Origin of the sequence: Vulcaniibacterium tengchongense, assembly GCF_003814555.1 — a bacterium.
GTDB classification, from domain to species: domain Bacteria; phylum Pseudomonadota; class Gammaproteobacteria; order Xanthomonadales; family Xanthomonadaceae; genus Vulcaniibacterium; species Vulcaniibacterium tengchongense.
On sequence record NZ_RKQN01000005.1, the window covers coordinates 1 to 110,306 of the forward strand.

At 73.8% G+C, this 110,306-nt stretch carries 101 protein-coding genes (1 of these 101 running past the window's edge); 54 read left to right on the top strand and 47 right to left on the bottom strand.

All coding sequences use genetic code 11. From position 1 onward, the window contains the following. Window positions 1-198: 198 nt before the first annotated feature. The 5 genes from EDC50_RS14420 to EDC50_RS14440 form a co-directional block, all read right to left on the bottom strand. Complete coding sequence (locus tag EDC50_RS14420; protein WP_123771200.1) at window positions 199-1,095, bottom strand: DUF4097 family beta strand repeat-containing protein; 897 nt, start codon at window positions 1,093-1,095, stop codon at window positions 199-201. A 13-nt stretch (window positions 1,096-1,108) separates the two neighbouring features. Beyond that, complete coding sequence (locus tag EDC50_RS14425; RefSeq protein WP_123771201.1) at window positions 1,109-1,630, bottom strand: hypothetical protein; 522 nt, start codon at window positions 1,628-1,630, stop codon at window positions 1,109-1,111. Next, window positions 1,627-2,202, bottom strand: coding sequence for an RNA polymerase sigma factor (locus EDC50_RS14430; protein ID WP_425477941.1), 576 nt, complete (start codon window positions 2,200-2,202; stop codon window positions 1,627-1,629). Before EDC50_RS14430 ends, EDC50_RS14425 begins: the two co-directional genes overlap by 4 nt. A gap of 141 nt (window positions 2,203-2,343) precedes the next feature. Then, window positions 2,344-4,173: a DNA helicase RecQ gene (gene recQ / locus EDC50_RS14435; protein ID WP_123771203.1), complete on the bottom strand. Its 1,830-nt coding sequence runs from the start codon at window positions 4,171-4,173 to the stop codon at window positions 2,344-2,346. A gap of 296 nt (window positions 4,174-4,469) precedes the next feature. After that, window positions 4,470-5,003: a Dps family protein gene (locus EDC50_RS14440; RefSeq protein WP_123771204.1), complete on the bottom strand. Its 534-nt coding sequence runs from the start codon at window positions 5,001-5,003 to the stop codon at window positions 4,470-4,472. An 87-nt stretch (window positions 5,004-5,090) separates the two neighbouring features. Between EDC50_RS14440 and hrpA the strand changes: the two genes are divergently transcribed. After that, on the top strand, window positions 5,091-9,230 hold the full coding sequence (gene hrpA / locus EDC50_RS14445; protein ID WP_123771205.1) for an ATP-dependent RNA helicase HrpA: 4,140 nt from the start codon (window positions 5,091-5,093) through the stop codon (window positions 9,228-9,230). Between the two features lie 164 nt (window positions 9,231-9,394). Here the strand turns inward: hrpA and EDC50_RS14450 are convergent, their stop codons facing one another. Together EDC50_RS14450 and EDC50_RS14455 are read right to left on the bottom strand one after the other, a co-directional pair. Then, complete coding sequence (locus EDC50_RS14450) at window positions 9,395-9,889, bottom strand: hypothetical protein (protein WP_123771206.1); 495 nt, start codon at window positions 9,887-9,889, stop codon at window positions 9,395-9,397. Next, window positions 9,886-10,374, bottom strand: a complete 489-nt coding sequence (locus tag EDC50_RS14455) for a hypothetical protein (RefSeq protein WP_123771207.1) — start codon at window positions 10,372-10,374, stop codon at window positions 9,886-9,888. The genes EDC50_RS14450 and EDC50_RS14455 overlap by 4 nt, the downstream gene beginning before the upstream one ends. 72 nt (window positions 10,375-10,446) lie before the next feature. Between EDC50_RS14455 and EDC50_RS14460 the strand changes: the two genes are divergently transcribed. Together EDC50_RS14460 and EDC50_RS14465 are read left to right on the top strand one after the other, a co-directional pair. After that, entirely contained in the window at window positions 10,447-12,609 is a 2,163-nt protein-coding gene (locus tag EDC50_RS14460; RefSeq protein WP_123771208.1) for a RelA/SpoT family protein, read from the top strand. Between the two features lie 416 nt (window positions 12,610-13,025). After that, window positions 13,026-14,432, top strand: a complete 1,407-nt coding sequence (locus EDC50_RS14465; protein WP_244922531.1) for a hypothetical protein — start codon at window positions 13,026-13,028, stop codon at window positions 14,430-14,432. 205 nt (window positions 14,433-14,637) lie between these two features. On the opposite strand, the gene EDC50_RS14470 is transcribed toward EDC50_RS14465, so the two are convergent. Further along, entirely contained in the window at window positions 14,638-16,737 is a 2,100-nt protein-coding gene (locus EDC50_RS14470; protein ID WP_123771306.1) for a glycosyltransferase, read from the bottom strand. A gap of 128 nt (window positions 16,738-16,865) precedes the next feature. On the opposite strand from EDC50_RS14470, the gene mrcB reads away from it, so the two are divergent. The 5 genes from mrcB (at window position 16,866) to lepB (ending at window position 23,431) form a co-directional block, all read left to right on the top strand. After that, entirely contained in the window at window positions 16,866-19,250 is a 2,385-nt protein-coding gene (gene mrcB, locus EDC50_RS14475) for a penicillin-binding protein 1B (RefSeq protein ID WP_123771209.1), read from the top strand. Then, window positions 19,247-19,762: a hypothetical protein gene (locus tag EDC50_RS14480; RefSeq protein ID WP_123771210.1), complete on the top strand. Its 516-nt coding sequence runs from the start codon at window positions 19,247-19,249 to the stop codon at window positions 19,760-19,762. Before mrcB ends, EDC50_RS14480 begins: the two co-directional genes overlap by 4 nt. 1 nt (window position 19,763) lies before the next feature. Continuing rightward, the gene (gene yoaA / locus EDC50_RS14485; RefSeq protein WP_123771211.1) at window positions 19,764-21,863 is read left to right on the top strand and encodes a DNA repair helicase YoaA; all 2,100 of its coding nucleotides are present in this window, start codon (window positions 19,764-19,766) and stop codon (window positions 21,861-21,863) included. 55 nt (window positions 21,864-21,918) lie between these two features. Further along, window positions 21,919-22,626, top strand: coding sequence for a tRNA (adenosine(37)-N6)-threonylcarbamoyltransferase complex dimerization subunit type 1 TsaB (gene tsaB, locus EDC50_RS14490; protein WP_123771212.1), 708 nt, complete (start codon window positions 21,919-21,921; stop codon window positions 22,624-22,626). Window positions 22,627-22,792: 166 nt separating this feature from the next. Continuing rightward, window positions 22,793-23,431, top strand: a complete 639-nt coding sequence (gene lepB / locus EDC50_RS14495; RefSeq protein WP_123771213.1) for a signal peptidase I — start codon at window positions 22,793-22,795, stop codon at window positions 23,429-23,431. Between the two features lie 55 nt (window positions 23,432-23,486). Here the strand turns inward: lepB and EDC50_RS14500 are convergent, their stop codons facing one another. Beyond that, window positions 23,487-24,356 (bottom strand): energy transducer TonB, encoded by an 870-nt coding sequence (locus tag EDC50_RS14500; RefSeq protein WP_123771214.1) that lies wholly within the window; start codon window positions 24,354-24,356, stop codon window positions 23,487-23,489. Continuing rightward, window positions 24,353-25,354, bottom strand: coding sequence for a glutathione synthase (gshB, locus tag EDC50_RS14505; RefSeq protein ID WP_123771215.1), 1,002 nt, complete (start codon window positions 25,352-25,354; stop codon window positions 24,353-24,355). Before gshB ends, EDC50_RS14500 begins: the two co-directional genes overlap by 4 nt. A 319-nt stretch (window positions 25,355-25,673) precedes the next feature. Between gshB and pilG the strand changes: the two genes are divergently transcribed. The 10 genes from pilG (at window position 25,674) to EDC50_RS14555 (ending at window position 41,847) form a co-directional block, all read left to right on the top strand. Beyond that, window positions 25,674-26,072 (top strand): twitching motility response regulator PilG, encoded by a 399-nt coding sequence (gene pilG, locus EDC50_RS14510; RefSeq protein WP_123771216.1) that lies wholly within the window; start codon window positions 25,674-25,676, stop codon window positions 26,070-26,072. A gap of 17 nt (window positions 26,073-26,089) precedes the next feature. Further along, window positions 26,090-26,455, top strand: a complete 366-nt coding sequence (locus EDC50_RS14515) for a response regulator (protein WP_123771217.1) — start codon at window positions 26,090-26,092, stop codon at window positions 26,453-26,455. Window positions 26,456-26,459: 4 nt separating this feature from the next. Then, complete coding sequence (locus tag EDC50_RS14520; RefSeq protein WP_123771218.1) at window positions 26,460-27,062, top strand: chemotaxis protein CheW; 603 nt, start codon at window positions 26,460-26,462, stop codon at window positions 27,060-27,062. Next, window positions 27,059-29,080, top strand: coding sequence for a methyl-accepting chemotaxis protein (locus EDC50_RS14525; RefSeq protein WP_123771219.1), 2,022 nt, complete (start codon window positions 27,059-27,061; stop codon window positions 29,078-29,080). The genes EDC50_RS14520 and EDC50_RS14525 overlap by 4 nt, the downstream gene beginning before the upstream one ends. A 96-nt stretch (window positions 29,081-29,176) precedes the next feature. Then, window positions 29,177-35,356, top strand: coding sequence for an Hpt domain-containing protein (locus tag EDC50_RS14530; protein ID WP_123771220.1), 6,180 nt, complete (start codon window positions 29,177-29,179; stop codon window positions 35,354-35,356). Continuing rightward, window positions 35,349-36,803, top strand: coding sequence for a chemotaxis protein CheB (locus EDC50_RS14535; protein WP_123771221.1), 1,455 nt, complete (start codon window positions 35,349-35,351; stop codon window positions 36,801-36,803). Before EDC50_RS14530 ends, EDC50_RS14535 begins: the two co-directional genes overlap by 8 nt. A 68-nt stretch (window positions 36,804-36,871) precedes the next feature. After that, complete coding sequence (locus EDC50_RS14540; RefSeq protein ID WP_123771222.1) at window positions 36,872-37,354, top strand: chemotaxis protein CheW; 483 nt, start codon at window positions 36,872-36,874, stop codon at window positions 37,352-37,354. 223 nt (window positions 37,355-37,577) lie between these two features. Beyond that, entirely contained in the window at window positions 37,578-38,678 is a 1,101-nt protein-coding gene (locus EDC50_RS14545; RefSeq protein ID WP_123771223.1) for an acyltransferase family protein, read from the top strand. A gap of 1,041 nt (window positions 38,679-39,719) precedes the next feature. Further along, complete coding sequence (locus tag EDC50_RS14550) at window positions 39,720-40,589, top strand: hypothetical protein (protein WP_123771224.1); 870 nt, start codon at window positions 39,720-39,722, stop codon at window positions 40,587-40,589. A 340-nt stretch (window positions 40,590-40,929) separates the two neighbouring features. Continuing rightward, entirely contained in the window at window positions 40,930-41,847 is a 918-nt protein-coding gene (locus EDC50_RS14555; protein WP_123771225.1) for an alpha/beta fold hydrolase, read from the top strand. Between the two features lie 384 nt (window positions 41,848-42,231). On the opposite strand, the gene EDC50_RS14560 is transcribed toward EDC50_RS14555, so the two are convergent. Further along, window positions 42,232-42,969 carry a 16S rRNA (uracil(1498)-N(3))-methyltransferase gene (locus EDC50_RS14560; RefSeq protein WP_123771226.1) on the bottom strand — a complete coding sequence of 246 codons (738 nt, stop codon included), beginning with the start codon at window positions 42,967-42,969 and terminating at the stop codon, window positions 42,232-42,234. Then, entirely contained in the window at window positions 42,960-44,363 is a 1,404-nt protein-coding gene (gene bioA, locus EDC50_RS14565; RefSeq protein WP_425477942.1) for an adenosylmethionine--8-amino-7-oxononanoate transaminase, read from the bottom strand. Before bioA ends, EDC50_RS14560 begins: the two co-directional genes overlap by 10 nt. A 160-nt stretch (window positions 44,364-44,523) precedes the next feature. Between bioA and nudE the strand changes: the two genes are divergently transcribed. The 4 genes from nudE to EDC50_RS14585 all read left to right on the top strand — a co-directional run bounded on the left by nudE (window position 44,524) and on the right by EDC50_RS14585 (window position 47,219). Further along, entirely contained in the window at window positions 44,524-45,075 is a 552-nt protein-coding gene (gene nudE / locus EDC50_RS14570; protein ID WP_123771228.1) for an ADP compounds hydrolase NudE, read from the top strand. After that, a complete protein-coding gene (gene cysQ / locus EDC50_RS14575) occupies window positions 45,072-45,869 on the top strand; it encodes a 3'(2'),5'-bisphosphate nucleotidase CysQ (RefSeq protein ID WP_123771229.1) in 798 nt (265 codons plus the stop codon). Before nudE ends, cysQ begins: the two co-directional genes overlap by 4 nt. Before the next feature lie 124 nt (window positions 45,870-45,993). Next, the gene (mazG, locus tag EDC50_RS14580; protein WP_123771230.1) at window positions 45,994-46,917 is read left to right on the top strand and encodes a nucleoside triphosphate pyrophosphohydrolase; all 924 of its coding nucleotides are present in this window, start codon (window positions 45,994-45,996) and stop codon (window positions 46,915-46,917) included. Next, window positions 46,914-47,219 (top strand): Mpo1-like protein, encoded by a 306-nt coding sequence (locus EDC50_RS14585; protein ID WP_123771231.1) that lies wholly within the window; start codon window positions 46,914-46,916, stop codon window positions 47,217-47,219. The genes mazG and EDC50_RS14585 overlap by 4 nt, the downstream gene beginning before the upstream one ends. 58 nt (window positions 47,220-47,277) lie before the next feature. Here EDC50_RS14585 and EDC50_RS14590 read toward each other — a convergent pair whose 3' ends face one another. Next, window positions 47,278-47,619: a DMT family protein gene (locus tag EDC50_RS14590; RefSeq protein ID WP_123771232.1), complete on the bottom strand. Its 342-nt coding sequence runs from the start codon at window positions 47,617-47,619 to the stop codon at window positions 47,278-47,280. Window positions 47,620-47,731: 112 nt separating this feature from the next. On the opposite strand from EDC50_RS14590, the gene EDC50_RS14595 reads away from it, so the two are divergent. From EDC50_RS14595 to EDC50_RS14660, 14 genes are all read left to right on the top strand, one after another. Next, entirely contained in the window at window positions 47,732-48,442 is a 711-nt protein-coding gene (locus tag EDC50_RS14595) for a response regulator transcription factor (RefSeq protein ID WP_123771233.1), read from the top strand. A gap of 9 nt (window positions 48,443-48,451) precedes the next feature. Then, window positions 48,452-49,738, top strand: a complete 1,287-nt coding sequence (locus tag EDC50_RS14600) for a sensor histidine kinase (protein WP_123771234.1) — start codon at window positions 48,452-48,454, stop codon at window positions 49,736-49,738. 114 nt (window positions 49,739-49,852) lie between these two features. Next, window positions 49,853-51,412 carry an efflux RND transporter periplasmic adaptor subunit gene (locus EDC50_RS14605; RefSeq protein WP_123771235.1) on the top strand — a complete coding sequence of 520 codons (1,560 nt, stop codon included), beginning with the start codon at window positions 49,853-49,855 and terminating at the stop codon, window positions 51,410-51,412. Then, window positions 51,409-52,110, top strand: coding sequence for an ABC transporter ATP-binding protein (locus tag EDC50_RS14610; protein WP_123771236.1), 702 nt, complete (start codon window positions 51,409-51,411; stop codon window positions 52,108-52,110). Before EDC50_RS14605 ends, EDC50_RS14610 begins: the two co-directional genes overlap by 4 nt. Next, window positions 52,107-53,342 carry an ABC transporter permease gene (locus EDC50_RS14615; protein ID WP_123771237.1) on the top strand — a complete coding sequence of 412 codons (1,236 nt, stop codon included), beginning with the start codon at window positions 52,107-52,109 and terminating at the stop codon, window positions 53,340-53,342. Before EDC50_RS14610 ends, EDC50_RS14615 begins: the two co-directional genes overlap by 4 nt. Window positions 53,343-53,422: 80 nt before the next feature. Then, on the top strand, window positions 53,423-54,466 hold the full coding sequence (locus EDC50_RS14620; protein ID WP_242003032.1) for an isoaspartyl peptidase/L-asparaginase family protein: 1,044 nt from the start codon (window positions 53,423-53,425) through the stop codon (window positions 54,464-54,466). A 224-nt stretch (window positions 54,467-54,690) separates the two neighbouring features. Further along, the gene (locus EDC50_RS14625) at window positions 54,691-55,071 is read left to right on the top strand and encodes a diacylglycerol kinase (protein WP_123771238.1); all 381 of its coding nucleotides are present in this window, start codon (window positions 54,691-54,693) and stop codon (window positions 55,069-55,071) included. A 42-nt stretch (window positions 55,072-55,113) separates the two neighbouring features. Next, the gene (locus EDC50_RS14630) at window positions 55,114-55,851 is read left to right on the top strand and encodes a TerC family protein (protein WP_123771239.1); all 738 of its coding nucleotides are present in this window, start codon (window positions 55,114-55,116) and stop codon (window positions 55,849-55,851) included. Between the two features lie 90 nt (window positions 55,852-55,941). Beyond that, window positions 55,942-56,592 carry a LemA family protein gene (locus EDC50_RS14635; RefSeq protein ID WP_123771240.1) on the top strand — a complete coding sequence of 217 codons (651 nt, stop codon included), beginning with the start codon at window positions 55,942-55,944 and terminating at the stop codon, window positions 56,590-56,592. Between the two features lie 18 nt (window positions 56,593-56,610). Next, window positions 56,611-57,534, top strand: coding sequence for a TPM domain-containing protein (locus tag EDC50_RS14640; protein ID WP_123771241.1), 924 nt, complete (start codon window positions 56,611-56,613; stop codon window positions 57,532-57,534). 7 nt (window positions 57,535-57,541) lie between these two features. After that, the gene (locus EDC50_RS14645; RefSeq protein ID WP_123771242.1) at window positions 57,542-58,036 is read left to right on the top strand and encodes a TPM domain-containing protein; all 495 of its coding nucleotides are present in this window, start codon (window positions 57,542-57,544) and stop codon (window positions 58,034-58,036) included. Between the two features lie 202 nt (window positions 58,037-58,238). Beyond that, window positions 58,239-59,117 (top strand): prolipoprotein diacylglyceryl transferase, encoded by an 879-nt coding sequence (gene lgt / locus EDC50_RS14650; RefSeq protein ID WP_123771243.1) that lies wholly within the window; start codon window positions 58,239-58,241, stop codon window positions 59,115-59,117. A 3-nt stretch (window positions 59,118-59,120) separates the two neighbouring features. Then, window positions 59,121-59,915, top strand: a complete 795-nt coding sequence (locus tag EDC50_RS14655) for a thymidylate synthase (RefSeq protein WP_123771244.1) — start codon at window positions 59,121-59,123, stop codon at window positions 59,913-59,915. 7 nt (window positions 59,916-59,922) lie between these two features. Further along, complete coding sequence (locus tag EDC50_RS14660; protein WP_123771245.1) at window positions 59,923-60,438, top strand: dihydrofolate reductase; 516 nt, start codon at window positions 59,923-59,925, stop codon at window positions 60,436-60,438. Window positions 60,439-60,548: 110 nt separating this feature from the next. On the opposite strand, the gene EDC50_RS14665 is transcribed toward EDC50_RS14660, so the two are convergent. From EDC50_RS14665 to lptD, 6 genes are all read right to left on the bottom strand, one after another. Further along, window positions 60,549-61,532 carry a symmetrical bis(5'-nucleosyl)-tetraphosphatase gene (locus tag EDC50_RS14665; protein WP_123771246.1) on the bottom strand — a complete coding sequence of 328 codons (984 nt, stop codon included), beginning with the start codon at window positions 61,530-61,532 and terminating at the stop codon, window positions 60,549-60,551. 8 nt (window positions 61,533-61,540) lie between these two features. Beyond that, the gene (gene apaG / locus EDC50_RS14670) at window positions 61,541-61,924 is read right to left on the bottom strand and encodes a Co2+/Mg2+ efflux protein ApaG (RefSeq protein WP_123771247.1); all 384 of its coding nucleotides are present in this window, start codon (window positions 61,922-61,924) and stop codon (window positions 61,541-61,543) included. Between the two features lie 34 nt (window positions 61,925-61,958). Beyond that, window positions 61,959-62,771 (bottom strand): 16S rRNA (adenine(1518)-N(6)/adenine(1519)-N(6))-dimethyltransferase RsmA, encoded by an 813-nt coding sequence (rsmA, locus tag EDC50_RS14675; RefSeq protein WP_123771248.1) that lies wholly within the window; start codon window positions 62,769-62,771, stop codon window positions 61,959-61,961. A gap of 302 nt (window positions 62,772-63,073) precedes the next feature. Beyond that, the gene (gene pdxA / locus EDC50_RS14680) at window positions 63,074-64,048 is read right to left on the bottom strand and encodes a 4-hydroxythreonine-4-phosphate dehydrogenase PdxA (RefSeq protein ID WP_123771249.1); all 975 of its coding nucleotides are present in this window, start codon (window positions 64,046-64,048) and stop codon (window positions 63,074-63,076) included. A 1-nt stretch (window position 64,049) separates the two neighbouring features. Then, window positions 64,050-65,420 carry a peptidylprolyl isomerase gene (locus EDC50_RS14685; RefSeq protein WP_123771250.1) on the bottom strand — a complete coding sequence of 457 codons (1,371 nt, stop codon included), beginning with the start codon at window positions 65,418-65,420 and terminating at the stop codon, window positions 64,050-64,052. Next, a complete protein-coding gene (gene lptD, locus EDC50_RS14690) occupies window positions 65,417-67,891 on the bottom strand; it encodes an LPS assembly protein LptD (protein ID WP_123771251.1) in 2,475 nt (824 codons plus the stop codon). The genes EDC50_RS14685 and lptD overlap by 4 nt, the downstream gene beginning before the upstream one ends. A 124-nt stretch (window positions 67,892-68,015) precedes the next feature. On the opposite strand from lptD, the gene msrB reads away from it, so the two are divergent. Beyond that, window positions 68,016-68,432, top strand: a complete 417-nt coding sequence (gene msrB, locus EDC50_RS14695) for a peptide-methionine (R)-S-oxide reductase MsrB (RefSeq protein ID WP_123771252.1) — start codon at window positions 68,016-68,018, stop codon at window positions 68,430-68,432. 103 nt (window positions 68,433-68,535) lie between these two features. Here the strand turns inward: msrB and EDC50_RS14700 are convergent, their stop codons facing one another. The 3 genes from EDC50_RS14700 to EDC50_RS14710 all read right to left on the bottom strand — a co-directional run bounded on the left by EDC50_RS14700 (window position 68,536) and on the right by EDC50_RS14710 (window position 70,933). Continuing rightward, the gene (locus tag EDC50_RS14700) at window positions 68,536-69,459 is read right to left on the bottom strand and encodes a histone deacetylase family protein (protein WP_123771253.1); all 924 of its coding nucleotides are present in this window, start codon (window positions 69,457-69,459) and stop codon (window positions 68,536-68,538) included. 259 nt (window positions 69,460-69,718) lie between these two features. Further along, window positions 69,719-70,273 (bottom strand): cob(I)yrinic acid a,c-diamide adenosyltransferase, encoded by a 555-nt coding sequence (locus EDC50_RS14705; protein ID WP_123771254.1) that lies wholly within the window; start codon window positions 70,271-70,273, stop codon window positions 69,719-69,721. A 78-nt stretch (window positions 70,274-70,351) separates the two neighbouring features. Beyond that, window positions 70,352-70,933 carry a DUF6580 family putative transport protein gene (locus tag EDC50_RS14710; RefSeq protein ID WP_123771255.1) on the bottom strand — a complete coding sequence of 194 codons (582 nt, stop codon included), beginning with the start codon at window positions 70,931-70,933 and terminating at the stop codon, window positions 70,352-70,354. Between the two features lie 48 nt (window positions 70,934-70,981). On the opposite strand from EDC50_RS14710, the gene ubiH reads away from it, so the two are divergent. Continuing rightward, window positions 70,982-72,244 carry a 2-octaprenyl-6-methoxyphenyl hydroxylase gene (gene ubiH, locus EDC50_RS14715; protein WP_123771256.1) on the top strand — a complete coding sequence of 421 codons (1,263 nt, stop codon included), beginning with the start codon at window positions 70,982-70,984 and terminating at the stop codon, window positions 72,242-72,244. Beyond that, entirely contained in the window at window positions 72,241-73,434 is a 1,194-nt protein-coding gene (locus tag EDC50_RS14720) for an FAD-dependent oxidoreductase (protein ID WP_123771257.1), read from the top strand. Before ubiH ends, EDC50_RS14720 begins: the two co-directional genes overlap by 4 nt. 26 nt (window positions 73,435-73,460) lie before the next feature. Here the strand turns inward: EDC50_RS14720 and EDC50_RS14725 are convergent, their stop codons facing one another. The 6 genes from EDC50_RS14725 to EDC50_RS14750 all read right to left on the bottom strand — a co-directional run bounded on the left by EDC50_RS14725 (window position 73,461) and on the right by EDC50_RS14750 (window position 78,850). After that, window positions 73,461-73,955: an EF-hand domain-containing protein gene (locus EDC50_RS14725; RefSeq protein ID WP_123771308.1), complete on the bottom strand. Its 495-nt coding sequence runs from the start codon at window positions 73,953-73,955 to the stop codon at window positions 73,461-73,463. Between the two features lie 143 nt (window positions 73,956-74,098). Continuing rightward, a complete protein-coding gene (locus EDC50_RS14730) occupies window positions 74,099-74,398 on the bottom strand; it encodes a hypothetical protein (RefSeq protein ID WP_123771258.1) in 300 nt (99 codons plus the stop codon). Between the two features lie 376 nt (window positions 74,399-74,774). Continuing rightward, window positions 74,775-75,845, bottom strand: a complete 1,071-nt coding sequence (rlmM, locus tag EDC50_RS14735) for a 23S rRNA (cytidine(2498)-2'-O)-methyltransferase RlmM (protein ID WP_123771259.1) — start codon at window positions 75,843-75,845, stop codon at window positions 74,775-74,777. A gap of 104 nt (window positions 75,846-75,949) precedes the next feature. Next, window positions 75,950-76,525, bottom strand: a complete 576-nt coding sequence (locus EDC50_RS14740) for a nucleoside deaminase (RefSeq protein ID WP_123771260.1) — start codon at window positions 76,523-76,525, stop codon at window positions 75,950-75,952. Next, complete coding sequence (locus EDC50_RS14745) at window positions 76,525-76,944, bottom strand: hypothetical protein (RefSeq protein ID WP_123771261.1); 420 nt, start codon at window positions 76,942-76,944, stop codon at window positions 76,525-76,527. Before EDC50_RS14745 ends, EDC50_RS14740 begins: the two co-directional genes overlap by 1 nt. A 145-nt stretch (window positions 76,945-77,089) precedes the next feature. Next, a complete protein-coding gene (locus tag EDC50_RS14750) occupies window positions 77,090-78,850 on the bottom strand; it encodes a glutamine--tRNA ligase/YqeY domain fusion protein (RefSeq protein WP_123771262.1) in 1,761 nt (586 codons plus the stop codon). 110 nt (window positions 78,851-78,960) lie between these two features. Here EDC50_RS14750 and EDC50_RS14755 point away from each other — a divergent pair, with 110 nt between their 5' ends. From EDC50_RS14755 to msrA, 3 genes are all read left to right on the top strand, one after another. After that, the gene (locus EDC50_RS14755; protein ID WP_123771263.1) at window positions 78,961-79,227 is read left to right on the top strand and encodes a putative signal transducing protein; all 267 of its coding nucleotides are present in this window, start codon (window positions 78,961-78,963) and stop codon (window positions 79,225-79,227) included. Window positions 79,228-79,415: 188 nt separating this feature from the next. After that, entirely contained in the window at window positions 79,416-79,934 is a 519-nt protein-coding gene (locus EDC50_RS14760) for an adenine phosphoribosyltransferase (protein WP_123771264.1), read from the top strand. A gap of 114 nt (window positions 79,935-80,048) precedes the next feature. Next, window positions 80,049-80,705 (top strand): peptide-methionine (S)-S-oxide reductase MsrA, encoded by a 657-nt coding sequence (gene msrA, locus EDC50_RS14765; RefSeq protein ID WP_123771265.1) that lies wholly within the window; start codon window positions 80,049-80,051, stop codon window positions 80,703-80,705. 364 nt (window positions 80,706-81,069) lie between these two features. Here the strand turns inward: msrA and EDC50_RS14770 are convergent, their stop codons facing one another. The 3 genes from EDC50_RS14770 to ahpC form a co-directional block, all read right to left on the bottom strand. Next, on the bottom strand, window positions 81,070-82,020 hold the full coding sequence (locus EDC50_RS14770) for a LysR substrate-binding domain-containing protein (RefSeq protein ID WP_123771266.1): 951 nt from the start codon (window positions 82,018-82,020) through the stop codon (window positions 81,070-81,072). A gap of 356 nt (window positions 82,021-82,376) precedes the next feature. Beyond that, window positions 82,377-83,963 (bottom strand): alkyl hydroperoxide reductase subunit F, encoded by a 1,587-nt coding sequence (gene ahpF, locus EDC50_RS14775; RefSeq protein ID WP_123771267.1) that lies wholly within the window; start codon window positions 83,961-83,963, stop codon window positions 82,377-82,379. Between the two features lie 173 nt (window positions 83,964-84,136). Then, window positions 84,137-84,700 carry an alkyl hydroperoxide reductase subunit C gene (gene ahpC, locus EDC50_RS14780; protein ID WP_123771268.1) on the bottom strand — a complete coding sequence of 188 codons (564 nt, stop codon included), beginning with the start codon at window positions 84,698-84,700 and terminating at the stop codon, window positions 84,137-84,139. A gap of 198 nt (window positions 84,701-84,898) precedes the next feature. On the opposite strand from ahpC, the gene prmC reads away from it, so the two are divergent. After that, a complete protein-coding gene (prmC, locus tag EDC50_RS14785) occupies window positions 84,899-85,783 on the top strand; it encodes a peptide chain release factor N(5)-glutamine methyltransferase (RefSeq protein ID WP_123771269.1) in 885 nt (294 codons plus the stop codon). Window positions 85,784-86,047: 264 nt separating this feature from the next. Further along, a complete protein-coding gene (pip, locus tag EDC50_RS14790; protein WP_123771270.1) occupies window positions 86,048-86,989 on the top strand; it encodes a prolyl aminopeptidase in 942 nt (313 codons plus the stop codon). Window positions 86,990-87,038: 49 nt separating this feature from the next. Here the strand turns inward: pip and EDC50_RS14795 are convergent, their stop codons facing one another. From EDC50_RS14795 to EDC50_RS14805, 3 genes are all read right to left on the bottom strand, one after another. Next, window positions 87,039-87,599 carry an NUDIX hydrolase gene (locus EDC50_RS14795; RefSeq protein WP_123771271.1) on the bottom strand — a complete coding sequence of 187 codons (561 nt, stop codon included), beginning with the start codon at window positions 87,597-87,599 and terminating at the stop codon, window positions 87,039-87,041. Window positions 87,600-87,630: 31 nt separating this feature from the next. Further along, window positions 87,631-88,554 (bottom strand): 5'-3' exonuclease, encoded by a 924-nt coding sequence (locus tag EDC50_RS14800; RefSeq protein ID WP_123771272.1) that lies wholly within the window; start codon window positions 88,552-88,554, stop codon window positions 87,631-87,633. Between the two features lie 65 nt (window positions 88,555-88,619). After that, window positions 88,620-89,243 carry a nitroreductase family protein gene (locus EDC50_RS14805; RefSeq protein WP_123771273.1) on the bottom strand — a complete coding sequence of 208 codons (624 nt, stop codon included), beginning with the start codon at window positions 89,241-89,243 and terminating at the stop codon, window positions 88,620-88,622. 113 nt (window positions 89,244-89,356) lie between these two features. On the opposite strand from EDC50_RS14805, the gene EDC50_RS14810 reads away from it, so the two are divergent. Beyond that, a complete protein-coding gene (locus tag EDC50_RS14810) occupies window positions 89,357-91,618 on the top strand; it encodes a DUF1631 family protein (protein WP_158635723.1) in 2,262 nt (753 codons plus the stop codon). Between the two features lie 238 nt (window positions 91,619-91,856). Next, window positions 91,857-92,981, top strand: coding sequence for an NAD(P) transhydrogenase subunit alpha (locus EDC50_RS14815; RefSeq protein ID WP_123771275.1), 1,125 nt, complete (start codon window positions 91,857-91,859; stop codon window positions 92,979-92,981). Between the two features lie 538 nt (window positions 92,982-93,519). On the opposite strand, the gene EDC50_RS14820 is transcribed toward EDC50_RS14815, so the two are convergent. Genes EDC50_RS14820 through EDC50_RS14830 form a run of 3 tightly spaced genes read right to left on the bottom strand, consistent with a single transcriptional unit; the run spans window position 93,520 to window position 94,954 of the window. Then, complete coding sequence (locus EDC50_RS14820) at window positions 93,520-93,981, bottom strand: DUF3106 domain-containing protein (protein WP_123771276.1); 462 nt, start codon at window positions 93,979-93,981, stop codon at window positions 93,520-93,522. A 5-nt stretch (window positions 93,982-93,986) separates the two neighbouring features. After that, window positions 93,987-94,367 (bottom strand): hypothetical protein, encoded by a 381-nt coding sequence (locus EDC50_RS14825; protein ID WP_123771277.1) that lies wholly within the window; start codon window positions 94,365-94,367, stop codon window positions 93,987-93,989. Further along, complete coding sequence (locus tag EDC50_RS14830) at window positions 94,364-94,954, bottom strand: RNA polymerase sigma factor (RefSeq protein ID WP_123771278.1); 591 nt, start codon at window positions 94,952-94,954, stop codon at window positions 94,364-94,366. Before EDC50_RS14830 ends, EDC50_RS14825 begins: the two co-directional genes overlap by 4 nt. A 249-nt stretch (window positions 94,955-95,203) precedes the next feature. Here EDC50_RS14830 and EDC50_RS14835 point away from each other — a divergent pair, with 249 nt between their 5' ends. Next, a complete protein-coding gene (locus tag EDC50_RS14835; RefSeq protein ID WP_123771279.1) occupies window positions 95,204-95,515 on the top strand; it encodes an NAD(P) transhydrogenase subunit alpha part 2 in 312 nt (103 codons plus the stop codon). Beyond that, window positions 95,512-96,918, top strand: coding sequence for an NAD(P)(+) transhydrogenase (Re/Si-specific) subunit beta (locus EDC50_RS14840; protein WP_123771280.1), 1,407 nt, complete (start codon window positions 95,512-95,514; stop codon window positions 96,916-96,918). The genes EDC50_RS14835 and EDC50_RS14840 overlap by 4 nt, the downstream gene beginning before the upstream one ends. Before the next feature lie 649 nt (window positions 96,919-97,567). Here EDC50_RS14840 and EDC50_RS14845 read toward each other — a convergent pair. From EDC50_RS14845 to EDC50_RS14860, 4 genes are all read right to left on the bottom strand, one after another. Further along, window positions 97,568-98,029, bottom strand: coding sequence for a hypothetical protein (locus tag EDC50_RS14845; RefSeq protein ID WP_123771281.1), 462 nt, complete (start codon window positions 98,027-98,029; stop codon window positions 97,568-97,570). Window positions 98,030-98,118: 89 nt separating this feature from the next. Continuing rightward, a complete protein-coding gene (locus EDC50_RS14850) occupies window positions 98,119-98,619 on the bottom strand; it encodes a hypothetical protein (protein WP_123771282.1) in 501 nt (166 codons plus the stop codon). Beyond that, entirely contained in the window at window positions 98,616-99,470 is an 855-nt protein-coding gene (locus tag EDC50_RS14855) for a helix-turn-helix domain-containing protein (RefSeq protein ID WP_123771283.1), read from the bottom strand. Before EDC50_RS14855 ends, EDC50_RS14850 begins: the two co-directional genes overlap by 4 nt. A gap of 133 nt (window positions 99,471-99,603) precedes the next feature. Then, complete coding sequence (locus tag EDC50_RS14860; RefSeq protein ID WP_123771284.1) at window positions 99,604-100,113, bottom strand: hypothetical protein; 510 nt, start codon at window positions 100,111-100,113, stop codon at window positions 99,604-99,606. A 109-nt stretch (window positions 100,114-100,222) separates the two neighbouring features. Between EDC50_RS14860 and pdxR the strand changes: the two genes are divergently transcribed. Continuing rightward, the gene (gene pdxR, locus EDC50_RS14865; protein ID WP_123771285.1) at window positions 100,223-101,659 is read left to right on the top strand and encodes a MocR-like pyridoxine biosynthesis transcription factor PdxR; all 1,437 of its coding nucleotides are present in this window, start codon (window positions 100,223-100,225) and stop codon (window positions 101,657-101,659) included. On the opposite strand, the gene EDC50_RS14870 is transcribed toward pdxR, so the two are convergent. Then, the gene (locus tag EDC50_RS14870; RefSeq protein WP_123771286.1) at window positions 101,656-102,075 is read right to left on the bottom strand and encodes a hypothetical protein; all 420 of its coding nucleotides are present in this window, start codon (window positions 102,073-102,075) and stop codon (window positions 101,656-101,658) included. The genes pdxR and EDC50_RS14870 overlap by 4 nt on opposite strands. 137 nt (window positions 102,076-102,212) lie before the next feature. On the opposite strand from EDC50_RS14870, the gene sufT reads away from it, so the two are divergent. Continuing rightward, complete coding sequence (sufT, locus tag EDC50_RS14875; protein ID WP_123771287.1) at window positions 102,213-102,770, top strand: putative Fe-S cluster assembly protein SufT; 558 nt, start codon at window positions 102,213-102,215, stop codon at window positions 102,768-102,770. A 577-nt stretch (window positions 102,771-103,347) separates the two neighbouring features. Continuing rightward, window positions 103,348-105,105: a S8 family peptidase gene (locus tag EDC50_RS14880; RefSeq protein WP_123771288.1), complete on the top strand. Its 1,758-nt coding sequence runs from the start codon at window positions 103,348-103,350 to the stop codon at window positions 105,103-105,105. Here EDC50_RS14880 and EDC50_RS14885 read toward each other — a convergent pair. The 4 genes from EDC50_RS14885 to wrbA all read right to left on the bottom strand — a co-directional run bounded on the left by EDC50_RS14885 (window position 105,095) and on the right by wrbA (window position 107,185). Further along, the gene (locus EDC50_RS14885; protein ID WP_123771289.1) at window positions 105,095-105,499 is read right to left on the bottom strand and encodes a DUF488 domain-containing protein; all 405 of its coding nucleotides are present in this window, start codon (window positions 105,497-105,499) and stop codon (window positions 105,095-105,097) included. The two genes, EDC50_RS14880 and EDC50_RS14885, sit on opposite strands and share 11 nt — an antisense overlap. Before the next feature lie 4 nt (window positions 105,500-105,503). Beyond that, window positions 105,504-105,992: an asparaginase domain-containing protein gene (locus EDC50_RS14890; protein ID WP_123771290.1), complete on the bottom strand. Its 489-nt coding sequence runs from the start codon at window positions 105,990-105,992 to the stop codon at window positions 105,504-105,506. Window positions 105,993-106,259: 267 nt separating this feature from the next. Continuing rightward, window positions 106,260-106,595: a DUF2069 domain-containing protein gene (locus EDC50_RS14895; RefSeq protein WP_242003054.1), complete on the bottom strand. Its 336-nt coding sequence runs from the start codon at window positions 106,593-106,595 to the stop codon at window positions 106,260-106,262. Continuing rightward, the gene (gene wrbA, locus EDC50_RS14900; protein ID WP_123771291.1) at window positions 106,592-107,185 is read right to left on the bottom strand and encodes an NAD(P)H:quinone oxidoreductase; all 594 of its coding nucleotides are present in this window, start codon (window positions 107,183-107,185) and stop codon (window positions 106,592-106,594) included. The genes EDC50_RS14895 and wrbA overlap by 4 nt, the downstream gene beginning before the upstream one ends. A 261-nt stretch (window positions 107,186-107,446) precedes the next feature. On the opposite strand from wrbA, the gene EDC50_RS14905 reads away from it, so the two are divergent. Genes EDC50_RS14905 through EDC50_RS14915 form a run of 3 tightly spaced genes read left to right on the top strand, consistent with a single transcriptional unit; the run spans window position 107,447 to window position 109,587 of the window. Next, entirely contained in the window at window positions 107,447-108,709 is a 1,263-nt protein-coding gene (locus EDC50_RS14905; RefSeq protein WP_123771292.1) for a YihY family inner membrane protein, read from the top strand. Window positions 108,710-108,712: 3 nt separating this feature from the next. Continuing rightward, entirely contained in the window at window positions 108,713-109,321 is a 609-nt protein-coding gene (locus EDC50_RS14910) for a TlpA family protein disulfide reductase (RefSeq protein WP_123771293.1), read from the top strand. Next, a complete protein-coding gene (locus tag EDC50_RS14915; protein ID WP_123771294.1) occupies window positions 109,318-109,587 on the top strand; it encodes an acylphosphatase in 270 nt (89 codons plus the stop codon). Before EDC50_RS14910 ends, EDC50_RS14915 begins: the two co-directional genes overlap by 4 nt. A gap of 16 nt (window positions 109,588-109,603) precedes the next feature. Here the strand turns inward: EDC50_RS14915 and ppk2 are convergent, their stop codons facing one another. Further along, a protein-coding gene (ppk2, locus tag EDC50_RS14920; RefSeq protein ID WP_123771295.1) for a polyphosphate kinase 2 crosses the window boundary here: on the bottom strand, window positions 109,604-110,306 show its 3' portion. Its footprint extends 83 nt past the window's final position; 703 of the gene's 786 nt are visible here — the last part of the coding sequence; the start codon falls outside the window, past its right edge; it ends in the stop codon at window positions 109,604-109,606.

Genomic DNA, 110,306 nt, shown 5'->3' on the forward strand with positions numbered 1-110,306 from the left:
GGAAAATGAACAACGCTAAGGCGTTGAATTCAGTGCTTCGGTGAGAGGACTTTTAATCCGCTGGTCGTTGGTTCGATTCCAACACGGCCCACCATTCCGCCGCGCCGCGATCGGTTTCTCGATCGCGGCACCCGCCGCGGGAGTCCGCGGCGTTCGGCGTCGGCGCAGCGGCCGCGCATCCGCGCGGCCGCGTCGCGCTCACTCGACGACGATGCGGGCGTCGCCGGAGAAGGTTTCCACGGTGACGCTGCCGCCGCCGGCGCCGTAGCGGTGGCTGAAGCTGGCGCCGGGGCCGTGTTCGGGGCGCTGGATCGTCGCGCCGGTGGCGCTGATGTCGCCGCTGAAGGTCTCGCCGTGCACGGTCGCGGACAGGTCGCGCGGCAGGTTGAGGACGATGCCGCCGCTGACGGTTTCCAGCGCGACCTTGCCGTCGGCCGCGAGCGCGGTGGCCGCGCGCATGTCGCCGGACACGGTCGAGCCGGTGAGCTTGCGCAGGCGGCTCTCGCGGTTGGCGAAGTCGACGTCGCCGGAGACGGCGGTCAGGCTCACCTCCCCGGCCATGCGGCCGCGCAGGCGGATGTTGCCGCTGACGCTCTCGCTGCGGATGTCGTCGCTGTTGAGGGTCAGGGTCTGGTCGCCGCTGACGCTGTCGATCTCGGCCTTGCGCGGCGCGCCGACCGCGACCACGTCGCCGCTGACGCTGTCGATCGACAGCTCGCCGCCGCCGATGCCCTGCACGTCGACGTCGGCCGCGACCGAGCTGATGTCCAGGCTGGCGAGCAGCGGCACCATCAGGCGCAACTCGGAGGGTTCGCTGGCGTCGCCGCCGACCAGGCCGAAGCGCCTGGGGTAGCGCACGCGCACCTCCAGGCGCTGGCGGTCGCCTTCGATCTCGAGCTTCTCCACGCCGGCGCCGAGGCTGCCGGTGATCTTCACTTCGGGGCGGTCCCAGGCGCGGACTTCGATCCGGCCCTTGACGTTCTCGATCTCGACCTCGCCGCGCGGGTCGAGCGGGCGGGTTTCGTCGATCGGCGTGGCCGCCGGGGCGGACAGCGGCGCCAACAGGCAGGCGGCGAGGAGCAGGGAACGCGGCATGGTCGTCTCCGGATCAGATGTAGGCGCGGCGCATCAGTTCGATGCGGCGGTCGTAGGTGCGGCGCAGTTGTTCGAGCAGGCGCGGCGAGCCGGTCTGGCGCAGTGCGTCGCGGATCAGCGCGGCGTTGCGGTCCAGGTCCTCCAGCACCGGCGTCAGCGCCGGCGGGACCGGCCGGGTGCCGAGTTCGCGCAGGGCGGCGTCGTACTCGCGGGCCATGTATTCGGCCTCGGCCTGGACCAGCCCGCCGTGGCGGGCGGCCAGGGCGGGGCGATCGGCTTCGGCCAGCGGCGCCGGCGCCTCGGAGCGGGACCCCGGCTGCAGCCACAGCACGGCCCCGAGCGCCAGCGCCAGGGCCGCGGCGAGCGCGGCGCCGCCGCTCCAGGCGACGCGGCGCGGCGCCGGCGCGGCCGCGGCGCGCGGCTGCAGGCGCGCGGCGATGCCGGGCCAGAGGTCGGCCGGCGGCTCTTCGTCCCGGCGCAGCGCGCGCAGGCGGAAGCGCAGGGATTCGGGCAGGGTGTCGCGATCGTGGTTCATGCGGACGTCTCCAATCGCGCGCGCAGCAGGTGGCGCGCGCGATGCAGCTGGGCCTTGGAACTGCCGACCGCCATGCCCAGCTCGGTGGCGATCTCGTCGTGGGTCCAGCCTTCGATGTCGTACAGCACCAGCACCGCGCGGGCGCGCGGCGGCAGGCTGGCGACGGCGCGGCCGAGATCGAGGTTCAGCGCGGTGGCGTGGCCGGCCGAATCCTCCTGGCCGAGGTATTCCAGCGCCGCATCGTCGTCCTCCTGCGGCCGGCTGCGGCGGCTGCGCAGCTCCATCAACGCGGTGTTCACCGCCAGCCGGTGCAGCCAGGTGGCGAACGCCGCCTCGTGGCGGAACTCCGGCAGCGCCTGCCAGGCGCGCACGAAGGCTTCCTGGGTCAGGTCCTCGGCGCGGTTGCCGTGGTGGCCGACCAGGCGCGCGATGACCCCGTACACCCGGCCGACGTGGCGCCGGTACAGGGCCTCGAACGCCGCCAGGTCGCCGGCCGCCGCGGCCCGGGCGAGGGCGCGGTCGCCGCTCTCGCCGGCCTCGGGTTCGGGGCTCTGGGTCATCGCGATCAGCATGACAGGATGGATGCCCAGGGACGAGCGGGCGTTTAAACAGGCGCCGGGCATCGCCCGCCGGACGGCCGCCCTGGGCCAGCCGATCGCCGCAGGATCCGCCGCCCTGCCCGGCGGCGGCGACGCCGCTCCGGGCGGCGCGCGTCAGGCGGCGTCGAACAGCCGCTGCAGCACCGCCTCGCCGTAGCGGTCGAGCTTGCCCGCGCCGATCCCGGGGATGCGGGCCAGCTCGTCGAGGTCGTCCGGGGCGTGCTCGGCGATCGCGCGCAGGGTGCTGTCGTGGAAGATCACGTAGGCTGGCACGTTCTGCTCGCGCGCGGTCGCGGCGCGCCATTCGCGCAGCGCGTCGAAGCGGATCCGCGCCTCCGGCGACAGCTCGAACGCGCCCGCCGCGGCGCCGGCCCCGGTGCGGCCCTTGCGCCCGCGCGGCGGCGGCGCCGGCTCGCTGCGGAAGCGCAGGGTCCGTTCGCCGCGCAGCACCGGCCCGCTCGACGCGGTCAGGCGCAGCGCGCCGTGGTGCTCGACGTCGGCCTCGAGCAGCCCGGCGGCGACCAGCTGCCGGAACACGCTGCGCCACTGCCGCTCGTCCAGGTCGCGACCGATGCCCCAGGTGCTCAGGCGCTCGTGGCCCCATTGCCGGACCTTGTCGCTGTCCACGCCGCGCAGCACGTCGATCACGTGGCCGGCGCCGAAGCGCTGGCCGGTGCGGTACACGCAGGACAGGGCCTTGCGCGCGGCCTCGGTGCCGTCCCAGCTGCGCGGCGGGTCCAGGCAGTTGTCGCAGTTGCCGCAGGCGCCCGGGTGGGTTTCGCCGAACCAGCCCAGCAGCGCCTGGCGCCGGCACTGCGTGGTCTCGCAATAGCCGAGCAGGGCGTCGAGCTTGCGCAGCTCCAGGCGCTTGCGCTCCTCGCCGGCCTCGCCCTGCTGGATCAGCTGGCGCAGGTTGACCACGTCGCCGAGGCCGTAGCTGAGCCAGGCCTCGGCCGGTTCGCCGTCGCGGCCGGCGCGCCCGGTCTCCTGGTAGTAGCCCTCGATCGACTTGGGCAGGTCGACGTGGGCGACGAAGCGCACGTCCGGCTTGTCGATGCCCATGCCGAAGGCGATGGTCGCGACCATCACCACGCCGTCCTCCTGCAGGAAGCGGCGCTGGTTGCCGGCGCGCGCGGCCGCGTCCATGCCGGCGTGGTAGGGCAGGGCGCGCACGCCGGCGGCCTGCAGCTGTTCGGCGACCGCCTCCACGCGCTTGCGCGAGAACGCGTACACGATGCCGCTCTCGCCGCGGTGCCCGGCGAGGAAGTCGAGCAGCTGGCGCAGCCCGCCGCCGTCCTTGTGCATGATGCGGTAACGCAGGTTCGGCCGGTCGAAGGAGCTGACGAACTGGCGCGCGTCCTCCAGCGCCAGGCGCTCGACGATCTCACGCCGGGTCGGCGCGTCGGCGGTGGCGGTGAGGGCGATGCGCGGCACGTCCGGCCAGCGTTCGTGCAGCACGGTGAGTTGGCGGTACTCGGGGCGGAAGTCGTGGCCCCACTGCGAGACGCAGTGCGCCTCGTCGATCGCGAACAGGGCGATGCCGGCGCCGGCATGGGCGCGCTCGAGCAGCGAGAGGAAGCGCCCGGTCAACAGCCGTTCCGGCGCCACGTAGAGCAGGTCGAGCTCGCCGGCGAGCAGCTGCCGCTCGACCTCGGCCGCGTCCGCGGCGTCGAGCGTGGAGTTCAGGAACGCGGCGCGCACGCCGAGCTGGCGCAGGCCCTCGACCTGGTCCTGCATCAGCGCGATCAGCGGCGACACCACGATGCCGCAGCCGGCGCGCAGCAGCGCCGGCAACTGGTAGCACAGCGACTTGCCGCCGCCGGTGGGCATCAGCACCAGCGCGTCGCCGCCGGCGCGCACGTGCTCGACGATCTGCGCCTGTTCGCCGCGGAAGCCGGTGTGGCCGAAGATGCGGCGGAGCAGGTCGAGCGCGGAATCGGACATGCGCCTAGTTTAGCCGGCGCGCGCCGCGCACACGCCGGAAATCACCGCACCGCGGCGTCGGCGTGCCGGCACCCGGAGCGAAGGGCGGTGCGTGGCGCCGACCGGAGGGCGCAATGCGCGCCGCGGCATGCGCGCCGTTCCGGCGGACGGCGGGGCGGGGCGAGCGCGGGCGAGCGCGGCGGTGCGCGCGGCCGCCGCGGTTCCTGCTCCCGCTGCAGTCGCGGGCGGGAGCGGGTTGGAGGCCGCTTCGGGGCGATGTCGCGGCGGGCGCCGCGCCCGAGCGGAGGATCGCGCGCCTATTGCAGCAGCGAGCGCAGCATCCAGGCGTACTTCTCGTGGGTCTGCAGGCGCTGGGTCATCAGGTCCACGGTCGGGTCGTCGCCGGCGTCGTCGGCGGTCTTGAGCACCTTGCGCGCGGTGCGCGCCACCGCCTCGTTGCCGGCGACCAGCTGGCGCACCATCTCGCGCCAGTCCGGGGTCTCGGTGAGGCCCGGCTCCTCGGCGATCGAGGTCAGGCGGATGAACTCGGCGTAGGAGCCCGGCGCGTTGAAGCCCAGCGCGCGGATGCGCTCGGCCACGTCGTCCAGCGCGTTCCACTGCTCGGTGTACTGCTCCTCGAACATCGTGTGCAGGCTGTTGAACATCGGCCCGGTGATGTTCCAGTGGAAGTTGTGGGTCTTCAGGTACAGGGTGAAGGCGTCGGAGAGGAAGCGCGACAGTCCCTCGGTGATCTTCTTGCGGTCGCCCGAGGCGATGCCGATGTCGATGCCGGGCGCCTCGCCGGCCGCGGCGGGCTTGGCGGTCTTCTTGGTCGCTTTGTCTTTCGCCATGGTGTCGTCTCCTTTGGCTGGACTTTACTGGGACAATAGGCCGCCCCGGCCCAGAAGTGAAATAGCCCGCGGCTGGCGCAACGATCGATGAAGTCAATGAAACCGGCGCAGTCTAACCATCCCGATGCTAGCGAGGCGTTACGCCAGGCGCGCCGCGCCATCGACGGCGCGCTCAGCCGCGATCGCGGCCGCCTGCACGGGCTGTGGTCGCGCTGGAGCGGCAGGCCCGGCGACGCCGGTGCGCGCGAGGCCTTCGCGCAGGCGCTGGCGGCATCGGTCGCGCGCCGGGAGGCGCGCGCGTCGGCGCTGCCCCAGGCGCCGGTGGACCCGGCGCTGCCGATCGCCGGCGAGGCCGGGCGCATCGTCGAACTGATCCGCGCCCATCCGGTGGTGGTGGTCGCCGGCGAGACCGGCTCGGGCAAGACCACGCAGCTGCCGAAGCTGTGCCTGGCCGCGGGGCGCGGCGCGGCCGGGATGATCGGCTGCACCCAGCCGCGCCGGATCGCCGCGCGCACGGTCGCGCGGCGCGTGGCCGAGGAACTGGACGTGCCGCTCGGCGGCGCGGTCGGCTACCAGGTGCGCTTCACCGAGCACGTCGGCGAGCAGACCGCGGTCAAGTTCATGACCGACGGCATCCTGCTGGCCGAGATCCAGTCCGACCGCTGGCTGTCGGCCTACGACACCCTCGTCATCGACGAGGCGCACGAGCGCAGCCTCAACATCGATTTCCTGCTCGGCTATCTCAAGCAGTTGCTCTCCAGGCGGCGCGACCTCAAGGTGATCGTCACTTCGGCGACCATCGACACCGAGCGCTTCGCCGCGCACTTCGGCGGCGCGCCGGTGGTGCAGGTCGAGGGCCGCAGCTATCCGGTCGAGCTGCGCTACCGGCCGCTGGAAGGCGAGGGCGAGGACGACGGCGAGCGCACGGTCAACGAGGGCATCGTCGCCGCCTGCGACGAGATCACCCGCGAGGACCCGCGCGGCGACGTGCTGGTGTTCCTGCCCGGCGAGCGCGAGATCCGCGACGCGCACCTGGCGCTGGAACGGCGCAAGTACCGCGAGACCGAAGTGCTGCCGCTGTACGCGCGGCTGTCGGCGCGCGACCAGGACCGGGTGTTCAATCCCGGGCCGAAGCGGCGCATCGTGCTGGCGACCAACGTCGCCGAGACCTCGCTGACGGTGCCGCGGATCCGCTACGTGGTCGATCCCGGCCTGGCCCGGGTCAAGCGCTACAGCCCGCGCGGCAAGCTCGACCGCCTGCACATCGAGCCGGTCAGCCAGGCCAGCGCCGACCAGCGCAAGGGCCGCTGCGGCCGCGTCAGCGCGGGCGTCTGTTACCGGCTGTATTCCGAGGCCGACTTCGAGGCGCGGCCGCGCTACACCGACCCGGAGATCCGCCGCGCCGCGCTGGCCGGCGTGATCCTGCGCATGCTCTCGCTCGGCCTGGGCAAGATCGAGGAATTCCCTTTTCTCGAACCGCCCGATCCGCGCGCGGTCGCCGACGGCTGGCAGCAGCTGGCCGAACTCGGCGCGATCGACGAGCAGCGCCGCCTGACCGAGGTCGGCCAGCGCATGGCGCGGTTGCCGGTGGACGCGAAGCTGGCGCGCATGCTGGTCGCCGCGCAGCACAACGGCTGCCTGCGCGAGATGCTGGCGATCGCCGCGTTCCTCGGCATCCAGGACCCGCGCGAGCGGCCGGCCGACCAGCGCGCCGCCGCCGACGCCGCGCACGCCGAGTTCGCCGATCCCAAGTCCGAGTTCGTCGGCATCCTCAAGCTGTGGGACGCCTACCAGGCCGCGCACGAGGAATTGACCCAGTCGCAGCTGCGCAAGTGGTGCGAGAAGCGCTTCCTCGGGTTCCTGCGCATGCGCGAATGGCGCGAGCTGCACCGGCAGCTGAAGCTGCTGTGCGAGGAGCTGGGCTGGCAGGCCGGCGAGCGCGCGGCCGATTCCGGTTCGCCGCGCCCGGACTCGCCGCGGCAGGGGCCGTCGTCGTCGCGAGGGCCGTCGCGGCGCGCCGAAAGGAGCGCCGGGAGGAGCGTCGCGGCCGCGCAGGGGAAGCGCGCCGATGCCGCGGCGCGCGACGTTGCCGCGAACGCCGCGCGCGACGCGGCCCGCTCGGCGGAGCCCGCCGCGCCGCCGGGCGGCGTTCCGGCAGGGCGGGACGCCGCCTACACCACGCTGCACCGGGCGTTGCTCGCCGGCCTGCCGACCCAGATCGGCCAGCGCGGCGACCGCGGGATGTACGACGGCCCGCGCGGGCGCAAGTTCCAGCTTTTCCCGGGCTCGCCGCTGGCGTCGAAGCCGCCGCCGTGGGTGCTCGCGGCGACCCTGCTCGACACCGAACGGGTGTGGGCGCTGACCTGCGCCGCGATCGAGCCGGACTGGGCGATCGCGGAGCTGCCGCATCTGCTGGCGCGGCGCTACCACGATCCGCGCTGGTCGCGCTCGCAGGGGCGCGTGGTCGGCAGCGAGCAGGTCTCGCTGTTCGGCCTGGTGCTGGCGCCGAAGCGGCCGGTGCACTACGGCGCGCTCTACCCCGAGGAGGCGCGCGCGATCTTCGCCCGCGACGCGCTGGTCGCCGGCGAGATCAACACCCGCAGCGCGTTCCTGCCGCGCAACCTCGCCACCCTGGCCAAGGCGCGGGAAGAGGAAGCCAAGCAGCGCCGCGCCGGCCTGGTGGTGGACGAGGAGTGGATGGCGCAGTGGTACCTCGACCGGCTGCCGCCGCACGTGCACAACGCGCAGGCGCTGGACGCCTGGTACGCCAGGCTGCCGGCGGAGCAGAAGGCGGCGCTGGAATGGTCGCTGGCCGAGCTGATGATCGGCGACGAGAGCGACGCCGCGCGCTTCCCGCCGTACCTGAAGCTCGGCGACGCGCGCCTGGCGGTGCGTTACCGCTTCGAGCCCGGCGCGCCGGACGACGGCATGACCCTGGCGGTGCCGCTGCACCTGCTCAATGCGCTCGATCCGGCGCGGCTGTCCTGGCTCGCCCCGGGCTTCGTGCAGGACAAGGCCGCGGCGCTGATCAAGACGCTGCCCAAGGCCCTGCGCCGCAACTTCGTGCCGGCGCCGGACTTCGCCCGCGCCTTCCACGAGGCGCATCCGCAGCCGGGCGCCGACAGCCTCGCCGGCGAGCTGGCGCGTTTCCTGCGCAGGCTGGGCGGCGTCGAGGTGGCGGCGACCGACTTCGACGAAGCGGCGCTGGAGCCGCACCTGCGCATGAACCTGCGCCTGCTCGAGGACGGCCGCGTGCTGGCCGAATCGCGCGACCTCGACGAGCTGCGCGCGCGTTTCGGCGCGCGCGCGGCCGAGGCGTTCGCGGCGCGCGCCGCCGAAGGCCTGGCGCGGCAGGCGCTGACCGCGTTCCCGGATGCGCCGATCCCGCCCATGGTGCGCGGCGCCGGCGGCGTGCCGGCCTACCCGGCCTTGCACGACGACGGCGATGCGGTCTCGCTGCGGGTCCATGCGCAGCGCGAGGAGGCCGCGCGCGAACATCCGCGCGGCGTGCGCCGGCTGCTCGCGCTGGCGCTGGCGGACAGGCTCAAGCAGGCGCGCAAGCAGCTGCCGGTCTCGCCCAAGACCGGGCTGCTGTACGCGGCGATCGAATCGGCCGGGCCCCGCGCCGATGGACTGAAGGACGGCGACCGCCTGCGCGCCGATCTGGTCGACGGCGCGTTCGACGCGCTGGCCGCGGAAGGGTTGGACGGGATCCGCGATGCGGAGGCTTTCGCCGCGCGCCGCGATGCCGTTGCCAAGGCGCTGTTCCCGGAAGCGATGGAGCGGCTGCGCCAGGCCGAGGCGATCCTGGCCGCGGTCGCCGAGGTGCGCGCCAGGCTGGAATCGCCGTTGATCGGCTGGGCCAGCGGCAATCTCGACGACATGCGCGCGCACCTGGCCGCGCTGGCGCCGCCGGGCTTCCTGCGCACGACGCCGGCGGCGGCGCTGCGCGAGTACCCGCGCTATCTCAAGGCGCTGGCGCTGCGCGGCGAGCGTGCGCTGCGCGACCCCGGCAAGGACCAGGCGCGGATGCTGGAACTCAAGCCGTTCGTCGATGCGCTCGAACAGGCCGCGGCCGACGGGCGGGGCGAGGCGCCCGAGTGGCAGGCGCTGCGCTGGGATCTCGAGGAACTGCGCGTGTCGCTGTTCGCGCAGGAGCTGGGCGTGCGCGGCGGCGTGTCGGCGAAGAAGCTGGCGCAGCGGCTGGCGCAACTGCGCGGCGCATAGCGGTTGTTCCGGTCGCGAAGCGCCCCCGGCCGCGGCCCCGCGCGGGCGGCGCGAGCCCGGCCTGCGTGCCGCGGCGGCGCCTCGCGCCGCGCCGGTCCGTCTTGCTGGCGTTCGTCCGCGTCCTTCGCGGTCGCGGCTTTCGCCCTTTCGCCGGGCGCCGCGATCTACTCGATGCGCTGCACCTTGGCCTTCGGCGTCTCGCCGTCGATCTGCAGATACCAGGCGCCGAACGCGCCCGGCTGCACGCTGACCTTGGCGCCGGTCAGCGGCCTGCGCAGGTGCAGCGAGCCTTCGACCACGCGCCAGCGCTGCCCGTTGTCGAGGGCCAGCACCTGGCCCGGCGCCCAGCCGCGGGTTTCGCCCACCAATGCGGCGCGCACCGGCTGCGCCGGCGGCGCGCGCCGCGGCCGCAGGCCCGCCTCGCTCGCGGCCTCGCGCGACCGCTCCTCGCGCAACAGGCGGTTGAGCAGCGCCAGCTGCTCGGCACTGAGGCCGTCGAGGCCTGTGGCCTGCAGCTGTTCGGCGCTGAGCCGCTTCTCCAGCGGCACGTAGCCGTCGTCCTGGGCGAGGGCGAGCGGCGCGAAGGCCAGCAGCAGGGCCGCGCGGCAGGCCGCGCCGGCCAGGCGCGCACGAAGCGGCGGGCCGGCGCGCCCGTTCATTTCACCCGCTCCACCTTGGCGCGGGTGTTGTAGCCCTCGACCGACATGTACCAGGCGCCGCCGATCAGGCTCGGCGCGATCCGCACCGCCGGCGCGTCCAGGCGCACGCCGGCGAGCGAGGCGTCGTCGGTCTGCTTCCACACCTGGCCGTTGTCGAGCGCATAGCTGCGGCCCTTGCCGAAGCCGCGGAACTCGCCGCTCAGCCGGCCGACGATCGGCTCGCGCGACGCGGGGGCGGCGAGCAGCCCGCGGTTCTCGTCCGCGGCCTGCCGCTTCGCGCTCTCGGCGGCCTTCGCGGTCTCGGCCTCGAGCTTGCCGTCCAGCCACGCGTTGAGGTTGGCCAGTTCCTCCGGCGTCAGTTTCCCCAGGCCGGTGGCCTCGAGCTGCTCGGGCGTCATCTGCTGTTCGATGCGCTGTTGCGCGAACGCGGCCGGCACCGCCAACGCGAGCGACGCGGCCAGGACGAGCGGGCGGGTGAAGAGCATGCGCTGTTCCTCGGGACGGATGGCGGCTAGTGTAGACCGTCCCCCGCCGTTCCGAATCGCGTCCGCCGCACCATGGCCCCTGCGTCCCCCGAGCTGAGCGCCGCTCTCGCGCACCCGGCCGCGGCGGCGGTCGCGCCCGCGCTGCGGCAGGCGCTGGCGCAGGCGGCGCAGCAGCCGGCCGCCGCGGCGCAGGCGCGCGACCCGGCCGAGGTCGTCGCCGCGACGCTGGATGCGCTGGCCCTGCTCGGCGCCGACGGCGACGCGGTCGCGGCGGCGATCCTGCATGCCTACCCGGGCTGGCAGGCGCAGCTCGCCGCGGAGCTGGAGAAGCGCCATCCGGCGCTGGTCGCGCTGCTGGAGGGCCAGCGCGCCGCCGCGCAGGTCTGGACCCTGCATGCCGAGCGCCGCGGCCAGTCCGGCAACGAGGGGCTGCGCCGGTTGCTGCTGGCGATCGTGCGCGATCTGCGGGTGGTGCCGATCCTGCTGGCGCGGCAGTTGGCGCGCATGCGCCATGCCGAGCGCCTGCCCGAAGCCGAACGGCGGGCGCTGGCGCAGCTCACCCGCGACATCCACGCGCCGCTGGCCAACCGCCTCGGCATCTGGCAGCTGAAGTGGGAGCTGGAGGACCTCGCGTTCCGCTACCTGGAGCCGCAGATCTACCGGCAGATCGCGCGCCTGCTCGACGAGAAGCGCAGCGACCGCGAGCGCTACATCGAGCAGGTCAAGCGCACCCTCGGCGAAGCGATGGCGGCGCAGGGCATCCGCGCCGAAGTCGCCGGCCGGCCCAAGCACATCTACAGCATCTGGAAGAAGATGCAGCGCAAGGGCGTGCCGATCGGCGAACTGTACGACCTGCGCGCGGTGCGGGTGATGGTCGACGGCGTCGCCGACTGCTACGCCGCGCTGGGCGTGGTGCACGCGACCTGGGCGCCGATCCCGAGCGAGTTCGACGACTACATCGCCCGGCCCAAGCGCAACGACTACCGCTCGCTGCACACCGCGGTGGTGGGGCCGGAAGGCAAGACCCTGGAGGTGCAGATCCGCACCCACGAGATGCACCGCCAGGCCGAGCTCGGCGTGGCCGCGCACTGGAAGTACAAGGAGTCGGGCAGCCAGAGCGCCGACGCGGCGTTCGACCGCAAGATCGCCTGGATGCGGCGGTTGCTGGAAGCCGCCGGCGAGGGCCGCGAGGACGCCACCCTGGCCGGCGAGCTCGACACCGAGCTGGTCGAGGACCGCATCTACGTGCTGACCCCGAAGGGCGAGGTGGTCGACTTGCCGGCCGGGGCGACGCCGCTGGACTTCGCCTATCACGTGCACACCGAGGTCGGCCATCGCTGCCGCGGCGCCAAGGTCGACGGCCGCATCGTCCCGCTCGACCACAAGCTGCGCAGCGGCGACCGCGTCGAGATCCTCACCGGCAAGACGGCCGAGCCGCGCCGCGACTGGCTGGTCGCGACCAACGGCTTCCTCGCCAGCGGCCGCGCCCGCGACAAGGTCCGGGCCTGGTTCCACAAGCTCGACCGCGCGCGCAACGAGGCCGCCGGCAAGGAGCTGCTGGACAAGGAGCTGCGCCGGCTCGGCCTGCTCGGTGCCGAGCTCGGCCCGGCGCGCGAGAAGTTCAACCTGGCCAGCGACGGCGAGCTGTACGTGCAGGTGGCGCTGGGCGACATCGGCCCGCACCAGGTCGGCCGCGCGCTGCTCGAGCACGAGCGCGCCGCCGCCACGCCGGCGATCGCGGCGCCCGCGGCCGAGCTCGCGCCGGCGGCGCCGCGCAAGCTGCCGCGCAAGAGCGCCGACTTCACTGTCGAGGGCGTCGGCAACCTGCTGGTGCAGCTGGCGCGCTGCTGCCAGCCGTTGCCGGGCGAGCCGATCGTCGGCTATCTCACCCGCGGCCGCGGCGTCAGCGTGCACCGGCCCGGCTGCGCCGCGTTCGAGCGCCTGGCGGCGGCGCAGCCGCAGCGGGTGCTGCCGGTGGAGTGGGGCCGCGCCGGCGGCGGCTACGAGGTCGACGTCGAGCTGGTCGCGCTGGACCGCAAGTGGCTGCTCAAGGAGGTGAGCAACACCATCGCCCAGGCCAATGCGCACGTCGCCAGCATCCGCAGCGAGGCGCTGCGCGGCGGTGCGCGGATGCGCCTGCGGTTGCGCCTGCGCGTGGCCGACTACGGCCAGCTCGCGACGCTGCTCGGCAAGCTGGCCGCGCTGCCCGGGGTCGAGGAAGCGCGCCGTCGCTGAAGCCCTCGGCGCCGCCATCCGGCCGTTGGCGCGGCATGCGACGGCGACGCTGCGCCGTGCGCGCCGCCGCCGCGCCGGCGCGGGAGCGGCCGGTGCGATGCCGCTGCCGCAACGATGCCGGCGATGTCCCCACCCGGCATCGTCTGCCGCGCGGCGCGGGCTCGCCGTCCTTGCGCACCGCCGCGCATGCGCATCGATCGGGCGCGGCCGGTACGGCGGACGAGCCTGTGCGGCCCATCGCGGGCGACGCGGCGAGGCCCCGCTATGCTTGCGCGGTGACGTCGACGCCACCCTCTTCCGATCGCGCCGCCCGACCGCCCGCGGAGCGGATCGAACCGCGGCTCGGCGCACCGCTGCCGCCGCGCGCGCCGCGGTCGCCACCGCCGGCGCCGCGCGCGCGCGCAGGTCGGAGGGCGGTGCTCGCCGGGCTCGCTTTGCTGCTGATCCTGGTGCTCGCGCGCCAGCCCCTGTCCGACTGGCTGTGGCCGGAGACCCGGCTGCAGCAGCTGCGCGAGGCGGCCGAGCAGGCCTTGCGCGAAGGCCGGTTGAGCGCGCCGGACGGCCGCGGCGCGCGCGAGCTGTTCGAGGCGGCGCTGGCGCTGGACCCGGACCGCGGCGAAGCGCGCGTCGGCCTGACCCGGGTCGGTCGCGCCGCGCTGGCGCAGGCCGAGCACGCGCTCGCCGCGCGCCGCTATCCGGAGGCGCACCGCATGCTGCAGCTGGCGCGGGAGCTGGCGTTGCCGCGCGCCGAAACGGAGGCGTTCGCGCAGCGCCTGCGCGCGCGCGAAGCGGCCGAGGCCGGCATCGACCGGCTGTTGGCGCGGGCCGCGGCGGCGCGCCGGGCCGGCCGCCTCGACGGGACGGCCGATGCCGCGCTGCCGCTGTACCAGCGCGTGCTCGAACTGCGCCCGGACCAGGTCCAGGCGCTGGAAGGGCGCGAGGACACCCTGGCCGACCTGCTGCAGCAGGCGCAGGCGCGGCTCGACCGCGGCGACCTGGACGTGGCGGCGGCGCAGATCCGCCGCGCGCAGGCGGCCGACCCGGCGCACATCGGCCTGCCGGACGCGCTGGCCGCGCTGGCGCAGGCCGTCGAACGCGCCCGCCGCCGCGCCGATGCCGATCTGCGGCGCGGCCGCCTCGCCGCGGCCGCCGGCGGCTACCGCGCGGTACTGGCCGCGGCCGCCGACGATCCCGCCGCGCAGCGCGGCCTGCAGCGGGTGGCCCAGGCCTATGCCGAGCGCAGCCGGCGGGCGGCCGCCGATTTCCGCTTCGACGAAGCCGAGGCCGCGCTGCGCGAAGCGCGGGCGGTGGCCGTCGAGGCGCCGGGCATCGCCGAGGCCGAGCAGCGCCTGCGCCGCGCCCGCGCCGCCGCGCACCGGTTGGACCCGCGGCTGCCGCCGGCCGAGGCGGATGCGGCCGCGGCACGCGGCGACCTGCTCTCGCCGCCGGGCGACAGCGCCTTCGACAAGCTGCGCGCGGCGCAGGCGCTGGCGCCGAACGATGCGCGCGTGGCCGCGGCGCGCGCGCGGCTGCGCCCCGCCGCGCGCGCGTGCTTCGAGCGCGAACTGCGCGGCAACCGGCTCGCCCGCGCCGGCGCCTGCCTGGACGCGTGGTCCGCCTTGGAAGGCGACGCGGCGCTGCTGCGCGCGGCGCGCCAGCGCCTGGCGCAGCGCTGGGTCGCGGTCGGCGACGAGCGCCTCGGTGCCGGCGAGATCGAGGCAGCGCAGGCGGCGCTGCGCGCGGCGCGGGCGCTGTACCCGGACGAGCCGGGACTGCCGGGCCTGGCCGCGCGCCTGCGCGCTGCGGGCGCGCCGGAACGCTGAGGTCGCGTCCATCGTTTGCTTCGCGTCGATTTCGCCGACGCCGAGGCGTTCCGCTGCTCACCCTTGCAGCGTGTGCGGACAACACGGCGGGCGACGGTCACGGACGCCATGCGCCACGAGCGGCGCCCGCGGCGGCGTGCCCGGATTCCCCGACCCGCCGTGCTGGCCACCGCGACGATCCACGGCGCGCATGCACCCAGCTGGGCTATTGCGCGTCGCCCAGCAGCACCCGGCGCACCGTCGACCGCGCGGCGTCCAGCGAGAAATGGCGTTCCACGTTCGCCAGGCCGTTCGCCGCCAGGCGCTGCCACAGCGCCGGGTCGCGGTACAGCCGCAGCACCGCCGCGGCGAAGTCGGCCGCGTCGTCGGCGAGCAGCACGTCCTCGCCGTCGCGCAGGTGCATGCCCTCGACCGCGCAGGCGGTGGCCACCACCGGCTGGCCGTGCGCCATGCTCAGGTTCACCTTGCCCTTGACCCCGGCGCCGAAGCGCAGCGGCGCGAGCGCGACCCGCGCGCCTTCCATGTACGGGGTCAGGTCCGGCACGTGGCCGTGGACGCGCACGCCCGGCTGCGCCGCCAGCGCGGCGACTTCGGCCGGCACGTCGCCGCCGATGCAGTGGAAGACCAGTTCCGGCGCCTCGGCGCGGATGCGCGGCCATATTTCGGCGACGAACCAGCGCACCGCATCGACGTTCGGCGGATGGCGGAAGCCGCCGACGAACACCAGGTCGCGGCGTTGCTCGTACGGCAGGCCCGGGCCGTGCACCCGATGCAGGTTGGACAGGATCTCGACCCGGGCCCGCGGCGCGTCGCGCGCCAGCAGTTCGCGTTCGACCTCGCTGACCACCAGGGTCGCGTCGGCCGCGCCGATCATCTCCAGTTCGAGGCGGCGGGTGCGCTCGGCCGCGCGCAGCAGCGCAGGATCCCCTGCGAGCTCGGCGCCGCGGCGTTCGCGCAGGTAGTGCAGGTCGACCGTATCGAACACGATCCGCGCCTGCGGCGCGTAGCGGCGCAGCAGCGGCAGCCACTCGCGCAGCACGTAATGGCGGCACACGACCGCGGCATCGAAGCGGCGGCCGTGTTCGCGCAGCCAGGCCGAGACCGAGGTGATGTAGGGCGCGTGCCAGCATTCCACGCCGAGCTGTTGCAGCGCCTCGGTGTAACGGCCCGCGTGGTTGAAATCGGCTGGAAGGAACGTCACCCGCGCGCCCTCCTGACCGAGCAGTTGCATCAGATTGACCAGGCGCAACGAGGCCGAATCGCGGTCGGCGCGCGGCGTGGCACTATCGACGATCAGCAACCGCGCTCGGCGGTCCGCGGCGGCCTCGGGGTCGGCGCGCGGCGACGGCTGGGCCGCCAAGGCTTCGCGCCACTTCTCGGCGAAGATCGCGCGGTTGCGTACCTGATACGCCTTGACGCCGCTGCCCAGGTCGGTGCCCGCGGTCACGCCTTCCAGATGCACCACGCGCGCCGCGGGTTGGCAGAGCACCTGGCGCCCGGCCGCGCGTACCGCGAAGGCGAGGTCGGTGTCTTCGTAGTAGGCAGGCGCGTAGCGCGTATCGAAGCCGCCTGCCTGCATGAACAATGCACGCGGCACGGTGATCGCCGCGCCCGAGCAATAATCGGCTTCGCGCAGGCAGGCGTAGCGCGGATCGTCCGGGTCGCCGAACCGGCCGTAGTTGTGCGCGCTGCCGTCGGAGAACACGATGCCCCCCGCCTCCTGCAGCCGCCCGTCCGGATAGATCAGCTGCGCCCCGACCAGGCCGGCGCCCGGGCGCGCCGCGAAGGTGTCGAGCAACCGGTCCAGCCAGCCCGGTTGCGGCACGGTGTCGTTGTTGAGGAACACCAGGTATTCGCCACGGGCGAGCGCGGCGCCGTCGTTGCAGGCGGCGATGAAGCCGCCGTTCTCGCGCCGGCGGTGGTAGCGCAGCCCTTCGACCTGCAGGAGCGTGGATTCGGTCTCATCGCAGGAGCCGTCGTCGACGACGATGATCTCCATGGCCGCCTGCGGCGGATGCGCGGCCAAGGCGCGCAGGCAGGTCACCGTGTGCGCGCACTGGTTGTAGACGGGGATCACGACGCTTGCGCGCGGCGCGGCGCTGTGCGGCACCGCAAAGGGTGCGAACGGCACCGGTTCGGGCAGGTACAGCGCGGCGCGGCGCTCGGCCGGCACCCGCCGGAACTGCTGGCGCACGCGGCTCCAGGTGGGCCCGAGCCCGCGCGTGCGCAGGCTGGCCAGGCCGCGCCAGAACAGGCCGGTGACGCGCCGATACAGGAACCGCAGATCGGTCCGGTTCAACGCCATGGTGTCGTGGTCATGCAACGGAACTCCTTAACGCAAGCGGCACGCGCCGCGGGCCCGCGCGCGGCGGCGGCGGGCGGCTGCGCTAGACTCGCCGGCACGAGGGCGCAGCCCCGCCATTGTCCCACGCCGTGGCCCGAATCGATTACGACGAAGACGAATCCATCGACGACAGCGAACGTCCGCAGTGGCGCCGGCGCCTGGTCACCTGGGCGCTGGCGGCGATCGGCCTGGGCCTGGGCTTCCTGATCCCGTACACGCTGTACCTGAACCACGAGGTCGGCCAGCGCTTCGGCCAGCTGCGCTGGCAGATCCCGACCCGGGTCTATGCGCGCCCGCTGGAACTGGCGCCGGGGCTGACGCTGGACGCGGCCACGCTCAAGACCGAGCTCGACGCCGCCGCGTACCGCGAGGGCGACGGCGTCCGCGCCGGTACCTACGCCCGCGAGGGCGGGCGCTGGCGCATCTCCAGCCGCGGCTTCGCCGACGTCGACGGGCCGGTGCCGGCACGCCGGATCGAGCTGGTGCTGTCCGGCGGCGAGGTCGCCTCGCTGCGCGAGGCCGGGAGCAAGCGCGCGCTGAAATCGGCGCGGCTGGACCCGGCGCGGATCGCCACGCTGTACGGGCAGAAGCAGGAGGAGCGCCGCCTGGTCCGGGTGGACGAGGTGCCGGAGCTGCTGGTCACCGGCCTGCAGGCGGTCGAGGACCGCGACTTCGCCCACCACATCGGCATCGACCCGGCCGGGATGCTGCGCGCGGCGTTCAAGACCGCCACCGGCCGCAAGCAGGGCGGCAGCACCCTGACCCAGCAGCTGGCGCGCAGCGGCCTGCTCGGCATCGGCCGCGAGCAGACCCTGACCCGCAAGTTCAAGGAGATCCTGTACGCGCTGCTGATCGAGGCGCGCTACGACAAGCGCACCATCCTCGAGGCCTACCTCAACCAGGTCTACCTCGGCCAGCGCGGCGCGCAGGCGATCCACGGCGTCGCCGCCGGCGCCGAGTTCTGGTTCGGCCGCGACCTGCGCGACCTGACCACCGAGCAGATCGCGCTGCTGATCGGCATCGTCCGCGGCCCCTCGTACTACGACGCGCGGCGCAACCCGGAGCGCGCGCGGGAGCGGCGCAACTTCGTCCTCGGCGAGATGCGGGAGACGAACCTGATCGACGAGGCCGAGTACCGGCGCGCGCTGAAGGCCCCGCTCGGCGTCACCGACGCCCCCGGCAGCCTGGCGCCGAACCGCTTCCCCGCGTACGTCGACCTGGTGCGCCGCCAGCTCGCCCGCGACTATCCGGCCGACGCGCTGGCCGGCGCCGGCCTGAGCGTGATGAGCGGCATGTCGCCGTCGGCGCAGGCGCTGGCCGAGGCCGCGGTGACCCGCACCCTGAAGAGCCTGGACGGCAGGCGCCGCCCGCCGCTGCAGGCCGGCGTGGTGGTCACCGACGTGCACAACGGCGAGGTGGTCGCGGTGGTCGGCAGCCGCAGCGTCGGCGAGCACGGCTTCAACCGCGCGGTCGAGGCGCAGCGGCCGGTGGGTTCGCTGCTGAAGCCGTTCGTGTACCTGCTGGCGCTGGCGCAGCCGGGCAAGTACTCGCTGGCCAGCTGGGTCGACGATTCGCCGGTGACGGTATCGCTCGGCCGCAACAAGACCTGGAGCCCCGGCAATTCCGACGGCCGCAGCCACGGCACGGTGCGCCTGATCGACGCGCTGGCGATGTCGTACAACCAGGCCACGGTGCGGATCGGCATGCAGGTCGATCCGCAGCGCATCGCCGGGCTGATCCGCACCCTCGCCGGCATCGAGGCGCAGCCGCATCCGGCGCTGATCCTCGGCGCGGTCGACCAGAGCCCGTACGCGATGGCGCAGCTGTACCAGTTCCTCGCTTCCGGCGGCGAGATCCAGCCGCTGCACGCGGTGCGCGGCGTGCTCGACGACAAGGGCCGCGCGCTCAAGCGCTACGACACCGAGCCGGCGCCGGCGCAGGAAGGCGACGCGATCGCCGCGCGCCTGATCACCATCGCGTTGCAGCATGCGGTGTCGGGCGGCACCGGCACCCAGCTGATCCGCGACGGCCTCGGCCGCCTGTCGCCGGCCGGCAAGACCGGCACCAGCAACGACGGGCGCGACAGCTGGTTCGCCGGCTGGACCGGCGACCACCTCGCCGTGGTCTGGGTCGGCAACGACCAGAACAAGGAAACCGGCCTTTACGGCGCCACCGGCGCGATGCGGGTATGGTCGTCGCTGTTCGCGCGCCTGCCGAGCGCGCCGCTGCGCGTCGGCAGCCAGGGACTGGACTGGCAATGGGTGGTCGGCGCCAGCAGCACCGACCCCGGCTGTCCCGGCGCGCGCCGCTTCGCCTTCGTCGCCGGCTTCGCGCCGCCCTACGCGCCTTGCCCGGCGCCGGAGCCGGTCGAGGAGGCGCAGGGCGGCTGGCGCGAATGGTTCGGCTTCGGCCGCGACGAACAGCAGGAACCGGCGCAGGACGAGACCGCGCCGGCGCAGGAGGAACAGCGGTGATTCGCAAAGCAATCCGGAGCCGCGGCCCGGCCGCGGCGCTGCTGCTGGCGCTGGCGGCCTGCCGCACGCCGGCGCCCGACGTGGCCGTGCCGACGTTCGATGCCGAGGCCGCGGTGGCGGCAATCCGCGGCATCGGCGGCGCCGACGACGCCGAGCTGGACGTGCGGCCGCTGCGCGATGCCCAGGTCGAGGACCTGCGCGAGCAGGCCGCGCAGCTCGAGCGCGAGCGCAAGTACGCCGAGGCGGCGCAGGCGCTGGACCAGGCGCTGCAGGTCGTCGCCGACGATCCCGCCGTGCTGCAGGAGCGCGCCGAGGCGGCGCTGCTGCAGCACCGCTACGCCGACGCCGAGCGCTACGCGCGGCAGGCGCTGGCGCTGGGCTCCAGGCTCGGCCCGCTGTGCCGGCGCCACTGGGAAACCGTGGCCCAGGCGCGCCTGGCGCAGGGCGGCGACGTCGAGGGCGCGCGGCGCGAGCGCGACGCCTGCACCGTCGCCGCGCCGCCGCGCTACTGAGATGCCCGGCAGCCGGCTCGGCGAGGCCAGTCGCACCGCGCTGGCCGATGGCGGCGCGTTCGCGCGCGAGCTGCCGGGCTTCGTCGTGCGGCCGATGCAGCAGGACCTGGCCGAGGCGATCGGCGAGGCGATCGAGACCCGCGGCACGCTGCTCGCCGAGGCCGGCACCGGCACCGGCAAGACCTTCGCCTACCTGGTGCCGGCGTTGCTGTCGGGCAGCAAGACCATCGTCTCCACCGGCACCCGCGCGCTGCAGGACCAGCTCTACCATCGCGACCTGCCGCGCGTGCGCGACGCCCTCGGCGTAGGGCTCAAGACCGCGCTGCTCAAGGGCCGCGCGAACTATCTGTGCCATTACCGCATGCGCCAGGCGCAGGGCGAGCCGCGCTTCGCCAGCCGCGAGATGGCCGCGCAGTTCCAGCGCATCGTCGCCTGGTCCGGGCGCACGCGCATGGGCGACCTGGCCGAACTCGACGCCTTGCCCGAGGACTCGCCGCTGCTGCCGATGGTCACCAGCACCGCCGAGAACTGCCTCGGCGGCGAGTGCCCGTTCTTCGCCGACTGCTTCGTGGTGCAGGCCCGGCAACGGGCGCAGGCCGCGGACATCGTCGTGGTCAACCACCATCTGCTGCTGGCCGATCTCGCGCTGAAGCAGGAGGGCTTCGGCGAGATCCTGCCCGGCGCGCAGACCTTCGTCGTCGACGAGGCGCACCAGCTGCCGGAACTGGCCGCGCAGTTCTTCGGCGAGACCCTGAGCGCGCGGCCGCTGGTCGAACTGGCGCGCGACGCCCTGGCCGAGTGCAGGCAGGTGCCGTCGGCGCTGGCGGCGGTGCAGGCGCCGGCGCGCGCGCTGGAGCAGGCGGTGCGCGCGCTGCGCGCGGCGATGGACGAGTTGCCGGTGCGCGGCACCCGCCGGCGCGCGGCCGAGCTGGCGGCGGCCGAGGACGCGTTCGACGCGCTCGCGCAGGCGCTGCACGACTTGCACGCCGCGCTGCAGCCGCTGGCCGCGGCCTCGCCCGGGTTCGATGGCTGCGCGGCGCGCGCGCTGGAGTTCGAAGGCCGGCTGCAGCGCTGGCGCGACGACGGCGCGGCGGCCGGGGCGGAAGCGGAGGACGAATCCGCCGCCGATTCCGCGGCGCCGGGCGCCGAAGCCGAAGGGCGAGCCGCCGCAGGGCCGGCGGCGCAGGGCCCGCAGCCGGAGCCCGGGCAGAAGCGTCGCGGCGACGAAAGCGTGCTCTGGTACGAGCTGAGCGCGCGCGGCTTCCGCCTCAGCCGCACGCCGCTCGATGTCGCCGGCCCGCTGGCCCGGCACCGCGCGCGTTCGCAGGCGGCCTGGGTGTTTACCTCGGCCACGCTCGCGGTCGGCGGGCGCTTCGAGCACTTCGCCGGCAAGCTCGGCCTGAACCTGCGCGGCGAGCATCCGCCGCGCACGCTGCTGGTGCCCAGCCCGTTCGACTGGCAACGGCAGGCGCTGTGCTACCTGCCGCGCGGCCTGCCCGACCCGATGATGCGCCACTACAACGAGAGCCTGGTGGAGAAGATCCGCCCGGTGCTGGAGGCTTCCAGCGGGCGCGCGTTCGTGCTGTTCGCCTCGCACCGTGCGTTGCGCGAGGCCGCCGAGCTGCTGCGCGACGGGCCGTGGCCGCTGTTCGTGCAGGGGGAGGCGCCGCGGCCGGTGCTGCTGGAGCGCTTCCGCGCCTCCGGCAACGGCGTGCTGCTCGGCGCGGCCAGCTTCCGCGAGGGCGTGGACGTGGCCGGCGAGGCCCTGAGCGTGGTGGTGATCGACAAGCTGCCGTTCGCCGCGCCGGACGACCCGGTGTTCGAGGCGCGGCTGGACGCGATCCGCCGCGGCGGCGGCAACCCGTTCCGCGACGAACAGCTGCCGCAGGCGGTGATCGCGCTGAAGCAGGGCGCCGGCCGGCTGATCCGCAACGAGAACGACCGCGGCGTGCTGGTCCTGTGTGATCCGCGCCTGCTCGCCAAGAGCTACGGCAGCGTGTTCCTCAACTCGCTGCCGCCGCTGCCGAAGACGCGGCGGATCGAGGACGTGGCGGCGTTCTTCCAGGCCGCGGATCCGGGCGCCGCGATTCCGGACTCGTGACCGGCCAGAATCCGCATCCGTTACGCTTCCCCCAAGCCCGGAACCCGAATCCCGAATGAAGCTGCTCGCGTTCGAAACCTCCACCGAAGCCCTGTCGGTCGCCGTGCACGTCGACGGCGAGATCCGCGAGCGCTTCGAGCTGGCGCCGCGGCGCCACGCCGAACTGGCGCTGCCCTGGGCCGAGGCGCTGCTGGCCGAGGCGGGCGTGGCGAAGGGCCAGCTCGATGCGATCGCGGTCGGGCGCGGGCCGGGGGCGTTCACCGGGGTGCGCCTGGGGGTGGCGCTGGCGCAGGGCATCGCGCTGGCGCTGCAGCGGCCGGTGCTGCCGGTCTCGACCCTCGCCGCGCTGGCGCTGCGCGCCGAGCCGGCCGACGGCGAAGCGCGCGTGCTGGCGGCGATCGACGCGCGCATGGGCGAGGTCTACAGCGGCGCCTTCCTGTTGCGCGAGGGCGAGGCGCGCGCGCTCGGCGCCGAGCGCGTGGGCACGCCGGACGCGGTCGCGCTGCCGGACGAGGGCGACGGCTGGCACGGCGTCGGCACCGGCTTCGCCGCCGGCGAAGGCGCGCTGCAGCGCCGCCTCGGCGCGCGCTTCGCCGCGATCGACGCCGCGGCGCTGCCGCACGCCGCCGATGTCGCGCGCCTGGCCGCGGCCGCTTACGCCCGCGGCGAGGCGCTCGCGCCGGAGCGGGTCGAGCCGGCCTACCTGCGCAACGACGTCGCCCTGACCCTGGAGCAGCAGCGCGCGCTGCGCGCAGGCCGCTGAGGCCGGGCGCGCAGGCGGCCGCGGGAATGGCCTCGCGAGCGGCGGTCCGGCACGGCCGATCCGCGGGAACTTCGCCGTTCGTCGCCGGGTCTGCCAAGCCGCGGCGGTCGAAGGCGCGCGACGCGTGCGGGCCGCCGCCACCAAGCCGGCGTCGAGGAGCGAGTGCATGAACCGGAAGACCGAACGCCCGAAGCCGGCCGCCCGCGGGTGGCGTTGGCTGCGTTGGCTGCGCACCGAGGCGTTGCCGCTGCTGGCCATGCTGTTGCTGCTGACTTCGGCGCGCTCCTCGTTCGCCAATCACTACCACGTGCCGAGCGGTTCGATGGAGCCGGCCCTGATGCCGGGCGATCGGGTGCTGGTCGACATGAGCGCCTACGGCCTGCGCATTCCGTTCACCGGGATCGACGTGGTCGCGCGCGGCGAGCCGAAGCCGGGCGACGTGGCGGTCTTCGATTCGCCGCTCGACGGCACCCGGCTGGTCAAGCGCGTCGTCGCGGTCGGCGGCCAGCGCATCGAGTTGCGCCGCGGGTGGCTGACCGTCGACGGCCGGGCGTTGCGGGCGCGCGGGGACGGTCCGGTCGAGCGTTTCCCGGGCAAGGACGTGATGCTGAACCTGGATGCCGGCGGGGGCCCCGACATCCCGCCGGCGACGGTGCCCGAGGGCTATGTGCTGGTGCTCGGCGACCACCGCGGCAACAGCCTGGACGGGCGTTTCTTCGGCCTGGTGCCGGAGCAGGCGCTGTATGGCAGGGCGGTGGCGGTGTACTTCCGGCGCGGCGAGGGATTCGTCTGGCGGCGGCTTTGAGCAGGCGCGGCCTCCCCGGCGGCGGAAGAGGCGGAGCGGTGCCGGCGCGTGCCGGCTACTCGTCGACCAGCTCGCCGCCGGGCAGGAACTGCCAGGTGCGGGTCACGTGCAGCACGTCCGGGTTTTCCTCGGTCTTCGGCAGCGGCGGGTAGGGCTCGGCGAGCCGGGCGATGCGCAGGGCCGAGGCGTCGAGCAGGGGGATGCCGCTGGACTGGACGATGTCGGCACGCTCGACGCTGCCGTCGCGGCGGATCGCCACCGTGATCACCACCTGCCCGGCCAGGCGCCGGCGCCGCGCTTCGTCCGGATAGTTGAGGTTGCCGACGCGCTCGACCCGGTCGACCCACTCGCGCAGGTAGCCGGCCCAGACGTACTCCTGGGTGCTGGCCGAGACGAACTTGCGCGTGGGCCGCTTGGCGTAGCGCTCCGAGCGCAGGTGGATCTCCGCCGCCAGCCGCGCCATCGCCATGTCGTGCTCGACCTTCTCGCGGCCCGGCGGCAGCGGCCGCTCGCTCGGCGCCGGCGCGGTGCGCGGCAGCGCGGCGGGTTCCCGGCCGCGTACGCTGGCGAGCACGCGCGGGGTCGGCGCCGGCCGCGGCGCCGGCGCCTGCGCCCGCAGCGGGCGCGGGGCCACGCCGTGGTCGGCCTGCGGCAGCGGGCCGGACAGGGCTTCGCGCGGGCGGGTGCTGCGGTCGTGCTCGCCGCCGCCCTGGTTGCTGGCCTGGGCGAGGAAGTCGGCCTGGGCCGGGGTCAGCGCGGTGCTGGTCTGGGTCAGGATCACGTCCAGCGTCGGCAGCACCGGCGCGGCCCGCTGCAGCGTCCAGCCCACGCCGAGCAGGAGCACGCCGTGGACCAGCAGCGAGAGGACGAACGTGGCGCTGAGGCGGCCGCGTTCGCCCGCGGCCGGGACGCCGGCGGCGCTCATCGGGCGGGCGGGGCGGCCGGCTGCGGGGGCGCCGCGTCGGCCGGGCGGGCCGCGTCCGCGCCGGCCTCGACCGCGTCGAACAGGCGCCCGGCGATGTTCAGGCCGAACTGGGCGTCGAGCTCGCGGATGCAGGTCGGGCTGGTGACGTTGACCTCGGTCAGGTAGTCGCCGATCACGTCCAGGCCGACGAACAGCATGCCGCGGCGGCGCATCTCCGGGCCGACCTGGTCCGCGATCCAGCGGTCGCGCTCGGACAGCGGACGGCCCTCGCCGCGGCCGCCGGCGGCGAGATTGCCGCGGAACTCGTCGCCCTGCGGGATGCGCGCCAGGCAGTAGTCGATCGGCTCGCCGTCCACCAGCAGGATGCGCTTGTCGCCGTCGCGGATCTCCGGCAGGTAGCGCTGCGCCATCGCCAGGCTGCGCCCGCCCGAGGTCAGCGTCTCCAGGATCACGTTGAGGTTGGGCTCGCCCGCGCGGGCGCGGAAGATCGAGCGCCCGCCCATGCCGTCCAGTGGCTTGAGCACCGCCTCGCCGTGCTCGGCGACGAAGGCCTTGAGCGAGGCCGGATCGCGCGACACCAGGGTCTCCGGGCAGCATTGCGGGAACAGCAGCGCGGCCAGCTTCTCGTTGAAGTCGCGCAGGCCCTGCGGGTCGTTGACCACGCGCGCGCCGGCGCGCTGGGCCAGGCCGAGGACCTGGGTGTCGTGCAGGTATTCGGCGTCGACCGGCGGGTCCTTGCGCATCAGCACCACCTGGCCCGGGCCGAAGCGCAGCGGCGCCCAGGCCCCCAGCTCGTACCAGCCGGCGGCGTCGTCGCGCACCCGCAGCGGGGCGGCCAGCGCCTCGGCCGCGCCGCCGCGCACCGCCAGCCCGCCCGGGCGCACGTACAGCAGCCGGTGGCCGCGGCGCTGCGCCTCCAGCAGCATGGCGAAGGTCGAGTCCTTGGCGATCTTGATCGACCCGATCGGGTCCATCACGACGACGATGTCGAGCGGCATGGGCGCGGCGGTGCCGGAAAGCGGGCGAGGCGGGGATGGTAGCAGGCGGCCCCGCGCCGCCGCCGGCGCAGCGGCGGAACGCGCCGTGGTTCGGCTCGGGATTGTTAACCCGGTCGCGGCACGGAGGCGCCGGGTGAGCCGACCCCGCGCGTTTCGGGTAACCTGCCGCCGCGGTCGGAGAAACCTGTCGCGCCCGGCCGCGGCAATCGCGCATTCAGCTGGCGCCCGCGGAAACGCGGCTTGACAGTGCCGGCGCGGCTTGGAATAAAGACGGCTTCGCGACGCCGGAGCACCGGCGTTCGCTTGGGGGAAATCCAGAATGCTAGACGAGGTCCGCACCGGCGGCCTCGGCGGACTCCGGGTCATGGTCATCGACGACTCCAAGACCATCCGCCGGACCGCCGAAACCTTGCTGAAGCGCGAGGGCTGCGAAGTGGTCACCGCCACCGACGGCTTCGAGGCGTTGGCGAAGATCGCCGATCAGCAGCCGCAGATCATCTTCGTGGACATCATGATGCCGCGGCTGGACGGCTATCAGACCTGCGCGCTGATCAAGAGCAACCACCTGTTCAAGCACACGCCGGTGATCATGCTCTCCTCCAAGGACGGATTGTTCGACAAGGCGCGCGGGCGCATCGTCGGCTCGGAACAGTACCTCACCAAACCGTTCACCCGCGAAGAACTTCTCGACGCGATCCGCACGCACGTCAACGCCTGACCGGGGGGTAGGGCAGCATGGCACGCATTCTTCTGATCGAGGACTCGCCGACCGACACGGCGGTCCTGACCCAACTGCTCGAGCGCAACGGCCACCAGGTGCTGGCCGCGAGCAGCGCCGAGGACGGCATCGAGGCCTGCAAGCGCGAGAAGCCGGACCTGGTGATGATGGACATCGTGCTGCCCGGCATGAACGGCTTCCAGGCGACCCGCGCGCTGTCGCGCGACGCCGACACCGCCGCCATCCCGGTGCTGATCGTCAGCACCAAGGGCATGGACACCGACAAGGCGTGGGGCATGCGCCAGGGCGCCCGCGACTACATCGTCAAGCCGCCGCGCGAGGACGAGCTGATCGCGCGCATCAACGCGCTGCTGGGTGGATGAGCCGATGGCGCCGTCGCCGTTCGACGTGCTGGTCGACTACGAGCGCCGCAGCCTGGCGCACGTGGCCGGCCTGCCCGAACAGCTCGACGCGCCCGGCCTCTGGCGCGGCGTCGGCTACCGCATCGGCGCGCGCCGCCTGGCCTCCGGCTTCGGCGAAGTGGTCGAGATCCTGACGCTGCCGCAGGTCACGCCCGTGCCCGGCGCGCAGCCGTGGCTGCTGGGCCTGTCGAACGTGCGCGGCAACCTGCTGCCGGTGGTCGACCTCAAGCAGTTCCTGGAAGGCGAGCGCACCGTGCTGCACGAGAGCCAGCGCATCCTGCTGGTGCGCCAGCCCGGCGGCGACGTGGCCGTGCTGATCGACGAGCTGTTCGGCCAGCGCAGCTTCCTCGAGGAGCAGCGCCTCGACGCCGACGCGCTGGCCGGCAGCGAGCTGGTCGCCGGTCGCTACGGCCATTTCGTCGACCACGCCTACCGCATCGACGGCGAGCTCTGGGGCATCTTCAGCCTCGACCGGCTCGCCCGCACCCCCGAATTCCGCCAAGCCGCTTCCGACTTGCCGCGGTCCGAACACCGCATCGGCAGCACCACACTCGAGGTCGAATCATGAGTAGCGCGATGGACAACGTTGCCGGCAAGGGCCGCAACACCGGCGTCAACATCTGGCTGGTCGTGCTGGGCGTGTCGGTGCTGATCTTCGGCCTGAACACCGGCTACGCGACCTGGAAGGCGGCGCGCCTGGGCGGCGCGAGCTCAGCGGCGTCGGCGCTGCAGGTGAATTCGCAGAAGCTGGCGGTGCAGGGCCGCGAGGCGGTGGGCGGCGCGGCCGACGCGTTCAAGGCGTTCAAGGACACGCGCGCGCAGATCGTCGCCGACGTGCAGCAGCTCAACGCCAACTTCGGCGGTACCGCCGGCGTGGCCGGGCCGATCAAGACTGTCACCGACACCTGGGCGCCGCTGGGCAAGAGCGCCGACCAGGTGCTGGCGAGCGAGCAGGCGGTGCTGGCCCTGGCCGGCAACGCCGACCGCTTCACCGGCCGGGTGCCGCAGCTGCAGGCGCGCCTGGACGAGCTGGTGCGCGCGATGTCCGCTTCCGGCTCGCCGTCCTCGCAGGTCTACATCGCGCTGCGCCAGGTGGTGCTGGCCAGCACCATGGCCCGCCGCATCACCGAGATCCGCGCCGGCGGCAGCGGCGCCGCGCTCGCCGGCGACGCGCTGGCGCGCGACGCCTCGGTGTTCGGCAGCGTGCTGACCGGCCTGCGCAAGGGCGACGCCGCGTTCGGCGTGACCCCGCTCGGCAACGCCAACGCCCTGGCGGCGCTCGGCCAGGCCGAGACGCTGTGGCAGGAGATGAAGAAGGACCTGGACGCGATCCTCGCCAGCGCGCCGAACCTGTCGCGCGCGCAGGCCGCGGCCGAGTCGATCACGGTCGGCTCGAACAAGCTGCTGGCCGACAGCCAGGCCCTGTTCCAGGCCTTCACCGCGTTCGGCTCGCTCAGCGACAGGTCGCTGCTCGGCAACATCTGGATCTCGATCCTGTCCGGCATCGCCGCGCTGGCCGCGATCGTGTTCCTGGTGGTGTCGCTGAACCGCGCCCAGCGCCAGCGCTACCTGACCACCAAGGAGCTCAACGACCGCAACCAGGAGGCGATCATGCGCCTGCTGGACGAGATGGGCTCGCTCGCGGAAGGCGACCTCACGGTGAAGGCGACCGTGACCGAGGACATGACCGGCGCGATCGCGGACTCGATCAACTTCGCCGTCGAGCAGCTGCGCAGCCTGGTGCAGACGATCACCGACACCTCGGTGCAGGTCGCCGCCAGTGCGCAGGAGACCCAGGCCACCGCGATGCACCTGGCCGAAGCCGCCGAACACCAGGCGCAGGAGATCAACTCGGCCTCGGCGCGCATCAGCGAGATCGCGGCCTCGATCGACCAGGTGTCGAAGAACTCGGCCGAATCGGCGGACGTGGCGCAGCGCTCGGTGCAGATCGCGACCAAGGGCGCGGGCGTGGTGCGGCAAACCATCGCCGGCATGGACTCGATCCGCGACCAGATCCAGGAGACCTCCAAGCGCATCAAGCGCCTGGGCGAGAGCTCGCAGGAAATCGGCTCGATCGTGGAACTGATCAACGACATCTCCGAGCAGACCAACATCCTGGCGCTGAACGCGGCCATCCAGGCCGCGTCGGCGGGCGAGGCGGGCCGCGGCTTCGCGGTGGTCGCGGACGAAGTGCAGCGCCTCGCCGAGCGCGCCTCGCACGCGACCAAGCGCATCGAGACCCTGGTGCAGACGATTCAGGCCGACACCAACGAAGCGGTGTCGTCGATGGAGCAGACCACCGCCGAGGTGGTGGCCGGCGCGCGCCTGGCCGAGGACGCGGGCACCGCGCTGGGCGAGATCGAAAAGGTGTCGTCCGACCTGTCCAACCTGATTCAGGGCATCTCGCAGGCGGCGCAGCAGCAGTCCAGCGCGGCGTCGAACATCACCGCGACGATGCACACCATCCAGTCGATCACCGCGCAGACCTCGCAGGGCGCCAACCAGACCGCCGCGTCGATCGGCAACCTGGCCCAGCTCGCCGCGGACCTGCGCCGTTCGGTCGCCGACTTCAAGCTGCCGGCCTGACGGGCCTGACCGGGACGAGGCCGCACTCAGGATGAACAGGTACCTACCCGGCCGGCGCCGCGGCTCGCGCGCTCCCGTCCATGCGCGGGGTGCGCGATGATCGCGTTGCGCGAGGCCATCGACACGACCACGCTCGGCTGGATCAAGCCCGAGCTGGACGAGACCCTGCGCCAGGCGCAGCAGGAGATCGAAGCGTTCGCCGAGAACCCGGCGGACACCGGCTGCATGCGCGCCTGCGCCGAGCACCTGCACCAGGTGCACGGCACCCTGCGCATGGTCGAGCTGTACGCGCCGGCGATGGTCGCCGAGGAGATGGAGCGGCTGGCGCTGGCGCTGCAGCGCGGCCAGGCCGGGGACCGCGACGAGGCCTGCGCCACGCTGATGCGCGGCGTGGTGCTGCTGCCGGACTACCTGGAACGGTTGCAGAGCGGCCACCGCGACATCCCGATCGTGCTGCTGCCGCTGCTCAACGAGCTGCGCGCCGCGCGCGGCGAGCCGGGCCTGAACGAAAGCGTGCTGTTCGCGCCGGACCTCGACCGGCCGCTGCCCGCGCACCTGCCGCGCGGCGCCGTCGGCGGCGGCCGCCATGCGCTCAACGGCTACCTGGGCCATCTGCGCGACGCGCTCGCCGCGTGGCCCGAGGACGGCGCGCCGGCGCGCGCGGACGCGTTGAGCGCGGCGATCGACGGGCTGCTCGCGGAGGCCACGCAGGAGCCGGTGCGGCGCATGCTCTGGGTGGCCTCGTCGGTCGCCGGCGCCCTGCGCGACGGCGCCCTGCCGCCGAGCCGGGCGCTGCGCCAGGCGTTCGGCGGCGTCGAGCGCGAGGCGCGCCTGATCCTGGCCGACGACGGCGGCTTCGGCGCCGCCCGCGCCGAGCCCGCGGCCGAGCCGACCCGCCAGCTGCTCTACCACGTCGCCCACAGCAGCAGCGAACACCCGGCGCTGGACGACCTGCGCCGCACCTTCGACCTGTCCTCGCAGCTGCCCAGCGAGTCCGAGCTGGAGCACGCGCGCGGCAGCCTCAGCGGCCGCAACCGCGCGCTGCTCGACACCGTGGCCGCGGCGATCAAGGAGGACCTGCTGCGGGTCAAGGACGCGCTCGACCTGCACCTGCGGACCGGCCAGACCTCGCTCGACCTGCTGCGGCCGCAGGTCGAGGCGCTGGGCCGGGTCGCCGACACGCTGGGGATGATGGGCCTGGGCGTGGCCCGCACCGTGGTGCTGCAGCAGCGCGAGGCGATGGCCGAGATCGTCGCCGGCAAGCGCCCGGCCGACGAGGGCGCGTTGCTCGACGTCGCCGGCGCGCTGCTCTACGTCGACGCCTCGCTCGACGACCAGGTGTCGCGCCTGGGCCTGCCGGAGGACAAGGCCGACGAGGACCTGCTCGCCGGCGAGGCGCGCAAGGTGCTGGACGTGGTCGTGCGCGAGGCGATCGCCAACTTCGGCGACGCGCGCCAGGCCTTCGTCGCCTTCGTCGAGACCAACTGGGACCACGCCGAGCTGGCGGAGGTGCCGCGCGTGCTCGACGAGGTCGCCGGCGCGCTGCGCATGCTCGAGCTGCCGCTGCCGGCGGACTACCTGACCGGCGTGAAGCGCTACACCGAGGTCGAGCTGATCGGCCGCAAGCGCGTGCCCAACGGCCAGCAGCTCGACACCCTGGCCGATGCGCTGGCCAGCCTCGAGTACTACCTCGAGGCGCTGCGCGAGCAGCGCCCGAACCGCAACAACATCCTCGAGATCACCCGGCAAAGCCTAGAAGCGCTGCGCTACTGGCCGCTGCCGGAGTTCGACATCGCCGCGACCCTGGCGCCGACCTCGCCGATCAGCCGCGAGGAGCTGGCGGCGGTGCCCGAGTTCGAGCTGAGCGACACGATCACGCTCGGCGGCGTGGCCCTGTCCGCGGGCGCGGAGCAGGCGGCGCCCGCCGCGGTGGCCGAGGCCGCGCCGCAGGCGACGCCCGCGCCGGCGCTGGCGACGGTGGCGCCGGTCGGCAACGTCGCCGGCGGCTTCGAGCACAGCGACGACATCGACGACGACATCCGCGAGGTGTTCCTCGAGGAACTCGACGAGGAGATCCGCCACCTCGGCGACCTGCTGCCGGCCTGGCATGCGGCGCCGGACGACAGCGAACGCCTGCGCCCGATCCGGCGCGTGTTCCACACGCTCAAGGGCAGCGGCCGCCTGGTCGGCGCCAAGACCCTGGGCGAGTTCAGCTGGAAGATCGAGAACCTGCTCAACCGCGTGCTCGATGGCAGCCGCCCCGCCAGCCCGGCGGTGATCGACCTGGTCGACCGCGCCTACGCCGTGTTGCCGCAGCTGCACGCGGCGCTGCGCGGCGAGGGCGGCGTCAGCGCCGACCTGCCGAGCCTGGAAGCGCATGCCGACCGCCTCGCCGAGGGCGACGAGGGCTTCTACGTCGCGCCCGCCGCGGGCGCGGCGCAGGACGCGCAGCCCGCGCTCGACGTGGCGGTGCCGCTCGCGGCCGGGCCGGAGCCGGCGGCCGGGACCGGCGCCGTCGCGTTCGGGACCGCGGGCGAGCCCGAGGCCGCCATCGCGGTCGAGCCGCCGCCGGCCGCCGCGCCGGCGCTGGACGGCGTGCCGGCCTCGGTCGATCCGGTGCTGCTGGAGATCCTCGACGCCGAGGTCAGCGGCCACCTGGTCACGATCGAGGACTGGCTGGCCACCGCGCGACAGCAGCCGCGCCCGGCCGACGACAAGCTGCAGCGCGCGATCCACACGCTCAACGGCGCCTTCGCGATGACCGAGGTGCCGGTGATCACCGAGATCACCGGCGCCACCGAGGGCTACGTCAAGCGGCTGCTCGCCGCCGGCGGGCCGGCGAGCGAGGAGGGCGTGGCCGCGCTCGGCGCGGTGGCCGAGGCGATCCGCCGCACCCAGCGGGCGCTGAAGTCGCCGCTGCCGCACGTGCCCCTGTTCGACGGCCTGGCCGAGCGCATGCGCGCATTGCGCGACAGCCTGCCCGAGGCGCGCATGCCGCTGCCGATGGACGAGCCGCAGGCGGAGGAGCCGCCGGCGCCGGCCGTGGCGCTGGACGAAGCGCCGCCGCTGGCGGCGCTCGACCTCAGCGCGTTCACCGACTTCGCCGACCAGGTCGGCCCGGCCTACCTGGCCGATCCGGCGCACGGCGCGCGGATCGAAGCCGAGCTGGCCGAGGCGCGCCGGATCGAGGCCGAACGCGCCGAGATCGAGCGCGCCAACGCCGAGCGCCTGGAGATCCAGCGCATCGAGGCCGAGCGCTTCGAATACGAGCGCCGCGAGGCCGAGCGCCTGGAGGCGGAACGCCTGGCCGCCGAGCGCGCCGAGGCCGAACGTCTCGAAGCCGAGCGCCTGGCCGTTGAGCGCGCCGAGGCCGAGCGCCTCGAAGCCGAGCGCGCCGACGCCGAGCGCCGCGCCGACGAGGCCCGGCGCCTGGAGGCGGAGCTGCTCGAAGCCGAGCGGATCGCAGCCGAGCGTCGCGAAGCGGAGCGCCTCGAATCCGAGCGCGCCGACGCCGAACGCCAGGCCGACGAGCGCGCCGAAGCGCAGCGTCTCGCGGCCGAAGAAGCCGAGCGCCTCGAAGCGGAACGTCTCGAAGCGGAGCGACTCGAAGCGGAGCGACTCGAAGCGGAGCGACTCGAAGCGGAACGACTCGAAGCGGAACGTCTCGAAGCGGAACGTCTCGAAGCGGAACGTCTCGAAGCGGAACGTCTCGAAGCGGAACGACTCGAAGCGGAACGACTCGAAGCGGAACGACTCGAAGCGGAGCGACTCGAAGCGGAGCGCGCGGCCGGCGAACCTGCGGCCGAGCAGGCGGCCCTTGCCGACGCGGACGCGGCCGAAACCCCGGCCGAGGCCGGGGCGGTGCCGGAGCCGGCCGTCGCGGCGTTGATCGAACACGCGCTCGGCGCGGCCGATCTCGACCCGGACGCGCCGCTCGACCTGAGCGAACTCGACCCGGAACTGGTCGACATCTTCGTCGAGGAAGGCGCCGACCTGCTCGACCACGCCGACGGCCTGCTCGCGCAGTTGCGCGAGGCGCCGGAGGAGCGCGAGCACCTGGCCGGCCTGCAGCGCGACCTGCACACGCTCAAGGGCGGCGCGCGCATGGCCGGCATCTACGCGGTGGGCGAGCTCGGCCACGCGATGGAATCGCTGCTGGAAGCGGTGGTCGAACAGCGCTGCGAGCTCGGCCGCGACGGCATCCCGCTGCTCGAGCGCGGCTTCGACCGCCTGCACGCGATGGTCACCCGCGTCGGCGAGCGCCGCGCGATCGCGATGCCGTCCGCGCTGATCGCCGAATTCGACGCGTGTGCCCGCGGCGAACGCGCGCCGCAGGCGCCGGCGGCCGAGCCCGCGCACGCCGCGCCGGTCGCGCCCCCGGCGCCGCCGCCGACGCTCAAGCCGCTGTCGCCGCCGATCGGCGAGCAGCCGCTGGCCGACGAGGACGACATCGCCGCGCGCGCGCCGCAGGAACAGGTGCGCATCCGCGCCGACCTGCTCGACCGCCTGGTCAACTACGCCGGCGAGGTGGCGATCTACCGCGCCCGGCTGGAGCAGCAGCTCGGCGCGTTCCGCGTCGCGATCGCGGAAATGGCCGCGACCAACACGCGCATGCGCGACCAGCTGCGCCGCCTGGAGATCGAGACCGAGGCGCAGATCATCGCCCGCTACCAGCGCGAGCACGAGGAGGGCGACAGCGCCTTCGACCCGCTCGAGCTGGACCGCTTCTCGACCCTGCAGCAGCTCTCGCGCGCGCTGGCCGAGTCGGCCGCCGACCAGATCAGCCTGCAGACCACGCTCGACGACCTCACCCGCCAGTACGAGACCCTGCTGCTGCAGCAGTCGCGGGTCAGCTCGGAGCTGCAGGAAGGCCTGATGCGCACCCGCATGGTGCCGTTCGACGGCCTGCTGCCGCGCCTGCGCCGGGTGGTGCGCCAGGCCGCCGGCGAGCTCGGCAAGCAGGTGCAGCTCAAGCTCGAAGGCACCCAGGGCGAGCTCGACCGCAACGTGCTCGAGCGCATGACCGCGCCGCTGGAGCACATGCTGCGCAACGCCGTCGCCCACGGCCTGGAAACGCCGGAGCGCCGCCGCGCTGCGGGCAAGCCGGAAGAGGGCACGATCCGCATCGCCCTGCGCCGCGAAGGCGCGGAAGTGGTGCTGGAGGTCGGCGACGACGGCGCCGGCCTGAACCGCGCCGCGATCCGCCGCCGCGCCGAGGAGCGCGGGCTGATCCGCGCCGACGCGGTGCTCGCCGACGGCGACCTGGACATGCTGATCCTGGAGCCGGGCTTCTCCACCGCCGACGAGGTCAGCCGCCTGGCCGGCCGCGGCGTCGGCATGGACGTGGTCGCCTCGGAGGTGCGCCAGCTCGGCGGCTCGCTCGACATCCAGTCGCGCCCCGGCCAGGGCGCGCTGTTCACGTTGCGCCTGCCGCAGACCCTGGCCGTGACCCAGGCGGTGTTCGTGCGCATCGGCGAGACCACCTTCGCGGTGCCGATCGCCTCGGTGCGCGGCGTCGGCCGCCTGCCGCGCGAGCAGCTCGACGCGCCCGAGCCGAGCTACCGCTACGCCGGCGAGGACTACGCCGTGCACGACCTCGGCCAGCTGGTCGGCCACGCGCCGGCCAAGGCCGAAGGCCAGCTGCAGATGCCGCTGCTGCTGATCCGCTCCGGCGACCTGCGCGCCGCGGTGTGCGTCGACCAGGTGCTCGGCAACCGCGAAATCGTGGTCAAGCCGGTCGGCCCGCAGGCCGCGTCGGTGCCGGGCATCTTCGGCGCCACCATCATGGGCGACGGCCGCGTGGTGGTGATCCTCGACGTCGCCCCGCTGGTGCGACGCCAGGCCCTGCTGCCGCGCGCGGCGGAGCCGGCCGCGGCCCCGGCCGAGCAGCGCCGCGTGCCGCTGGTGATGGTGGTGGACGACTCGGTCACCATGCGCAAGGTCACCGGGCGCGTGCTCGAGCGCCACAACTTCGAGGTGGTCACCGCGAAGGACGGCGTCGACGCGCTCGAGCGCATGGCCGAGATCGTGCCCGACCTGATGCTGCTCGACATCGAGATGCCGCGCATGGACGGCTACGAGCTGGCCAAGGCGATGAAGGCCGACGCGCGGCTGCGCGGCGTGCCGATCGTGATGATCACCTCGCGCACCGGCGACAAGCACCGCCAGCGCGCGTTCGAGATCGGCGTGGAGCGCTACCTCGGCAAGCCGTACCAGGAGCCGGAGCTGCTGCGCAACGTGTACGAGCTGCTCGGGATCGCCCGCCGCCATGACTGACGCCGCCCGCCGCGTGGTCCTGCTGGCCCGCCCGGGCACGGCCCGCGACCGCCTGCGCGCGGCCCTCGCCGACGCCGGCGCGCAGCTGGTGCTGGAGGCCGACCCGACCGTGCTGGCCTCCGACGAACTGCTCGCCGCCGCGCCGCAGGTGGTGGTGGTGGCGCTGGACGCCGCCACCGAGGACGCGCTCGACCGCTTCGACCCGGTGCTGCATGCCGACGGCGTCGAGGTGCTGTTCGAGGAAGCCGAGCTCGCCGCCCGCCGCGAAGGCTGGGAGGCGGCGCGCTGGGTGCGCCACCTGGCCGCCAAGCTGCACGGCCATGGCGACGTGCTGCCGCCGGGCCACGAACCCGAGGACGCGCCGGTGCCCGAGCCCGCCGCGCCCGCCGCCGCCGAGCCCGGCGATGCTTCCGCGGTTGCGCCCGCCGCCGGCCACGCCGTGCCGGCCGAGCCGACGTTCGCCGTGCCCGCCGCGTCCGCCGACGCGCCCGCGGCCGATGCCGGCCATGCGTTCGACCCGGTGCTGGCCGAGTTCGACGACGCGCCGCCCGCGTTCGCGCAGGAGACGCCGCTGGAGCCGTTCGCGCCGGAGTGGGACCTGTCCGAGCCCGCACCGGAGCCGGCGGTCGAGATCGCCGACGCGCGCCCGCGGCTGGAGCCGGTCGACCTGCGCTTCGACCAGCCGCCGGCCCTCCCGGGCGACGCCCCGGCGGCGCAGGATCCGGTGCTGCTGTTCGCCGCCAGCCAACCGCCGCAGCCGCCCGCCCCGGCCGCGCCGCCGCCTGCGCCGGACTGGTCGTTCGCCGACGAGGTCGAACCGGTGGGCGACGCCGCCAGCGGCGACGACCGCCGCTTCCACCACGACCTGCTCGAGATCGAGCGCCGCATCGCCGGCCTGGAACTGGTGGACGACCGGCCCGCCCCCGCAAGGCAGGGCGCCGTGCTGGTGCTCGCCGGCATCGGCGGCCCGGACGCGGTGCGCCAGCTGCTGGGCGCGTTGCCGGCGGATTTCCCGCAAACGGTGCTGGTGCAGCAGCGTCTCGACGGCGGCCGCTACGACCGCCTGGTCGCGCAGATGCAGCGGGTGACGCCGTTGCCGGTGCAACTGGCCGAGGCCGGCCGCAGCGCCGACCGGGGCGTGGTCTACATCCTGCCCGCCGGTCTCGGGCTGCGTTCCGAAGGCGCCGCGTTGCGCTTCGCCGAGGGCGAGGCGGATCCGCTCGACGCGCTGCCGGGGTCCGACTCGGCGGTGCTGCTGCTCAGCGGCAGCGACCCGGCCCAGGTCGACGCCGTGCTGCGCCTCGCCGGCGCCGGCGCGCTGGTCGCCGGGCAGGCGCCGGACGGCTGCTACGACGCGGCCGCGTCCACCGCGCTGATCGCGCGCGGCGGCGAGTCCGGCCCGCCGGCCGAGCTCGCCGCGCGCCTGGCCGCGCGCTGGAAGAATTGATCCATCCCTCTCCCACCGCGGGAGAGGCGCTCCGAGTCGCTCACGTTGCACGGTTCCACGAGATCGCCATGACCAGCCCCGCCGTCGCCCCCGCCCAGAACGACATCCGCGGCGTCCTGATCCAGGTCGCCGGCGGCCGCCTGCTGCTGCCCAACGCGACCATCGCCGAGGTGCTGTCCTATCCCGAGCCCGATCCGGTGCCCGGCGCGCCGGACTGGCTGCTCGGCCGCATCCGCTGGCGCGGCTGGCAGCTGCCGCTGGTGGCGTTCGCGCGCCTGGCCGGCCTGGCCGACGAGCGCGGCGGCCTCGGCAGCAAGGTGATCGTGCTGCGCGCGCTCGGCGGCCATCCTCGCGCGCCGTACTTCGCCCTGCTGACGCAGGGCTTCCCGCGCCTGGTCACGGTCTCGCGCGAGGCCCTGGTCGAAGTCGGCGACGGCGCGCTGCCGCCGGGCGCACTGGCGCGGGTGATGCTCAACGAGGACGACGCCTTCGTGCCCGACCTGGAGGCGATCGAAGGCCTGATCGGCGGCGCGCTCGCCGCGGCGGCTTGAGCCCCGCGCCGCGCCCGCCTTCCGCATCCCCGGCGCGCGCCGGTAGCCGCAATCCCGTCGGCATGTCGGTAGCGAGCCGCAGCCGGGCCGCCGCATCCGGCGCGAGCCGCGGGTCCGGCGCCGCGTCCGCGCCGAGCGGCAGCCCCGCCGCCGCACTCGCGGAAGCGCCGCCGCACCAGGATGCCCCTCCCACTCGTGGGAGCGGGCAGGGGTGAGGGCGCGGATGCCTGCCGCCGCTTCCGCGACCGACGGCACTCGCGCCGCCTCGCGCCTGGCTTCGGTCGATGCGCTGCGCGGGCTCACCGTCGCGGCGATGCTGCTGGTCAACAACCCGGGCGACTGGGGCCACGTCTATGCGCCGCTGCGGCACGCCGACTGGCACGGCTGCACGCCCACCGACCTGATCTTCCCGCTGTTCCTGTTCGTCGTCGGCGTGTCGATCGCGCTGGCGCTGCGGCCGCGCATCGAGCGCGGCGATCCCCCGGCCGCGCTGCGCCGCGCGGTGCTGGCACGCGCCGTGCGCATCGCCGGCCTGGGCCTGCTGCTGCACCTGTGCGCGTGGCTCGCGTTCGACCTGCCGCACTACCGGCCCATGGGCGTGCTGCAGCGCATCGGCCTGTGCTTCGCCGCGGCCGGGCTGGCCGCGCTGCAGCTGCGCCCGCGCGCGCAATGGGCCTTGCTGGGCGCGCTGCTCGCCGGCTACGCGGCACTGCTCGCCGCCGGTGGCACGCTGGCGCCGTTCGAGAACATCGCCAGCCGTTTCGACCACGCGGTGCTCGGCGCGCACGTCTACCGGCTGGACCCCGCCGGCCGCGGCGGCCACGACCCGGAAGGCCTGGCCAGCACGCTCGGCGCCCTGGCCACCACGCTGCTGGGCGTGCGCGCCGGCGACTGGCTGCGGCGCGGGCAGCGGCGCACGCTGTGGCTCGCCGCGGCGATCGCCATGGCCGCCGGCTACGCATGGTCGCCGTGGCAGCCGCTCAACAAGAACCTGTGGACCCCGGCCTACGTGCTGTGGACCGGCGGCATCGCCTGCGCGCTGCTGGCCCTGGGCCACGAACTGATCGACCGCCGCGGCTGGCCCGCCTGGGGCCGCACCTTCGGCGTCAACGCCATCGCCGCCTACGCCGGCTCCGCCTTCCTGCTCTACGCCCTGGCCGCCCTCGGCTGGCTGGAGCCGCTCTACCGGCACGCCTTCGCGGACTGGATGGCCCCGCGCTTCGGCCCCTACGTCCCCTCGCTGGCCTACGCCCTGTGCTTCGTCGCGCTGTGGTGGGGTGCGGTGCGGTGGCTGGATGCGCGCGGGATCCACTTCAAGATTTGAGCGGCGTCGTCCGGCCAGGCCTCGTCCGTGTTTCGCCCGCATCCGGGAGGCGTGGCCCTTGCGCACGATTCCCCGCGCAGCACGGAGTCCTTCCCTTCCGTGGGGCGATCCCTTGGGGGCGAGGGGTTTCGGTTGGTGCGGGAGTATTACCGGCTTGCCATGAGGCGCCACACCTGGAGTCGCGGTCCACTGACGTGGCGCGGCCAAATTCGGACGTCAGGTGGCTATGGCACATTCCAGCACCCAGGCGCGGGAGCTAGAAAGGCTTGGGCGCGGCATGTGCTCGCTGGTGATGGGCATCGGGGCGTTCTTCGCCTACCTCAGCGAGATGTTCGGGTGGGCGCGGGCACCCGACGCTACCGGCGAGGCCGCCTCGCTGTTCCATGGCACGACGGGCTTGGCTGGTGCTTGGCTAGCGGCCCATGGCGTGCGCCGTGCCCTTCCGCTTGCCGGCCCACGGGCCTGACAACGGTTCGAACCGATGCCGCTTTGCGGCTCGGTTTCGGGCTGTTGTAGGCGATTGGGTTCGTATTGGCCTTCGCCCGGAGCAGGGCGGGCGAGCGTAGGCACGTGCCGCGAGCGGTCGGCGTCCTGCGCCTGCATGCTCGAAGCGGCTTTTCCGGTGGTCCGCGCAGGGCGGGCCCTGGCCCGCTGTGCGCCTTCTACGTCCGCCTGCGCCGTTGCAGCAGGCTTTCTTCCAGGCGGGCGCGACTCGCCGGTACTCGCAGCCGCGCGCACCCCGTAATGCATCCGGAGCGGAAGGCCGCGACGCCGCCCCGGCAAGCGGGAACCTGACGGCCATTCGCCCGCGCCGGGGCGCTTTGCGGCGCGGCCCGCGGGGGCCGGTCGAGCGCCCGGGCGCCACCCGGGGCGGCGCCGGGCGTAGTGCATTGCGCTTGTGATGCGCGACCCGGTTTCACCGGCGCACCCCACCTAGGCTCATCTCCTCGTCGCCGGAAGCGAGGCGGTCGCGGACATGCGGCCCGCAGTGGAAACCACATCGGCCTGCCCGGCTCCAGGCCTTCTGGATTGGAGAAAGTCATGGAATTTCGACGCGGTCGGCCCCTCGCCTGGGCCATCCTTTCCTTGCTGGGCCTCGGCGGTCTTTCCCCGCCGGCGTTCGCGCAGAGCGCGAATGTGCAGTCGGCCTCGACCTCGACTTGCAACATCAAAGGGCGCGTGACGCTGACGATCGCCGGCATCAGGAGCGAAGTGCCGTTGACCTGCGTGAACCCGACCGGCCAGAGCGCGCCAGGGAGCGACGCCAGTGCCCTGGCCAGCACCACGGCGCTGGGCATTCCGGCGATCGCGAACCTGGCCAGCGTGTCGGCGCCCTTCGGCGAGAGCGCATGGAAGAATTCGCCCGGCACGACCATGTTGATCGGCGACGCCGGCGCATCCGATGTCGCGTTGCTGCAGGACGGCGTATCGACGGCGGATGTGGCGGGCCGCATCGATTGCGTCAGCACGACCGGCAGCGCGATCGTGGACTGCGCGGCCGCGATGGCGATCGGGGCGCTGCATATCGGCGGACAGGAGGTGGACCTTCCGCCGGAGCCGATCCCGATCAACACCGTCGTGCCGATCGCCAACCTCGATCTGGCCGTAGCGCTGCCTCTGGTCGGCACGATAGCCGTTCCGATCAACGGAGCGGTCACCTTGAACAGAGTCGAGGTGACGGGGCAAGACTCGAACAATCCGCGCATCGAACATGCGCCGATCTCGGTGAGCGCGAGCGGCAGCGTCGACGTGCTGGGCGTCGGGTTGGTGGGCGTGGATATCCGGCTGGACGATTACACGGACATGAAGATCACATGGAGGTCGGACGCCGGTCCTGTCGCCATTACCTTGAGGCCGGCGCCTTACGAGTCCTTGGAGGTTGTTGAAATCCCTGGCGCCACTTCGCAGTAACCCGCGGAATCGCCGAAGGCCTACAGCGCCGAGACCGTGGCCCGTCCCGCGGTCCCGGCGCGCTGCTATCGTCAGTGCACCGGCCGGGTGCGGCGGCTCGGTTCGGCAGCCGAGCTACACCTTGATCCTGTCCTACGACTTGTATTCTCGGAGCGGCGATGGGGCGGCCCGGATCTGCGAGTACAGGACGGAGTTCCATTCCCGGCCCCATCGGCGGCGACGCATGTGGTGTTCGAGCAAGGGTAGCCCACGTCTCGGGCTTTGCGGCACCCGCGTCGATCCGTTCGACGGCCGTTGAGAGAGGGCGGCTCGTATTCCAAGGCATCGGAGCAAGCGCGCGATGAAAGAAGCGGAACTGGCCAGGTTCGAGATCGACGGCGCCGAGCTGGCGGTGCGGCTGGCCGGCGATCGGCGGGCGCCGGCGTTGCTGCTGATCCACGGCTTCCCGAGCGCCTCGACCTCGTTCCGCAACGTGATCGGCCCGCTGGCGCGGGACTGCTTCGTGATCGCGCCGGACCTGCCGGGCTTCGGCGCGTCGGAACCGGTCGAGCCGGCGTCGTTCGCGCGCTTCGCGGACGTGATCGAAGCGCTGCTCGCGCGGCTCGGCGTCGCCTCCTTCCACCTCTACCTGCACGATTACGGCGCGGCGGTGGGCCTGCATCTGGCCACGCGCGCGCCGCAGCGCATCCGCGGCCTCATCGTCCAGAACGCCAACGCGCACGAGAGCGGCATGGGCCCGCAATGGGCGGCGACGCGCGCGTACTGGGACGACCCGACGCCGGAACGGCAGGCCGAGGCCACCGCGCACCTGACCTTCGAGGGCACGCGCGACCAGTACGTGGGCGGCGTGCCGCCGGACGTCGCCGCACGCGTCGAGCCGCGGCTGTGGGAGGAAGACTGGCGCATCATGTCGCGGCCCGGCCGGCTCGAGATGCACCGGCGGCTGGTGCTCGACTACCGCAGCCACTGCGCCCGGTTCGGCGAGATCGCCGAGTACCTGCGGCGGTGGCAGCCCCCGGCGCTGCTGCTGTGGGGGCGGCACGACATCTTCTTCGACCTCGCCGAGACCCTCTCCTGGATGCAGGCGTTGCCGCGCATGGAGGCGCACATCCTCGACGGCCCGCATTTCCTGCTGGAAACCCACCCGGCCGAGTGCGCGGCGTTGATGCGGGAGTTCCTGCGGCGGGTGGAAGGGCCCGGCGACGACCGGGCCGTTGCCTTGCAGCGCGCCCGGCCACCTGGGGAGGGGAGCGGCTAGGTTCCGAGGCGTATCGAAGGCGATCCGCACCTTGGCGATGGATCCCGGATCCCAACGATGAGGCCCCGAACCTCGGCGACCAGGTTCCGGACATCGATGATGGCGTTCCTGAGGTCATCGATGAGGTCCGCGACGCCCCTGATGAGGTCCCGGACGTCTCCGGCGAGGTTCCAGACGCCATCGATGAGGTCGCCGGCGTCAACGATGGGGTTCCGGACGCCATCGACGAGGTCTCTGGCGCCAACGAAGAGGTCCGGAACCCCGTTCGAGGAGAGACCGACCCGATCGCCGGAAGTTATCCACAGGCGGGGACGGAGCCGGCGGCGGTGGGCCCCAGGCAGCCCGCCCCGCGCCAGGCGGTGCCGGGCGGGACAAGCCCCGCCGTCAGCCGAAATCGCCGAACCGGGCCTGCAGGGCGGCGATGGCGGCGAGGCCGGCGGTCTCGGTGCGCAGGATGCGCGGGCCCAGGCGCAGGCCGGCGAAGCCGGCGGCGCGGAGCTGTTCGCGGTCGAGCGGGGACCAGCCGCCCTCGGGGCCGATGGCGAGGTGGATCGGCGCGGCCAGGTCCGCCTGCAGGGTGGAGAAGGCGAGCTCGCCCCCGGGATCGAGGACCAGCCGCAGTCCGCCGGCCGGCAGGGCGTCGAGCGCGGCGGCCAGCGGCACCGGCGCGAACACCTCGGGCACGCGCGCGCGGCCGCTCTGCTCGCACGCCGACGCCACCACGCTGCGCCAATGCGCCAGGCGCTTCTGCGCGCGCGCCTCGTCCAGCCTGACCTCGCTGCGCTGCGACCACAGCGGGCGGAATTCGGCCGCGCCCAGCTCGGTGGCCTTCTGCAGGATCAGGTCCATCTTCTCGCCGCGCGCCACGCCCTGCAGCAGCGCCAGCCGCAGCGGCGACTCGTTGGCGACCGCGCGCGCGGCGCCGACGGCCACGCGCACCTCGCGCTTGCCGGCCGCGACGATGCGCGCGTCGTAGTCGTGGCCGCGGCCGTCGAACAGCACGCAGGCATCGCCCACGCCCAGGCGCAGCACGCGGGTCAGGTGCGCGGCCGCGCTCTCCGGCAGCGCGAGCTCGCCGCCGGGCGCCAGCGGCGCGTCGACGTGCACGCGGGTCAGGCGCATCCGGCCTCCGCGAGCGCATGGTCGATGGCGGCGCGGGTGGTGTCGGCGAGCAGCCGCAGCGCGTCGTCGTCCACGCAGTACGGCGGCATCCAGTACAGCACGTCGCCGAGCGGGCGCAGCAGCACGCCGCGGGCGAGCGCGCCGCGGTAGGCGCGCAGGCCGAGGCGCGCGGCCGGGTCGAACGGGGTGCGCCGGTCGCCGTTACGCGCCAGCTCGAACGCCACGATCATGCCGGCCTGGCGCACGTCGGCGACGTGCGGGTGTCCGGCAAGGGCCGCAGCGTGCCCGGCCATGCGCGTGGCGGTGGCGCGGTTGCGTTCGATCACGCCGTCGGCGGCGAAGATGTCGAGCGTCGCCAGGGCCGCCGCGCAGGCCAGCGGGTTGCCGGTGTAGCTGTGCGAATGCAGGAACGCGCGCTCGCGCGAGTCGTCGAGGAAGCCGTCGTAGATCGACTGCGTCGCCAGCACCGCGGCCAGCGGCAGGGCGCCGCCGGTCAGGCCCTTGGACAGGCAGAGCAGGTCGGGTTGGATGCCGGCCGCCCCGTCGGCCGCCGGCGCCTGCTCGCAGGCGAACAGCGTGCCGGTGCGGCCGAAGCCGACCGCGATCTCGTCGGCGATCAGGAACACGCCGTGCGCGTCGCACAGCTCGCGCGCGCGGCGCAGGTACAGCGGGTGGTGCATGCGCATGCCGCCGGCGCACTGCACGCGCGGCTCCAGGATCAGCGCGCAGACCTCGCCGGGGTGGCGCTCGAGCAGCTCGCGCAGCGCCGCCGCGGCGCGCTCGGCGCGCTGCGCGGGGCTCTCGCCCGGCTCGCACAGGTAGGCGTCGGGCGAGGGCGCGAACAGCGCTTCCGCCAGCAGCGGCGCGTACACGCGGCGGTACAGCGGGATGTCGCCGACCGCGAGCGCGCCGAGGGTCTCGCCGTGGTAGCCGTTCTCCAGGGCGACGAACTTGGTGCGCCTGGTCTCGCCGCGGTTGCGGAACCAGTGGAACGCCATCTTCAGCGCGACCTCGACCCCGGCCGAGCCGTTGTCGGCGTAGAACACCTTGGCCAGCGGCTCGCGCCCGGCCTCGCGCGGCGCGATCGCGAGCAGGCGCTCGGCCAGCTCGACCGCCGGCGCGTGCGAGCAGCCGGCGAGGATCACGTGCTCCAGCGTGCCGGCCTGGCGCGCGATCGCGGCGACGATGCGCGGCTCGGCGTGGCCGAACAGGTTGGTCCACCAGCTGCTGATCGCGTCGAGGTAGCGGCGGCCGTCGCGGCCGACCAGCCACGCGCCTTCGCCGCGCTCGACCGGCAGCAGCGGCAGCACGTCGGGGTGCTCGCGCATCTGCGTGCACGGATGCCACAGCACGGCCAGGTCGCGCGAACGCCAGTGCTCGGCCTCGGTTATCATCGACGCATCGGAAGTCCCGTCCTGCATGCGGCCATTATCGGCGCGCGCGCGGGCAGGGCCTAGCCCCGAAGCGTCGCCCGGGCCAGGCGTACCGGCTGCGCCGGCCGCGGCGCGCCCCAGTCCCCGTCGCGATCGGGACGCCCGTTCCTTCGGATACCGCATGTCCCGCCGCCTGCCGACCATCCACCGCATCACCGAGCACGACGCCGGCCCGTACCGGCTGGAGCGGCTGGACCTGGAGTTCGCCAACGGCGAGCGCCGCCACTACGAACGCCTGCACGGCCGCGGCCACGGCGCGGTGGTGGTGGTGCCGCTGCTCGACGACGACACGGTGCTGCTGGTGCGCGAGTACGCCGCCGGCGTGCACCGCTACGAGCTGGGCCTGGTCAAGGGGCGCATCGACGCCGGCGAGACGCCGCTGCAGGCCGCCGACCGCGAACTGAAGGAAGAGGCCGGCTACGGCGCGCGTTCGCTGACCGTGCTGCGCGCGCTGACGTTGGCGCCGACCTACATGAGCCACCAGGCGCACCTGGTGATCGCGCGCGACCTCTATCCCGAGCGCCTGCCCGGCGACGAGCCCGAGGAGCTGGAAGTGGTGCCGTGGAAGCTCGACGCGCTGCACGAGCTGATCCTGCGCGAGGACTTCTCCGAGGGGCGCAGCATCGCCGCGCTGTTCATCGCCCGCGAATGGCTGAGGACCGCGCCCCGATGAGCCTGTCCGCCCGGTTGCGCGAGGACGTGATCGCGCTGGCCCGCGACGCCGCCGCCGCGATCCTGGGCATCTACGACAGCGACTTCGCCGTCCAGCACAAGGACGACGACTCGCCGCTGACCGCCGCCGACCTGGCCGCGCACCGCTGCATCGTCGACGGCCTGGCGCGGCTGACCCCGGACATTCCGGTGCTGTCGGAGGAGTCCGCGCACGAGGTGAGCCTGGGGCTGCGGCGGCAGTGGCGGCGGCTGTGGCTGGTCGACCCGCTCGACGGCACCCGCGAGTTCGTCAAGCGCAACGGCGAGTTCACCGTGAACATCGCCCTGATCGAGGACGGCGTGGCGACCTACGGCATCGTCCAGGCGCCGGTGACCGGCGCGCTGTGGCACGGCGGCGCGCGACTGGGCGCGTTCCGCCGCGAAGGCGGGCGCGACGTGCCGGTGCGCGCGCGCGCGCCGGCCACGCCGCCGCTGCGCGTGGCCGCCAGCCGCTCGCATCGCGACGGCCGCACTCAGGCGTTCATCGCGCGCATGGGCGAGGTGGAGCCGCTCGGCCTGGGCTCGTCGCTGAAGTTCTGCCGCCTGGCCGAGGGCGGGCTCGACGTCTACCCGCGCTTCGGCCCGACCAGCGAGTGGGACACCGCCGCCGGCCAGTGCGTGCTGGAAGGCGCCGGCGGCGCGCTGTTCGACCCGCGGGGCCGGCCGTTCCGCTACAACCAGCGCGAGCGCCTGCTCAACGGCGACTTCATCGCCCTGGGCGACCCGGCGCTGCCGTGGCGGGACTGGCTGGGATGAGGCGCCGCGCCGCGCGCATCGGCGCCGCTTCCGGCGGTGCCGGCGAGCGGGCGGAGGACGCCGGATCGGCGCCGGCGCGGGAACGGCGGCGCCAGGCCGCCGGAAGCACGACGAGCGAGAGAGCATGAGCGAGCCCACCGGCGACCCGCGGCGCATCGACACCCTGCTGGCGATCATGGCGCGCCTGCGCGACCCGCAGGGCGGCTGCCCGTGGGACCTCGAGCAGAGCTTCGCCACGATCGCGCCGTACACGATCGAGGAGGCCTACGAAGTCGCCGACGCGATCGACCGCGGCGACCTCGACGACCTCAAGGACGAGCTCGGCGACCTGCTGCTGCAGGTGGTGTTCCACGCGCAGATGGCGAAGGAGCAGGGCGCGTTCGGGTTCGCCGACGTGGTCGCCGCGATTTCCGACAAGATGCTGCGCCGGCACCCGCACGTGTTCGGCGACGCGCAGGTGGGCGATGCGCAGGCGCAGACCGCGGCCTGGGAGGAGCTCAAGCGGCGCGAGCGCGAGGCCGGCGGGCACGCCGACCGCTCGGCGTTGGCCGGCGTCGCCCGCGGCCTGCCGGAATGGCAGCGCGCGGCGAAGCTGCAGAAGAAGGCGGCGCGGGTCGGCTTCGACTGGCCCGGCCCGGAGCCGGTGATCGCCAAGCTGCACGAGGAGATCGAGGAGGTGCGGGCCGAGTTCGCCGCCCGCGCCGCCGCGCCGGACGATGCCGCGGCGCGCGATCGCCTGGAGGAGGAGATCGGCGACGTGCTGTTCGTCTGCGCGAACCTGGCGCGCCACGCCGGCGTCGACGTCGGCGCCGCCTTGCGCCGCGCCAATCTCAAGTTCGAGCGCCGCTTTCGCGCGATGGAAGCGCTGGCCGAGGCCGACGGCACGGCGCTTGCCGCGCTGCCGCCGGAGGCGCAGGATCGCTACTGGGCGCGGGCCAAGGCGGCCGAGAAGGCGCCGCCGGCGGAGCCGCCCGGGGCGGCGCCGGAGGCGGCCGAGGCCGCGCCGCGCCGACCCGGCGCCCGCACGTTGCGCGGGAGGACCCCATGACCCGGCGATTCTCCAGCTTCCGCGAGTTCTACCCGTTCTACCTGGACGAGCACCGCGACCGCACCTGCCGGCGCCTGCACTTCGTCGGCAGCGGCGCGGCGCTGGCGCTGGCCGCGACCGCGATCGCCCGCGGCAGCCCGTGGTGGCTGCTGGCGGCGCTGGCCTGCGGCTACGCTTTCGCATGGGCCGGGCATTTCTTCTTCGAGAAGAACCGCCCGGCCACCTTCAGGCACCCCTTCTATTCCTTCGCCGGCGACTGGGCGATGTTCTGGGACATCCTGAGGGGGAGGATCCGGTTCTAGGCACGGGAGAGGGGGGCGGGTGGCGCGGCCGCGATCCGCCGTTTCCCCGTTTCGCTCCTCACTCCAGGAAGATCAGCCACGCCGCCACGGCGATCAGGGCGAAGCCGGCCCAGTGGTTCCACTTCAGCGGCTGGCCCAGGTACCAGGCGGAGAAGCCGGCGAACACCAGCAGGGTGATCACCTCCTGCATGCCCTTCAGCTGCGGCGCCGAATACACCGCCGCGCCGATGCGGTTGGCCGGCACCATCAGGCAGTATTCGAAGAACGCGATGCCCCAGCTGGCGAACACCGCCGCCAGCAGCGGCGCCGAGCGGTACTTCAGGTGCCCGTACCAGGCGAAGGTCATGAACAGGTTGGAGCCCAGCAGCAGGGCGATCGGGGCGAGGCGTTCGTAGGGCATGCGGCGGAGTCCGGGAAATGAGGCGTTCAGCTTGAGGCCGCCGGTTTTCACGGCGCGTCCACCCTGTGGCCGGCAGCCTTCACAAAACTGAAGGAACAACGAGGATCCTGCAATGCAGTCAACGCGAGACGGGGGTCTGGTCCTGATCGTCGAGGACAACCGCAACATCTCGGAGATGGTGGGCGAGTACCTGGAAAGCCGCGGCTTCGAGGTCGACTACGCCGGCGACGGCTTGGACGCCTACCGCCTGGCCACCGAGAACAGCTACGACGTCATCGTGCTCGACCTGATGCTGCCGCGCATGGACGGGGTGGAAGTGTGCCGGAAACTGCGCGAGGAGGCGCGCAAGTCGACCCCGGTGCTGATGCTGACCGCGCGCGACACCCTCGACGAGAAGCTCACCGGCCTGGGCGTGGGCGCCGACGACTACCTGACCAAGCCGTTCGCGATCCAGGAGCTGGAGGCGCGCCTGCGCGCGCTGATCCGCCGCGAGCGCCGCCAGGTCGGCGGCGAGGTGCTCAAGGTGGCCGACCTGGTGCTCGACCCGGCCAGCCTGCGGGTGACCCGCGGCGGCAGCGAGCTGCAGCTGTCGCCGATCGGCCTGCGCCTGCTGACCATCCTGATGCGCGAGTCGCCGCGCGTGGTCAGCCGCCAGGAGATCGAGCGCGAGATCTGGGGCAACGGCCTGCCCGATTCGGACACCCTGCGCAGCCACCTCTACAACCTGCGCAAGACCATCGACAAGCCCTTCGACAAGCAGCTGCTGCACACGGTGCAGAGCGCCGGCTACCGGATCGCCGACATCTCGCAGCCGCCCGAGTAGCACGCCCCGATGGCGCACGGCCTCCCCCGCAGGATCAAGCTGGCGTTCACCGTGCACGCGGTGATCGGCGGCATCGCGATCACCATCGGCATCCTGCTCGCGGCCTTCGCCGTGCGCGAATGGGTGATCCACGAGCGGCTGCAGCAAGAGAGCGAGGCGTTCTGGCGCGCGCATCGCGAGAACCCGCGCCACCCGCCGCCGCTGACCCGGGCGCTGACCGGCTACGCCCTGTTCGAGGGCGCGGACCAAGCGCCCGGGGCGCGGCGCCCGCCGGAATCGCTGCGCGAGCTGCCGGCGGGGCTGCATTCGCTGTCCGGCGGGCGGATGGTGCTGGTCGACCGCCGCGCCGAGGGCTCGCTGTACCTGGTGTTCTCCTCGTGGATGGTCGACCGCGCGGTGCTGCTCACCGCGGCCGCGTCGCTGCTGCTGTCGCTGCTCACCAGCGGCATCCTGGTCTGGCTGACCTACCGCACCTCCAAGCGGCTGGTGGCGCCGGTCAGCTGGCTGGCCAACCAGGTCGCGAACTGGGACCCGCGCCATCCCGACGCGCGCCTGATCGCCCCGCGCAACCTGCCCACCGATGCCGGCGACGAGGTGCGCAAGCTGTCGCGGGCGCTGTCCGGCCTGGCCGAGCGGGTCGGCGACTTCGTCCAGCGCGAGCGCAACTTCACCCGCGACGCCAGCCACGAGCTGCGCACGCCGCTGACGGTGATCCGCGTCGCCACCGACCTGATGCTGGCCGACGCCGAGACCACGCCGCGCCAGCAGCGCTCGCTGCTGCGGGTGCAGCGCGCCGGGCGCGACATGGAGGCGGTGATCGACGCGTTCCTGATCCTGGCGCGCGAGGCCGAGGTCGAGCCGCAGAGCCAGGAGTTCGACGTGCGCGAGGTGGTCGACGGCGAGATCGAGCGGGTGCGCCCGCTGCTGGCCGAGCGGCCGGTGACGCTCCGCCTGCACGACGAGGGCGCGCCGCGCCTGGTCGCGCCGCCGCACGTGCTGCGGGTGGTGATCGGCAACCTGCTCGGCAACGCCGTGCGCTTCACCGACGAAGGATCGATCGAGGTGCGGCTGCTGCCGGACCGGGTGGTGATCCGCGACACCGGCATCGGCATGTCCGCCGACGTCCTGGCCAAGGCCTTCGACCCGTTCTTCCGCGCCGACCACAACGCCGAGGACGGCGGCAAGGGCATGGGCCTGTCGATCGTGCGCCGCCTCGCCGACCGCTTCGGCTGGACCATCGGTCTGACCAGCGAACCCGGGCGCGGCACCACCGCCGTGGTCCGCTTCGCCCGCTGAGCGGCCCGGGTTTCGTGGCAGGATGCCGCGGGCTGAACGAACGCCCGCGGCCGCTGTCAACGCTTCGGCCGCGGGCGCGTTAGCGCCCGACATTCGATCCCCGAAGCGAGCCCCATGAGCGCAGCCCGCAAAGCCCCCTCCGCCCGTCCGTCGCCGTCCGCCTCCGCCTGGCTCCGCCGCGGCGCCATCGCCGTGATCGTCGCCGCCGCGCTCGGCGCCGGCGCCTGGTGGCTGCTGCAGCGGCGCGGCGGCGAGGAGGCGGCCTTCCGCACCGTGCCGGTCGAGCGCGGCGACATCCGCGTCGCGATCTCCTCCACCGGCACGCTCAGCGCGATCTCCACGGTGACCGTCGGCAGCCAGATCTCCGGGCAGGTGACCGAGGTGCTGGTGGACTACAACGACGAGGTCAAGAAGGGCCAGGTGATCGCCCGCATCGACCCGGCCACCTACGAGGCGCAGATCCGCCAGGGCAACGCCCAGGTCGCCAACGCCCGCGCCAGCCTGGCCCAGGCCGAGGCGACGCTGAAGAACGCCGAGCTGGACTACCGCCGCAAGGCCGAGCTGCTGGAGCGGCAACTGGTCGCGCGCAGCGACGTCGACCTCGCCCGCGCCGCGCGCGACCAGGCGCAGGCGCAGGTCAACGCCGCGCGCGCGCAGATCCAGCAGCAGACCGCCTCGACCCAGACCAGCCAGATCAACCTCGAGCGCACCGTGATCCGCTCGCCGGTGGACGGCGTGGTCCTCACCCGGAGCATCGAGCCCGGCCAGACCGTCGCCGCCAGCCTGCAGGCGCCGGAGCTGTTCACCATCGCCGAGGACCTGGGCAAGATGAAGATCGAACTGGCGGTGGACGAGGCCGACATCGGCCAGGTCAAGCCGGGCCAGAACGTGGTCTTCACCGTCGACGCCTTCCCCGACCGCCGCTTCCGCGGCACCGTCGAGCAGGTGCGGCTGTCGGCGACCACCAGCAACAACGTGGTCACCTACCCGGTGGTGGTGACGGTGGACAACAGCGACGGCACGCTGCTGCCGGGCCTGACGGTCAACGCCGAGATCGAGGTGAGCCGGCGCGACGGCGTGCTCAAGGTCGCCAACGCCGCGCTGCGCTACAAGCCCGCCGATCCGCAGGCGGCGATGCCGGCCCCGGGCGCGGTGCGCGCCGGCGGCGGCCTGATCGACGACCTGGCCCGCACCGCCGCGGCGATGCGGCTCACGCCGAGCCAGCAGGCCGCGTTCGACGCGGCCGCGGCCGCGGTGCGCGAGCGCCAGGCGGCGCGCATGGCGCAGGCGCAGGCGGCCCCGCAGGGCGGCAATCGCCTGTTCGGTGGCGGGGGCGGCCGCGGCGGCCCGCCGGGCGGGATGATGGTGACGGTGGGCCCGGGCGGCGCCGGCGGCAACGCCGCGGCGCAGATGCGCCAGCGCATGGCCGACCGCCTGCGCAGCGACTTCGCCGCGTTCCGCGCCTCCCTCGACGCGCAGCGCCAGGCGCAGTGGGACCGGGCCTTCAACGAGCTGCTCAACGCGCGCCGCGCGCCGCTGTACAAGCTGGCCGACGGCAAGCCGCAGATGGTCATGGTGCGCATCGGCGCCAGCGACGGCAGCAGCACCGAGGTCTCCGGCGGCGGGCTGAAGCCCGGCGACCTGGTGGTCACCGGCGAGCGGGCCAAGGAATGAGCGCGGCGGACGAACCGCCGGTGATCCTCACCCGCGGCCTGAGCAAGGTCTACGCGCCGGGCAGCGAGGCCGAGGTGGTGGCGCTCAAGGGCGTGGACCTGTCGATCGCGCGCGGCGACTTCGTCGCGATCATGGGGCCGTCGGGCTCCGGCAAGTCGACGCTGATGAACCTGATCGGCTGCCTGGACACGCCGACGTCCGGCGTCTACGAGTGCGACGGCATCGATGTGTCCACCCTCGACGCCGAGGAACTGGCGGCCCTGCGCCGCAACAAGATCGGCTTCGTGTTCCAGGGCTTCAACCTGCTGCCGCGGCTGGACGCGCTGGAGAACGTGGCGATGCCGCTGAGCTACGTGCGGGTGCCGCCGCAGGAGCGGCTGGAGCGCGCGCGCCGGGCGCTGGCCGCGGTCGGCCTGGCCGAGCGCGCCGACCACCGCCCCAACGAGCTGTCCGGCGGCCAGCAGCAGCGCGTGGCGATCGCCCGCGCGCTGATCAACCACCCGCCGATCCTGCTCGCCGACGAGCCCACCGGCGCGCTCGACAGCAGGACCGGCGAGGAGATCCTGGCGCTGTTCAAGCGCCTGCGCGACGACGGCCACACCGTGGTGCTGATCACCCACGACGCCCACGTCGCCGCCCACGCCGACCGCATCTGCGTGATGCGCGACGGCGAGTTGCACGAGGAGGCCGCGCCATGAACTTCTCCGACATCCTCCGCACCGCCGTGTTCGCCCTGCGCGGCAACTGGCTGCGCAGCGCGCTGACCTCGCTGGGCGTGATCATCGGCATCGCCGCGGTGATCGTGATGGTCTCGGTCGGGCAGGGCACCCAGGCGGAGATCGACAAGATGGTCGCGGGCCTGGGTTCGCAGCGCCTGGACATCACCCCGGGCGCATCGCGCTCGCCGGGCGGCGTGCGCATGAGCGCGTCCAGCTTCTTCACCCTCGACGAGGGCGACGTGGAGGCGATCCGCAGCGAGATCCCGGAGGTGCAGTACGTCACCGGCGTGCTGCGCGGCAGCACCCAGGCGGTCTACGCCGAGAACAACACCCCGACCAGCTGGCAGGGCGTGCAGCCGGACTACTTCGAGATCAACGGCTGGAGCATCGCCGAGGGCGCCGGCTTCGACAGCCAGGACTACACCGGCGCGGCCAAGGTGGTGATCCTCGGCGACACCGTGCGCCGCACCCTGTTCGGCGACGACTCGGGCGTGGGCCAGACCATCCGCCTCGGCCGGGTGCCGTTCACCGTGGTCGGCACGCTCAAGCCCAAGGGCCAGGGCAGCTTCGGCCAGGACCAGGACGACGTGGTGATGGTGCCGCTGGAGACCGCGCGCCGCCGCCTGATGGGGTCGATGGGCCTGCCCGCGGGGGCGGTGATGCAGATCGCGCTGACCGTGGCCGACGCCAAGGACCTGGACTACGTGCAGGGCGAGGTCGAGGCGCTGCTGCGCCAGCGCCACCGCATCCAGCCCGGCGAGGAAGACGACTTCAACGTGCGCAACATCGCCGAGATCGTCGCCACCCGCACCGCCACCACCAACCTGATGTCGAAGATGCTCGGCGCGGTGGCGACGATCTGCCTGGTCATCGGCGGCATCGGCATCATGAACATCATGCTGGTGTCGGTGACCGAGCGCATCCGCGAGATCGGCCTGCGCATGGCGGTCGGCGCCGGGCCGGGCGACATCCGCCGCCAGTTCCTGGCCGAGGCGATGCTGATCGCGCTGATCGGCGGCGTGATCGGCATCGTCATCGGCGTGGCGGGGGCGCTGCTGGTCGGGCGCATCGGCTCGCTGCCGGTGGCGCTGAACGGCCACGTGGTGGCGCTGGCGGCGAGCTTCTCGATCATGACCGGCCTGTTCTTCGGCTACTACCCGGCGCGCAAGGCCTCGCAGCTGGACCCGATCGAAGCGCTGCGGCAGCAATAGCGCGCGGCGTCCGCCGCCGGGGGCGCAGCGCGGGCGGGGCCGGCGGCGTTATCCTCGGCGTCCATCGCCGGAACACCGCCATGCGCCTGCCGACCCTGCCGCCCGTCCTGCTGCTCGCCCTCGCCGCCATGACCGCGAACGCCTCCGCCGCCGAGCCGGCGAACCCCGCGCCCGCCAAGCCGAAGACCGCGCTGGTGATCCACGGCGGCGCCGGCTTCGTGCCCAAGGATGCGATCGGCGAGGCCGACCGCCGTGCCTACCACGCCGCGCTCGAGCGCGCGCTCGACGCCGGCCACGCGGTGCTGCAGCGCGGCGGCAGCGCGCTGGACGCGGTCACCGCGGCGGTGGTGGTGCTCGAGGATGCGCCGCAGTTTAACGCCGGCAAGGGCGCGGTGTTCAACGCCCAGGGCCGGCACGAACTCGACGCCTCGATCATGGAAGGCCACACCCGCCGCGCCGGCGCCGTGGCCGGCGTCACCACGATCAAGAACCCGATCAGGCTGGCGCGCGCGGTGATGGAGCACAGCCCGCACGTGATGCTGGCTGGCGCCGGGGCCGAGGCCTTCGCCGACACCCGGCCGGAGATCGAGCGCGTGCCCAACGCCTACTTCGACACCGACAAGCGCCGCCAGCAGCTGGAAAAGGCGCAGCGCGAGGAAGCGGCCAAGGGCGAGCGCGAGGCGCGCGCCGGCGGCGACGCGCCGGCCTACTTCGGTACCGTCGGCGCGGTCGCGCTCGACGTGCACGGCCACATCGCCGCGGCCACCAGCACCGGCGGCATGACCAACAAGCGCTGGGGCCGGGTCGGCGACTCGCCGGTCATCGGCGCCGGCACCTGGGCCGACGAGCGCTGCGGCGTGTCCGGCACCGGCTGGGGCGAGTTCTACATCCGCAACGCGGTCGCCCACGACATCTGCGCGCGCGTGGCCTACCGCGGCGATTCGCTGCAGGCGGCGGCCGAGGAGGTGGTGAACCGGATCGTGCCGGCGGCCGGCGGCGACGGCGGCGCGATCGCCCTGGACCGCGACGGCAACATCGCCATGCCGTTCAACAGCGGCAGCATGTTCCGCGGCTGGATCAAGCCCGACGGCAGCCGCGGCACGGCGATCCACGAGGGGGAGTGAGGCCGGCCGACCGGGGCAGGTTCGGCCGCGTTGTGGCAAAATCGCGCGCTCATGGCGGCCGCCGTGCCGCATCCGCCCCGGCCCGTGCGGCCGTCCGCGCCGAATCCCCGCCCCGCGTCCACGAGTCCGCCCCATGCCGATGTCCGAGCCGCTCCCGCACGCGCCGGGATTCCGCCCGCCGGCCCGCCGCGCCGCGACGTTCCCGCTCCGCCCGGCGCGCTGACATGGCGGACGAGATCGGCCACCTGCCGCGCGGCCCCTCGCGCATCCTCAAGGCCACGCGCTGGTCGCTGCAGGGCCTGCGCGCGGCCTGGCTGCACGAGTCCTCGTTCCGGCTCGAGGTCTACCTGTTCGTGGTCCTGGCGCCGCTGGGCTGGTGGCTGGGGCAGACGCCGGTCGAGCGTGTGCTGCTGGTCGGCTCGCTGCTGCTGGTGCTGAGCGTGGAACTGCTCAACTCGGCGGTGGAGGCGGTGATCGAGCGCTACGGCCCCGAGTTCCACGAACTGGCCGGGCGCGCCAAGGACATGGGCTCGGCCGCGGTGTTCGTGGTCCTGGCCAACGTCGCCCTGACCTGGGGCGCGATCCTCGGGCCGCGCCTGTTCTGATCCTTCCCCCTTTCTTTTCGTTACGCGCAGGAACCGACGCAAGTGATCGTTGAAATGCTGACCGATCCGCAGGTGTGGATCACCCTGGTCACCTTGAGCGCGATCGAGATCGTGCTGGGCATCGACAACCTGGTGTTCATCTCGATCGCGGTCAGCAAGCTGCCCTACGCGCAGCGCGAGAAGGCGCGCAAGTTCGGCATCGCGGTGGCCTGCATCACCCGCATCGCCCTGCTGCTGACCCTCGCCTGGCTCGCCGGCCTGACCAGCGACCTGTTCCGCCTGTTCGGCCAGGGCATCTCGGTGCGCGACCTGGTGCTGATCGTCGGCGGCGCGTTCCTGGTGGTGAAGGGCTCGATGGAGATCAAGGACCTGATCGCCGGCGAGGCCGAGTCCGAGGACGTGCACGCCAAGCCGGCGGCGTCGTTCCTCGCGGTGATCGCGCAGATCGCGGTGATCGACATCGTGTTCTCGCTCGACTCGGTGATCGCCGCGGTCGGCATGGCCAACCACACCCCGGTGATGGTGGCGGCGATCCTGCTCGCGGTCGGCGTGATGCTGCTGGCGGCGCGGCCGCTGGGGCACTTCATCGACACCAACCCGACGATCAAGATGCTGGCGCTGGCGTTCATCGTGCTGGTCGGCGCCTACCTGATCGCGGACGGCTTCGAGCTGCACATCCCCAAGGGCTACATCTACGGCGCGATGGGCTTCTCGGCCGCGGTCGAGTGCCTGAACCTGTGGGCGCGGCGCAACGCCCAGCGCCGCCTGCTGCCGGAGTAAGCCGCCTCGGGCGGCGCCCCCGGCGCCGTCCATTTGCGCGGGGCCCGGCGGGGTGGTGCAATGCCGGCATCGCCACGCAGGAGGTGCGACATGCCCCGCTTCGCCGGAACCCTGGCCCGAATCCTCGTGCTCGCCCTGGCCGCCTCGCTGCTCGGCGGCTGCGGCTACAACACCATCCAGCAGAAGGACGAGGCGGTGAAGGCCGCCTGGTCGCAGGTGCTCAACGTGTACAAGCGCCGCGCCGACCTGGTGCCGAACCTGGTGGCCACGGTGAGGGGCTACGCCAGCCACGAGCAGCAGGTGCTGACCCAGGTGACCGAGGCCCGCGCCCGGGTCGGCAGCATCAACGTGAACGCCGACGACCCGGCTTCGCTGGCGCAGTTCCAGCAGGCCCAAGGCCAGCTGCAGAGCGCGATCGGCCGCCTGCTGGTGGTCAGCGAGAACTACCCGCAGCTCAAGGCCGACCAGAACTTCCTGCAGCTGCAGGCGCAGCTGGAAGGCACCGAGAACCGCATCACGGTCGAGCGCCAGCGCTACATCCAGGCGGTGCAGGACTACAACACCTACATCCGCCAGTTCCCGACCAACCTCACCGCGATGGTGTTCGGCTACAAGCCGAAGCCGAACTTCAGCGTCGAGAACGAGGCGCGGATCCAGGAGGCGCCGAAGGTCGACTTCGGCCCGCCGGCCGCGCCGTCGCAACCGGCGCCGCAACCGCAGCCCGCGCCGGGCAACGGCTGAGCCCGGGCGGGCGCGGGCATGACCCTGCGACGCGCGCTGGCGGTGCGCTGGGCCGCGCTGCTGGCCGCGGCCGCGCTGTTGCTGGCCGGTGCGCTGGCGCAGGCGCAGGGCCTGGCGCCGATCCCGGCGCTGGACTCGCCGGTGGTGGATGTCACCGGCACGCTCGATCCGTCCGCGCGGCAGCGGCTGGAGGCGCAGGCGCTGGCGTTGCAGCAGCGCAAGGGCAGCCAGCTGCAGGTGCTGGTGGTGCCGAGCACGCAGCCGGAGGACATCGCGCAGTACGCGGTGCGCGCGTTCGAGCAGTGGAAACTCGGGCGCAAGGGCGTCGACGACGGCGTGCTGCTGGTGGTGGCCAAGGACGACCGGCGGGTGCGGATCGAGGTCGGCTACGGACTCGAAGGGGCGGTTCCGGACGCGATCGCCGCGCGGGTGATCCAGGAGTACCTGGTGCCGCGCTTCCGCGCCGGCGACTACGCCGGCGGCATCGAGGAGGCGACCGCGGCGCTGGTCAAGCTGATCGACGGCGAACCGCTGCCGGCGCCGATGGCCGACCATGCCGCGCGGGAGCGGCGCGGCGGCGGCGACTGGCTGGTGGCGCTGGTCGTCGCCCTGATCGTCGCCCAGGTCGCGCGCGGGCTGTTCGCGCGCGCGCCGTCGCTGCTGCGCGGGGCGGTCGGTGCCGGCGCCGCGGGCGGCGTGGCCTGGCTGCTGTCGTCGCTGCTGCTGGTCGGCGCGCTCGGCGCGGCGATCGGCTTCTTCCTCGGCCTGGCCACCTTGCCGGCCGGCCGCTACGCCCGCGACCGCGGCTGGGGCGGCTACGGCGGCTGGGGCGGAGGCTGGGGCAGCGGCGGTTTCGGCGGCGGGGGCGGCGGCTTCGGCGGAGGCGGCTGGGGCGGCGGTGGCGGCATGAGCGGAGGCGGCGGCGCCTCCGGCAGTTGGTGAGGCGCGCATGATCCAGCGTCTGCTCAGGCATCTGTTCCCGCCGTCGGCGCAGCGGCTGTTCCCGGCCGCCAGCCTGCAGCGCATCGCCGCGGCGATCGCCGACAGCGAACTCCGCCACCGCGGCGAGATCTGCTTCGCGGTCGAACCGGCGCTGCCGCCGCTGGCGGTGCTGCGCGGCGCCGACGCGCGCGCCCGCGCCCACGAGGTGTTCGTGCAACTGCGGGTCTGGGACACCGAGGCCAACAACGGCGTGCTGCTGTACCTGCTGCTGGCCGACCACCGCATCGAGATCGTGGCCGACCGCGGGTTCGCCGGCAAGGTGGACGACGAACAGTGGCGCGGCGTCTGCCACCTGATCGAGGAGCGCCTGCGCGAGGGCGAGCCGGAAGCGGCGGTGCTGCGCGGCGTGGAGGCGCTGTCGGCGCTGCTGACCTTGCATTTCCCGCGCGCCGGGGACGACCGCGACGTCAACGAACTGCCGGACCGGCCGCACCTGCTTTGAGGCGCGGCCGCGCTGCCGGGCCCGCCGGGCATTGCGATCGGCGGACGTGTTCCGCTCCCGGCCCCGTCCCGCCAAGGGCGCGCGGCGACGTTGGCGAGGCTGCCGGCGCCGACTCGCCCGCCCCGTGGGACGCCGCGGCCGTGAGGGCGGCGGGGGATCGGGCACAATACGGCCTCCCCCGCCGCACGAGCCGCACCCCCGCATGATCGTCCTGCACCAGATCGATCCGATCGCCTTCCGCCTCGGCCCGCTGCAGGTGCACTGGTACGGGATCATGTACCTGCTCGGCTTCGCCGCGGCCTGGTGGCTGGGACGGCGGCGGGTGCGCGCCGGGCGCCTGCCGGGGGTGAACGAGCAGGCCTACGGCGACCTGCTGTTCTACGCGATGCTCGGCGTGGTGCTGGGCGGTCGCATCGGCTACGTGCTGTTCTACGGCTTCGCCGACCTGCTCGAAGACCCGCTGATGCTGTTCCGCATCTGGGAAGGCGGCATGAGCTTCCACGGCGGCCTGCTCGGCGTGGTCGCCGCGGCCTGGTGGTGGTCGCGCCGGCACCGGCTGCACCTGTTCGACACGGTCGATTTCGTCGCGCCGCTGGTGCCGCCGGGACTCGGCTTCGGCCGCATCGGCAACTACATCGGCGGCGAGCTGTGGGGCAAGTTCACCGATGCCGGCTGGGGCGTGCTGTTCCCGCGCGCGCCGGAGTTCGCCGGCTGGAGCGCGGAGCAGTTGCAGGCGCAGTTCGCCGCCGGCGCGCTCGAGCGCTATGCGCGCCATCCGTCGCAGCTGTACCAGGCCTTGCTCGAGGGCTTGGTGATGTTCCTGGCGCTGTGGTGGTTCTCGGCCAGGCCGCGGCCGCGCTACGCGGTGTCCGGCCTGTTCGCGCTGCTGTACGGCTGCTTCCGTTTCCTGGTCGAGTTCGTGCGCGTGCCGGACGCGCAGCTGGGCTACCTCGCGTTCGGCTGGCTGACGATGGGCCAGCTGCTGAGCCTGCCGCTGGTGGCGCTCGGCCTGTTCCTGCTGGCGCTGTCGCGCCGCGCGCCGACGATCGCGCCGGCCGCGCCGGTCCCGGCGAAGGGGTGAGCGATGCGCCAGTACCTCGACCTGCTGCGCCACGTGCTCGAACACGGCAGCGACAAGGCCGACCGCACCGGCACCGGCACCCGCAGCGTGTTCGGCTGGCAGATGCGCTTCGACCTGAACGACGGCTTCCCGCTGGTCACCACCAAGAAACTGCACCTGCGCTCGATCGTGCACGAACTGCTGTGGTTCCTGCGCGGCGAGACCAACGTCGCCTACCTGCGCGAGAACAAGGTGACGATCTGGGACGAGTGGGCCGACGAGCACGGCGAACTCGGCCCGGTGTACGGCAAGCAGTGGCGGCGCTGGACCGGCAGCGACGGCCGCGAGATCGACCAGATCCGCTGGGTGGTCGAGGAGATCCGCCGCAACCCCGATTCGCGCCGGCTGATCGTCAGCGCCTGGAACGTCGCCGACCTGCCGCGGATGGCGCTGATGCCCTGCCACGCGCTGTTCCAGTTCTACGTCGCCGACGGCAGGCTCAGCTGCCAGCTGTACCAGCGCAGCGGCGACATCTTCCTCGGGGTGCCGTTCAACATCGCCAGCTACGCGCTGCTCACCCACATGGTGGCCCAGGTGTGCGGGCTGGGCGTGGGCGACTTCGTGCACACGCTCGGCGACGCGCACCTGTACTCGAACCACTTCGAGCAGGCGCGCGAGCAGCTCTCGCGCACGCCGCGGCCGCTGCCGAGGCTGGTGCTGAACCCCGAGGTGAAGGACCTGTTCGCGTTCCGCTACGAGGACATCGCCATCGAGGGCTACGACCCGCTGCCGGCGATCAAGGCGCCGGTGGCGGTGTGAGCCGGCGATGGCCGAGCTGTCGCTGATCGCCGCGCTCGACCGCCGCCGCGCGATCGGCCGCGGCAACGAACTGCCGTGGCGCCTGCCGGACGACCTCAAGCGCTTCAAGGCGCTGACGCTCGGCAAGCCGGTGCTGATGGGGCGGCGTACCGCCGAATCGCTGGGCCGCGTGCTGCCCGGACGGCTCAACCTGGTGCTGACCCGTTCCGGGCGGGCGCCGTTCGAGGGCATGCGCGCGGTGGCCTCGCTCGACGAGGCGTCGCGCATCGCCGCGGACGAGGCCGCGCCGGAGTTGTGCGTGATCGGCGGCGGCGAGGTCTACGCGCTGTGCCTGCCGCATGCGGCCCGGATGCATCTGACCCACGTCGACGCCGCGGTGGAGGGCGCGGACGCGTTCTTCCCCGCGTTCGATCCGCGCCAGTGGCGCGCGGTCGCGCGCGAGGCGCATGCGGCGGACGCCCGGCACGCGCATGCGTTCGAGTTCGTCGACTACCTGCGCGAGGCGGCCCCGCGCGGCGCGTGAATCGCCGGGACGCCGCGCATCGCCCGCTCGGCACGGGCGCCGCAGGCGTCGGGACCGACCGAGGGTGGGGATCGATTCGGGCGGTTGGATCGGAAGCGTTCGCGCGCCGCTCAGCCCGCGTCGGCCTGGTCGCGGCCGGGGGCGACGCGTTCGCGCCCGGCGCCCTGCGCCGGCGCGTTGCGGTTCGGTGCGTGCCGCTGGCCGTTGCCGCGACGCTTGCCGCGGTGCTCGCCGCTGCGCTGCGGCGCGGTGCGCGGCTTCGGCGGCGAGGCCGGCACGTCGCGGCCCGGCACCTGCACCAGGCGCAGCTCGTCGCTGTCCAGCTGCAGCGCCGTCAGCTTGCCGCCCCAGACCGCGCCGGTGTCGATCGCGTGCACGCCGTGGCCGATGAACAGCCCGAGCGTGGACCAATGCCCGCAGACGATCTTCAGGTCGCGCTCGGCCCGTCCCGGGACCTCGTACCAGGGATACAGGCCCGCCGGCTGCGAGCCCGGGCTGCCCTTGTCCTCGAAGGCGATGCGCCCGCGCGGGCTGCAGTAGCGCAGGCGGGTGAAGACGTTGATGATCGCGCGCCAGCGGTCCATGCCGGCGAGCTTGGGGTTCCATGCCGGCTTGTCGCCGTACATGTTCTTCAGCAGGCGGCGGTACTGCTCGCCGTGCAGGCGTTCCTCGACCTCGCGCGCGTAGCGCTCCGCCAGCTGCGTGGTCCACTGCGGCGCCAGGCCGGCATGGACCATCATCCAGCCCAGTTCGCGATCGACGTGCAGCAGCTTCTGCATGCGCAGCCAGCCGAGCAGCTCGTCGCGGTCCTCGGCCAGGACGATGCGCTGCAGGTCGGGGTTGACCTTGCGCCGTTCCTCCTCGGTGCGCTCGCCGATCGCCAGCAGCGACAGGTCGTGGTTGCCGAGCACCACCGCGCTGTGCGCGCGCAGCGAGTGCACCAGGCGCAGCGTCTCCAGCGACTGGCCGCCGCGATTGACCAGGTCGCCGCAGAACCACAGCCGGTCGCGCGCCGGATCGAAAGCGATCTTCTCCAGCAGGCGCTGGGTCGCGTCGTAGCAGCCTTGCAGATCGCCGATCGCCCAGATGCTCATGCGCGCGCTCAGTGCAGGGTGCGCGGGGCGGCGAGGGTGAACGCCGGGATCGGCGCCTCGAACCGGGTGCCGTCGTCGGCGAGCAGGTGGTAGCGGCCCTGCATCACGCCGTAGGCGGTCTCCAGGACCGCGCCGGAGGTGTATTCGAAGTCGTCGCCGGGCCGCAGCCACGGCTGCTCGCCGACCACGCCTTCGCCTTCGACTTCCTGCACCTTGCCGTTGCCGTCGGTGATCTGCCAATGCCGGCCGAGCAGCCGCGCCGGCACCCGGCCGCTGTTGCGGATGTGGATGGTGTAGGCGAACACGAAGCGGCCCTGGGCCGGCTCGGACTGGTCGTCGAGGTAGCGGGTGGCGACGGAGATGTCGAGCGCGTAGTCGGTGGAACGTTCCATGCGGGACAGTGTAGGGCGTGCGGCGTGGCGTAGGTCAACGCGTCGTGGAGGCGTGCGCGGCCAGGCGGTTGGCCAGGCGCACGAAGTCGGCGACCTCGAGCTGCTCGGCGCGGGCGTCGGGGCGCACGCCGGCGGCCTCGATCGCGCCGGCGCCGCAGAGTTTCGACAGGGCGTTGCGCAGGGTCTTGCGGCGCTGGCCGAAGGCGTCGCGCACCAGCGCGGCGAACAGCGCCGCATCGTCGATGCCGACCTCCCGCGCCGGGCGCGGCACCAGCCGCACCACGGCCGAATCCACCTTCGGCGGCGGCCGGAACGCGCCGGGCGGCACGTCGAACAGCGGCGTGACCCGGCAGTAGGCCTGCAGCATCACGCTGAGCCGGCCGTACACCTTGCCGCCCGGTGCGGCGGCCATGCGCTCGACCACTTCCTTCTGCAGCATGAAGTGCATGTCGCGGATCGCGGCGGCGTGCCCGAGGGCGTGGAACAGGATCGGCGTCGACAGGTTGTAGGGCAGGTTGCCGACCAGGCGGATCGGCCCATCGGCCGCCAGCGCGCCGAAGTCGACGTCGAGCACGTCGCGGTGGATCACCTCGAGCGCGCCGTGGGCGCGCGCCGCTTCGGTGAGCGGGAAGATCAGGTCGCGATCGAACTCGATCACGGTGAGCTCGCCGTGGCGGTCGAGCAGCGGGAAGGTGATCGCGCCCTGGCCGGGGCCGATCTCGACCAGGCGGTCGCCCGGCTGCGGGTTCACCGCCTGCACGATCTTGTCGATGATCCGGCGCTCGTGCAGGAAGTGCTGGCCGAGGTGTTTCTTCGCAGGCTCGGTGAAGTGCGGGGAGCGGGTCATGGCATGGTCGTCTGGAGCCGCGGGTTCGCGGACGGGCGCGCTTGCGATCGGACGCGCATTGTCGCCCGAACGGCGTTGGCGATGAGCGTCGCCCGGCCCCAGGCTTGCGCGAGGTGCCGTGAATACGTCGGTGTAAGCCCCTCCGGCGGCGCCTCGGCCCTTGCCCATGCACGCCGGCGCGGGGTGACGGGGCGGGCGCAAGGGCGGGGCGCGTTGCGCGGGCGGGATGCGGCCGGGAAGACGGCGTCCACCGCATCGCGTTGCGGTTTCCAACGCTGGCTGTTGCCGGTCGAACCCGGGGGTCAACCCCTGCGGGCGCGTGCGATGCGCGCGCAGGTCTCGGCCGCGGCGAACAGGCTGCCGGGGTCGGCCAGGCCCTTGCCGGCCAGTTCGAGCGCGGTGCCGTGGTCGACCGCCACGCGCGGGTAGGGCAGACCCAAGGTGAGGTTGACCGCGCGCTCGAAGCCGCTGAACTTCAGCACCGGCAGGCCCTGGTCGTGGTACATCGCCAGCACCGCGTCGAAGCCGCGCAGCTTGGCGGGGAGGAACGCGGTGTCGGCCGGCAGCGGGCCGACCAGGCGCAGGCCTTCGGCGCGCAGCCGCGCCAGCACCGGCTCGATCGTCTCGATCTCCTCGCGGCCCAGGTGCCCCGCCTCGCCGGCGTGCGGGTTGAGGCCGAGCACCGCGATCGTCGGCGCCCGGATGGCGAAGTCGCGGCGCAGCGCGGCCTCGACGATGCGCAGCGTGCGCGCCAGTCCCCCGGCGGTGATCGCGTCGGCGACCGCGCGCAGCGGCAGGTGGGTGGTGGCCAGCGCGACCCGCAGGGTGTCGTTGGCCAGCATCATCACCACCTCGCAGCCGGCCTGCTCGGCGAGCAGTTCGGTGGTGCCGGTGTAGGGAATGCCGCCTTCGTTGATCGCCGCCTTGTGCACCGGACCGGTCACCAGGCCGTCGCAGCGGCCGTCGAGGCAGTCCTGCGCGGCCTGGCGCAGCGCGCCGATCACCGCCGCGGCGTTGCGCGGGTCGGGCCGGCCGAACGCGGGCGGCGCGGCGTTGGCGACCGGTTGCAGCGCCAGGGTGCCGGGCGCGCGCGCGCCGCTGTCGGCCGGGGCCAGGCGCAGCGGCAGGGCCAGCGCGGCGGCGGCGGCGCGCAGGGTCCCGGGGTCGGCGTAGGCGACCAGATCGTGGTCGCGCGGCCGTTGCGCCAGGCGCACGCACAGCTCCGGCCCGACGCCGGCCGGCTCGCCCGGCACCAGCGCGAGCCGCAAGGGGCGCATCTCAGCCGCCGGAAGCGGCGGGCGCCTGCTGCGGCGCGTCCTGCTGCGCGCCGGCGCCGACGCGCACGTCGACGTAGGCCTCGCCGCGCATCTCGCGCAGGAAGCGGTTCCACTCGTCCTCGAGCTTGCGCCGGCCGATGGTCTCGCGCACCTGGGCGCGGCGGTTCTGCTCGCCGACGTCGGCCTCGCGGGTGCCGACCAGCTGCACCACGTGCCATCCGGCCTGGGTGCGGAACGGCTGCGAGATCTGGTTCGGCTGCAGCGCGGCGACCACGTTGCCGAAGTCGGGGCCGAAGTCGTCGCGCGCGAACCAGCCGATGTCGCCGCCGCGGTCGCGCGAGCTCAGGTCCTCGGAATTCTCCTTGGCCAGCTGGACGAAGTCGGCGCCGCCGGCGAGGCGGGCGCGCAGGGTCTCGGCCTTGGCCTTGGCCTCGGCGTCCGTGGTGTCGCCGTCGACGCGGATCAGGATGTGCCGCGCCTGGTACTGCGTGACCAGGCTCGGCCCGGCCTGCGAGGCGTCGCGGGTCTCGACCAGCTTGACCAGCTGGAAGCCGCTCGGGCCGCGGATCGGCGCGGTGACCTGGCCCGGCTGCATGGTGCGCATGAGCGAGGCGAACGCGGTCGGGATCTCGTCCTGGCTGCGCCAGCCGAGGTCGCCGCCCTCCAGCGCGTTCGGGCTGTCGGAATAGCGCACCGCGGCGGCGGCGAAGTCCATCTCGCCGCGGTCGATCAGGCCCTTGATGCCCTCGATCTTCTTCTGCGCGGTGGCGATCTGCTCGGGCGTGGCGCCTTCGGGCAGCGCCACCAGGATGTGCGCGAGGTGGTACTGCGTGCCGGAGTTGGCCTGCGCCGCCATCGCGGCATCGACCTCCGCCTCGCTGACCACCACGCGGCTCTGCGCGAAGCGCTGGCGCAGGCGCTGGATCAGCAGCTCGTCGCGGATCGAGTTGCGGAAGTCGGAGAACGCGGTGCCTTCGCGCGCCAGCTGCTGCCGCAGCTGGTCCAGGCCGATGCGGTTCTGCGCGGCGATCGCGGCGATCGCCTGGTCGACCTCCTGGTCGCCGACGCGCACGCCCGTGCCCTGGGCGCGCGCGACCTGCAGCTTGACCAGGATCAGGCGCTCGAGCACCTGGCGTTCGAGCACATCGCGCGGCGGCAGCTGGTTCTCGCGCCCGGCGTACTGGTTCAGGATGTTGGCGACCGCGCGATCCAGCTCGCTCTTGAGGACCACGTCCTCGTCGACCACCGCGGCGATGCCGTCGATCGGCTGCAGCCCGCCTTGCGGCGCCTGCGCCAGCGCGTCCGTGCCGGTGAACGGAAGGGCGCCGGACAGCAGCGCCGCGGCGAGGGCACAGGCGAGTACTTTCTTCATAGGGTCGGGTCGGTTTGGTCGACTTGGCCGCCGCCGTTGTTCAGGCTCTGGGTCGAGCTGGGCGGCACGAGATAGAGGTCGTCGCGATCGTAGCCGAGGATAGCACGGCGCAGCACCCGCTCCGTGTTCTGCCCGACCGAGCTCAGGCCCTTGAGCTCGAACTCGAACATGATCCGCGTGTCCAGTTCGCCGTCGCGGTCGCGCAGGTAGCGGCGGCCGACCAGGCGCGCGGCGAGGCAGCAGCTTTCCCACTGCACGCCGGCGATGGTCTCCAGCGGCTTGTCGTCGCGCAGCGAGTAGTAGTAGCGGCCGACCACGCTCCAGGTTTGGTTGATCGGGTACAGGAAGGAGAAGTCGACCTGTTCCAGCAGCGCCTTGGTGTCCGGGTCGTCGATGCCGGGCCGGTAGCCGGCGTTGCGGCGGTAGCGGTAGCCGATGTTGACGATGCCGGCGTCGCCGAACAGGTAGCGCGCGCGCAGCGTGGCCAGGTCCTTGTCGCGCACCTTCGGGTCCCACATGTAGCTGGCGCCGATGGTCCAGCGGTCGTTCGGCGAGACGCTGGTCTCGGCGACCCAGGCCGACTTGCCGCGCTCGATCGGCGTCTCGTACGGCAGGGTGACGCGGACGTCGTCGAAGTACGTGATCTGGCCGATGCTCGCGGCCAGGCGCTCGCGGCCGTCCTCCTCGCTGATGAAGCGGGTGGTGAGCGCGGTGGTGACCTGGTTGGCGTCGGTCTGGCGGTCGGCGCCGGTGTAGCGGTTGTCGCGGAACAGCTGGCCCCAGCTGAAGGTCATGGTGTTGGTGTCGAACACCGGCAACCCGCTCTGGTCGCGGTACGGCGCGCGCAGGTAGTAGATGCGCGGCTCCAGCGTGTTGAGGAAGCGCTCGCCGCGGAATTCGATGTTGCGGTCGAAGTACAGGCCGGCGTCGAGGGAGAAGATCGGCAGGCTGCGCGTCGGGTTGCGCTCGCCCAGCTGCTGCAGGAGCTCCGGCGTCACCGCGCCGCCGAAGCGGCTCACGTACTCCTCGGCGCGGGTCTGCGCGCTGCCTTCGAGCTGGTAGGCGGTGTAGCGCCAGGCCAGCTTCGGGCGCAGGAACCAGCTCGCGCCTTCCAGCGGCATGGCGACGTAGGGCTTGAGGTCGAGGCGGCTGCCGCCGAGGAACTCGGTGTGCTCGAAGCGCACCGCCTCGCCGTCGATGCCGGCCTGCAGCCAGGCGCCGAACGGCCGCGCCCAGCTGCCGTACGCGCGCGGCAGGCGGTCGAACTGCAGGCTGCGCTCGCTGAGGGTGTAGTCGGTCAGCTGGTAGTGGTCGGCCATGAGGCCGGCCTGCCAGTACTCGCCGCGGCCGTACAGGCCGAGGTCGCTGCGGATCGAATAGTTCGAGATGCCGTACAGGCTGTTGCTGAAGTCCTCGAAGTAGTGCGTGTCGCTGACCCAGCCGAGGTTGGTGTTGCCGTACCACGTGTCGTTGACGTGGTGGACCGCGGTCAGGCCGAACTGCCCGCGGTCCTTCTCCGGCAGGGTCGCGCCGGGGATCGGGTTGCCCGCGAGATCGAGCAGGTAGCGGTCCGGCTCGTTGCCGGGCAGGCGGTCGCTCGGCATCCAGTTGCCGAACACCTCGCCGCGCCCGTTCGGGTACAGCCAGCGGAACTCGGCGCCGAGGTTGAAGCCGCGGTCGCTCATGTAGCGCGGGTACAGCGTGGCGTCGTAGTTCGGCGCCAGGTTCAGGTAGATCGGCTGGCGCCAGTCGAAGCCGTTGCGGCCGGACATCGACACCGAGGGATACAGCAGGCCGGTGCGGCGGCGGTCGTCGATCGGGAACATGAACCAGGGCACGTACAGCACCGGGATCTTGCCGATGCGCACGGTCGCGTTGCGCGCCACGCCCATGCCTTCCTCGGTGTCGAGGTCGATGCGGTGCGCGCGCAGTTCCCAGGCGCGCTGGCGCGGGTCGCAGGTGGAGTAGCTGGAACCGACCAGCGCGCCCTGCGCGCCGTGCAGCTCGATGCGCTCGGCGCCGCCGTTGCCGCGGCGCTCGGTGAGCTGGTAGCGCACGCCTTCGATGCGGTGCGTGTCCGCGTTCTGGTTGCCCTCGGCGCGCTCGGCGACGATGCGCATGCCCGAGTCCTGGTAGCGCACGTTGCCGATCGCGGTGTAGTGGCCGCTCTCCTCGTTGTAGGTGAGCTTGTCGGTGCCCAGGAACTGGTCGCCGCGGCTCAGCCGCACGTTGTCCTGGACCACGATGTCCTGGTCGGCGGCGCCGCGCTCGAGCTGGTCGCCTTCGATGTCGGTCGGCTGCTGCGCGCGTCCGGCCATGTCGCCGACCGGGGCGGGGGCGTCCTCGAACGAGGGGACCGCGTCGAAGATCGGGCACAGCCCCCAGTTCTCCTCGTCGCCGTCGGCCGCGTGGGCCGGCAAGGCCAGGGCGATGCACAGCGGCAGGGGCAGCAGACGGAGGCTGGGGCGCACGAGGACGTGGTGGGGGCGTCGGCGATGAACGGGCCGCTAGCTTGCCCCATCCCTTGTGCACGGGCAATGCGAGCGCCATGTACCCGGCATCGCCGTTCATTTTCCGCGCAGCGAGGCCGCACCCATGTCCGCACCGACCCCGAACTCCCCGGCCGCGAAGACCGACGCCGAATGGCGCGAGCAGCTCACCCCGGAGCAGTACGCGGTGTGCCGCTGCTCGGCCACCGAGCGCGCGTTCACCGGCAAGTATTGGAACCACAAGGCGCCGGGCACCTACGTCTGCGTCGCCTGCCGGGCGCCGCTGTTCTCGTCCGAGGCCAAGTACGACTCCGGCAGCGGCTGGCCGAGCTACTGGGAGCCGATCGCGGCGGATGCGGTGGCGGAGCGCCCGGACGACAGCCACGGCATGCGCCGCATCGAGGTCCGCTGCGCGCACTGCGATTCGCACCTCGGGCACGTGTTCCCCGACGGCCCGCGCCCGACCGGGCTGCGTTACTGCATCAATTCGGCGGCGCTGGACTTCGTGCCGGCCGGGAGCTGAGTCGGGCCGCGCAGGCGCGGCGGGCGCCCGGGCGAGCGAGCCAGGCCCGCGGCGGTCGGCCCGGGCGCAGACGCACGCCTGCCCACGCCGGGACGATGCCGGATCAGCCGGCGCCGGCCAGCAGCGCGCCGACATGGGCGACGCTGCACTCGCGCAACGCCGCCAGGTCGTAGCCGCCTTCCAGCATCGACACGATGCGGCCGCGGGCGTGGCGGTCGGCGCAGGCGCGCAGCGCCTCGCTCAGCCAGCGGTAGTCGTCGGCGTCGAGCTCGAGCCCGGCCAGCGGATCGCGCTTGTGCGCGTCGAAGCCGGCGGATATCAGCAGCAGCTGCGGCCGGAACGAGTCCAGCGCCGGCAGCAGCGCCTCGCTCCAGGCGCGGCGGAACGCGGCGCCGTCGCTGCCCGGCGGCAGCGGCGCGTTGACGACGTTGCCGACGCCGCGCTCGTTGGCGGCGCCGGTGCCGGGGTACAGCGGCCGCTGGTGCGAGCTGAGGTACAGCACGCGCGGGTCGGTGTCGAAGATCGCCTGGGTGCCGTTGCCGTGGTGGACGTCGAAGTCGACCACCGCGACCCGGCTCAGCCCGTGCTTGTCGCAGGCGTGGGCGGCGGCCACGGCGATGTTGTTGAACAGGCAGAAGCCCATCGCCGCCACATCGGTGGCGTGGTGGCCCGGCGGGCGCACCGCGCAGAACGCGCGGCGCGCCTCCCCGTGCAGCACCGCGTCCACCGCGGCCACGCCGGCGCCGGCGGCGCGCAGGGCCGCCTCGGCCGAGCCGGGGCCGAGCACGGTGTCCGGGTCCAGCGCCATCGGCGCTTCGACCGGCGTGTCCAGCACCAGCGCCAACAACGCGTCCTCATGCACGCGCAGCAGCTGGCCGCGGCTGGCGCGCGGCGCCTCGTGCCATTCGAGTCCGGCAGGAAAGGCGGCGCGCAGCGCCTCGATCACCGCGACCAGCCGCAACGGCCGCTCGACGTGGCCGGGGCCGGGATCGTGGCGGGTGCAGGCCGGGTGGGTATAGATGCGCATGCTCAGCGCTCCGTCCGCGCGCGCGGGCGCCGGGGCAGGCGCACGCGAATGCCGCTGCGGGCGGGCCCGCCCCGCCTCGGCGGCCGGCGGGCGGCGTCGGGCCGGAGGCCAACGGCCGGAAGCGAGCGGCCGTGGCGCGGGAACGTCGGGCGCGCGTCGAGCGCGTCGAGCGCGGCGGGCGGCGGTCGCGCATACGCCTCCCCGGGCGCGTCGTCCGGCCTCGGCGGCAATCGGCGCTCGAAGCGGACGGACATGGGCGTCAGCCCTTGCGGCGTTCGTGCCGCCACAGCACCTCGCCGTGCCCGTCCGCGCGGGCGAGCACGCGGGCCAGCACGAACAGCAGATCGGACAGGCGGTTGAGGTAGCGCAGCGCCTGCGGCCGCACCGCCTCGACGCGCGCGAGCGCGACCGTCTCGCGTTCGGCGCGGCGCACCACGGTGCGGGCGAGGTGGCAGCGCGCCGCGGCCTCGCCGCCGCCGGGGAGGATGAAGTCCTTCAGCGGCGGCAGCGCTTCGTTGTAGCGGTCCAGGTGGCGTTCGAGGCGCTCCACGTCCTCGTCGAGGATCGCCGCGTGGCCGGGGATGCACAGCTCGCCGCCGAGATCGAACAGCTGGTGCTGGATCGCGGTCAGCAGGTCGCGCACGTCTTCCGGCAACGGCGCGGCCAACACGAGGCCGATGCAGGAGTTGGCTTCGTCGACCGTGCCGTAGGCGGCGACGCGGGCCGCGTCCTTGCCGACGCGGCTGCCGTCGCCGAGGCCGGTGCTGCCGTCGTCGCCGGTGCGGGTGTAGATCTTGGAGAGCCGATTGCCCATGGGAACGGGACAGCCGTCGGGGCCGGTGCGTCGCTGCCGGTCAGCCGGGAACCGGCGGCCGGCGCGCGACGGCCGCCCTCACACCGTCTGCGGCCGCAGCGCCGGCACGTGCCGGCGCAGCAGGGCGAAGCCGCCGAACAGCAGCGCGGCGTAGGTGAGGGTGCCGAGCACGGTCCACTGGAAGAACGGGATGCCGGCGACGTAGGCCGCGGCCAGGCCGGCGGCGGTCATCGGATAGGTCGGCAGCGGCTGGAACAGCCAGGCGCCGAAGTTGGTGACCACGAAGAACAGCACCGAGCCCAGCAGCGAGTAGCCGAGCACGCGGCCGCCGCCGGCCTTGCCGCGCAGGTTCAGGCCGAGCGCGGTGCTCAGGGCGATGCACAGGTACACCATCCATATGCCGCCGTTGCCGAACCAGGTCGCGTACAGCCCGCCGTTGATCGCGGCCAGCGCCAGGTCGGACAGGAACATCCCCAGCAGCGGCACCGCGAAGGCCCAGCGGCGCGAGGCGAAATGGGCGCCGGCGAACAGCGCCATCGCCTCCACCGGGGAGAAGTTCGGCGGATGCGGCAGCAGCCGGCTCAGCGCGGCGGCGGCGATCATGGCCGCGAGCACCAGCGGGCCGGGAGCGAGCAGGGAATCGGAAGCGGGACGGTTCATCGGGCGTGCGCTGAAGTGCGGAGCGTCGGGAACCGTTAGCATAGCGCAATGCCCGATTCGGCCCTTTCATCGCCCGCGGCCCCGGCGCCGCCGCTGCACGACGTGCTGATCGTCGGCGGCGGCCTGGTCGGCGCCAGTCTCGCCATCGCCCTGGACCGGATCGGGGTCGAGGTCGGCCTGGTCGAGGCGGCGCCGCGGGGCGCGCTGCCGGCGGTGTTCGACGAACGCAACCTGAGCTTCGCCGAAGCGACGGTGAACGCGCTCGGTGCGCTCGGCGTGCTGGCCAAGCTGCGCGCGCCGGGCGGCGCGATCGAGCGCATCCACGTCAGCCGCGCCGGCGACTTCGGCCGCGGCGTGCTGGAGGCCGCGCGCTACGGCCGGCGCGAGTTCGGCCGGGTGGTGGTGGCGCGCGACTTCGGCGAGGCGCTGGAGGCGCGCCTCGGCGAGCTGGCCCGGCTGACCCGCTACCGGCCCTGCCGCTTCCTCGGCCTGGCCGCGAGCGACGGTGCGGTCCGCGCCGTCCGCGTCGCCGATGCGGACGGCGAACGCACCCTGCGCGCGCGCCTGCTGGTGGGCGCCGACGGCGCCGACAGCGCGGTGCGCGCGGCGCTCGGCATCCGCGCCGAACGCCACGACTACGGCCAGACCCTGTTCGTGACCCGGCTGCGCTGCGCGCGCGCGCCGGACGGCACCGCCTACGAGCGCCTCGGCGAACACGGCCCCACCGCGCTGCTGCCGCGCGGCGACCGCCACTACGGCCTGATCCACGGCGTCGCCGCGGACGAGGCCGACGCCGTGGCGGCGCTGGACGAGGCCGCATTCCTGGCGCGGGCGCAGCACGCGTTCGGTTGGCGCGCGGGACGCTTCCTGGCCTGCGGCGCGCGCGGCGCCTATCCGGCGCAGCGCGTGCTGGCCGCGCGCACGACCGACGCGCGCGCGGTGCTGGTCGGCAACGCCGCGCAGGCGCTGCATCCGATCGGCGCGCAGGGCTTCAACCTGGGCCTGCGCGACGCGCTGACCCTGGCCGAGCTGATCGAACAGGCGCGCCGCGCCGATCCGCAGGCCGACTGCGGCGATCCGGCGCTACTGCGCGCCTACGCCGAACGCCGCCGCGACGACCGCGCCCGCACCCTGGCGTTTTCCGACGGCCTGGCGCGGCTGAGCGCGAGCCCGGCCGGCGCGCTGCGGCCGCTGCGCAGCCTGGGCCTGTTCGCGCTCGACCGGCTGCCCGCGGTGCAGGCCTACCTGGTCGGGGGCGCGATGGGCTACCGCGGCGACGTCCCGGCGCTGTGCCGCGGCGAGGCCGCATGAGCCGGCGCGGCACGCTCGACGTGGTGGTGTCCGGCGCCGGCGTGGTCGGCGCCGCGGCGGCGCTGGCGCTGGCCCGCGACGGCTTCGAGGTCGCCCTGGTCGAGCCGCGCGAGCCGCCGCCTTGGCGCGCGGACGCACCGGACCTGCGCGTCTACGCCTTCGCCCCGGACAACGCCGCGCTGCTGGACGAACTCGGCGTCTGGCGCGCCGTGCGCACGGCGCGCGCGCAGCCGTACCGGGCGATGCGGGTCTGGGATGCGGCCGGCGGTGGCGCACTGGTGTTCGACGCGGACGCGTTCGGACGCCGCGAACTGGGCTGGATCGTCGAGCACGCGTTGCTCGTCGATCGGCTTTGGGCCGCGCTGCCGGCGGCGGGCGTGCGCCTGCATTGCCCCGAGCGCGTGGCCGGGCTGGAACAGGACGAGGACGGCGTGGCCCTGCGCCTGGACGGCGGCGGCACGCTGCGCGCGCGCCTGGCGCTGGCCGCGGACGGCGCCGAGTCGCCGTTGCGCGAGTCGGCCGGGATCGCCAGCGCGCGCCACGACTACGGCCAGCGCGGCCTGGTCGCCTACGTGCACCACGCGGCGCCACACGCGGCGACCTGCCGGCAGCGCTTCCTGCCGGGCGGGCCGCTGGCGTTCCTGCCGTTCGCCGGCGACGCCGCCGGGCTCGGCGGCGACGGCCACGTCAGCTCGATCGTGTGGACCTTGCCGGAGGCGGAAGCGCAACGGCTGCTGCAGAGCGAGGACGCGGCGTTCCTGGGCGAGCTGGAGCGCGCGGCGGGCGGCTGCCTCGGCGCCATGCGCGGCGTGTCCGCGCGCGCGGCCTTCCCGCTGCGGCGGCAACTGGCGCGGGAAGCGGCGACGGGGCGCGTCGCGGTGATCGGCGACGCCGCGCACGTGGTGCATCCGCTCGCCGGGCAGGGGGTGAACCTCGGCCTGCGCGACGTGGCCGCGCTGCGCCGGGCGCTCGCGCGTGCCGGCGATCCCGGCGCATCGTCACGGCTCGCGCGCTGGGCGCGCGCGCGCCGCAGCGAGAACGCGGTCGCCGCGTACGCATTCGACGGCCTCAACCGCCTGTTCTCCAACGACGCGCCGTTGCCGACGCTGCTGCGCGGCCACGCGCTCGGCCTGGTCGGCAAGTGGCCGCCGCTGACCCATGCGCTCTGGCGCCGGGCCGCGGGCGTGTAGCGCCACGCCTGTGCGCTGAAGCCGCCTTACTTGCGGCCTTTCAGTTCCTGCTTGCTGAGCCGGCCGTCGCGGTCGGCGTCGAGGCGGTCGAAGCGTGCGCTCAGCGTCGCGTCGCCGCTCGCTTCGGCGCGGCTCAGGTGGCCGTCGCCATCGGCGTCGAGCGCGCCGTGGTCGGCGCCGTGCCCGGAATGCTGCCCGGACGTGCTCGCGTCCTGGCGCATGCCGGCCGCGGCCGCGTCGGTGCCGGTCGCGCCGGTCGCCGCATCGGTGCCGGCGCGGCGGGTGCCTTCGGTCGTGCCTTCCATCGTGCCCTGCCCGGTTCGCGTCGAAGCGCGGTCGGCGGCGTCGCGGGTGCCGCTCGACTGCGACGGCGGCGGGGTGCTGCCGGTCGTGGGCGAGGCCCCGGTGGGCGGCTGGGTCTGCGGGGACGACGTCTGGCCGCTCTGCGCCCAGGCGTGGCCCGCGGCGAGCACGGCGAACAGCGCCAGCGTCAGCGGGCGAGAAGGATGCCTAGCGTTCATGGAGCCACCTGCGGGATGTGATGTGCAGCGACGGTAGTCCGCGCGCGATCAATCGGGCGTAAAGGCCCGGCGTTCATCCAGGTGAGCCCCGCGTCGTCATCGCGCCGGCCCCGCGGTTTCCCCGCGCGGCCGGCGCGTGCGCCTCACAGGTACGTCGCCGTCACGTACGGCACGTCGCAGAGGCCCTGCGCATGCCGATGCGCGTGGTAATAGTCCAGCAATGCGATGCCCGGCTCGGACCGGTCGTGCAGGTCCGACAGGCGTCCGGCGTGCGTGCGCAGCGGCACGCGCGCGGTCCGCGGGTCGAGCCCGGGGTCGCTCGGCAGGGTCGGTTCCAGGACCGCGCCATGGAACTGGATGACGCCGCCCGCGGCCGCATCGGCGGCCAGAGGGGCGCCGGCGACGGCGACGGACAGGACGGCGTTCGAGAACAGCTTGCGCATGATCGGTTTCCCCGCATCTGAAGAGGCCGCCGACCCTCGCGTCGCCGGTATCGGATTTTTCGTGTTTCTTGTATTGACTGTCCAGCCCTCGTTGCACCGGCGCGGAAGACCGGCCCCGGCGCCGGCTCGGCCGCGCACGGCGCGAGGCGGCGGTGAGCCGGCGTGGCCGCTTGCGCTTCGGCCGGTGCGGCGGCCCGGCAAGCGACGTGTGTCGAGGCCTCGGTGCCGGGACGCAAGCGACGGCTGAGCGTCGGGTTCCGGGCGGGGCATCGTTCCGCGCGCGCGGATGCGCGCCGCGCGGGCACGCATCGGCATCGCCGCGGTGCCGGGATCGCGGGCGGAGCCGACGGGGCGGCGACAGGGTTTGGCCGAGCCTTCAGCGCGGGGGCGCGGCGAACACCGTGATCTCTTCGCGGTCGTGGTAGAGCTGCCGCGCGCGGATCCGCAGCGGCCGTTGCGCCTGCTGCGCGAACAGATCCAGGCACAGCCGGGTCTCCTCCCAGCGCTTCTTCATCGGCAGCTTGAGATTGAAGATGGCCTGCCGGCACCAGCCTTCGCGCAGCCAGGTCGCCATGCGCTCGGCGACGCGGCGCGGCTGCTCGACCATGTCGCAGACCATCCAGTCCAGCGGCGCCTTCGGCTGCCAGCGGAAGCCGTCGGCGCGCAGGTGGTCGACGCGGCCGGAATCCAGCAGGTGCTGGCGCAGCGGGCCGTTGTCGATCGCGGTGACGTGCAGGCCGTTGCGCACCAGCACCCAGGTCCAGCCGCCGGGCGCCGCGCCGAGGTCCGCGGCGCGCAGGCCGTCGCGCAGCAGGCGCGTGCGTTCGCCGTCGTCGAGCAGGGTGAGCAGCGCCTCTTCCAGCTTCAGCGCCGAGCGGCTGGGCGCCTCCGGGTGCATGCGCAGCCGCGGCACGCCGAGCGGCCACGGCGCGCTGTCCTCGACCCGGCTCTCCGCCAGCAGCAGGCGGTCGCCGGCCAGCAGCAGCACGTGCAGGCGCGGCAGCCGCGGGTCGTCGTGCGCGCTCAGCAGGCCGGCCTTGCGCAGTGCCGGCCGCAGCGCGTTGCCGAAGCTGCGCGCCAGGCCCGCCAGCGGCTTGGCCGCGTCGGTGTCGGGATGCTCGACCCAGACCTCGCCGTGGCGCGGCGCGGCTGCGCGCGGAGCGGGCGCGGCGAGCAGCGCCTCGAGGATGGGCGCGATCCGGTCCCCGGGGTCGAGCCCGCGCAGCTCGGCCAGGCGCAGCAGCTTCTGCCGGGCGAAGATCAGCGCGGCGAACGGCAGCGCGCGCGCGAGCGCGCTCGCTTGCTCGGCGAAGAACTCGACGTAGCCGGCGCCGCGTTCGGCGCGCGCGTAGCCGGCGATGCCGGCGTGCGCGGCGCGCTCGCCCAGCTCGGCGGCGAGCTCGGGCTCGAAGCCGGCGCGGCAGTAGCAGAGCAGGACGTCGCTCATGGATCCGGGTGGCGGGGATGGATGAAGAGGAACGAATGCGCAGGCGCGATGAACGGGAGAGGCTTTGCTGCTTGCCCGTCGCTCTCGACGGGTTCCTCGCCTTTTCAGTACCGCGCGCCGCCGCTCTTGCCGTAGGCGCGCAGCACCGCGCGCGCATCGTCGCGGCGCAGGTCGCGCACGACCGCGATGCCGCGGCGCTCGAGCTCGCCGGTCCAGTCCGCCGGCAGCGGGCCTTCGTCGAACTCGGTCAGCGATTCCACGTCCTCGCTGCGCGCGCCGATCAGCAGCCGGTCGATGCCGGCCCACACGGTCGCACCGTAGCACTGGCAACACGGCTGCGAGGAGGTCGCCAGCACGATCGGGCCGATGCGCCGGCCTTCGGCATCCTCGTTCAGGCGCACGCGCTGGGTGCGCTGCTGCGCCAGCATGTAGGCCATGATCTCGGCGTGCGCGACCGAGCACGCGTGCGGCAGCACGCGGTTCACGCCGACCGCGATCACGCGGTGGTCGGGGCCGAACACCGCCGCGCCGAACGGGCCGCCGCTGCCGGCCTCGACGTTGCGCCGCGACAGTTCGATCGCCAGCGCGACCTTGGCTTCGTCCCCGGGATGGGCGCGCGCGGTGTCGACCGCGTCGTGCACCCAGGCGGGCAGGGTGAGGTGGACCTGCGCGTACAGCATCAGCGCACCTCGACGCCCATGCCGCGTGCCTGGCATTGGCCCTGCACGCACTGGCAGCCCTGGATCTCGCGGAAGCCGCAGGTCGACATCATGCCGCTGCGCTGGCATTGCGCGCGCACCCCTTCCGGATCGGTGGGACTGGCCTTGTTGACGCAGGCCGGGTAGCGGCCGCAGCAGTTGCCGACGTCCTTCACCGCGCAGTCGGCGTCCGTCTTGCAGCTGCGGTCGATCTTCACCGCCGGCGCGGCGTCGGCCTGCGCGCCGCCGCGCTGGGACGGCGGCGCGGGCGCCGCTCCGGCCGCCGCGGCGGGCGCAGGGCGGGAGGCCGGCGCCGCGGCCGCGTTCTCGGGCGAAGGCGCGGCGCAGGCGGCGAGGGCGAGCAGCGCGGCGGCGGTCAGGACGAACGTGAGAGAACGCATGGGAGACTCCTCGGGTTCCGTCGTGGACGAATGCGGCGTTGGCGCGCCCGCCTGGCTGGGCGAAGGCGACGCGGCGGTCCGCCCGCCGTCGGCCGGCCGCCGTCCCGCAAAGCCCCCGCCCGCGGTGCGCGCGAGGGCGGGCGCATCAGGCCTTGCCCGCGCTCCAGGTGTCGCGCAGGGTCACGCTGCGGTTGAACACCGGCGCCTCGGCGCGGTGGTCGTAGCGGTCGGCGACGAAGTAGCCCAGGCGCTCGAACTGGAACGACTGCTCCGGCGCCGCCGCGGCCGCGGCCGGTTCGACATAGCCGTGCACGACGCGGCACGAGTCGGGGTTCAGGTGCTCGCGATAGCTCTTGCCGTCGCTGCTGTCGTCCGGGTCGGGGACGGAGAACAGGCGGTCGTACAGACGGATCGTCGCCGGCACCGCGTGGCGCGCGCTGACCCAGTGGAGGGTGCCCTTGACCTTGCGGTTGGCGCCTTCCATGCCCGGGCGCGAGTCGGGGTCGAGCGTGCAGCGCAGCTCGACCACGCGGCCGTCCGCATCCTTCACCGCCTCGTCGCAGCGCACGATGCCGGCGCCGCGCAGGCGCACGTCGCCGCCCAGGGTGAGGCGCTTGAAGCCCTTCGGCGGCACTTCCTCGAAGTCCTCGCGCTCGATCCACAGTTCGCGCGAGAACGGCACCTCGCGCTCGCCCTGGCTCTCGTCCTTGGGGTGGTTGGCGAAGCGCAGCGTCTCCTCGTGGCCCTCCGGCAGGTTGACGATGACCAGCCGGAGCGGGTCGATCACCGCCATCCGCCGCGGCGCGTGCGCGTCCAGGTCGTCGCGCAGCGCGCCTTCCAGCACCGACACGTCGATCAGCGAGTTCTGCTTGCTGATGCCGACGCGGTCCACCATCAGGCGCAACGCGCTCGGCGTGTAGCCGCGGCGGCGGATGCCCTGCAGCGTGGGCATGCGCGGATCGTCCCAGCCGTCGACCAGGCCGTCCTCCACCAGCGCCAGCAGCTTGCGCTTGCTGAGCACCGTGTAGTTGAAGTTCAGGCGCGAGAACTCGATCTGCCGCGGCTTGCCGGCCTCGTTCGGAAAACCCTTGGCGAGCAGCGGCGCCAGCAGCTCCGGGTGCCCGGCCAGGTCCACCTTGTCCACGCACCAGTCGTACAGCGGCCGGTGGTCCTCGAACTCCAGCGTGCACAGCGAATGGGTGATGCCCTCGATCGCATCGCTGAGCGAATGCGCGAAGTCGTACATCGGGTAGATCGGCCAGGCATCGCCGGTGTTCTGGTGCGCCACCTTCTTGATCCGGTACAGCGCCGGGTCGCGCAGGTTCATGTTGCCGCTGGCCATGTCGATCTTGGCGCGCAGGGTGCGCGCGCCGTCCGGGAACTCGCCCGCGCGCATGCGCCGGAACAGGTCGAGGTTCTCCTCGACGCTGCGGTCGCGCCAGGGCGAGTTGCGGCCGGGTTCGGTCAGGGTGCCGCGGTATTCGCGCACCTGCTCGGGGGTGAGGTCGCAGACGAAGGCGTCGCCCTGGCGGATCAGCTTCTCGGCGGCGAGGTAGAACACCTCGAAGTAGTCCGAGGCGTGGCGCAGGTCGTGCCAGTCGAAGCCGAGCCAGCGCACGTCCTCCTGGATCGCGCGCACGTACTCGGGATCTTCCTTGGCCGGGTTGGTGTCGTCCAGGCGCAGGTTGCAGGCGCCGCCGAACTCCGCGGCAATGCCGAAGTCCAGGCAGATCGCCTTGGCGTGGCCGATGTGCAGGTAGCCGTTCGGCTCCGGCGGGAAGCGGGTCCTGATCGCCGCGTGCTTGCCGCAGGCCAGGTCCTCGCGCACGATCTGGCGGATGAAGTCCTGCTTGGCCGAGGATTCGGCAGCGGGGGACGGATTCGGGGAATGGGGCAGGGCGGACATGCGGAAAACGCGGCGCGAGGGAGAACGCGCAGTTTAGCCGTTGCGCGCGCCGCGTGCCGTCGGCCGGCGCGGCGGCGTATGCTGGCTCCAGGCCCGCCCCGGAGCGCCGCATGAAGATCGTCTACGAAGCCGCCCACCTGATCGACGCGCATCTGGTGCGCCACGCGCTGGAGGCCGAGGGCATCCCGGTGTTCCTCAAGGGCGAAGCCCTGGTCGGCGGCATCGGCGAGCTGCCGGTGTTCGGCATGGTCCAGGTCTGCGTGCCGGACGCGGCCTGGCCCGAGGCCAGCGCGGCGGTGGCGGCGCTGGCGCTGAACCAGCCGCCGGAGCCGGGCACCGCCGCCGATCCGTCCGGGGCGGGCTGGCTCCCGGTCTGAACGGCGCTCCCGAAATCCGCTCCGGCCAGGCCGCGTGCCGCGCCGGCGGAAGGCGGGCGCGGCAGCGGACGACGCAAGCCCCGCACCACGCGATGCATGCCGCGGGCGTTCCCGCGGAAGCGCGCCGCCGCCTGGGCGCGGCCGGTCCGTGCCGCTATCCTGCCGCTCCGCTCCCGCCCGATACCGCGATGCGCTCCTTCGATTCCCTGATCCGCGCGCTGCCGGATTTCCCCCGGCCGGGCGTGACCTTCCGCGACATCACCCCGCTGCTGGCCGACGCCGGCGGCTTCGCTCGCTGCATCGACGCCCTGGCCGAGCCCTGGCAGGACGCCCGCATCGAGGCGGTGTGCGGGATCGAGTCGCGCGGCTTCATCTTCGGCGCGGCGCTGGCGCAGAAGCTGCACGCCGGCTTCGTGCCGCTGCGCAAGCCGGGCAAGCTGCCGCCGCCGGTGGTCGAGGTGGCCTACCAGCTCGAATACGGCAGCGACCGCCTGCAGGCGCGCAGCGACGCGCTGCGTCCCGGCGAGCGCGCGCTGCTGGTCGACGACGTGCTCGCCACCGGCGGCACCCTGGCCGCGGCGCACGAACTGGTCGCGCGGCTCGGCGCGACGCCGGTGGGCGCCAGCGTGCTGATCGAACTGGAGGCGCTGCAGGGCCGCGCGCGTTGGCCGGGCGGGACCCCGCTGCATTCGCTGCTGCGCTACTGATGCGCTTGAAATCGCCCGCCGCCCGTCGCATGTGAGGAAGGCGGAGCGCCGTCGCGCCGTTCCGCGCCGCCGCGGGCGGCCGTGCCGCGCGACCCTGCAGCGGAGGAGACGGCCATGCTCGGCATCGGCGCCTACAAACAACGCATGCCGCGTCCCGAGGACGCCCTGCCCGGGCGCGCCGCGGAGTTGCCGCTGCGCAACGCCCATCACGTGCACGGCCGGCCGTTGCGCGGCGAGTTCCCCGGCCTGGCGCGGGTCGCGTTCGGGATGGGCTGTTTCTGGGGCGCCGAGCGCAAGTTCTGGCCGCTGCCGGGCGTGGAGACCACCGCGGTCGGCTACGCGGGCGGCTATACGCCCCACCCGACCTACCGCGAGGTCTGCAGCGGCCTCACCGGGCATGCGGAAGTGGTGCTGGTGGTGTACGACCCGGCGCGCATCGGCTTCGACGCGCTGCTGCGGACGTTCTGGGAGAACCACGACCCGACCCAGGGCATGCGCCAGGGCAACGACGTCGGCACCCAGTACCGTTCCGTGATCCACTGCCACACGCCGGAGCAGCACGCGGCCGCGCTGGCCAGCCGCGACGCCTACCAGCAGCGGCTGCGCGCGGCCGGTTACGGCGCGATCACCACCGAGATCGCGCACCCGGCGCCGCCGTTCTACTACGCCGAGGACGAGCACCAGCAGTACCTGTCGAAGAACCCGCTGGGCTATTGCGGGCTCGGCGGTACCGGCGTCGGCTGTCCGCTCGGCCTCGCCGCCGGCGCATAGGCGGCTCCGGTCCGCCGCCGGGATTTCGCCGCGGGATCGAAGACGTGCGCGCGCTCGCGCGTCGGGCAAGCGCGTCGCCGCCAAGGGGACGGGGCCGCGCCGGCCTCCCGAAGCTTGCGCCGGGATCGGCCGAAGTTCGCGGCCAGGCGGCCACGACGACCATCGTCCGGAGCGCGGCGCAGGACCTGTGTGCTTTCGATGCGCCCGTCACGCCACCCAGGCAGTCGCAGGCAGGGTTTGCGGCCTTCGGCGGCAGGATGCCGCCGAAGAGCCTGCCGGGGCGTTACTCACGGCGTGTCGCACAATCCCTGAACGACAAGCGGGCCCTTCGCCGCGCCCGGGACGGCGGTACGAAGCGTCCCCGTTACGCGCGCTTCTCGCGCGGCGCATCCGCCGCGGACGATGCCGGCACCGGCGGCTGCAGCAATTGCGCGGGCAGCTTGCGGAACTCGTCGGCGAGCTTGAGCAGGAATTCGCCCATCGCCGAGCTGCGCCGCCACAGCATGCCGATCTGCCGGTGCGGCGCCTCGCCGCGGAAGCCGAGCAGGCGCACGTCCGGCGAGGCCGGTATCGGCGGCTGCACCGCCAGCACCGGCAGCAGGGTGATGCCGACGCCGGCCGCGACCATCTGCCGCAGCGTCTCCAGGCTGGTGGCGCGGAAGCCGTCGCGCTCGTCGGCGCCGGCCATGCGGCACACGTCCAGCGCCTGGTCGCGCAGGCAATGCCCTTCCTCGAGCAGCAGCAGGTGCTCGTGGTCGAGGTCGTGCAGGTCCAGGGCCTCGCGCGCGGCCAGCGGATGCTGCTGCGGCACCGCGAGCAGGAACGGCTCGTCGAACAGCGGCTCGACGTGCAGCTGGTCGTCGTGGATGGGCAGGGCGAGGATGCCGGCGTCGAGCCGTCCGTCGCGCAGGCGGGCGAGGATCTGGTCGGTCTTCTCCTCGACCAGCAGCAGTTCCAGGCGCGGGAAGCGCCGGCGCAGGTTCGGCACCACGTGCGGCAGCAGGTACGGCCCGAGCGTCGGGAACAGGCCCAGGCGCACCGTGCCGGCCTCCGGGTCGCGGCTGCGCCGGGCGATCTCGCCCATCTGCTCGACATCGGCGATGACCTTGCGCGCGCGCTCGGCGATCTCGCGCCCGACCGGCGTCAGCATCACCCGCCGCGGCGCGCGTTCGACCAGCGCGACGCCGAGCTCGTCCTCGAGCTTCTTGATCTGGGTCGACAGGGTCGGCTGGCTGACGAAGCTGGCCGCGGCCGCGCGGCCGAAGTGCTTGTGATCGGCCAGGGCCACCAGGTATTTGAGGTCGCGCAGGTTCAAGCGGACGTACCTCCATGCGGGCTGCGGCGGCCCAGGCGAGCGGCTCGCGCGATGCGGCTGGTGGCGATCTTACTCAATCGGCTGGTCGATCCGCGGTCGCCGTCGTGAGCGGCCCGGCCAGGCGCGCAGGGCAGGGCCTGCCGGGGAACGGGAGGGGCGTCCGCTGCGCCGCCCGCTTGCGCCTTTGGGCCCCTCGGAAAGGCGCGGCGGCGCCAGTGGGATGGGACCGAACGAATGACGAGGGGCGGCTCCGCCGGCCTTAAGGCCCGCACCTCGCGCGACGCCATGCTCGATGCGTGGCGCCGCGCTCGATGCGGCGGGCGGGCTGTCGATGCAGCGAGCGCCCGCCGTTGCGGTCAGGCGGCCGCGGCGGTCGCGCTTTCCGCCGGCGCGCTGGTGCGGATCAGGTGGTCGAACGCGCTCAGCGCCGCCTTGCTGCCTTCGCCCATCGCGATCACGATCTGCTTGTACGGCACCGTGGTCGCGTCGCCGGCGGCGAACACGCCCGGCACCGAGGTGCGGCCGTGGCCGTCGACCTCGATCTCGCCGCGCGGGGACAGCGCCACCGTGCCCTTGAGCCAGTCGGTGTTGGGCAGCAGGCCGATCTGCACGAACACGCCTTCCAGCTCGAGCCGGTGCGTGTCGCCGCCGACGCGGTCCTTGTAGACCAGGCCGGTGACCTTCTGGCCGTCGCCGCTCACCTCGGTGGTCTGCGCGTTCACGATGATCCTCACGTTCGGCAGGCTGCGCAGCTTGCGCTGCAGCACCTCGTCGGCGCGCAGCTGGGTGTCGAACTCCAGCAGGGTCACGTGGGCGACGATACCGGCCAGGTCGATCGCCGCCTCGACGCCGGAGTTGCCGCCGCCGATCACCGCCACGCGCTTGCCCTTGAACAGCGGGCCGTCGCAGTGCGGGCAGTAGGTCACGCCCTTGTTGCGGTACTCCTGCTCGCCCGGCACGTTCATGTTGCGCCAGCGCGCGCCGGTCGACAGCACCACCGACTTCGCTTTCAGCGTCGCGCCGCTGGCCAGGCGCACGCCGATCAGGCCGTCGGCGCCGGCCGGGATCAGCTCCTCGGCGCGCTGCAGGTTCATGATGTCGACGTCGTACTCGCGCACGTGCTGCTCCAGCGCGGTGGCCAGCTTCGGGCCTTCGGTGTAGGGCACGGAGATGAAGTTCTCGATCGCCATCGTGTCCAGCACCTGGCCGCCGAAGCGCTCGGCGGCGACGCCGGTGCGGATGCCCTTGCGCGCGGCGTAGATCGCCGCCGCCGCGCCGGCCGGGCCGCCGCCGACCACCAGCACGTCGAACGGCGCCTTGGTCTTGATCGCCTCGGCGGCGCGCTGCGCGGCGCCGGTGTCCAGCTTGGCCAGGATCTGCTCGATCGTCATCCGGCCCTGGTCGAACGGCTCGCCGTTGAGGAACACGGTCGGCACCGCCATCACCTGGCGCGCCTCGACCTCGTCCTGGAACAGCGCGCCGTCGATCGCGACATGGCGGATGTTCGGGTTCAGCACGCTCATCAGGTTCAGCGCCTGCACCGTGTCCGGGCAGCTCTGGCAGGAGAGCGACATGAAGGTCTCGAAGCGGTAGTCGCCCTCGAGATCGCGGATCTGGTCGGCCACCGCCGGGTCGAGCTTGGCCGGGTGGCCGCCGACCTGCAGCAGCGCCAGCACCAGCGAGGTGAACTCGTGGCCCATCGGGATGCCGGCGAAGCGCACCGCCACGTCGGTGCCGACCCGCGCGATCGCGAACGACGGCCGACGCGCGTCGTCGTCGCGGCGGGCGTAGGCGATCTTGTCGGACAGCGCGGCGATGTCCTGCAGCAGGCCTTCCAGCTCGCGCGACTTCTCGCCGTCGTCGAGCGAGGCGACGAGCTCGATCGGCTGCACGATCTTTTCGAGGTAGGTCTTCAACTGGGTCTTGAGATCGGCGTCCAACATGGCGACGGCTCCTTGGAATCGGGGGGACGAACGCCGCGAGCGCCCGGGTGGAGGGAGAGGGAGCGGCCCGGACGTCGCGACATTCGTGAGGGGTGGAGGCCCGGCGGCGCCGGGCTCCGGTGCGGTCCGCGGGCGCGGACCGCGTGCTCGTCAGAGCGGAGCGGCGCGGCCGCTCAGATCTTGCCGACCAGGTCCAGCGACGGCTTCAGGGTCTTCTCGCCTTCTTTCCACTTGGCCGGGCAGACCTCGCCCGGGTGGGAGGCGACGTACTGGGCGGCCTTGACCTTGCGCAGCAGCTCGCTGGCGTCGCGGCCCACGCCCTCGGCGGTGATCTCGACGACCTGGATCACGCCGTTCGGATCGATCACGAAGGTGCCGCGGTCGGCCAGGCCCTGGCCCTCGCGCATCACCTCGAAGTTGCGGGTGATGGTGCCGGTCGGGTCGCCGATCATCGGGTAGCGGATCTTCTTGATCGCCTCGGAAGTGTCGTGCCAGGCCTTGTGCGAGAAGTGGGTGTCGGTCGAGACCGAGTAGATCTCCACGCCCAGCTTCTGGAACTCGTCGTACTTGTCGGCCAGGTCTTCCAGCTCGGTCGGGCAGACGAAGGTGAAGTCCGCCGGGTAGAAGAACACGACCGACCACTTGCCCTTGAGGTCGGCCTCGGTGACCTGGATGAACTCGCCGTTCTTGAAGGCGGTCGCCTGGAACGGTTTGACTTCGGTGTTGATCAACGACATCGGATCGTCCTCTTGGGTAAGGGAGGTGGAAAAGTCCGGATAGGGTAGGCCGGAGGCCTCTATCCATCAAGTTGATTAATGGAATTGAAGCGATAGATTTTTGCTATTGATGGCGCCGGCGCCGCCATCTGCCTACCGACGTGCGGGTGCCGGGCCCGGTATCAAGCCGGCGGGCGTTCCGCGGGCGACAATGGCGCGATGAACCCCGCGCCCGCCGCTCCGACCCCCACCATCGCCGCCCTGCTGCGTGCGGCCGCGGCGCGCCTGCCCGGCGAGGAGGCCCGCGCCGAGGCCGAGCGGCTGCTCGCCCACGCCTTGCGCGTCTCCCCGGCCTGGCTCTACGCGCACGGCGGCGATGCGGCCGACCCCGCCGGCGCGGCCGCGTTCGAGGGATTGCTCCGGCGCCGCCTCGCCGGCGAGCCGGTGGCCTACCTGCTGGGACGGCGCGGGTTCTGGCGCTTCGAACTGGAGGTCGGGCCGGCCACCCTGATCCCGCGGCCCGAAACCGAGCGGCTGGTGGAACTGGCCCTGGCGCGGTTGCCGGCGGACCGGCCGCGGCTGGTCGCCGACCTCGGCACCGGCAGCGGCGCGATCGCGCTGGCCCTGGCCTGGGAGCGGCCGCAGGCGCGGGTGGTCGCCACCGACGCCAGCGCGGAGGCGTTGGAGGTCGCCGCGCGCAACGCCCGCGCGCTGGGGCTGGCGGTCGAATTCCGCCGCGGCGACTGGCTGGCGCCGCTGGCCGGCGAGCGCTACCACCTGATCGCCAGCAACCCGCCGTACATCGCCGCGGACGACCCGCACCTGCAGCGCGGCGACCTGCGCCACGAGCCGCGCGCGGCGCTCGCCTCCGGCACGGACGGATTGGACGCGATCCGCGCGATCGCGCGCGCCGCGCCGGCGCACCTGCATCCCGGCGGCTGGCTGCTGCTCGAGCACGGCTGGGAGCAGGGCGCGGCGGTGCGCGCGCTGCTGCGGGCGGCGGGCTTCGAAGCGGTGGAGACCGCGCGCGACCTGGAGGACCGCGAACGGGTCACCCTCGGGCGGCGTGCGGACGCCGCCGGCGGCGAACCGGGTCGCGCGTAGCGGCAGGCTCTGCCGGCAGGGCGCCGCCGCGAGCGCGGTGCGGGACCGCGGTGTCGCCGGCGCCATCGGTCCCGTGGCCGGATTCCCGCCTCGCTTCGCCCTGCCGGGCCGCGCCGCCGATCGCGGCGGCGACCGCACTGCGCGTCGCGGGACGATGTTCGAGCTGCGCTGGACGAGCGGACGCTCGGCGCGCGACGGCCGCAGCGGCGCGATCGCCCGCGTGCCGCCGGGCTAGAATCGCCGCTCCCTCCGCGAGACTCGCCGATGCGCACGCTCTACCCCGAGATCGAACCCTTCGACAGCGGCATGCTCCAGGTCGACGAGCGGCACGCGCTCTACTACGAGCAGTGCGGCAATCCGGAGGGCAAGCCGGTGGTGCTGCTGCACGGCGGCCCGGGCGCGGGCTGCAGCCCGCGGATGCGGCGCTTCCACGATCCGGCCAAGTACCGCATCGTGCTGTTCGACCAGCGCGGCGCGGGCCGCTCCACGCCGCACGCGGACCTGGTCGACAACACCACCTGGCACCTGGTCGCCGACATCGAGACCCTGCGCGAGAAGCTCGGCATCGCGCGCTGGCAGGTGTTCGGCGGCTCATGGGGCTCGACGCTCGCGCTGGCCTACGCGCAGACCCACCCGCAGCGCGTGACCGAACTCGTCCTGCGCGGCATCTTCATGCTGCGCCGCTGGGAGCTGGAGTGGTTCTACCAGGAAGGCGCCTCGCGCCTGTTCCCCGACGCCTGGGAGCACTACCTGGCGGCGATTCCGCCGGTCGAGCGCCACGACCTGATCAGCGCGTTCCACCGCCGCCTGACCAGCCACGACGAGGCCACCCGCCTGGCCGCGGCCAAGGCCTGGAGCGTGTGGGAGGGCGCGACCAGCTTCCTGCGCATCGACGAGGATTTCGCTAGGAGCCACGAGGACCCGCGCTTCGCCCTGGCCTTCGCCCGCATCGAGAACCATTACTTCGTCCACGGCGGCTTCTTCGAGGTCGAGGACCAGCTGCTGCGCGACGCCCACCGCATCGCCGACATCCCCGGCGTGATCGTGCACGGCCGCTACGACGTGGTCTGCCCGCTGCAGAACGCCTGGGACCTGCACCAGGCCTGGCCGAAAGGCGAGCTGATCGTGACCCCGGCCTCGGGCCACTCGGCGTTCGAGGCCGAGAACGTCGACGCCCTCGTGCGCGCGACCGACCGCTTCGCCTGACCGGCTCCGCCGGCGCCCCTCTCCCGCGTGCGGGAGCGGGGGACGGGCGTCACGCCGCCGGCGATCCGTCCGGGTTGTGCTCGAGCATCCACAGCCCGCCCCAGAGCTTGAGGTCGAGCTCGTAGCCTTCGCGCTGCTTCTGCATCAGCCAGGCCGTCGCCCGCGCCCGCGGGACCTCGTGCACGACGATGCGTTCGCCGCCGACGCCGCCGCCCGCGCCGACCTTGACCAGGTCGCGGGCGCGCACGAAGGCGATGCGTTCGTTGCTCATCCCGGCGGAAGTGGGCCCGATCAGCAGCACCTCGACCCGGCCCGGCTTCCAGCCGGTCTCCTCGACCAGCTCGCGGCGCGCCGCGTCCTCCAGGGTGTCGGTCGCGTGATCGTCGCCGACCAGCCCGGCCGGCATCTCGATCGTCGGCGCGCCCAGCGGGACGCGCTGCTGCTCGACGAACAGCACCTTGTCGTCCGGGGTCACCGCGATCACGATCACCGCCATGCCGTCGCCGTGCACCCGTTCGGCGTATTCCCAGGTGCCGCGCCGGCGCAGGCGCAGCCAGCGGCCCTCGTAGAGGATTTCCGAGTCGGCGTCGGCGTGGGCGTGGTCGTTCATCGGTGCTCCGGAAGGGGGATCCGCCCGGATGCTACGCCGGAAGCGGTGACGCCGCGAAGTCGAGGCCGGCGGCCTGATGCAGGCGCCGCCGGGTCATCGGCCCGAAGCGCAGCGCCTCGCACAGCCCGGCCAGCGCCGCGGCATCGGCGGAGGCGCGGGCGAAGCGCAGCGACAGGTCGCCGAGCGGCGCGTCCAGCGCGATGGTGGCCAGGCGGCGACTGAGCAGGGCCTGCTCCCGGTGCTGGCGCAGCCGGGCCGCGGCCGCGGCGGCGCCGCGCAGGCGCAGGAACGGGACCTCGTCGACCCGCGCCAGCAGCGCGTCCAGCGTGCCGAAGTGGCCCAGCAGCGCGGCCGCGGTCTTGGCGCCGATGCCCGGCACGCCGGGGATGTTGTCGATCGCGTCGCCGGTCAGCGCCAGGTAGTCGGCGATCTGATGCGCGTGCACGCCGTGGCGCTCGAACACCCCGGCCGCGCCCCAGCGCTGGCCGCGGGCGAAGTCCCACTGCTCGTCGTGCTCGCCGAGCAACTGCGACAGGTCCTTGTCGGCGGAGACGATCACCGCGCGGAAGCCGTGCGGGCGCAGCGCCCAGGCCGCGCTGCCGATCAGGTCGTCCGCCTCGTACTCGCCGTGCGCCAGGGTCGCGAGGCCGAGCGCCGCGCACAGCGCCTTGCAGTGGCCGAACTGGCGCTTGAGCTCCTCCGGCGCCGGCTCGCGGTTGGCCTTGTAGGCCGGGTACAGGGCGTTGCGGAAGCAGGAGTCCAGCGCCTCGTCGAACGCGACCGCGATGTGCTGCGGCCGCGCGCGGTCGAGCAGCTCGAGCAGGAAGCGGGCGAAGCCGTGCACGGCGTTGGTCGGCCAGCCGTCGGCGTCGTGGAATTCGTTCGGCATCGAATGCCAGGCCCGGAACACGTACAGGCTGGCATCGACGAGATAAAGCGGCGTGGGCGTGGCCATGAAAGCGGGACCGGGGAGAGGAGCGAGGGAGGGCGGAGGCCGGGAAGCTTGCTTTCTCCCGCCTTTCACCCCTTGCCGCCCGTTTCCGGCGCTTCCCATTCGGTGAGCAGCGCCGCCGGGTCCGGGCGCTCGCGCTCCGGCGCGTCGAGCCTGGGCGTGCCGATGTGAATGAAGCCGGCGACCTGTTCCCCCGGCCCCAGCCCCAGCCACTGCGCGACCACCGGGTCGTAGGCCGGCCAGCCGGTCAGCCAGACCGCGCCGTAGCCCAGCGCCTGCGCCGCCTGCAGCAGGGCGAAGCAGACGCAGGCGGCGGTGGCGAAGCGCTCGGACTCGGGGATCTGCGGGTCCGGGCCCAGGCGGGCGATCACCGCCACCACCAGCGGCGCGTGCGAGAAGCGCTGGCGGTCCTTTTCGAACGCGGCTTCGCCGCCCTCGGGATGGCGTTCGCGCCCGCGCGCGGCCAGGCGTTCGCCGAAGGCGTGGCGGGCCGCGCCGCGGAAGCTCAGGAAGCGGAACGGCACCCGCTTGCCGTGGTCGGGCACCCGGACCGCCGAGCGCAGCATGCGCAGCAGGGTGGGCCGGTCCGGACCGGGGTCGCCGAGCTGCCGGGCCGGGACCGAGCGGCGGGCGTCGAGCGCGGCCAGGGCCGTATCGAAATCGGAGCGGTATTCAGGGATGATTGGCGACATCGGTCACAAAAGGCGGCAGACGGCGGAGCCGGCGATGTCGTATCTTGCCATTGAGTAGCAAGAGGCTGCCGAACTGCGGCAGTTTCGGTCCTAGCAACCCCGGGGAATCTCTCGTGTCCGGCTACCCGCACGGCATCTCTCATGCCACGCGTACCGATCCGCTGCGCGTGCTGGAGGACATCAAGCGGCAGGCGCTGGAGGTGCTCGGCGGCCTGCCGGGCACGCTGTACGGCCCGGTCGAGGACGCGCTCAAGCTGGCCGCGCTGAAGGCCGACGGCAAGCAGAACTACTACGAGGAGCAGGCCGCGCTGTGGATGCTGCGCCAGCAGCAGGCCACCCACGTGATGCGCTTCCGGCAGCAGATCGCGCAGGGCTTCGACGACTTCCGCGCCCTGCGCATCCGCAGCGGCGGCGAACTCACCCTGTCGCTGGTCGGCGAGCAGGAACTGGAGTACAGCCTGGCCGGCGAGCGCCTGAACGAGGCGCTGATGGCGCGCTTCTCGCGCGCGCTCGACGGCATCGGCAACGGCCTGCGCGGCCTGGCCGCGGCGCTGCGCCTGCCGATGGGCAGCAATCCGATCGGGCCCGAGCGGCTGGTCGCCGCGTTCACCAACACCCTGGTCGACGTGCAGCTGCCCGACGCGCTGCGCACGCGCCTGTTCCGCCAGTACGAGCAGGAGCTGCTGCGCCTGCTCGGCGACTTCTACGCCCGGGTCGGCGCGCAACTGGCCGCGGCCGGCTACAGCGCCGCGCCGGTCGTGCCGGCGCCGCTGGAGCCCGAACCGCGCCCGGAGCCGGGCTACGACGGCCGTCATGTCGCCGAATCCCACGGTACCGGCGCCGCGGGCTCGTACGGCGCCGGCGGCCACGGCCAGGCTGCCGCGGGCGGCGCGCCCGACGGCGCGGCCGGTCCGGCGCCGGTGTCGCACGAGGAGTTCGCGGCGATGGCGTCGGAGCTGGCGCAACTGCGCAGCCAGCTGCAGGCCTGGCGCGAGAGCACGCCCGCCCCGCGCGCGGCCGGCGCCGGCCCGCGCGCCCTCGGCCCGCGCCGCGAGCTGCGCGTGGACGAGCTGGTCAGCGTGGCCTCGCTGCTGCAGGCCGAGCCGCCGGACGCGTTCGCGCGCGCGCTGGCGGTGTCCGGGCGCCTGGCCGAGACCATCCGCGACCATCTCCAGGACGGCGCCCGCCGGCTCGGCCTGGACCCGGACGAAACCTGCTTCAGCCCCGAGGAAGAGGACGCGATCGACCTGGTCGCGTTGCTGTTCGACTCGCTGTTCCGGCACAACGCCCTGCGCGACCGCGCCCGCCGCGTGTACGCGCGCCTGGTGCTGCCGTACGTGAAGGTCGCGCTGACCGACGGCGGAGGCGTGTTCGTGCGCCGCGACCATCCGGCGCGGCGCCTGCTCGATGCGATCACCGAGGCCTGCGAGGGCAACGACGCGGAGACGCCGCAGGACCGCGAACTGCTCGACCGCGCGCACGAGATCTCGCAACGGATCGTCGCGGAGTACAACGAGGACCTGGCGGTGTTCGAACTCGCCCATGCCGAGCTCGACGCGCTGCTCGCGCAGCAGCGCCGGCGCATCGAGCTGCAGGAGCAGCGCGCGGCCAAGGCCGCGTTCGGCCGCGAGCGGCTCGACACCGCGCGCGCCCAGGCCGACGCCGCGGTGCAGCAGCGCCTGGCCGAGCCCGAGCTGACCCAGGCGGTGGCCGAGTTCCTGGCCATGCCCTGGCGCCATCACCTGGTGCAGATCCTGCTGCGCGAAGGCGCCGATACCCAGCGCTACGCCGACGCCCTGGCGCTCGGCGACGCGTTGCTGGCCGCCGACCGCCTCGCCGCCGAGAACCGCGGCCGCGAGCTGGCCGCGCACCTGCTCGCGCTGCAGCCGGGCCTCGTCGAGTGCCTGGCCAGCTCCGGGCTGGACGGCAGCGCCGCCGAGCACGGCATGGCCGGGCTGGTGCGCGCGCTGTGCGTTCCCGACACGCCGCGCCGCCGCCGCCCGCCGCCGCCGCCGCTGGGCGCGTCCGAGGACGAGGGCGGCCACGAGCGCAAGCTGTGGCTCGCCGGCGGGACCGACACGGTCGCCCACGACCCGATCCTGGCCGAGCGCATGCGCAGCCTCGAGGTCGGCGACTGGGTGCGGCTGACCGACGCCGACGGCGAGACCGTCGCGGCGAAGATCGCCTGGGTCAGCCCGCTGACCTCGCGCTTCCTGCTGGTCAACCGCCGCGGCATCCGCGTGCTGGTGGCCTCGGCCGAGGAACTGGCGGTGCTGGCCGCGCAGAACCGGCTGCAGATCGGCGCCGAGCGCACCGCGTTCGACGAGGCGATGCGGCAGGTGCGCCGCCATCTCGACCGCGCCGCCACGCGTTGACGCGCGCCCGATCTTCTGTCGTCGGCGGAAGGGCGCGCCGCGCGCCGGAGGCCTGCCGCGGCCAGCGGAAATCCGCAGCGGCGCATGCGCCGTGTCCATTTCGGACCGCCGCGGATCCTCGCCCGCCTCTGCTTCCGCCGCGCGCGCTCCTCTGCCGGCGCGGGACGCCTTCGCTTCCGGCCGTTCGCCGATGCCGCGCATCCGCTAGGATGCGGCGACACCGTTTCGGGAGCCGGGCATGGCGGGCATCACCCTTGGCGTTGCGAGCGAAACCGCGAGCGGCGAGCGCCGCGTCGCGCTGACCCCGGAAACCTGCCGCAAGTTCGTCGCGCGCGGCGCGCGGGTGCGCGTGCAGCGCGGCGCGGGGCTCGGCGCGGGCTTCGCCGACGCGGCCTATGCCGAGGCCGGCGCCGAACTGGTCGAGGACGCGGGCGCGGCGCTGGAGACCGCCGACCTGGTGCTGTGCGTGCAGCCGCCGCCGGCGGCGACGCTGCTGCGCCTGCGCGAGGGCGCCTGCGTGGTCGGCCTGCTCGCGCCGCAGGCGGACCCGGCGCGCGCCGAGGCGATCGCGCGGCGGCGCCTGGTCGCGTTCCCGCTCGAGCGGCTGCCGCGCACCACCCGCGCCCAGGCGATGGACGTGCTCAGCTCGCAGGCCGGCATGGCCGGCTACAAGGCGGTGCTGATCGCGGCGCAACTGGCGCCGCGGTTCTTCCCGATGCTGACCACCGCCGCCGGCACGATCCGGCCGTCGAAGGTGCTGGTGATCGGCGCCGGCGTCGCCGGGCTGCAGGCGATCGCCACCGCCAAGCGCCTGGGCGCCCAGGTGGAAGGCTTCGACGTGCGCCCGGAAACGCGCGAGCAGATCGAGTCCCTGGGCGGCCGGTTCCTCGACCTCGGCGTCAGCGCCGCCGGCGAGGGCGGCTACGCGCGGCCGCTGACCGAGGAGGAGCGCGCCGAACAGCAGCGCCGCCTCGGCGAGCACCTGAAGAACGTCGACGTGATCGTCTGCACCGCGGCCGTGCCGGGGCGGCCGGCGCCGAAGATCGTCGGCGCGGCGATGGTGGCGGCGATGCGGCCGGGCAGCGTGATCGTGGATCTCGCCGCCGAGACCGGCGGCAACTGCGAGCTGACCCGCCCCGGCGAGACGGTCGAGCACGGCGGCGTGGTGGTCGCCGGCCCGCTCAACCTGCCCAGCCAGGGCGCGGTGCACGCCAGCGAGATGTACGCCCGCAACCTGCTCAACTTCGTCGCCCTGTTCCTCGACGCGCGCGCGGCGCAGGCCGGTGCCCTGGCGTTCGACTGGAACGACGAGCTGCTGGCCAAGACCGTGTGGCCGGCGCCGCCGGCGCAGGCGGCCGCCTGACGGGTTTCCCTGCGCATCCCGGAGGCCGGGCACGCTCGCGCAGCACGTGGAGGACCGAAGGCCGACGGCCCTCATCCGCCCTCCGGGCACCTTCTCCCGCAGGCGGGGGGAGGGAAAAGCGGAGCGCGGCAAAGGGGCACACCGGCTGCCCCCTATCGCCCCTACCGCTCACGGGAGAGCCCCGGATGCGCATGCGTAGCCTCCACGCGGCCGCCGCATGGCCCTCCCGCTTGCGGGAGCGGGATGGGGGTGAGGCGTCCGGCAGCGCGGCGCGCCGGCGCGGCGCCCGGTTCCGCGCACGGCGCGTCCCGACGATGGAGGTCCCACGTGAGATGGCGGCGGCGGCGCGGCGCCTCGGCGTTCGCCTTGCCGCGGGGTAGAGCCGCGAAGGACGGCGACGACCGGGCGCCGGCGGCCGTCGCTTGGCCCTCGCCGGCACCGCGCCGTTGCTGCCGCGGCCGCATCGCCGAGGCCATCGCCCCTGCGCGGCGGGCCTGCCGCGCAAGCCCCTGCCTGCCGCCAGCGAGGCGGCCCGGGCTCAATCGATCCGCGGCGGCGGGGGCGGCGGCGGGGGCGGCGGCAGGTCGCGTGGCGGCGGGTTGGCCTCCACCCAGGCGCGGCGCTGCTCCGGCGTCATCGTCCGCCACTGCTCCTTGAGCGCGCGGCGGCCGGCCTCGTCCAGGGTCAGCATCTTGGCGAACAGCGCGCGGGTCTGCTCGCGCTGTTCCGGGTTCATCCGCACCCAGCGGCGCAGCCCGAAGCGCGCGCGCTGGCGCTGCTCGGGCGTCATCTGCTGCCAGCGGCGGGCGTGCTCGAGCATGCGCGGGCGGTCTTCGGGCGAGGCGTTCCAGCGCTCGCGGATCGGCGCGATCAGCAGTTCGCGCTGTTCGGCGCCGAGCCGGTCCCATTCGGGCAGGGACGCCGGCGCAGGATCGGCGGCGAACGCGGGGAAGGCCGCCAGCAGGAGCAGCGGCGCGGCGAATCGGGTCGGCAGGCGCATGGGGGTCACTCCGTCGCGGTGGCCACGGCATCGCCGTTGGCGGCCAGCCACAGGTACAGGTCGGGGCTTTCGTCGAGGGTGGCGAGCGCGGTCTCGGGGTCGTAACCCGGCTCGGGCGCGGTGTTCGCGACCGGCGCAGCCGGCGCCGGCGCGCGGTCCGGCGCCCGGTTCAGCTGCAACCCCAGGGCGAGGGCGAACACCGCCGCGCCGCCGCTGGCCAGCACCCAGCCCAGTCCGCGCCGCGGCGCCGGCGTCGCCGGTGCGGCCGCCTGGCGGGCGGCGCGCAGGCGCGCGCGCACCGCCGGCGACACCGCGTCCACCGCCTGCGCGTGCAGCGCGCGCATCGCCCGGTCGAAGCCTTCGTCATGGTCGTGTCGGTCGTTCATCGCCAGTCCTCCAGTTGCCGCTGCAGCGCTTCGCGCGCGCGCGACAGATGCGTCTTCACCGCGCCTTCGCTGCAGCCCATCGCCCGCGCGGTCGTGGCGACGTCGAGGTCCTCCAGCACGCGCAGGCTGAACGCCTCGCGCTGCCGGCGCGGCAGCGCCGCCAGCGCGTCGGCCAGCCGGGCGTAGGCCTCGCGGCCGTCGAACGCGCGCGCCGGATCGGGCGCGTCGTCGGCCCAGTCGAGCGCGCTTTCCTCGCGTTCCGGCGCCGGCAGCAGCCAGCGCAGGCGGAACGCGCGCCGGCGTTGCAGGTCGACGATGCGGCTGCGCAGGATGCTCCAGAACAGCGGCGTCCATTCCGCCGCCGGGCGCTCGCGGTAGGCCAGCATCTTCATCATCGCGTCCTGCACCGCGTCGAGCGCGTCGTCGCGCTGGCGCAGGCCGAGCTCGGCGAAGCGGAACGCGCGCGGGCCGATGCCGGCCAGGAATTCCTCCAGCGACGCCGGCGCGCGCGCCGTCCCGTCCGGGCCGACGCGCGCCTCGGCGGCGGCCGGAAGGGCCAGCGCGGCTTCGTCGGCGTCGCGGGTCATGTCGCGCAGCATAGGCGAAGCGCTCAGTGGCCACGCTTCCGGTACCGGCCGTGAGCGGACGCGGCCGCTGCGGCGGGCGGCAGCGCGGCGGCCGGGGCGGTGCGCGGGACACGGTGCATGGGCTCTCTCCTCGCAGGCAGGCGGGGCCTGTGTCGGAGGGAACGCCCCGGGCGGCGTCCGGTTGACCGTGCTGGCGCCCGGTTCAGGGGCGGTTATGATGCGGCGACATCGCGATGGGGAAGGTGGCGGATGGGCGACGGCTTCGTGGCGCAGGCCTTCATCGGGCTCTACATCTTCATGCTGGCGGCGATCGCCGGCCACGTGATCATCTCGCGGGTGCCGGTGATCCTGCACACGCCGCTGATGTCGGGCTCCAACTTCATCCACGGCATCGTCCTGATCGGCGCGATGGTCGTGCTCGGCCACGCCGACACCCCGCTGGAGAAGGCGATCGGCTTCGTCGCCGTGCTGCTCGGCGCCGGCAACGCCGCCGGCGGCTACGTGGTCACCGAGCGCATGCTGGAGATGTTCAAGTCGAGCAGGAAGGAGCCGAAGGCATGAGCGCGACGGCCGGGAACGCGCTCGTCTGGGCCGCCTCCGCCAGCTACTTCGTCGCCGCCACCCTGTTCCTGCTGGGCCTGCAGCGGATGGCCTCGCCGGTGACCGCGCGCAGCGGCATCCGCTGGGCCGGCCTGGGCATGCTGATCGCGACCGCGGCCACGTTCCTGCTGCCGGGCCTGCACAACCTCGGCCTGATCGTGCTGGCGCTCGCCATCGGCACCGCGCTGGCCTGGGTGTCGGGCAAGAAGGTGGCGATCACCGACATGCCGCAGATGGTCGCGCTGTACAACGGCATGGGCGGCGGCTCGGCGGCGGCGATCGGCGCGGTGGAGCTGCTGCGCTTCTCCGCCGAGGGCCGCGCGCCCTCGCCGGTGGCGCTGGTGCTGGGCGTGGTCGGCGCGGCGATCGGCGCGGTGTCGCTGTCCGGCTCGGTGGTGGCCTGGGCCAAGCTCGACGGCCGCCTCGACAGGCGGGTCACGTTCCCGGGCCAGCAGGCGTTCAACCTGCTGGTGTTCCTGGCGATGCTGGCGCTGGGCGGCTGGATCGTGCGCGCGCTGGGCGCGCCGGCGATCGTCGCCTTCTTCGTCCTCGCGCTGGCGCTGGGCGTGCTGATGACGCTGCCGATCGGCGGCGCCGACATGCCGGTGGTGATCTCGCTGTACAACGCGCTGACCGGCCTGGCGGTGGCGTTCGAGGGCTACGTGCTCGGCAACGAGGCGCTGATCATCGCCGGCACCATGGTCGGCGCGGCCGGCACCCTGCTGACGCAGCTGATGGCCAAGGCGATGAACCGGCCGATCCGCAACGTGCTGTTCGGCAGCTTCGGCGGCGGCGGGCAGGCGCAGGCGATCGCGGGCGCGCAGAAGCCGATCGAGGCCGGCGACGTCGCCGCGATGATGGCCTACGCCGAGCGGGTGGTGATCGTGCCGGGCTACGGCATGGCGGTGGCGCAGGCGCAGCACAAGATCTGGGAACTGGCGCAGCGGCTGATCGAGCGCGGGGTCAAGGTGAAGTTCGCGATCCACCCGGTCGCCGGGCGCATGCCCGGGCACATGAACGTGCTGCTGGCCGAGGCCGGCGTGCCGTACGACCTGATCGCCGACATGGACGACGTCAACCCGGAGTTCCCCAACACCGACGTGTCGCTGGTGATCGGCGCCAACGACGTGGTCAACCCGGTGGCGAAGACCGACCCGGCCTCGCCGATCTACGGCATGCCGATCCTGGACGTGGCCGCGTCGAGGAACACCATCGTGATCAAGCGCGGCAAGGGCACCGGCTTCGCCGGCATCGAGAACGCGCTGTTCTACGCCGACAACACGCGCATGCTGTACGGCGATGGCGCGGAGATGGCCAGCGCGCTGGTCGGCGAGTTGAAGGCGCTGGACGGCGGCGGGCATTGAGGGGCCCGTGGCTTGTCGGCGGCGGCTCGCTCGGTATTGCGCGGCGTCGCGCCGGGCGCGATCAAGCGCGCGCCCCGGAGCTTGCCCGTGCTCGCCGGCGCCGCGCAGGCGGCGAAGCGCAGCGGCTTGTCAGCGGCGCACGGCGGCCTGGGCGCCATCGCGCTGTGTGCGAGCGTCGGGGTGAGGGGCTCTGTTGCTCGCGCGCCATCCCGGCGGCGGGATCCCGTGACGTTGCCCTTGCTTGCCGAGCCCGGCCGCGGCTTGGCCTCCAAGCGCTTCCGTCCGCCTGCCGGCGGCCGGGTCACTTTTGCTGGGGCAAAAGAAAGTAACCAGGAAAACGGCCTCCCCGGCAACTCAATCCGGCGCTCGGCCGGCGGTGAGCGGGCTTGCCGATTCGCCATTCCAGGCTCCAGCCGGAAAGCGGCGCACAGCGTCGTGCGCCGCCCCACGGGGCCGGGAATCGGATCGATTGTCGAAAGCCAAAGCCGGGACTCACTCCGGGCCGTTCGGTATCGGTCGCTTGTCCGCGTCCTTCGGACCTGCCTCGTCATCCCCCACGAAGGCGGGGCCAGGAGCTTGACGGCTGCTCCAATGCAAGTCCCGGATCCCGGCCGGAGCGATGGGGATTGGAACGCCGGGGCGCGCCCGGCTACGGAAGGCAGATCTCGCCATTGACGAAGGTGGCGACCATGCCGCCGCTCTTGTGCCCGCTGACGAAGAAGTGGCCGCTGGCGCCGGCGTACTTGCCGGTGGCGCCGACGATCTGCTGGTAGGCGGTGACCACGCCTTCGGGGCCGTTGGTGGTCACGCCGGTCTCGCGCATGACCAGGGTGCCGCCGGCGGTGCGGTATTCGAACGGGCCGCTGTAGGAAATGAAGCCCGGCGAGGTGGACGGGCCGGCGCGGGCGCTGTCGGCGGCGAAGTGGGTGGTGCCGCGCAGGCCGTGGTTGCCCTCGACCTCGCCGAGGAAGCACGAGGCGAGGCCCGGGTTGCAGCCGGACGTGGATTCGACTTCGGTCATCTCGGCGTGGACCTGCTTGCAGGAGCCGGCCAGCGCCGGCCCGGCGAGGCAGGCGCCGAGCAGCAGCGACGATGCGGCGAAGGCGTTCATGGCGTGATCTCCGATGCGTTGCCGCGCCGGGCGCGGTCCGGTCGCGGCGGAGCCCCCGAGGTCCGCGCGGGGCAAGGGGGAGGGAGCGCTCAGGGCGGTACCGCCGGCCGCACCCAGCGGCGCGCCAGCCCGGCGATCGGCAGCCCGACCAGCAGCACGTGCGCACACACGCTGGCCACGGTCCAGGCCGCGTCGGCGGCGGGCAGCGGCGCCGCCGACAGCGGCACCACCAGGCCGGTCATCGTCGCGTACAGGCACAGGCCGTAGAGGGCGCCCGCGGCGAGCGGCCGCTCGCGCAGCGGCGGCAGGTGCCGCGCGGCGGCGAAATAGGCCGCGGCCATCGCCGTCGCGATCAGGTAGTGCAGGGCCAGGCCGAGCGTCGCCGTCGCCGCGCCGCCGGCGACCGCGACCGGGCCGAGCAGCCCCGCGGCCACGCCCTGCGGCACGCGCAGCGGCGGGACGCCGCGCAGCGCCCAGAACGCAGTGGCGAAGGCGATGTCGAGGGTGCCGGCGACCAGGCCGGCGGCAAGCGCCGGCGCCGCGGCGGTGCGGCGGCGCGGCAGCGGTACGGAACGGGCGGGCGCGCTCATGGCCGGCCCCAGGCGGGCAGCGAGGCGCGTGCGCTGCGGCGCACTTCCCCGGCGGTGGCGCCGAACGCGGCCTTGAAGCTGCGGCTGAAGGCGGCGTGGCCTTCGAAGCCCAGCGCCTCGACGATCGCGCCGATCGGCAGCGCGGTATCGCGCACCAGGCGCCAGGCGCGTTCGCAGCGCAGGCGTGCGGCGTACTCGGACGGGGTGTCGCCGAACACCTGGCGATGGGCGCGCTGCAGATGCCCGGGCGAGCAGTTGGCCCGGCGCGCCAGCGCGGCCAGGTCCAGGCGCATGTCGCCGCGGCAGCGGATCAGGTGGCGCACGCGCAGCAGCCGCTGCATCGATTGCCGCCGGCGCAGCGGCGTGCGGCCGGGACAGTGCGGCAGCCGGTCCTGGACGTCGCGCTGCTGCTCCAGCAGCGCCGCGCACAGCCGCGCCAGGTCGGGCGCCCGCGCGGCTTCGCCGGCGCGGGCCAGGGCGAGCGCGGCCCTGCGCAGCAGGCCGGCGGCATCCTCGTGGGCGAACAGGTGTTCGGCGCCGGCCGCCTGCAGATGCGGCGCCCAGGCCGGTTCCGGCCCGGCCACGGCCAGCCAACGCGCATCGCGCCCGCCGCCCGCGTGCAGCGCGCCGCGCCACAGCTGGCTGCGGCCGCGGCGCAGTTCCCAGGCCCCGTCCTCGCACTGCAGCCGCAGCGCGCCGCGCAGCGGCAGCCACAGCGAGAGCCAGTGCGCGGGCAGTTCCGCCCTCGCCAGGCGCCCGGCGGGGTGCAACAGGTACAGGCGACGGGCGGCGTCGAGCGCGACGGGGTCGAGGCGTTCGCGGTCGCGGATCGGCAGCGGGGCGAGCAGCATGGCGGGCGGAGCGGTGGGCGGTGGAGGCCCACGCTAGGGCGCGGGCGGCCCCGTTCGTAGCGCCACTCCGGGCCCGGCCACGGGGGCCATTTGCGCCGCCGTACCGGCCCTGGGCCGAAGCGCGGGCGCCCCCTCAGCGCGTGCCGGCGTGCCGCGCGCGTTCGGCGAACAGCGCCGCCGGCACGCCCAGCAGCAGCATGTGCGCGAGCAGGCAGGCGCTCATCCAGTCCGGGCGGAACTCGCGCGGCGGCGCGGCCGACAGCAGCGGCACCACGATCAGGTGCAGCAGCGCGAACACCGACGCGCCATACAGGGCGCCGGCCGCGTACGGCCGCCGGCGCACCGCGGCATGGCGCCGGGCGAGGGCGGCGTAGAGCGCCACCGCCGCGGTCGTCAGCGCGTAATGCAGCCCGGCGCCGAGCGCCTGGGTCGCCGCGCCGCCGGCGAAGGCGGCCTCGCGGCCCACTCCCCAGGCGGCGATCGATTGCAGGATCCGCCCCGGGCTCGCGCCGAGCGGCGCCCACCAGGCCATCGCGAACAGCAGGTCGAGGCTGCCCGCCACCAGCCCGCCGAGCAGGAGCCAGGCCCAGGGACGATCGAGCGGAACGGAACGCGGGCGGGCCGCGGCGGCGACGGTGGCCATCGGCGAGGTTCTCCGGCGGAAGTGGCCCCATGAAGCGCCGGCGAAGCGGCCCTGGCAAGGGCCATTGCGCCGCGGTTCAATGGGGCCAATTCGCCGCGCGGAGGTTTCCATGCACCTGCAGCTCGACGGCCGCGGCCCGGTCCACGCGCAGCTCACCCGGGCGCTGAAGAGCGCCGTGTTCGCCGGGCGCCTCGGCCAGGGCGCGCGCCTGCCGGCGACGCGCCAGCTGGCGCGCGAGCTGGGGGTGTCGCGCAACACGGTGCTGGCCGCGTACGAACAGCTGCGCGCCGAGGGGTTCGTCGAGGGCCGGGTCGGCTCCGGCAGCTACGTGACCCCGCCGCTGCGCGGCCCGCGGCCGGCGCCCGCCGGGGAGGCGCCGCTGCCGCCGCAGTCGGCCTTCGCCCGCCGCGCGCGCCGCTACCACGACCACGCCAACATGCCCGGCCGCGCCATTCCCGGCGTGCGCTACGCCTTCCAGTACGGCGTGCCGATGGCCAACCCGGCGCTGACCACCGCCTGGGCGCGCGAGCTGGCGCGCGCGGCCGCGTACACCTCGCCCGGCTACCCGGCGACCCAGGGCCTGCCGGCGCTGCGCGAGGCGGTATGCGACTACCTGGCGCGGCGGCGCGGGGTGGTCGCCGCGCCGGAGGACGTGTTCGTCGTCGCCGGCACCCAGCAGGCGGTGGCGCTGACCGCGCGCGTGCTGCTCGACCCGGGCGACGAAGTGGCGCTGGAAGAGCCGCACTACTCCTCGCTGCGCGAGCTGCTGCTGATCCACGGCGCGCAGGTGCGCGCGGTGCCGGTGGACGCCGACGGCCTGCGCTGCGACGCCCTGCCGCAGCCGGCGCCGAAGCTGGTCTGCGTGACGCCTTCGCACCAGTTCCCCAGCGGCGCGCTGATGTCGCTGTCGCGGCGCCTGGCGCTGCTCGACTACGCCCGCCGCCACGACTGCTGGGTGCTGGAGGACGACTACGACGGCGAATTCCGCTACGACGGACGCCCGCTGGACGCGCTGCGCTCGCTCGACGAGCACGGCCGGGTGATCTACGTCGGCACCTTCTCCAAGGCGCTGTTCCCGGCGCTGCGCCTGGGCTACCTGGTGGTGCCGGCGGGGCTGCGCCGCGACTTCCTCAACGCGAAATGGCAGGACGACTTCGCTTCGCCGGCGATCGAGCAGGCGGCGCTGGCGCGTTTCATCGCCGAAGGCGGGTTCGAGCGCCATCTGCGCCGCGCCGCGCGCACCCTGCGCGAGCGCCGCGCGGCGCTGCTCGACGGCCTGCGCCGCTGCGGCGAACGACGCCTGCGCATCGCCGACTCGCGCGCCGGCATGCACCTGGTCGCCTGGCTCGAGGGCCGCAGCGCCGCCGAGGGCGAGGCCTTCATCGCCCACGCGCGCGGCCTCGGCCTGGGGCTTTATTCGATCGCGCCGTACTACCTCGAATCGCCCGACCGCGCCGGCCTGCTGCTCGGTTTCGCCAGCCTGTCGGCCGCCGAGATCCGCGAGGCGGTGCGGCTGCTGCAGCGCTGCCTCGACGAAACGGGCTAGCGCGAGGTCCAGGCCGCGGCGACCAGCGCCGCCGCGATCCAGGCCAGGTCGGTCGGGCCGTTGGCGAGGCGCATCAGGGTCCAGGCGTGGTGCGCGCCCAGGCGCAGCGCCGAGCTCAGCGGATCCAGCCCGAGCATCGCGCCGAGCTGGGTCGCGACGATCCACCAGTTCGCCAGCGCCGCCGCGGCCGCGGTGGCGAGCACGCCGGCGAGCAGGCGCAGGCGCCCGCTCGGCCAGCGGCCCAGGCGCAACAGCCAGGCCACGTCGAGCGCGGCCAGCAGCGCCATCCAGCTGTGCTGGCGGCCGCTGTACAGGCTCAGCAGCACCCACACCGCGGCCGATCCGCACACCGCCAGCGCCAGCAGCGCCCAGGCGAACCAGGAAACGCGGCGGAGGGAGCGGGCGGCTGGGATCATCGAAGGCTCGGCGGCGGGGCGGCCGCACAGCATAGCCGGCGCGCGCCGCGCGCGCGGGCCGGCGCCGCGCCGGCGCGGCCGCCAGGCTCTAGAATGGGCGGCCTTGTGCCGGGTCGCGGCACCCCAATCTTCCCGGCATGTACTCCCGCAGCAGCGAACCCGTCCGTTTCGAGCGCGATTGCGCCGTGGTCATGGTGCCCCAGGGCGACGAAGTGACCCTGCCGGCCGGCAGCGTCGGCTACATCACCCAGGGCCTGGGCGGCAGCTACACCGTGTTCGTCGAAGGCAACCTGTTCCGCGTCGCCGGCCGCGACGCCGATGCGATCGGCAAGGAACCGCCGCCGCCGCTGGAATTGCCGGAGGGCGCCGACGACGAGGCGGTCGAGCAGATGGTCTGGCGCCAGCTGCGCACCTGCTTCGATCCGGAGATCCCGATCAACGTGGTCGACCTCGGCCTGGTCTACGAGGCCTCGGTGCAGCCGCACCCGGAGCGGCCCGGCGAGCGCAAGGTCGAGGTGCGCATGACCCTGACCGCGCCGGCCTGCGGCATGGGCGACATCCTGGTCGCCGACGTGCGCGACAAGCTCGAGATGATCCCGACCGTGGCCGAGGCCGACGTCGAACTCGTGTTCGACCCGCCGTGGAACCGCAGCATGATGTCCGAGGCGGCGCGGCTCGAGACCGGCATGTTCTGATCGGCGCGGCGCCGGCGACGGCGCCGCCCCGGCCGCTTGCGAGGCGGCGAGATCCCGCGCCCGCTGTCGCCCTCGCTTTCCCGTTTTCCTTCCTTGCGCGATGCCGCCGGCGAGGGCGCGCCGCGCTGCGCACGTCGCGGCGCGTCGCTTCGTTTCGGCGTGTCGCATGCGAATCCCACGCGGTTCATCGGCCGCGCGTGATGCCGGTCCCAGTCCGGATTTTTGCCGACTCTGGCGCACTCCTTTTCGGTAGGGATTGGCTAGGTTGGCCGCGTTGCAGCGATACGGGGCCGGCGCCGGCCCCGTACTGCGCGCGGGCCGCCGGACCCGCGCGCAGCGCTCGACCCGGCCGCGCGCCGGCGATCCGTCGCAGCGGGCAAGACGCCGTGTCCGCATCGTGGGATCGCGTCGCCCGGTCGGATTCCGCCGCGGCTCCCATCGCCGCGACGCCGGCAGCATGTCGCTGTCCGTCGTGCCGGCCGCGCGCCGGCGACGGGGCCGGCACGACCGGAACCGCCGTCGCGTCCGACCGGCCATTCCACCATCACGCGGTTCCACCATTTCGGGGGTTTCACCGATGTCCGATCGTCGTCAGCACCGTATCCGCCTGCATGCCCTCGCCGCGGCCACCGCGCTCGCGCTGTCGTCGGGCCTGGCCTTCGCCGGCCGGGCGGACCTGTCGGGCCTGCAGTCCGGCACCGAGTTCGACCAGTTCATCGTCAAGTACAAGGACGGCGCCAGCGAACGCGTCAGCGCCGCCAGCCGCCAGCAGAGCCTCGCCCGCGCCGCCGCGGCGGTGGCCAGGAGCCACGGCCGTGCGCTGGGCCTGTCCCACAAGCGCACCCTCGCGGTCGGCGCCGAGGTGCTGAAGGCCGACCGCAAGCTCGACCGCGCCGAGGCCGAGAGCCTGCTGCGCCAGCTCGCCGCCGATCCGAGCGTCGACTACGCCGAGCCGGACCGCCGCATGTACCGGGCGCTGACCCCGAACGACACCCACTACGGCCAGCAGTGGGGCTTCAACGGCACCTACGGCATCAAGGCCCCGGCGGCCTGGGACCTGGCCACCGGCAGCGGCGCGGTGGTCGCGGTGATCGACACCGGCATCACCAGCCACAGCGATCTGAACGCCAACATCCTGCCGGGCTACGACTTCATCAGCGACACCTTCGTCTCGCGCGACGGCGACGGCCGCGACGGCAACCCGCAGGACGAGGGCGACTGGAACCCGATGGCCAACGAGTGCTACGCCGGCTCGCCGGTGACCAACTCGAGCTGGCACGGCACCCACGTCGCCGGCACGGTCGCCGCGGTCACCAACAACGCCAAGGGCGTGGCCGGCACCGCGTTCAACGCCAAGGTGGTGCCGGTGCGCGTGCTCGGCCGCTGCGGCGGCAGCGTCTCCGACATCGCCGACGCGATCGTCTGGGCGTCCGGCGGCACCGTCAGCGGCGTGCCCGCCAATCCCAATCCGGCCGAGGTGATCAACCTCAGCCTGGGCGGCGGCGGCGCCTGCGGCAGCACCTTCCAGAACGCGATCAACAGCGCGGTCGGCCGCGGCACCACGGTGGTCGTGGCCGCGGGCAACGAGAACAGCAACGTCAGCAACTCCAGCCCGGCCAACTGCAACAACGTGATCGCGGTGGCGTCGATCACCAGCTCGGGCGCGCGTTCGAGCTTCTCCAACTACGGCTCGCTGATCGACATCGCCGCGCCGGGCTCGAGCATCCTGTCCACGCTCAACAACGGCGCCACCACGCCCGGCAGCGAGGCCTACGCCAGCTACAACGGCACCTCGATGGCGACGCCGCACGTGGCCGGCGTGGTCGCGCTGATCCAGTCGCTGTCCGCGACGCCGAAGACGCCGGCCCAGGTGGAGAGCCTGATCAAGGCCAACGTGACGCCGTTCCCGTCGACGCCGTCGCAGCCGATCGGCCCGGGCATCCTCAACGCCAGGGCGGTGCTCGACGCGGTCGCCGGCGGGGGCGGCGGGGGCGGGCAGACCTACAGCAACGGCACCGACTACGCGATCCGCGACAACGCCACGGTGGAAAGCCCGATCGCGGTGTCCGGCCGCAGCGGCAACGCGGGCTCCAGCGTGCCGGTGGCGGTGAACATCGTGCACACCTACATCGGCGACCTGAAGGTCGACCTGGTGGCGCCGGACGGCTCGGTGTACACGCTGCACAACCGCAGCGGCGGCGGCACCGACAACATCAACCAGACCTACAACGTGAACCTGTCGTCGGAAGCGCTGAACGGCACCTGGCGCCTGCGCGTCAACGACAACGCCACCTACGACACCGGCTACGTCAACAGCTGGTCGATCACTTTCTGACGGGGCTGTTCGTTCTCCCCTCGCTGCCCCGGCCTCGCGCCGGGGCTTTTTTTCCGGCGAGCAGCTCGGCGAGGGCGCGCGCGTTGTTGCGCTCGGCGTCGCGCGAGGCGTAGAGCAGGGTGACGCGCTCGCGTCGGGCCAGCGCGCGCAGTTCCGCCAGCGCCGGGTTGTCGCGCAGTTCCTCGGCATACGCGGCGCGGAAGTCGTCCCACGCCTGCGGACGGGCGTGGAAGCGCCGGCGCAGCGCGTCGCTGGGCGCGACCTCCTTCAGCCAGCGGTCGATCCGCGCCGCATCCTTGCGCAGGCCGCGCGGCCACAGCCGGTCGACCAGGATGCGCAGGCCGTCCTCGTCCGCGGGGGCGTCGTAGACGCGCTTGAGCCGCGGCGCCGGCATCGCCTCACCCGATCGGTTCGAAGCGGTTGGCGGCGACGTTCTTGCGCACCTTGGCCGGGTCCCAGATGCGTCCGTTCATCGCGATGTACACGCCCGGTGGCAGCGACTGCACCGCGCCGACCGCGCAGCCGACGTTGAACTCGGCGTCCGAGCCGCGGAAGCGCGCCGGGCTCAGCGCGCCGGTCAGCACGATGGTCTTGTCCTTCAGCGAAGCCAGCACCCTGGCGGTCTCGACCATGGTGTCGGTGCCGTGGGTGACCAGCACGTGCCGCACCGGCTGCGCGGCGATGGTGGCGCGGATCAGCTCGCGGTCCTCGGCGGTGATGTGCAGCGAGTCCTTGCGCAGGATCGGGATCACCGTGAACTGGAAGCCCACGCCCAGCTCGCGCAGCATGCTGCCGATCTGCGGCTCGCCGATCTGGTAGTCCGACTTGTCGTCGAAGTAGATCTTGTCGATCGTGCCGCCGGTGGTGACGATGCAGAGCTGGTCCATCGCGGGAGCGAGATGCGGAAGTCGCCGGAATTATACGTTCGCGGCGTGCTTGCCGCGGTCCTGGCCGCGTGCGGGCCCTTCGCCGGCCGCGGATCGACGCGGGCGCGCGGGCAAGACGGGCGAAGCGGGCAGTCGGCGCCGCCGCCCTTGGGCGGGCGCGTCTGCGCGCCGCCGCAGCGCCGACGCCGCCACGAAATGCCGATCCGGGCGCATCGCGCACCCGCGCCGATCCGCGGCGCAAAACCGCTTCGCCTTGCGGAGCCGGCCCTACCCGCGGCGGCGGCCGAAGCGGGCGCGCAGCCCGGGCAGGCTGGCCGCGAACACGATCGCCACCGCCAGCGCCAGCGCGATCAGCGCATAGCCGCGCTCGGGCGGCCGGGTGTAGGCGACCATCACCGCGTGGCTGAACCAGGCCAGGGCCAGCACCCCGGCCCAGAAGCCGGCGCGGCGCCGGTGCCGCCACACGCCGAGCGCCAGCAGCAGCGGCGGCAGCGCGAACACCACCAACTCCACCGCCGGCGACGGCTCGTGTTCCACGAACCAGACCACGTACACCGCGGCGAGCGCCAGCAGCGCCAGCAACAGCACCGCGCGCCAGATCACTCGGCCACCTTGCGGGCGAGCGCGGCCAGGCGCCGGCCGAGCGCGCGCGCCAGCGCCGCCTCGTCGTCGGTCGGCTGCGGGTCGTCCTGCGGCCCGGCCACGTGGCTGGCGCCGTAGGGCGTGCCGCCGCCGCGGGTGCTGTTCAAGGCCGGTTCCGTGTAGGGGATGCCGAGCAGCACGCAGCCGTGGTGCAGCAGCGGCACCATCATCGACAGCAGGGTCGATTCCTGGCCGCCGTGCTGGGTCGCGGTCGAGGTGAACACCGCCGCCGGCTTGCCGACCAGGGTGCCGCTGGCCCATTCCGCGCCGAGGCCGTCCAGCCAATGCTTGACCGGCGCGGCCATGTTGCCGAAGCGGGTGGGGCTGCCGAGCGCGAGGCCGGCGCATTCGACCAGGTCGCGCGCCTCGACGTAGGGCGCGCCTTCCTCCGGCACGGGCGGCGCCGCGGTCTGCACCACCGTCGCCACCGGCGGCACGGTGCGCAGCCGCGCGCTCGCGCCCTCGACCTCGCCGACGCCGCGCGCGATCTGCCGCGCCAGCCGCGCCACCGAACCGCCGCGGCTGTAGTAGAGCACCAGGATCTCGGTCATCGCGTCCTCCCGTGAGCGGCAAGCATAGAGGATCGGCGTGAGCGCATCCGGAACGCCGCGCCGTGCCGCAGTGGCCGGATCGGTTTCCTCGGCGGCGATCGGACCGGCCGCGCGCGGGCTCGCGCGCCGCCGCGCCATGGCGCCGACGGCGGGCCGTCGGCCCCGGCACCGCGTGGCGCGGACGCAACCGCGCCGGCGCGGTTCCGCCGCCGCGCCGGTCCTTGGCTGTCTATCCCGCCGGCATCGGTTACCCTCCGCGCGATGGAGCCGCTGGACACCTTGAACCGATGGAGCGAGCGCGTGCGCGACCGCGCGCGCGTGGGCACCTTTTTCCGCTTCCTCGCCCGCCGTTTCCTCGAGGACAACCTGTTCCAGGCGGCCGGCGCCCTGGCCTACACCACGGTGTTCGCGCTGGTGCCGCTGTCGATGGTGGTGTTCGGCGTGCTCTCGGCGTTCCCGGTGTTCAACGAGTGGAGCGACCGGCTCAGCGACTACATCTTCTCCAACTTCGTGCCCAGCGCGGCGCGTTCGGTGGAGGCCTACCTCAAGCAGTTCTCGGCCAACGCCGGCCAGCTCACCGCGGCCGGCGTGACCGCGCTGGTGGTGTCGCTGCTGATCACGCTCAACGGGGTGGAGGCGACGTTCAACCGGATCTGGCGGGTCAAGGCGGCGCGGCCGAAGCTGACCCGGTTCCTGGTGTACTGGACCGTGCTGACGCTGGGCGCGCTGATGGCCGCGGCCAGCCTGGCGATCTCGGCCAAGTTCTTCGCCCTGGCGGTGTTCTCCACCGAGGCCGGGCACGCGCTGCAGAAGCTGATGCTGCGCCTGGCGCCGATGGCGATCGAGCTGTTCGCCTTCGCCGCGATCTACCGGGTGGTGCCGCATCGCACGATCCATTGGCGCCATGCGTTCGCCGGGGCGCTGCTGGCGACGCTGCTGTTCGAGACGGTGAAGTGGGGGCTGGGCATCTACCTGGGCGGCTTCAGCTCCTACTCGCGCATCTACGGCCCGCTGGCGGTGGTGCCGATCTTCCTGTTGTGGATCTACCTGAGCTGGGTCGCGGTGCTGCTGGGCGCGTCGCTGGCGTCGTCGGTGTCCGAGTTCCGCTACCAGCCCGCGTCGATGCGGCTGCCGATGGGCTTCGAGATCTACGGCCTGATGCGCCTGCTCGGCCGCTTCCAGGAAGCGCGCAAGCGCGGCCGCGGTCTGCACAGCGACGACATCGAGGCGCTGGAGCCGATGCTGACCGACGCGCTGGTGCAGCAGATGCTGGCGCAGCTGGCGGAGATCGACGTGGTGCGCCGCGCCGAGGACGGCGAATGGCTGCTGGCGCGCGACCTGGAGGACCTCAGCCTGGCCGAGCTGTACGAAGCCTGCCAGCTGCGCATTCCCGTCGCCGAGGCGCACCTGCCGTGCCGCGACGACGCGCTCGGCCGCACCGCGGTGCAGGTGCTCGACGACCTGCGCCTGCCGCTGCGCGACCTGCTCAAGCGCCGCGCCTCCACCCTGCACGAAGAGGACTGATCCATGCCGCGTCGCCCGTTGCTCACGCTCGCCCTGGCCGCGCTGCTCGGCGCCTGCCAGCAGCAGTCGCCACCGCCCGCGCCGGAGCCCGAGCCGGAGCCGCAGGCGCAAGCGCCGGCGGCCGAGGACGCGCCGATGGCGCTGCCGGAGGAACCGGCCGCGCCGACCCGTGCCACCGCGGAGCGCCCGCGACTGCAGGTGACCACCGTGGACGGCCGCGCCTACGACCTGGGCAAGCAGCGCGGCAAGTGGGTGGTGGTCAACTTCTGGGCCACCTGGTGCAAGCCCTGCCTGAAGGAAATGCCCGAGCTGTCGGCGCTGGACGGCATGCGCGAGCACATCGAGGTGATCGGCCTGGCCTACGAGGACATCGAGCCGGAGGACATGAGGGTGTTCCTGCAGCTGCATCCGGTGGTCTACCCGGTCGCGATCGTCGACACCTACGACCCGCCGAAGGACTTCGAGACCCCGCGCGGGCTGCCGATGACCTATCTGATCGCGCCGGACGGCAAGGTCGCCGAGCGCTTCCTCGGCCCGGTCACCGCCAAGGACATCGAGACCGCGATCGCCAAGGCCGGCGGGCCCAAGCCGGGCGTCGGAGGCGGGCGATGAGCGCCGCGCGCTTCGTCGCCAGCGGCAAGGTGCAGGGCGTGTGGTTCCGCGCCTCGGCCCGGGAGCGGGCGCGCGCGCTCGGCCTGCGCGGCTACGCCAGGAACCTGCCCGACGGCCGGGTCGAGGTGCTCGCGGCCGGCAGCGACGACGCGCTGGAGCAGCTCGCCGCGTGGCTGCGCGAGGGCCCGCCGCTGGCGCGGGTGGACGGGCTGGAGCGCCTGCCGGCGCGCGAAGACGAGGCGGGCGAGGGATTCGCCACCCTGTGAGCGCCGCGCCGCGCGCTCACCCGGCGGCGCCGTCCCAGGCCGGAATCGGCTCCAGCACGCGATAGCGCTCCTTGTGCGGCTTGCCGGGCAGCGGCTCGAGCCCGATCTCCTGCGGCGGCAGTTCGGTGTCGGGCAGGCGGTCGAGCAGGTCGCGGATCAGGGTCAGGCGGCCGCGCTTCTGGTCGTTGAAGTCGACCAGGGTCCACGGCGCGTACGGCGTGTGGGTGGCGCGCAGCATCGCCTCGCGGGCGCGGGTGTAGTCGGCGTAGCGCTGGCGCGCTTCCAGGTCCACCGGCGACAGCTTCCAGCGCTTGAGCGAATCCTCGAGCCGCTCGGCGAAGCGCTGCTCCTGTTTCGCCTGGTCGCAGCACAGCCAATACTTGAACAGCAGGACGCCGTCCTCGACCAGCATGCGCTCGAACAGCGGCGCCTGGCGCAGGAACAGGTCCACCTGCCCGGAGGTGGCGTAGCCCATCACCCGCTCGACGCCGGCGCGGTTGTACCAGCTGCGGTCGAACAGCACGATCTCGCCGGCCGCGGGCAGGTGCGGCACGTAGCGCTGGAAGTACCACTGCGTGCTCTCGCGTTCGCCCGGCTTGGGCAGGGCGACGACGCGGCACTGGCGCGGGTTGAGGTGCTCGGCGATCGCGCCGATCGCGCCGCCCTTGCCGGCGGTGTCGCGGCCCTCGAACAGCACCACCAGGCGCTTGCCGCGGTGG

Bases quoted from the DNA above. Each gene is read 5' to 3' on its own strand.
- bioA (WP_425477942.1), bottom strand. From the start codon at position 44,363: ATGATAACCGAGGCCGAGCACTGGCGTTCGCGCGACCTGGCCGTGCTG.
- EDC50_RS14755 (WP_123771263.1), top strand. From the start codon at position 78,961: ATGAAGATCGTCTACGAAGCCGCCCACCTGATCGACGCGCATCTGGTG.
- EDC50_RS14530 (WP_123771220.1), top strand. From the start codon at position 29,177: ATGATCGCGTTGCGCGAGGCCATCGACACGACCACGCTCGGCTGGATC.
- EDC50_RS14555 (WP_123771225.1), top strand. From the start codon at position 40,930: ATGAAAGAAGCGGAACTGGCCAGGTTCGAGATCGACGGCGCCGAGCTG.
- EDC50_RS14605 (WP_123771235.1), top strand. From the start codon at position 49,853: ATGAGCGCAGCCCGCAAAGCCCCCTCCGCCCGTCCGTCGCCGTCCGCC.
- lepB (WP_123771213.1), top strand. From the start codon at position 22,793: ATGAACCGGAAGACCGAACGCCCGAAGCCGGCCGCCCGCGGGTGGCGT.
- EDC50_RS14850 (WP_123771282.1), bottom strand. From the start codon at position 98,619: ATGAGCGCGCCCGCCCGTTCCGTACCGCTGCCGCGCCGCCGCACCGCC.
- nudE (WP_123771228.1), top strand. From the start codon at position 44,524: ATGTCCCGCCGCCTGCCGACCATCCACCGCATCACCGAGCACGACGCC.
- EDC50_RS14610 (WP_123771236.1), top strand. From the start codon at position 51,409: ATGAGCGCGGCGGACGAACCGCCGGTGATCCTCACCCGCGGCCTGAGC.
- EDC50_RS14815 (WP_123771275.1), top strand. From the start codon at position 91,857: ATGGCGGGCATCACCCTTGGCGTTGCGAGCGAAACCGCGAGCGGCGAG.
- msrA (WP_123771265.1), top strand. From the start codon at position 80,049: ATGCTCGGCATCGGCGCCTACAAACAACGCATGCCGCGTCCCGAGGAC.
- EDC50_RS14425 (WP_123771201.1), bottom strand. From the start codon at position 1,630: ATGAACCACGATCGCGACACCCTGCCCGAATCCCTGCGCTTCCGCCTG.
- EDC50_RS14430 (WP_425477941.1), bottom strand. From the start codon at position 2,202: ATGCTGATCGCGATGACCCAGAGCCCCGAACCCGAGGCCGGCGAGAGC.
- EDC50_RS14870 (WP_123771286.1), bottom strand. From the start codon at position 102,075: ATGATCCCAGCCGCCCGCTCCCTCCGCCGCGTTTCCTGGTTCGCCTGG.
- EDC50_RS14640 (WP_123771241.1), top strand. From the start codon at position 56,611: ATGACCCTGCGACGCGCGCTGGCGGTGCGCTGGGCCGCGCTGCTGGCC.
- EDC50_RS14745 (WP_123771261.1), bottom strand. From the start codon at position 76,944: ATGCGTTCTCTCACGTTCGTCCTGACCGCCGCCGCGCTGCTCGCCCTC.
- ahpC (WP_123771268.1), bottom strand. From the start codon at position 84,700: ATGTCGTTGATCAACACCGAAGTCAAACCGTTCCAGGCGACCGCCTTC.
- EDC50_RS14855 (WP_123771283.1), bottom strand. From the start codon at position 99,470: ATGCTGCTCGCCCCGCTGCCGATCCGCGACCGCGAACGCCTCGACCCC.
- EDC50_RS14860 (WP_123771284.1), bottom strand. From the start codon at position 100,113: ATGGCCACCGTCGCCGCCGCGGCCCGCCCGCGTTCCGTTCCGCTCGAT.
- EDC50_RS14820 (WP_123771276.1), bottom strand. From the start codon at position 93,981: ATGCGCCTGCCGACCCGATTCGCCGCGCCGCTGCTCCTGCTGGCGGCC.
- EDC50_RS14455 (WP_123771207.1), bottom strand. From the start codon at position 10,374: ATGCTCTTCACCCGCCCGCTCGTCCTGGCCGCGTCGCTCGCGTTGGCG.
- EDC50_RS14890 (WP_123771290.1), bottom strand. From the start codon at position 105,992: ATGGACCAGCTCTGCATCGTCACCACCGGCGGCACGATCGACAAGATC.
- EDC50_RS14620 (WP_242003032.1), top strand. From the start codon at position 53,423: ATGCGCCTGCCGACCCTGCCGCCCGTCCTGCTGCTCGCCCTCGCCGCC.
- tsaB (WP_123771212.1), top strand. From the start codon at position 21,919: ATGAAGCTGCTCGCGTTCGAAACCTCCACCGAAGCCCTGTCGGTCGCC.
- EDC50_RS14450 (WP_123771206.1), bottom strand. From the start codon at position 9,889: ATGAACGGGCGCGCCGGCCCGCCGCTTCGTGCGCGCCTGGCCGGCGCG.
- sufT (WP_123771287.1), top strand. From the start codon at position 102,213: ATGTACTCCCGCAGCAGCGAACCCGTCCGTTTCGAGCGCGATTGCGCC.
- EDC50_RS14700 (WP_123771253.1), bottom strand. From the start codon at position 69,459: ATGCGCATCTATACCCACCCGGCCTGCACCCGCCACGATCCCGGCCCC.
- EDC50_RS14915 (WP_123771294.1), top strand. From the start codon at position 109,318: ATGAGCGCCGCGCGCTTCGTCGCCAGCGGCAAGGTGCAGGGCGTGTGG.
- EDC50_RS14910 (WP_123771293.1), top strand. From the start codon at position 108,713: ATGCCGCGTCGCCCGTTGCTCACGCTCGCCCTGGCCGCGCTGCTCGGC.
- EDC50_RS14585 (WP_123771231.1), top strand. From the start codon at position 46,914: ATGACCCGGCGATTCTCCAGCTTCCGCGAGTTCTACCCGTTCTACCTG.
- rlmM (WP_123771259.1), bottom strand. From the start codon at position 75,845: ATGAGCGACGTCCTGCTCTGCTACTGCCGCGCCGGCTTCGAGCCCGAG.
- EDC50_RS14525 (WP_123771219.1), top strand. From the start codon at position 27,059: ATGAGTAGCGCGATGGACAACGTTGCCGGCAAGGGCCGCAACACCGGC.
- EDC50_RS14830 (WP_123771278.1), bottom strand. From the start codon at position 94,954: ATGACCCGCGACGCCGACGAAGCCGCGCTGGCCCTTCCGGCCGCCGCC.
- EDC50_RS14740 (WP_123771260.1), bottom strand. From the start codon at position 76,525: ATGCTGTACGCGCAGGTCCACCTCACCCTGCCCGCCTGGGTGCACGAC.
- EDC50_RS14705 (WP_123771254.1), bottom strand. From the start codon at position 70,273: ATGGGCAATCGGCTCTCCAAGATCTACACCCGCACCGGCGACGACGGC.
- EDC50_RS14595 (WP_123771233.1), top strand. From the start codon at position 47,732: ATGCAGTCAACGCGAGACGGGGGTCTGGTCCTGATCGTCGAGGACAAC.
- prmC (WP_123771269.1), top strand. From the start codon at position 84,899: ATGAACCCCGCGCCCGCCGCTCCGACCCCCACCATCGCCGCCCTGCTG.
- pip (WP_123771270.1), top strand. From the start codon at position 86,048: ATGCGCACGCTCTACCCCGAGATCGAACCCTTCGACAGCGGCATGCTC.
- EDC50_RS14685 (WP_123771250.1), bottom strand. From the start codon at position 65,420: ATGAAGAAAGTACTCGCCTGTGCCCTCGCCGCGGCGCTGCTGTCCGGC.
- EDC50_RS14885 (WP_123771289.1), bottom strand. From the start codon at position 105,499: ATGCCGGCGCCGCGGCTCAAGCGCGTCTACGACGCCCCCGCGGACGAG.
- msrB (WP_123771252.1), top strand. From the start codon at position 68,016: ATGTCCGCACCGACCCCGAACTCCCCGGCCGCGAAGACCGACGCCGAA.
- EDC50_RS14535 (WP_123771221.1), top strand. From the start codon at position 35,349: ATGACTGACGCCGCCCGCCGCGTGGTCCTGCTGGCCCGCCCGGGCACG.
- EDC50_RS14590 (WP_123771232.1), bottom strand. From the start codon at position 47,619: ATGCCCTACGAACGCCTCGCCCCGATCGCCCTGCTGCTGGGCTCCAAC.
- EDC50_RS14880 (WP_123771288.1), top strand. From the start codon at position 103,348: ATGTCCGATCGTCGTCAGCACCGTATCCGCCTGCATGCCCTCGCCGCG.
- EDC50_RS14835 (WP_123771279.1), top strand. From the start codon at position 95,204: ATGGGCGACGGCTTCGTGGCGCAGGCCTTCATCGGGCTCTACATCTTC.
- hrpA (WP_123771205.1), top strand. From the start codon at position 5,091: ATGAAGTCAATGAAACCGGCGCAGTCTAACCATCCCGATGCTAGCGAG.
- EDC50_RS14905 (WP_123771292.1), top strand. From the start codon at position 107,447: ATGGAGCCGCTGGACACCTTGAACCGATGGAGCGAGCGCGTGCGCGAC.
- rsmA (WP_123771248.1), bottom strand. From the start codon at position 62,771: ATGACCCGCTCCCCGCACTTCACCGAGCCTGCGAAGAAACACCTCGGC.
- pilG (WP_123771216.1), top strand. From the start codon at position 25,674: ATGCTAGACGAGGTCCGCACCGGCGGCCTCGGCGGACTCCGGGTCATG.
- mazG (WP_123771230.1), top strand. From the start codon at position 45,994: ATGAGCGAGCCCACCGGCGACCCGCGGCGCATCGACACCCTGCTGGCG.
- EDC50_RS14615 (WP_123771237.1), top strand. From the start codon at position 52,107: ATGAACTTCTCCGACATCCTCCGCACCGCCGTGTTCGCCCTGCGCGGC.
- EDC50_RS14545 (WP_123771223.1), top strand. From the start codon at position 37,578: ATGCCTGCCGCCGCTTCCGCGACCGACGGCACTCGCGCCGCCTCGCGC.
- EDC50_RS14805 (WP_123771273.1), bottom strand. From the start codon at position 89,243: ATGTCGCCAATCATCCCTGAATACCGCTCCGATTTCGATACGGCCCTG.
- wrbA (WP_123771291.1), bottom strand. From the start codon at position 107,185: ATGACCGAGATCCTGGTGCTCTACTACAGCCGCGGCGGTTCGGTGGCG.
- ahpF (WP_123771267.1), bottom strand. From the start codon at position 83,963: ATGTTGGACGCCGATCTCAAGACCCAGTTGAAGACCTACCTCGAAAAG.
- EDC50_RS14795 (WP_123771271.1), bottom strand. From the start codon at position 87,599: ATGAACGACCACGCCCACGCCGACGCCGACTCGGAAATCCTCTACGAG.
- EDC50_RS14540 (WP_123771222.1), top strand. From the start codon at position 36,872: ATGACCAGCCCCGCCGTCGCCCCCGCCCAGAACGACATCCGCGGCGTC.
- gshB (WP_123771215.1), bottom strand. From the start codon at position 25,354: ATGCCGCTCGACATCGTCGTCGTGATGGACCCGATCGGGTCGATCAAG.
- cysQ (WP_123771229.1), top strand. From the start codon at position 45,072: ATGAGCCTGTCCGCCCGGTTGCGCGAGGACGTGATCGCGCTGGCCCGC.
- recQ (WP_123771203.1), bottom strand. From the start codon at position 4,173: ATGTCCGATTCCGCGCTCGACCTGCTCCGCCGCATCTTCGGCCACACC.
- EDC50_RS14665 (WP_123771246.1), bottom strand. From the start codon at position 61,532: ATGAGCATCTGGGCGATCGGCGATCTGCAAGGCTGCTACGACGCGACC.
- EDC50_RS14720 (WP_123771257.1), top strand. From the start codon at position 72,241: ATGAGCCGGCGCGGCACGCTCGACGTGGTGGTGTCCGGCGCCGGCGTG.
- EDC50_RS14760 (WP_123771264.1), top strand. From the start codon at position 79,416: ATGCGCTCCTTCGATTCCCTGATCCGCGCGCTGCCGGATTTCCCCCGG.
- EDC50_RS14825 (WP_123771277.1), bottom strand. From the start codon at position 94,367: ATGAACGACCGACACGACCATGACGAAGGCTTCGACCGGGCGATGCGC.
- EDC50_RS14645 (WP_123771242.1), top strand. From the start codon at position 57,542: ATGATCCAGCGTCTGCTCAGGCATCTGTTCCCGCCGTCGGCGCAGCGG.
- EDC50_RS14550 (WP_123771224.1), top strand. From the start codon at position 39,720: ATGGAATTTCGACGCGGTCGGCCCCTCGCCTGGGCCATCCTTTCCTTG.
- pdxR (WP_123771285.1), top strand. From the start codon at position 100,223: ATGCACCTGCAGCTCGACGGCCGCGGCCCGGTCCACGCGCAGCTCACC.
- EDC50_RS14655 (WP_123771244.1), top strand. From the start codon at position 59,121: ATGCGCCAGTACCTCGACCTGCTGCGCCACGTGCTCGAACACGGCAGC.
- EDC50_RS14520 (WP_123771218.1), top strand. From the start codon at position 26,460: ATGGCGCCGTCGCCGTTCGACGTGCTGGTCGACTACGAGCGCCGCAGC.
- EDC50_RS14440 (WP_123771204.1), bottom strand. From the start codon at position 5,003: ATGGCGAAAGACAAAGCGACCAAGAAGACCGCCAAGCCCGCCGCGGCC.
- EDC50_RS14500 (WP_123771214.1), bottom strand. From the start codon at position 24,356: ATGAGCGCCGCCGGCGTCCCGGCCGCGGGCGAACGCGGCCGCCTCAGC.
- lgt (WP_123771243.1), top strand. From the start codon at position 58,239: ATGATCGTCCTGCACCAGATCGATCCGATCGCCTTCCGCCTCGGCCCG.
- EDC50_RS14560 (WP_123771226.1), bottom strand. From the start codon at position 42,969: ATGCGCCTGACCCGCGTGCACGTCGACGCGCCGCTGGCGCCCGGCGGC.
- EDC50_RS14600 (WP_123771234.1), top strand. From the start codon at position 48,452: ATGGCGCACGGCCTCCCCCGCAGGATCAAGCTGGCGTTCACCGTGCAC.
- yoaA (WP_123771211.1), top strand. From the start codon at position 19,764: ATGCCCGGCAGCCGGCTCGGCGAGGCCAGTCGCACCGCGCTGGCCGAT.
- apaG (WP_123771247.1), bottom strand. From the start codon at position 61,924: ATGGAACGTTCCACCGACTACGCGCTCGACATCTCCGTCGCCACCCGC.
- EDC50_RS14470 (WP_123771306.1), bottom strand. From the start codon at position 16,737: ATGGCGTTGAACCGGACCGATCTGCGGTTCCTGTATCGGCGCGTCACC.
- EDC50_RS14845 (WP_123771281.1), bottom strand. From the start codon at position 98,029: ATGAACGCCTTCGCCGCATCGTCGCTGCTGCTCGGCGCCTGCCTCGCC.
- EDC50_RS14725 (WP_123771308.1), bottom strand. From the start codon at position 73,955: ATGAACGCTAGGCATCCTTCTCGCCCGCTGACGCTGGCGCTGTTCGCC.
- EDC50_RS14750 (WP_123771262.1), bottom strand. From the start codon at position 78,850: ATGTCCGCCCTGCCCCATTCCCCGAATCCGTCCCCCGCTGCCGAATCC.
- EDC50_RS14800 (WP_123771272.1), bottom strand. From the start codon at position 88,554: ATGGCCACGCCCACGCCGCTTTATCTCGTCGATGCCAGCCTGTACGTG.
- ubiH (WP_123771256.1), top strand. From the start codon at position 70,982: ATGCCCGATTCGGCCCTTTCATCGCCCGCGGCCCCGGCGCCGCCGCTG.
- EDC50_RS14710 (WP_123771255.1), bottom strand. From the start codon at position 70,933: ATGAACCGTCCCGCTTCCGATTCCCTGCTCGCTCCCGGCCCGCTGGTG.
- pdxA (WP_123771249.1), bottom strand. From the start codon at position 64,048: ATGCGCCCCTTGCGGCTCGCGCTGGTGCCGGGCGAGCCGGCCGGCGTC.
- EDC50_RS14635 (WP_123771240.1), top strand. From the start codon at position 55,942: ATGCCCCGCTTCGCCGGAACCCTGGCCCGAATCCTCGTGCTCGCCCTG.
- EDC50_RS14660 (WP_123771245.1), top strand. From the start codon at position 59,923: ATGGCCGAGCTGTCGCTGATCGCCGCGCTCGACCGCCGCCGCGCGATC.
- EDC50_RS14460 (WP_123771208.1), top strand. From the start codon at position 10,447: ATGGCCCCTGCGTCCCCCGAGCTGAGCGCCGCTCTCGCGCACCCGGCC.
- EDC50_RS14515 (WP_123771217.1), top strand. From the start codon at position 26,090: ATGGCACGCATTCTTCTGATCGAGGACTCGCCGACCGACACGGCGGTC.
- EDC50_RS14625 (WP_123771238.1), top strand. From the start codon at position 54,691: ATGGCGGACGAGATCGGCCACCTGCCGCGCGGCCCCTCGCGCATCCTC.
- EDC50_RS14840 (WP_123771280.1), top strand. From the start codon at position 95,512: ATGAGCGCGACGGCCGGGAACGCGCTCGTCTGGGCCGCCTCCGCCAGC.
- EDC50_RS14730 (WP_123771258.1), bottom strand. From the start codon at position 74,398: ATGCGCAAGCTGTTCTCGAACGCCGTCCTGTCCGTCGCCGTCGCCGGC.
- EDC50_RS14420 (WP_123771200.1), bottom strand. From the start codon at position 1,095: ATGCCGCGTTCCCTGCTCCTCGCCGCCTGCCTGTTGGCGCCGCTGTCC.